This window comes from Dyella japonica A8 (genome assembly GCF_000725385.1).
In the GTDB taxonomy this organism is placed as follows: Bacteria; Pseudomonadota; Gammaproteobacteria; order Xanthomonadales; family Rhodanobacteraceae; genus Dyella; species Dyella japonica_C.
In genome coordinates this window covers 2,245,335-2,359,574 of record NZ_CP008884.1, presented here as the reverse complement: position 1 = coordinate 2,359,574, position 114,240 = coordinate 2,245,335, and the positions used below count along the sequence as shown (strand labels likewise).

Below are 114,240 nucleotides of genomic sequence, written 5' to 3'. Positions count from 1 at the left end.
CTTTAAATACCATGGAAAGCCGAAAGTCGCTGGATCCCCGCTTTCGCGGGGATGACGGTGAGGAAATCTGGCGCTTGAAGGATGCCGTGAACAGGCTCCAAGACAGAACGTGGTGCTCCATCCGACAACCCGCGATGTGCACCACGCACCGTGTCGCACCGGCCATCACAGGGCAGCGCCTAGCATTTCTCGCTGGTTAAGCTGCGCTCGCCTTGCGCAGCGGCGTGACGTTGGTGGCATCGGCCTTGCCGGCGAGATCCGGCTCGGCCGCGATGAAGCTGGGCCGGGCCTGCATCACCGCCTGCGCGCGCTGCACGTTGGGATACTTGGCAAGCAGCGCCGGGCCTTCCGGCATGCGAGACAGCGAGTACAACAGCGGCGCGGCAAGGTAGTCCGCCATGCACGGGGCGTTGCCCACAAGATAGTCGCGCTTGCCGTAGGCGGCGTCGAGCGTGGCCAACACGCGATCGATGTCGGGCAAGGCAGCATCGATGATGGTGCGATCCGGTTGCTTGTCCGCCGAGGCGGGGAACAGGTACTGCAGTACAAAGCGCTTGACGATGGCGTCATAGCCATAGTCATCCATCACGCTGTACCACTGTTCGGCGCGCGCACGCGAGGTGACGCCGCTCTGGGGAAGCAGGCTGGGACCGTCGAACGCTTCATCGATGTAGCGCAGAATGGCGCGCGTCTCATAGAACTCCAGCGGGCCGTCGTACATCGCCGGGATCCTGCCGAACGGATGCAAGGCATCGATATCGGGCGTATGCGGCGCCACCGCCTTGAGCGTGTAAGCCACGCCCTTCTCCGCCAGTGCGATGCGAACGGCGCGCACGTACGGGCTGATGGGGCTGCCCACCACGATCACGTTGGCGGCGGTGCCATCGGGGTCGAGGTAATCCACCAGGTGGTTGAACACGGACGTCCAGCCCTGGTTGTGATCGTCGCGCGTGGCGGCGTCGGGGAAGCCAGTATGGCGCATGTGCAGCTGAGTACCATGGTCTTTCTCGGTCAGCGTCACTTCGATGAGCGTGGTGCGCGCGGCTGCGTCGCCCGCGCCATCCCACGCCCAGGTATAGGCGAGGAACGATGGCCGCTCGATCGCCTGGTAGGTACCGCTGGCGCCGTGCGTCGAGCCATCCTTGCCGGCCATGGTGATGTGGTAGCGACCGCCGACGCGCAGGTCGGAGCTGACTTCGCCCATGTGCATGCCGCGCGGGCAATGCCAGACCGCCATGGCGGCCTCGTCGGTGAGGGCTTCGAACACCTTGTCGCGCGGTGCGCGGATGAAGCGGGTCATTTCCAATTCGAAAGTGGCGGCTTGGGTGGTCATGGCTTTTTCCTCGGTACGCGTGGTGCGCCGGTGCCGCGTTTTTCCGCATCGGCGCGATGGGTTCGCTCGACAAATTCGACCAGTCGATCCAGGTTGCCTTCCCAGTGGCGGCGATACGCTTCAAGCCAGTCGTGCGCATCGTGCATCGGCTCGGCCCGCAGGCGGCAGATGCGCCACCGTGCGTCCACTTCCCGGGCGATCAGCCCCGCGCTTTCCAGCACCCGCAGGTGCTTGGAGATGGCCGGCGCGGACATGTCGAAAGGTTCGCCCAACTCGCCCACGGTGGCTTCGCCCCTGGCCAGCCGGGTCAGGATGGCGCGTCGCGTGGGGTCTGCGAGCGCGGCGAAGGTGATGGACAGCGGGTCGTCGGTGTTGGCCATGCACTCAATTAACCATTTGGTTAATTGATAGTCAAGCGCTTTTTTGTCGCCTTTTCGTGAAGAGGCGATGGAGGTACCGGTGCAGGGAAAGACGCGGTGGCGGCGCGACGCCGCCATCGCACAGAGATCAGAACTTGTACGAGATCATCAGGCGGTTGTACGTAAACGACTCGTTGCCGGGGTTCAGGTTGGCGATGCCGCCGGCTGATTTTTCCCAGCGGTCGCGCAGCTGCAGGCCTTTGAGAGCACCATCGAAGTTGTAGATGATGTCGAAGTACATGTCGTGGCTGTCACCACGCTCGAGCGAGGTGTACTTGGCATACGCGGCAACCAGCTGCAGCTTCTTGTCGAAGAAGTTGTAGATCGCGCGGCCCTTCCACGCATGGCCGGGGCCGATTTCCACCAGGCCGCGAATCATCGAGGTGGTGAACAGCGGATCGGTGCCGTAGTTCGCGGTGTACGGGGAAATCAGCGCACCATCACCCACCGCGCCGGATTCGCCGCTGAGCCTGTTGTACGCAACATCGATGCTGCCGTCGTAGATGGTGGTGCCGATGCGCGCGCCCCACGCCTCGGCCTTCACGCGATCACCCGCCACGCCCACCAGCTTGGTATGCGTATCCACCAGGATGTTGTTGCTGCCGCTGTCTTCGTTGAGCCATTGCGCGGCCACGTAGGGGTCGAATGGCGTACCGGTCTTGAACGTGTAGCTGCCGTTGACGTAGCCCATGCGCGCGAAGTGCAGGAAGTTGTAGTACCAGGCTTCGGCCTTGAGGTCGCCCTGTTTATACGTGGTACCGGCGGCCCAGGTACCGTTGGCCTCCGGCGCGGTTTTCGGCAACGAACCATTGTTGCCGTACATGGAGTCGCCCTGGTACGTCGACGGGTAGTACAGGTTGTCGTTGTACATGCCCTGCGACGTGCGGCTCTTCCAGCTGAAGGTACGGATGGCGTAGATGTTCCAGTCCTTGAGCGGGGTGAAACCCACCAGCGCCGCGTTGTACGACGAGGGAATCACGCGCGAGTCGTTGCCGCCCATCCACGGCGTGTCCAGATACTGGTAGCCGCCACGGAACAGGAACCAGTCCCGCTGGTATTGCAGATAGGCCTGGCTCCAGGCGCCCAGCGAACTGTTCGGGCCCATCAGCGAGGTATCCGTCTTGGCAATGGTGTCCGGCTTGGTGCCGAGCATGTTGGCCGTGACGAAGGAACCACCGAAGCTGAGTCCGCCGAGCACCGTACCGGTATGCCCGTTGATCAGTGCCGCCAGCGACAACGCGCTCGCATCCGGCGTATTGGGCGTGTCGTACATGCGATTGAAGTTGTACAGGCGGAGCTCGCCATCGACATGGCCGTTGGTGAACAGGTCGTTGAAACTGCCACTATCGGCGTGCGCACAGGCCGCGCACCCTGCCATGGCCCATGCCACGGCCAGCTTGCATCGCATAGCTCTCTCCCCACCCGGGATTTATTAGTAACGCCAGGCGCGCTCGCGGCGCCACTGCACCGCCTGGCCACCCGATGATTGCCGATCGATTGTCATCAGTTTGTCACAGCCGGCGCCCGGCCAGGCGAACCCTTCCGTGGAAGGGTTCGCCCATGCCAAGGAGGGGACAGCCCGCCACGACTCAGGTGGCGGCTTGATGAAAGCCGTGCATGGGCTCGGAGCCAAAGCGCAACAACCATTCGAAATCGCGGGCAACGGCGGCGTTGCTGAAATGCTCCATCACGAACACGCGCGCGGCAATGCCCATGCGCCGGCACAGCGATGGATCGCACATGGCGAGGATGGCGTTGCACCAGTCCTCGATATTGCCCGGCTCCAGCAGCTGGCCCGTCACGCCATCTTCCATCGTCTCAGGCACGCCGCCGATGCGGCTGCCGAGTACCGGCACGCCGCAGGCCTGCGCCTCGATGGCCACGCGTCCGAAGGTTTCCAGCTCCACCGAGGGAAAGGCAAGGAACGAGAACGCGCCGTAGTAACGCGCGGTGTCATTCACCCAGCCGGTGAAATGGTGGCGCGTGGGCGCACCGCCCTGCTCGGCCATGCCGTGCACCACGTTTTCTTCCGGACCATTGCCTACCCACAGCACGTGCAGGCGGGGCTCGATGGCCATCGCCGCATTCGCCGCCTGCATGAGCTGCGTGACGCCCTTGCCGCCGTGCATGCGCCCGGCGTATCCCATGACGATGGCGTCTTCGGGAATACCGAACTCGCGCCGCACCTGCGCGCGACGCCCAAGATCGGAACGGAACAGATTCGTATCCACCGGGTTGTAGGAAATATGCACAAGCTCCGGCGGCACGCCCCGGTTGAGGTAGGCGTTGCGTGCAAAGTCCGACACGGCGATGAAGCGCTGGGCGAGCCGCGGCACGCCATACTCGGACAGCCGGCTCATGCGCGGATTGCGATGGCGGAACAGCGCCACCGGCGTACCCGTGAGACGGCCGCAGGCGATCAACGGCCAGTACTCCTTGCCGAAGTTGCCCACCAGCCAATCCGGTCGGAAATGGGCGATACGGCGCAGCACCGCACTGTAGCCGCGCAGGTCGAACGCGTTGCGGAACTTGCCGGGAAACACCGGCACATGTGCCGCCGCCATGCCCTCGCCGATCAGTCCCTGTCGAGACACGATGCTTTCCACTTGATGCCCGGCCTGCGCCATCGCGCGGGCAAGCGCCACGAAATGCGTGGCCGCGCCGGTGTTCTCGGGATTGGTGCCAACGAAGAGCAGCTTCATGCGCGCTTGTCCTCGTAGCGGGTGAGCACTTTCGCCATTACCTGCGGCAACAGGTGATGGCGCGCTACCTGGATGCGCGGCAAGCGCCACAGGTCGATGGACGCGCCCGACTCCGCACGACCGCGATCGGTGGTGGTGGCCGCGGCATAGCCGGCCTCGCGCGCGGCCTCGACAGCGCGCTGGTCGTAGTCGCCGTAGGGGTAACAGAACTGCGTGATCGGTATGCCAAGGCGATCTTCCAGCTCAGCCTTGCAGCCCTGGATCTCGTCGCGCTGGTGCCTGTCGCTGCACTGGCTCAGATGCACATGCGTGCGCGAGTGCGCGCCAACCTCCATGCCGCCGTTGTGCCAGGCGAGCAGTTCGTCGGCCGACATCAGCGGCTTGCGGATGCCGAGCTTTTCGTCATCCCACGCGTTGTACTGACCGAGATAGCCGCTCACCGCGTAGCAGGTCGCGGTAAACCCGTACCGGCGCAGTGTTTCCATCGCCCATTCGAGGTTGTCGACATAGCCATCGTCCAGCGTGACGACGGCGATCTTCCCCTGCTTGTCGCCACGCAGGTAAGGCATGGCGTCGGACATCGACACGCCGCGATATCCGAGCATCCGCAACAACGCCATCTGCCGGGCGAATGCACCGGGCGAGACGTACAGGCTGCGATACACGCCGAGGCCGTCCGGCACTTCGGCGATGTTGTGATACATGAGGATGGGTATCTTCACGACGCTCCCGGGGATTCAACAAAACGTAGGCGCAATAACCCTATCCCTCATACACCCTGAGGGCTGCGCCAGCCTTTCATTGGCTTGCGCGAGCTTGTCGTCTTGCCTGGCATGGGCCCAATGGCCGGCCCGGCTGAACACACGCTTTCGCGAACGTGAAGATTTCCTGATGCGACACCTGCTGTCGCATCGGCAAATGGACGGCCTTACGGCCGACTGACGACCTGCTCGCCAGCCGGGCTCATTCCCTTCTGACCACTGCGGCCGATGGATCAAGCGTCGTGTTTACGCGATCTATACGATGCCCGCGGCACGCCGATATCGCTTCTTTACGACGCCCGCACCGACAATGCCGGCATGAAGACCCACACACATCATTCTCGCAGCATCGGATGGCGCACCGCCGGCATCATCCTTTCCGCGCTGTTGTTTGTGCTGGCCCTTGCCGAGCTGATGCTGCGACCAGGCAATGACGCCGCGATATGGCGCGGCCTCGCCCTTTCCTCGCTGTACCTGGTGATGTGCCTGAGCCAGCGACGACTGTTCGCGCCCGCCCGCACGCACGGCAACCGGCGCGCTCGCTGGTAGGAACTCACTCTCCGTCAGGGAGATATCGCCACCCGGCGGATGGCATCCCATGAGATCAGGAAGGCTTGCAGCCGGGTCGCCGCAGGTCGGGTGTGCGGGCAGCTACCGTGCACCTGCGGCGCCGGTTGCAAACCTTCCCGATTTCCGCGGTCATGCGTGATGCTCCTGCGGGAGCGCACCCTGTGCGCGACATGTCCCTACGGCCGGTTCGCGCGCCCCGGTTCTGCGGTCGCGCACAAGTGGGCTCCTACAGGGGGCATGGTGTAACTGTAGGAGCGCACTTGTGCGCGACCACAAAGGCCGACAACAACCGACTATTGGGACGCGGTCGCACGCCCGTCGCGCACAGGGTGCGCTCCCACCACCGGCGCCAGGTTAGCCGAGTGCCCCGTACGGGCCGCCCCGCTCCAGCGCGCGCTTGTAGGCCGGTCGTTGCTGTATACGCTTCACGAACGCGGCGATGTGCGGCAGCTTGGTCGCCATGCCACTGCGCGCCATCGCCGCTTCCATGGGAAAGCTCATCTGGATGTCCGCCGCACTGAACGCGCTGCCAACGAACCAGCCGGTGGGGGTGAGTTCCTTGTCCACGTACCCCAAGTGCAACGCCAGCTGCGGATCCACGAAGGTCGACTGCAACGTGTTGGCGATCTTCCGCGCAATCGGCCTGGCGAAGAACGGCATGGGTGCGCTGGCGATACGCGACGCCACCAGCTTCAGCAGCAGCGGAGGCATCGCGGAACCTTCCGCGTAGTGCAGCCAGTAGGTGAAGCGCAGCCGCTCAGGCATGCCCGGCAGCGGCGCCAGGCGACCGGTGTCGTAGCGGTCGATCAGGTATTCCACGATGGCCCCCGACTCCGCCACGACCTGCCCGTCATCCTCGATCACCGGCGACTTGCCCAGCGGGTGGATGGCCCGCAGTTCCGGCGGCGCCAGCAAGGTGCGGGGATCGCGTTCGTATTTGCGGATTTCGTAGGGGACTTCCAGCTCTTCCAGCAGCCAGAGTACGCGCTGGGAGCGGGAGTTGTTGAGGTGGTGGACGGTGAGCATGGGGGGTGTTCGCTGGGTGACTGGTGGAGGCTAGCACGGGTGGCTTGGGGCGGGGATTCGGGGGTTCCTTCTGGGGGTTCGCGCAAGGACGCGAGGATGTGGAGGCGGTCAGGGCCTGTTTCGCGGGTGCTTCCGTGAGGCGGGGTTGATGGTTTCGCTTGGGGCGGGCTTCACTGTGCTGGCCTGGCCTGGCGTGGACTGGGTCTGAGGATGCGAAGGCGCGCGTATGCAAAGCGCGTCCTTCGGACATTGGCTTTGCTTTGTGGGGCGCCTGCGAATGGCTTTGCCAATCCAGGCTCACCGCCTCAAAAGAACCGTCATCCCAGCGAAGGCTGGGATCCAGTGACTTTGCTCTTGGCCTTCGGAGTCGGCGTCCCCGCGATCTGGCCGCTTACGCAGCGGGCGTTTCGACCTTCTGCCGAAGGCCGAGTCACTTTTCTTTTGCTGGCCCAAAAGAAAAGTAACCCAAAGAAAATGGCCTTGAGAGCCAGAGCTGGCAGCATGTCGTGGGGATACGCCCGAACGCGTGGGGCGCGTTGTGGCGCGGCCACCTTCGCCTCTACACAGCGGATACTTCCAAGCGCTTCGCAACGCGCCATGGCGATGAGGACTTAAAGCGGACACTCGCTTCGCTTTGGCGCCGATAGGACACCCACGGCCGCCCCGCTTTTCTCTTTTCTGTGGGAGCGCACCCTGTGCGCGACAAGCCAACGGAGCGGTGAGCACGAGACGCCTCTGTCGCGCACAGGGTGCGCTCCCACGAGGGTTCCGCCTGTTTGAGTTGCTCCGCCAGCGGCTCGGGCCCTTGCTCTGGCTTTTGGCTTTTGGCTTTTGGCTTTTGGCTTTTGATCTCCCGGGCCCCCGTATGACGCGGCGGGCGGGTGGAGATCAGGCCCCGCAGGGGTGCCAGGGAGGGATTCCAGGCACTTTTCGACGGGGCAGGATGCCCCGCCGAAAAGCCCGGAACCCGCCCGCGAACCTTCCGGGCTGCAAGCCCGGAAGGCGCGTCATCCGGGGGCCTTTCTTTGGGTTACTTTCGACGCGAAATTAGTCCCCGTGGGATCTTTTGGGCAAGCAAAGAAAAGTGACCCGGCCTCCGGCAGGAGGGCGGAAGCCCGCCGTAGGCTAGCCAGGTCGCCGGAGCGCCTGAGGCGACAACCAACCACTACCGCTACTGGATGACCAGCCATACGGCTGTTGAAAAGCGCCTCCGACCTACGCCGGGATGACGATGCAAAGCGGTGAGGCTAGGTTACGCCCTCACCCCGCCCTTCTCCTCGCGCCTCAAGGCCCCAGCCTTCCACACCCGCTCCCCGCATACCCAGCGTGGAAGAGAGCAAAAGCTCAAAGAGCACAAGGCAACCTTACGCGGCCGCGCGCAGCGGCCACCGCCCGATCACATCGTGCTTGTGCTTCCCCACATGGCTGCGAATAAGCACGAACTCATTCACGTGCCAATCAATGGGCTCACCCGAACTGGCCGGCGGCTCGACATCGTTGGCGTAGTACAAGGTCACATGGGGCGACAGGGTGCTCTTGTCCCAGCCGAACCCGTGCTTGAACAATGCCTGGCCAATAGCGTCCTTCAACGTCTGCACACGCGCGCCCGTTTCCTCGTCGCTACAAAGGACGAGGCAGGATGTGTCGAAGCCCCCATTGAACTTGTCGAACCCGTCAAGGCGAAGATCAAACGGCGAAGCGACTACGTCCGTGCCTGCTCGCTTGAGCGATTCCTCGAACGGGGCGCGGAGCCGCTTCAGCGTTTTCGGGGTGCAAAGCGTCAGGTGCAGCCGGTGATCCTCGACGGGCGAGGGACGCGCCGACTGCACCGCGTGAACGGCGTGGGCGCGCCGCTCACCGATCTGCTGCAGGGCCTGGCCTTCCGGCATCAGGGCAAAGAAATAGGCGCAATCGGGCTCCAGTCCTTCGTCGCCCGACCATCCGAACAGATCACCGCCAGCCATCACCCACCCCGCTTACATGTTGCGCCGGTACTCGCCACCCACGTCGTACAAGGCGTGGCTGATCTGGCCCAGCGAGTTGTACTTCACCGCTTCCATCAACTGCTCGAACACGTTGCGGCGATCGCGTGCAGTGTTCTGCAGGGTCTTCAGGCTCTCCGGCGCCAAGCCATTGCGCGCCTGGCCGAAGGCCAGCACGTTGTCGATCTGTTGGCCCTTCTCGCCTTCGGTGGAACGGATGAGTTCGATCTCGGTGGCGATCTCGCCGCCATGGTCCTTGGGCAGGAAGGTGTTCACGCCGATCAGCGGGAGGCTGCCGTCGTGCTTCTTCTGCTCGTAGTACATCGACTCTTCCTGGATCTTGCCGCGCTGGTACATGGTGTCCATCGCGCCAAGCACGCCGCCGCGCTCGCTGATCGCCTCGAACTCCTTGTAGACGGCCTCTTCGACGATGTCGGTCAGCGCATCGACGATGTGGCTGCCCTGCCAGGGGTTCTCGTTGAAGTTGAGGCCCAGTTCCTTGTTGATGATCATCTGGATCGCCACCGCACGACGCACGCTTTCCTCGGTCGGCGTGGTGATGGCCTCGTCGTACGCGTTGGTATGCAGGCTGTTGCAGTTGTCGAACAGCGCGTACAGCGCCTGCAACGTGGTGCGGATGTCGTTGAACTGGATTTCCTGCGCGTGCAGCGAGCGGCCGGAGGTCTGGATGTGGTACTTCATCATCTGGCTGCGTGCGCTGGCGCCATAGCGCTCGCGCATGGCGCGCGCCCAGATGCGGCGGGCCACGCGGCCGATCACGGTGTATTCCGGGTCCATGCCGTTGGAGAAGAAGAACGACAGGTTCGGCGCGAAGTCGTCGATCTGCATGCCGCGCGCGAGGTAGTACTCGACGATGGTGAAGCCGTTGCTCAGCGTGAAGGCCAGCTGGCTGATCGGGTTCGCGCCGGCTTCGGCGATGTGATAGCCGGAGATGGACACGGAGTAGAAGTTGCGCACCTTGTGGTCGACGAAGTACTGCTGGATGTCGCCCATCATGCGCAGCGCGAATTCCGTCGAGAAGATGCAGGTGTTCTGCGCCTGGTCTTCCTTGAGGATGTCCGCCTGCACCGTGCCGCGCACGGTCTGCAGGGTTTCTTCCTTGATGCGCGCGTAGGTTTCCGCATCCACCAGCTGGTCGCCGGTGACGCCGAGCAGGCCAAGGCCGAGGCCTTCGTTGCCCTTGGGAAGGTCGCCCGAGTACTGCGGACGGCCATGGGGGAACATCGCGGCCAGCTTCTTCTCGGCAGCGGCCCAGCGCGCCGGGTCTTCCTTCAGGTACTTTTCAATGTTCTGGTCGATCGCGGTGTTCATGAACATCGCGAGGATGATCGGCGCGGGACCGTTGATGGTCATCGACACCGAGCTGCTCGGCGCGCTGAGGTCGAAGCCGGAGTACAGCTTCTTCATGTCGTCCAGCGTGGCGATGTTGACGCCGGAGTTGCCGATCTTGCCGTAGATGTCCGGGCGCGGCGCCGGGTCTTCACCGTACAGCGTCACCGAGTCGAACGCGGTGGACAGGCGCGTGGCCGCGCCGCCCTGGCTCAGGTAATGGAAGCGGCGGTTGGTGCGCTCCGGTGTGCCCTCGCCCGCGAACATGCGGGTGGGATCCTCGCCGGTGCGGCGGTACGGATACACGCCGCCGGTGTACGGGTAGTGGCCGGGCAGGTTCTCGCGCTTCAGGAAGCGCAGCAGGTCGCCCCAGTCCTTGGTCTTGGGCGGCGCGACCTTCGGGATCTTCTGGTGACTGAGCGATTCGCGGTAGTTCTCCACGCGGATCACCTTGTCGCGCACCTTGTACTCGTTGACCTCCTCGGTCACCGACTTGTAGCGCTTGGGCCAGTCGTGCAGCAGGTGGATCGCTTCGTGGCTGAGTTCCTTGATGGCCGCGTTGTAGCGCTGGCGCAGGGTCAGCAGGCTGCGGTCGGCGCCCTCTTCGTGCAGCGCGTCGGATTCATAGCGGGCCAGTTCGCGCGGCAGGTGCGCGTCGCCCAGTTCCTTCAGCGACTCGTAGTAGTGCTGCGCCTTGCTGGCGAACTCGGCTTCGCGCTCGATTTCCTTGTTGATACCGCGGCCCTGCTCGGCGATCTCCGCCAGGTAGCGCACGCGCGCACCTGGGATGAGCACGGTGGCACGCGGTTCCTTCAGCGTGGTGTCGAGGTTGGGCGACCACTTGTCGGCCGGCAGGCCGAGCTTGTCGCGCAGCAGACGGCACAGGTTGGTGAACATCCAGGTCACGCCCGGATCGTTGAACTGGCTGGCGATGGTGGGGAACACCGGCACCTGCTCGTCGGTGAGCGTGAAGGCGGTGCGGTTGCGCTTCCACTGCTTGCGCACGTCGCGCAGCGCGTCTTCCGCGCCGCGCTTGTCGAACTTGTTGAGCACCACCAGTTCGGCGAAGTCGAGCATGTCGATCTTCTCGAGCTGGCTGGCCGCGCCGTAGTCGCTGGTCATGACGTAGGTGGGGAAATCCACCAGGTCGACGATCTCCGAATCGCTCTGGCCGATGCCAGCGGTTTCGACGATGACAAGGTCGTACGGCTGCGCCTTGAGGAAATCGATGCAGTCGCGCAGCACCGCGCTGGTGGCGGCGTGCTGGCGACGCGTGGCCATGGAGCGCATGTAGACGCGATGGCTGCGCAGCGAGTTCATGCGGATGCGGTCGCCCAGCAACGCACCGCCGCTGCGGCGGCGGGTCGGGTCCACAGCCAGCACGGCGATGCGCATCTCCGGGAAGGCATGCAGGAAGCGCAGCAGCAGCTCGTCCACCACCGAGGACTTGCCCGCGCCGCCGGTACCGGTGACGCCGAGCACCGGCGTCTGCTTGCCGGCCATCTTCCACTGCTTGCGCAGGTGGTCGAGTTCGGCCTCGGCGATCTCGCCTTCTTCGATGGCCGAGAGCACGTGGCCCACGGCAATTTCGTTGCCGATATCGACCAACGGCGTCACGGCGGACGACTGCTCTTCCTTCGCCCGTTTCACCGCAGCGGCGCGCGTGCGGTGCATGACGTCCTCGATCATCTCGGTGAGGCCGAGCTTCATGCCGTCGTTCGGGTGATAGATGCGCTCGACGCCGTAGGCCTGCAGCTCGCGGATTTCTTCCGGCGTGATGGTGCCGCCGCCACCGCCGAACACGCGGATGTGCGAGGCGTTTTGTTCCTTGAGCATGTCGACCATGTACTTGAAGTACTCGACATGGCCGCCCTGGTAGGACGACAACGCGATGGCGTCGGCGTCTTCCTGCAGCGCGGCGCGCACCACGTCCTCCACCGAGCGGTTGTGGCCGAGGTGGATCACCTCCGCGCCCTGCGACTGGATGATGCGACGCATGATGTTGATGGCCGCGTCGTGGCCGTCGAACAGGCTGGCGGCGGTGACGAAGCGCAACGGGCGGCTCTCCGCCGTGGCGGCGCTGGCGGAAACGTGCTGGGCGGGGGAACTCATGGGGACTCCGGGGACTGCGGTGCGTCGGACTCCCGATTTTAGAGGATGGTTACGTTCGGAACATGTTGCGGCGCGGTGGTGGCGTGATTTTTTTGCTGAAACCGTGCGCAACGGTATGTCTGGCGCCATCACTGGCGAAACGCACCGCCTTTCCTGTAGGAGCGCACTGGTGCGCGACCGTGGCGCCATGGCGTCATCGCTCTGTAAGGTCGTCGCGCACAGGGTGCGCTCCTACAAGGAGGCGGCTCAGGCGAGGCGCCTTGTGGTGGGAGCCCACCCTGTGGGCGACCGCAGCGCCGCAGGGTCACCGCGCCGTCAGGCTGTCGCGCACCAGTGCGCTCCTACAGGGCGGGCGGACGGTTCGCTGTCGCTCAGCTGTCACCAAACGGCAGATTCGGCGAGGAGACGACACGTTCGCCGACGTTCTCGCCGCGCAGGAAGGCCAGCGACACGTCGATCACCTCGGGTGCGTCCAACACCTTGTGGTGACCCAGCCCTTGCGTGGTGTACAGACGCGCGCCGTGCCAGTGGCGTGCATAGCGCTCGCCTTCGGCCCAGGGCACCTCAAGGTCATCCATGTCATGCACGATCAGCGCCGGCTGCCCCAGCGACGGCAGGTATCGGTGCACCTGCAGGTCGTGGATGTTGATGCCGGTCATCGCTTCCAGGCTGTCGTGCATGCGACCACGCAAGTGGTCACCCAGCCGCACCAGGCGGCTGAAGCGCTGCGTGGCCGCCACCGGGTCGGCAGCCGGGGCGATGAGGATCAGTTTCTGCGAATGCCAGGCATCGCCCTGCGCCAGCGTCGCGGCGGCGCCACCCAGTGAATGGGCGATGGTCAGCGCGGCCTCGCCGAAGTGGCGCCCCACTTCGCGCACGGTCTCGATGAAATCGGGCAGCGTGCAGTGGCGCCCGTCGCTGAGGCCATGGCCCGGCTGGTCGAAAGCCACCAGCGCATAGCCCATGTCACGCAGGGGTTTCACCCACGGCTGATAGCGCAGGCCGAAGCTGGACCAGCCGTGCACGAGCAGCACGTAAGGCTGTCGCGCCGGGTCGCCCCAGGTGTAGGTGGCAATACGCTGCCCATGGACTGACAGCTCGCCGCGCTGCATTTCCGCGTCTTGCGGCGCGGTCTGCGCGCGGGCACGGCTGCTGGCGAACGGCGTGGTGAAGATGCGCACGGCGCGCTTCACCGCGCGTGCCGGCGCGATGCGGCTGCCCAGCGCGAAGCCGGCGCGCACCGCGCCTAGCGTCATGGCGCCGGGACCGCGGCGGTGGGGCTTGGCGACGGGTGTGGCTTGACGGGTCATGGCGCAGTCCTCCGATCCGGCTGCGGGGCGTAGCTGGTGATCAGGCGTTCGAAGCCCGCCAGCGTGTGCCGGCGCGCTTCATCGAAACCGAACAGGGCTGCATCGTGGTGCAGGCCCAGCATCAGGGCGTAGATCTCGAAGGCGAGCTGCGAAGGGTCGGTATCGGCAGCCAACTCCCCGTTGCCAATGGCGTGGCCAATGGCGCGGCACATTTCCCGCCGCCAGCCGGCCTGTTGCCGTGTGACATGGTCATGCAGCGGCCCTTCGCGGCCGTCGTACTCGCTGGCCGCGGCGAGCAGCACGCAGCCGCTCTGGTATTCGTGCGCCCACTCCACCCAGTTGGCCACGATGGCGCGCACCCGCGGCAGGCCGCGCGGCAGCTTCAGGGCGGGCCACTTCACGTGTTGCAGGAAGCGCAGCTGGCCTGCTTCAAGTACTGCCAGTTGCAAGTCCTCGCGCGAGCCGAAGTGCGCAAACACACCACTCTTGGACATGCCCACGTCCTGCGCCAGCGAGCCGATGGACAGTCCTTCCAGGCCATCGCGGCGCGCCAGCGCGTAGGCGTGTTCAAGGATGAGTTCGCGCGTGGCGGCGCGCTTGCCGGTGGGTGCGATGTTCATGGCCGATAAAATAGCACGACCGTTCGTTCTTTTATCGTCAAGAAAACTGAATGAACGGACGTCACTTACCTCTACGAACCTGAACAAGCGCGGCCCAGGCCGTCAACACATCAGAGAAATCTGCCGTTCTCCGCCCTGAAGCCGCACGGTGCGGCCGATCCGAAGGAGGCGGCTCATGCTGATCATCACCCGCAAACTTGCCCTGCTCGTGGCAATCGGCCTGACCGGCGCGGGCGCCGCGACCCATGCCCCGGATGCTGTCGCCGGCGTCGCGGTCTCGGTGGCCGTGGGCGTCGCCCCTCCACCGCCGCGCTACGAAGTCGTACCGCCGCCGCGCGTCGGCTACGTATGGGCACCCGGTTACTGGCGCTGGGATGGTCACCGGCATGTCTGGATCAGTGGCTATTGGGTGCGCGCCCGCCCGGGCTACATCTATCGCCCAGGGCACTGGGAACATGCCCGCGACGGCTGGCGCTGGCATGACAGCTACTGGGGCGGACGCTGACCCCGCAGCTCCTTGCGGCAAGGCGGAAGCATGACGCCGCCGCCCGCGCACGGTAGTCCCGCCGCATCAGTGACATAGACCGAGGGAGACCGGACAGGGGCCACCCAAGGCCCTCCCCGTCATCGCAAATACTTGCCACAGAAGGAAAAACCAGACTTTCCAAGAAAGGTAACCCACAGCCACGCACGGCATCGTCTGATCACCGCACTCACCTATTCTTCACAAAGGCAAACTCATCCATGTCGATTCGTCTCGTCGCACTGACCGCCCTGACCCTGCTGGCCAGCGGCTGTGTCGTGGAGCAGCCCGCACCCCGCCCCCACCCGCGCCCCGTCGTTGTCGAGCAGCCGGTGGTGGAGCGTGAAGTGGTGCAGCGTGAATACGTGGAAGTGGTGGCCCCGCAGCCGCCGCCGACCGTGATCGTCGAGGAAGAGCCCGTGCACCGTCCGGGTTACGTCTGGGCCCACGGCTACTGGCACTGGAACGGCCATGAGTACATCGCCGTGCACGGCCACTGGGAAGCGGAACGCCCGGGTTACCACTACGTGCATCCGCACTACGTGCAGCACAACGATGGCTGGCACCTCAACGTCGGCGTGTGGGTACAGGGCTAAGCCCTCCGATCCCGCGCTGCTCCCCAAGAAAGCCCCGCTTGATGCGGGGCTTTTTTGTCAGGACACCAGTTCGGGTTCGGGAGCGCGGTGATTCCCCGACGATGTCACCACACTGCGGTAATCACGCGGCGTCATGCCCACCGTGGCTTTGAACTGGCGCGAAAACGCACTCTGGTCGGCGAAGCCGCAAGCCAGGCCGATCGCCGCGATGCTGTCGTCGCCATGCAGCCGGCGCATCGCTTCCTCGATGCGCAACTTGGTCTGCAACTGTTGCGGAGTCAGCTGGAACACCTTGCGGAAATGGCGCTCCAGCTGCGCCACCGACAGATCCGCCAGTTCGGCGAGATGCGCCACGCGCACGCCTTCGGCGTAGTGCTCCTGCAGAAAAGCCAGCACACGGCGCAGGCGCGCATACGTGGGGTGACGCCCATCCGGCCGCCCGAGATCGCGCGAAATGCCCACGATGCCGCGCACCTCGCCGCGCTGACGCAAGGGCCGCTTGCAGGTAAGGCACCAGCCTGTGTTGCGGTTGGGGAACATGTGCACTTCAAGCTGGTTTTCCATCACTTCGCCGTCGAGCACGCGCTGGTCCTGTGAGGCGTAGGAACCACCCAGCGCCTTGGGAAACAACTCGGTCACACTGCGGCCAATGACGTCGCTGCGATGCTTGAGCCCCAACCGCCTCACCAGGGTGAGGTTGGCATGCGTGTAACGGCCCTCGCTGTCCTTCACGAAGAACACGACATCGGGCACCGCGTCGAACAACGCTTCCAGTTCGTCGGCAGAAATCTTCATCTGGATGAAAGCCCTCAACTCCGCACAGATCGTTGCTGCACTTGCAGCATAAGCCGATTGGGCGATTTTGCATTGTGCCGATTTCCGCATCGCGGGGCGGTAAGCGTTTCTAGACCGACCAGGCGACGCGGCGCGAGCATAAGCACCATGCATACCATAGACGTGATCGACTCACATACCGGTGGCGAACCGACCCGCGTCGTGATCGCCGGCTTCCCCGACCTGGGTGGCGGTTCGCTGATGGAACAACGCGAACGCTTCCGCCGCGACTTCGACCGGTGGCGCAGCGCCATCGCCTGCGAGCCGCGTGGATCGAGCACCGTGGTGGGTGCGCTGCTGTTGCCCCCGCAGACGGAAGGCGCGTGTGCCAGCGTGATCTATTTCAACAACGTGTCCTATCTCGGCATGTGCGGTCACGGCACCATCGGCCTGGTGCGCACGCTGCAGCACATGGGGCGCATCGGTCCCGGCAGGCATCGCATCGATACGCCAGTAGGGACCGTCGGCGCGGAATTGCACGAGGATGGCCGCGTCACCATCGACAACGTGGAAAGCTATCGCCACGCGGCCAATGTCAGCGTCAACGTGCCCGGCTATGGCCGCGTCACCGGCGATATCGCATGGGGTGGCAACTGGTTCTTCATCACCCATGACACGCCGCTGCCGGTCGAAATCCAGCACCAGCGTGCGCTCACCACCTACACCGAAGCCGTGCGCCACGCGCTGGAAGCCCAAGGCATCACCGGCGCGGAAGGCGGCGAGATCGATCACATCGAGGTGAACACAAGCTCGCCGGTTGCCGGACTGGATGGCCGCAACTTCGTGTTGTGCCCCGGACTCGCCTACGACCGCTCGCCCTGCGGCACCGGCACCAGCGCCAAGCTGGCCTGCCTTGCCGCCGCCGGCACGCTGGCACCGGGTGACACGTGGATGCAGGAAAGCATCCTCGGCAGCGTGTTCGAAGGCCGTTACACGCCCGGCACGCGTGGCGTGCACCCGCAGATCACCGGCACCGCCTTCGTGGTGGCGCGCAGCACGTTGTTGTTCGACGAGGCGGACGCCTTCACCTGGGGCAGCGGCGCGGAATGAACGGCAAGGCCGCCACGTTTGACCTGATCGTCATCGGCGCCGGCATCATCGGCGCCAGCTGCGCCGACGTGGCCAGCGCCGAAGGCATGCGCGTCGCCATCGTGGAGCCAGGCCCGGTCGGCGGTGGCGCCACGGCGGCGGCGATGGGCCATCTGGTAGCGATGGACGACGACCCGGCCGAACTCGCGTTGGCGCACTATTCGCTCCGCCTGTGGGAAGACTTCGCCGAACTGAAGGAAGCGGAGTTCAGCCGCTGCGGCACGCTGTGGGTGGCACGCAACGACCAGGAACTCGGCGCCGCACGCGAACGCATCGCGCGCCTGAAGGCCGTGGGCATCGATGCCTCGCTGCTTGACGCCGCGACGCTCTACGAACTCGAACCCGCGCTGGTGCCCGGGCTGGCCGGTGGCATGCTGGTACCCCGCGAAGCCGTGGTGTATCCGCCACGCATGGCGAACGTCCTGGTGAACCGGGCGCTGTCGCGCGGTGCGCGGCTGTATGCCGGCCGTCGCGCGCAATCGCTGCCACGTGGCGGCGTGCAGCTCGACGATGGCACACACCTGTCCGGCCCGGTGCTGGTGGCCACCGGTTGCGCCCTGCCCACGCTGCTGCCGGCGCTGGCCATGCGCGCGCGCAAGGGGCATCTCGTCATCACCGATCGCTATCCCGGATTCATCCGCCACCAGTTGCTTGAGCTGGGCTATGCCGACAGCGCCCACGGCGATGCGGACAGCAGCGTGGCGTTCAACGTGCAACCGCGGCCCACGGGCCAGATCCTGATCGGCTCTTCGCGCGAGTTCAGCGCGAACGATGCCGATGTATCACCGGCCATGGTGCAGCGGATGCTGGCACGCAGCTTTGCTTTCGTGCCGGCATTGCGCCAGTTGCAGGCGCTGCGCATCTGGACCGGTTTTCGCCCCACCACCCCGGATGGGCGTCCCTACCTCGGCGCCGTACCCGATGCCGTCGACCAGTGGGTGGCTGCGGGCCACGAAGGGCTGGGCGTCACCACGGCGCTGGGCAGCGCAACGCTGATGATCGACTTGATCCAGGGGCGCCGCCCCGCGATCGATCCCACGCCGTACTCGCCCTCGAGGATGGCCGCATGAGCGCACTCGTGCGACTCACCGTCAACGGCAACGCGGTGGAGGTACCTGCCGGCGCCAGCGTGGCCGCGGCCGTTGCGCACGTCACGCTGCACTTCCGCCGCTCTGTGCGCCAGGCTCCCCGTACGCCGCTGTGTGGCATGGGCGTGTGCTTCGAATGCCGCGTGCAAGTTGATGGCGTCGCCCATGTGCGGGCATGCATGACGCCCGTCAGCGAGGGCATGCAGGTGGTGACCGATGGCTGAGCACTACGACGTTCTGGTGGTGGGCGCTGGCCCAGCCGGTCTTGCCGCGGCGCGAGCGGTGGCATCGCATGGCGCGCGTGTCGGCCTGATCGATGCGCAGCCGCGCGCGGGCGGGCAAGTGTGGCGGTACGACGTGCGCCAACCCGCGCCGCGCGCCGCACGCCAGGCCATCGCCAACCTGCGGGGCGTGGAACTGCTGGCGCAACACAGCGTGGTTGCCGCCGAGGCGTCGGCGCTGCGCGTGGAGACTCCGCAAGGCAGCAAGCTGCTTTCCTTCGGTTCGCTAGTGCTTGCCACTGGCGCGCGCGAACTGTTGCTGCCCTTCCCCGGCTGGACCTTGCCGGGCGTCACCGGCGCCGGCGGCCTGCAAGCCCTCGCCAAACAAGGCTGGCCAGTGGAAGGCAGGCGCGTGGTGGTGGCCGGCAGTGGCCCGCTGCTGCTGGCCGCCGCCGATACGCTGCGCAAGCACGGCGCCCATGTGCTGGGCATGTACGAACAGGCATCCCCCGCCAGCGTGGCTTCCTTCGCCCGGCAACTGCTGGCCTGGCCTGCGCGCGCGTGGCAGGCCGCCGGCCTGCGTGCGCGGCTCGCTGGCGTGCCATACCTGCCGGGATCGTTCGTGCGCAACGCGCATGGCGTGGACACCGTGCAGCGTGTCGACATCGATACGCCACGTGGCGTGCGAACCGTCGAATGCGATTTGCTCGCGGTGGGCTATGGCCTTGTGCCCAACACCGAACTGGCCCAGCTGCTCGGCTGTGCCCTTGATGACGCGGGCAAGCATCCACGTGTGCAGGCCGACGCCTTGCTGCGCACCAGCGTGCCGCAGGTGTTTGCCGCGGGCGAGGCCTGCGGTATCGGCGGCCAAGCGGTTGCGCGCATCGAAGGCGCGATGGCCGGTCACATGGCCACCGGCCACAGCCAGGCGGCCCAGGCGCTGCTGCCGCGACGTGACCGCGAACGGCGCTTCGGCGCCCTGCTCGCCCGGCATTTCGCGCTTGATCCGCGCCTGCACAAGCTCGCCGACGATCTCTCCACCATCTGCCGCTGCGAAGACGTGCGCATGGGCGACCTGGCCGGTTTCACCGACGCCCGCGCCGCCAAGCTCGCCACGCGCTGCGGCATGGGCGCCTGCCAGGGCCGCATCTGCGGCACCGCCCTGGCCGAGCTGGGCCATTTTCCACGCAGCGGTGCACGACCACCCATCTTTCCCGCCCGGCTGGCCACGCTGGCCGGGCTCGCCACCCTTTCTTCTGACGACGCATAACGAGGTAGTTGATCATGAGCAACGCATCCATCTGGCACGGCGTAATTCCCGCCATCACCACGCCGTTTACCGCCAACGGCCAGGTCGATCACGACTTCCTCGCCAAACACGCGCGCACGCTGATCGATAGCGGCTGCAAGGGCATCGTGCCGCTGGGCTCGCTGGGCGAGGCAGCCACGCTGTCGTTCGACGAGAAGCTCGACATCATCCGCACACTGGTGAAGGCGCTCGACGGCCGTGCGCCGGTCATCCCGGGCATCGCCGCGCTGTCCACCGACGAGGCGGTGCGCTTGGCGCGCGAGGCCAAGGCACTCGGCGCCTCGGGCCTGATGGTGCTGCCGCCCTACGTGTATTCCACCGACTGGCGCGAAATGGGTGCGCACCTGCGCGCCGTGATCGCGGCCACCGACCTGCCCTGCATGCTCTACAACAACCCCATTGCCTACAAGACGGATTTCTCGCCGGAACAGATCGCCGAACTCGCGCATGAATTCCCCAACGTGCAGGCGGTGAAGGAATCCTCCGGCGACGTGCGCCGCTTCGCCGCGCTGCGCTCGCTGCTGGGCAACCGACTGGAACTGCTGGTGGGCATGGACGATGCCATCGTGGAAGGCGTAGCCATGGGCGCACGCGGCTGGATCGCCGGCCTGGTGAACGCCTACCCGAAGGAGTCGGTGAAGTTGTTCGAGCTGGCGCGCGACGGTGGTGCCGATGCCGCCGCCGAACTGTACGCCTGGTTCCTGCCGCTGCTTCGCCTGGACACCGTGCCCAAGTTCGTGCAGCTGATCAAGCTGGTGCAGGAGAAGGTCGGCATGGGCAGCGAACACGTGCGCGCACCGCGACTGGTGATGCACGGTGCCGAGCGCGACACTGCGATGCGCGTGATCGACCACGCCATCGCGCACGCTCCGGTGCTTTGACATGAGCGTGCAACGGCTGCTCATCGACGGCGATTGGCGCCTGCCCCTGCAGCTGATCGGCGCCTTCCGCGCGGAAGACCCGACGACGGGCGAGCCGATCGGGCCGGCATTCCCGCTCTGCGGTGCGGCTGACGTGGAGGCGGCGCTCAGCGCCGCCGCTGCGGTGGCCGACGAACTGGCCGCCACGCCGCCGGAGCGCATTGCCGCGTTTCTTGAAGCGTACGCCGCGGGGATCGAGGCGAACGCTGACGCGCTGGCCGATCTCGCCCATGCGGAAACGGCCTTGCCGAAGAGCCCGCGGCTCGCCGCAGTGGAGTTGCCGCGCACCACCAACCAGCTGCGCCTGGCCGCCCAGGCCGTGCGCGACTACGCGTGGACCCAGCCGGTGATCGACACCGCCGCCGGCCTGCGTGCGCATCGCGCACCGTTGTCCAAGCCCGTGCTGGTGTTCGGGCCCAACAACTTCCCGTTTGCCTTCAACGCCATCGCGGGGAGCGATTTCGCTTCAGCCATCGCCGCGCGCAATCCGGTCATCGCCAAGGCGCATCCCTCGCACCCCGCCACCAGCGAACGCCTCGCGCAGATCGCCTTCGCCGCGCTCCAGCAGGCGGGCCTGCCGCTGGCTTCGGTGCAGTTGCTCTATCACTTCGATTACACCGTGGGCGCGCGCCTTGCCGGTGATGCACGGCTGGGCGCCATCGGCTTCACCGGCAGCCGCGCGGGCGGTCTGGCGCTGAAGGCAGCTGCGGACAAGGCCGGCATTCCAGCCTATGTCGAACTCTCCAGCGTCAATCCGGTGTTCCTGCTGCCGGGCGCACTGGCCGAACGCGGCACGGCGCTGGCGCAGGAGTTCTTCGCCTCCTGCACGATGGGCAGCGGCCAGTTCTGCACCAACCCGGGCGTGGTGATCGTGCCGCGCAGCGACGCAGGCGATGCCTTTGTCGCGGCGGCTACCGCGCACTTCGCCGCCGCCGCGCCGGGCGTGCTGTTCTCGCGTGGCGTGCTGGAGCACCTCCAGCAGGGTGTCGCCGCGCTGCGCGAGGCAGGCGCGGAGCTGCTGGCGGGAGGCACGGCCGGCGCCACCGGCTACCGTTACGCACCAACGCTGTTGAGCGTCGATGCGGATCGTTTCCTGCAGGAGCCCAAGGCACTCCAGACCGAAGCCTTCGGGCCCGTGAGCCTGCTCGTGCGGGTACGCGACGCACAGCAGATGGCGCAGGTGGCCCAGGCGTTCGAGGGCAACCTCACCGGCACGATCTACAGCACCGACGACGGCAGCGACGACGCTGCCTGGGCAACCGTCGCATCGGCGTTGCGCCCGCGCGTCGGGCGCCTGATCGGCAACCGCATGCCCACGGGCGTGGCGGTAAGCCCAGCGATGAACCACGGCGGCCCTTATCCCAGTACCGGCCACCCTGGCTTCACCGCCGTGGGCATGCCAGCCGCCATCACGCGCTTTACCGCCCTGCATTGCTACGACCATGCTCCCGAACACCTGCTGCCCACCGAACTGCGCGACCGCAATCCCGGCGGACTGGCGCGACTGGTGGACGGCGCATGGCGTACCGATGATCTCCCCCACGGAACCCCCTGATGACGACACGCGCACAGATCGGCGGACTCGACCCCACGCAGGCCCGCGCTTCGCTGGCTCCATGGCAGCACGTCGCCGCACCCATCCGCGCCCATGAGTATGAGCAACGACTGGAACGCGCCCGGGCCCTGCTGCGTGAGCAAGGGGTCGATGCGCTGCTGATCACGGCCGGCACGTCGCTGCGCTATTTCAGTGGCGTGCCCTGGGGTGCGAGCGAACGCCTGGTGGGCCTGCTGCTCACGGCCCGTGGGGCGCCCGTGGTGATCTGTCCTGCCTTTGAGGCAGGTTCGCTGGAACGCGTGCTGCTGGTACCCACCGACATCCGCCTGTGGGAGGAGCACGAGAATCCACAGCAACTCGTTGCCGACGTGCTGCGTGAGCGAGGTGCTGGCAGTCTTGCGCTCGATCCGGCCGCCCCCTACGTCATGGCGGAGCGCCTGCGCGCCGTGCTGGGTGGCAAGCCGCTGGTCGATGCCAGCGCCATCGTGGACGGCTGCCGCATGTGCAAGTCACCGGCCGAGCTGGCGCTGATGAAGCAGGCCACGGCGATGACGCTGCAAGTGCACCGCCTTGCCGCGGGACTGATGCGCGAAGGCATCAGTCGCACCGAACTCGTCCGCTTCATCGACGAAGCCCATCGCGCCATGGGCGCCGACAACGGCTCGACCTTCTGCATCGTGCAGTTCGGCCAGGCCACGGCGTATCCGCACGGCGTGCCGGGCGAGCAATACCTGCAACCAGACGAACTGGTGCTGATCGACACCGGCTGCACCGTGCAGGGTTATCACTCCGATATCACCCGCACCTACATCTTTGGCCGCCCCAGCGCGGAACAGGCCCGCATCTGGGAACTGGAGCAGGCGGCGCAGCGCGCGGCCTTCGAGGCCATACGCCCGGGCGTGAGTTGCGAGTCCGCCGATGACGCCGCCCGCCGCGTGGTGGAGAAGGCCGGCCTGGGGCCCGACTATCGCCTGCCCGGCATTCCGCATCGCACCGGGCATGGCTGCGGCATGAGCATCCATGAATCGCCCTACCTCGTGCGTGGCGACCGCACGCCACTGCAGCCGGGCATGTGCGCAAGCAACGAGCCGATGATCGTGGTGCCCGACCGCTTCGGCGTGCGGCTGGAAGATCACTTCTACGTGACCGAGGACGGCGCAGAGTGGTTCACGCTGCCTTCGCCGGCGATCGACCAACCCTTCGCATGACTTCGCCCATCTCCTGTGGGAGCGCACCCTGTGCGCGACAAGCCAACGGAGCGGTGACGCCGCAGGCCAGTCGCGCACAGGCTGAGCCCCCACAAGGGCAACCCTCTGGCGCTGCGACATGAAACCCTTCTTCCTCGCCCTCGCCTGCACGCTCTGCCTCGCCCCTGCCCTGCAGGCGCAGGCCACCGATAACGCCACTGCCCGCTTCCGTGCGATCTACACCAAGGAGTGGGGCTGGCGCCAAGCACAGTTCGATGGCACGGACGACGAAGACAACCACGACGCCGCACTGGCCGATCATCTCCCCAGGGTCGATGCCGATACCCAGGCCATGCGCGAGCGCTACTGGGCCGATGTACTCCAGCAGTTGGACGCGATATCGCCACGCCAGTTGCAAGGGGAGGACCCGGTCAACTATGCCGTGTACCGCAACCAGATCCAGACGCTGCTCACTGACCAGCATTTCCGCACCTGGGAGATGCCCTTCAACAGCGACACCGCGTTCTGGACCAATCTGGGCTTCACCGCGCGCCGCACGCTACGCACAGCGGACGACTACCGGCACTACATCGACCAGCTGAAGGACATCCCGCGTTACTTCGACGAAGAGACGGCGAACATGCGCGCAGGGCTGGCACGCGGCTTCAGCGTGCCCAGGGTGACGCTGGCAGGACGCGACCAGTCCATCGCCGACGTGGCCCATGCCAGGGGCGACGACAACCTGTTCTACACGCCGTTCCGCAAGATGCCCGCCACGATACCCGCCGATGCGCAGGCCCGCTTGCGGCAGCAGGGCCGCGACGCGATCCGTACGTCGGTGATCCCCGCCTACGCGAAGCTGCTGGACTTCATGCGCAACACCTACATGAAGCAGACGCGCACCACGCTTGCGGCGGAAGCCATGCCAGACGGCAAGGCGTTCTACCAGTCGCAGATCCGCGAATTCACCACGCTGGACATGACGCCCGACGCCATCCACGAGCTGGGCCTGAAGGAAGTGGCGCGCATCCGCAAGGAGATGGACGCAACCATCCGTGAGAGCGGCTTCAAGGGCAATTTCCCCGAGTTCCTGCATGACCTGCGCACCGACCCGAAGTTCTATCCGAAGACGCCGGACGAACTGCTCAAGGACGCCGCGTGGATCGCCAAGCGCGTGGACGGCAAGATCGGCAACATCATCGGACGGCTGCCACGGCAACGTTTTGCCATCGAACCGGTGCCGGCCGATCTCGCGCCGTTCTACACAGGCGGACGCGGCGGCCCGGGCATCTATCTGGTGAACACCTATGACCTGCCCTCGCGCCCGTTGTATTCGCTCACCGCGCTGACCCTGCACGAATCGGCGCCCGGCCATGCGCTGCAGATGCCCTTGGCGATGGAGCACGAAGGCCTGCCGGACTTCCGGCGGTATACCTATATCTCCGCCTATGGCGAGGGCTGGGCGCTCTACTCCGAACGACTGGGCGTGGAAATGGACATGTACGACACGCCTTACGATCGCTTTGGCTACCTGAGCTACCAGATGTGGCGCGCATGCCGCCTGGTGGTCGATACCGGCATCCACCACAAGGGCTGGACGCGCGAGCAGGCGCAGGCGTTCATGCGTGACAACACCGCGCTCAGCGAACACGAAATCGACACCGAGGTGGACCGCTACATTGCCTGGCCGGCCCAGGCACTGTCGTACTACCTGGGCGAGCTGGCTATCGTGGATGCACGCGCGAAAGCGGAGAAGGCGCTGGGCGAACGCTTCGATCTGCGCGCCTTCCACGACACGGTGTTGTCGCTGGGCTCGGTTCCGCTGCCGGTACTGCAGCAGGAAGTGGGCAAGTTCATCGCCAACGGGGGCAGATCGCCGTACGCCACGAAGTAACTGCTCAATAACCAGAACATGCTTTCTTTGCCGGGGGAGACACCGATGAGCCTGATCGACGACATGCTGCGGCGAAAGCCGGTGGAGACCTTGCAAGGTGACGCCGCCAAGGGCGGTAGCGGTCTGCGCCGCGTGCTCGGCCTGTGGCAACTGACGGCCATTGGCCTGGGCGGCATCATCGGCGTGGGCATTTTCGTGCTCACCGGCACGGTGGCGGCCACACAGGCCGGCCCGGCGGTGCTGGTGTCCTTCATCCTCGCGGGCATCGCCAGCGCGGCGGCGGCGTTGTGCTATGCGGAGTTCGCCGGACTCATCCCGGTGTCCGGCAGCGCCTATACGTATGGCTATGCCGTGCTGGGCGAATTCGCGGGCTGGATTATCGGCTGGGACCTCTTGCTGGAATACGCGCTGATCGCCGCCGTCGTGGCCGTGGGCTGGTCCGGCTACATGCAGGCACTGCTCGATGCCGCAGGTATTCCCCTCCCGGCATGGGCCAGCGGTGCCTGGGGCAGTACGCCGGGGGGCGTGGTGAATCTTCCCGCCGTGCTCATCTCGGTACTTATCACCGCGTTGCTCGCCGTGCGCATGGAATGGGGTGCGCGTTTCAATACGTTGATCGTCGCGATCAAGATCGCCGGAGCGGCGCTCATCGTCATTGCAGGCGCCGCCTACGTGAAACCGGACCGCTGGCACCCCTTCATGCCCTTCGGCATGCACGGCGTGGTGACGGGCGCCGCCGTGGTGTTCTTCGCGGTGTTCGGCTACGACATGCTGACCACGGCGGCGGAGGAGTCGCGCAACCCGCAACGCGACCTGCCCCGCGCGGTACTGCTGTCGCTGGGCATTGCCATGATCCTGTACATCGCGATCTGCCTGGTGCTCACAGGCATCGTGCCGTACCAGACGCTGGACAACCCGGCGCCGGTGGCAAACGCGTTCATCCGCATCGGCCTGCCGTGGGCGATGGTGGTGATTTCGCTGGCCTCGGTGTGCGGCATCACCAGCGTGATCTTCGCCAACCTGCTGGCCGGCGCGCGCATTGGCTTCAGCCTGGGTCGCGACGGCTTGCTGCCCGGCTGGTTTGCAGCGGTGCACCCGCGCTGGCGCACACCCCATCGCTCCACGCTGCTGCTGGGCAGCGTCACCGCCGTCGCCGCGGGGCTGTTTCCGCTGGATGAACTGGCCAAGCTGGTGAACATCGGCGTCCTCGGCGCGTTCATCGTCATCTGCTCGGCAGTGGCCGTGCTGCGCTGGCGCCAGCCCGACCTGCACCGCCCCTTCCGCACGCCGCTGGTACCACTGGTACCGCTGATCGGCGTGATCTTCTCCTGCTGGCTGATCTGGGGCCTGCCGTGGATCACCTATGTCCGTTTCGGCGTCTGGCTGGTGCTGGGGTGCGTGCTGTACCTGGCCTACGGGCGTCGCAACAGCCGGCTTGCCATCGTCAGTTGACCGGCGCCCTGCTTCGCCCCCCCCGCCCCTGCCGGCGCGACAACCTGCGACACGAGCGGCCTTCCCGCCCGGCGCGGGGGTTGAGGCGAAGGGAATTTCCCCATACGCCAACCACTTGCGGCATCGCAACAACCCTTGTCACGGGGACGTACTAAACTATCGAACTAAATTCACCGCCCCGACCACTGGTCGGGGTTTTGACTTTAAGGCTTTAGTTGTTAGTCCTGGCGGGGCCGCACTGGATCGAACCCCGCCTCCATTCCTGCGGATGCCCGTCCCCACAGCACCGCCAAACGTGGAGTCTCCGTTCCAATGATTTTCGAAACCATCGCCAAAACGGGTCACGAAGAAGTCGTCTTCTGCCACAACCAGGACGCCGGCCTGAAGGCCATCATCGCGATCCACAACACGGTGCTGGGCCCCTCGCTCGGCGGCCTGCGCATGTGGCCGTACAAGAGCGAGCAGGACGCGGTGAACGACGTGCTGCGCCTGTCCCGCGGCATGACCTACAAGAACGCCGTGGCCGGCCTGAACCTGGGCGGTGGCAAGGCCGTCATCATCGGCGACCCGAGCAAGGACAAGTCCGAGGCGCTGTTCCGCGCGTTCGGCCGCTTCGTCAACTCGCTCAACGGCCGCTACATCACGGCCGAAGACGTCGGCATCGACGTCAACGACATGGAATACGTGTTCCGTGAAACCGAATACGTGACCGGCGTGCACCAGGTGCACGGCGGCTCCGGCGACCCGTCGCCGTTCACCGCGTTCGGCACCCTGCAGGGCCTGATGGCCGCGCTGCAGGTCAAGCACGGCAACGAAGACGTGGGCAAGTACAGCTACGCCGTGCAGGGCTGCGGCCACGTGGGCAGCGAGTTCATCAAGCTGCTGCGCGAACAGGGCGCCAAGGTGTTCGTCACCGACATCAACAAGGATGCCGTGCAGCGCTGCGTCGACGAACTGGGCTGCGAAGCCGTGGGCCTGGACGAGATCTACGACGTCGACGCCGACGTGTACTCGCCGTGCGCGCTGGGCGGCACGCTCAACGAGCAGACCATTGACCGCATCAAGGCCAAGATCATCTGCGGCGCGGCCAACAACCAGCTCGCCACCGACGCCATCGGCGACGAACTGCAGCGTCGCGGCGTGCTGTACGCCCCGGACTATGCCGTGAACGCGGGCGGCGTGATGAACGTCTCGCTGGAAATCGACGGTTACAACCGCGAACGCGCCATGCGCATGATGCGCACGATCTACTACAACCTGGGCCGCATCTTCGAAATCTCGAAGACGCAGGGCGTGCCGACCTACAAGGCCGCCGACCGCCTGGCCGAAGAGCGCATCGATGCCATCGGCAAGATCAAGCTGCCGACCATGGGTGACCACGGTCCGCGCTTTGCTGGCCGCATGCGCGGTCAGTAAGTTTCAGGGTGTTGGTTTGATGAAAACGCCGGCCTCGTGCCGGCGTTTTTTTGGGTGTTTTTAGCGGGGTTTGGTGTTTGGTGTCGGCGGTATGGGGGCTTTTGCCCGCGCGTTCCGTTGGGGTACTTGGGAGCAGCCGTGGATGCGGGCGGCGTTGGGGAGTGAGGAGAGGGTTGGGGTGATGGGGCAACCTGGCCTCACCGTTTCGTTCTTCAGCCTTCATCCCGGCGCACCCCGAAAAGGGGCAAGGGTCGGAGGCGCTTCACAACAGCCGGAGGCTGGTCATCCAGTAGTGATAGTGGTCGGTTGTCGCCTCAGGCGCTCCCGCGACTTGGCTCGCCTGCCGCGAGCTTCCGAACTGCTGCCGGAGGCCGGGTCACTTTTCTTTGCTTGCCCAAAGATCCCACGGGGACTAGCTTCGCGTCGAAAGTAACCAAAAGAAAAGGCCACCCGGATGACGCGCCTTCTGGGCCTTTGGCCATCCAGGTTCGCGGACGGGTTCCGGGCTTTTCGACGGGGCTCCTGCCCCGACGAAAAGTGCCAGGGATCCATCCCTGGCTCCCCTGCGGGGCCTGATCTCCACCCGCCCGCCGCGTCATACGGGGACCCGGTAAGTCAAAAGCCAAAAGCCGAAGCAAGAGCCCGAGCCGTCAGCGGAGCATCCCAAGGTCGCGGGACTCTTGTGGGAGCGCACCCTGTGCGCGACTGCGGTGTCTCGTACTCACCGCTCCGTTGGCTTGTCGCGCACAGGGTGCGCTCCCACAGAAAAGCGGGCGGCCGTGCGGGTCCCGTCAGGGCCAAAGTGAAGCGAGGCGCCGCTTTAAGTCCTCATCGCCATGGCGCGTTGCGAAGCGCTTGGAAGTACCTGCTGTGTAGAGGAGGAGGTTGCCATGCAGCAACGTTCCTCGACAGTTCGGGTTTATCCCATCGGAATGCTGCCAGCTCTGGCTCTTCAGGCCATTTTCTTTGGGTTACTTTCGACGCGAAGCTAGTCCCCGTGGGATCTTTGGGCCAGCAAAAGAAAAGTGACTCGGCCTTCGGCAGAAGGTCGAAACGCCCGCTGCGTAAGCGGCCAGATCGCGGTCACGCACGAGGCGAAGACCAAACGCAAAGTCACTGGATCCCGGCCTGCGCCGGGATGACGGTGCTTAGGAAGTCGTGAGGCTAGATTGCCCCTCACCCCGAAAGGACGATGGAGCTGAACTGCCCGCATGCGCTCCGCGCATGTCATTCCCCCAGCAGCCCCTTCCCGCAGAACAAGAAAACCTCCCAACAACCATTCACCCAGGCCCCATCCCGCGACCGCACACAAAGTGAGCACCTAAAAAAGAGCAACGACATCGTATGCTCCCCCCATGCCCACCTCCCTCACCCACCGCTGGCGCCGCCTCCGCGGCTCCGACCGCTACGCCGAATGCGTGCGCGTACTCCTCGCGCTGGGTGGCGCGGCAGCCTGGAGCTACGGCAGCGGCCGCATCAACGACGTCGTCTCCATCCTGCTCGGCGTCATCGCCTGCGCCCTCGCCGAAACCGAAGACCACTGGCGCAATCGCCTCACCACCTTGCTGCTGACGCTGGCCTGCTTCGCCATCTCCGCGTTCTCCGTGCAATGGCTGTTCCACTATCCCGTGCTGTTTGCTATCGGATTGCCGCTCTCCACCTTCGCCCTGGTGATGCTGGGCGCGGCCAGCGAGCGCTATGCGACCGTTGCGGGAGCCACGCTGCTGCTCGCCGTCTACACCATGATAGGCACGGACCAGGCCCACGCCGGCCCGTGGTGGTACCAGCCGCTGCTCCTGCTGGCAGGCGCTGCCTGGTACGGCGTGCTCTCCCTGCTGTGGAGCATCCTGGCCCCGCAGCAGGCATTGCGCCTGTCGCTGGCTCGGCTGTTCGATGCGCTCGCGGATTACCTGGAAGGCAAAGCCGCACTTTTCACCCCTGTCCACGGCGTCGATCGCGAAGCGATGCAATGGTCGCTGGCGATGCAGAACGAACGCGTGGTCGATGCGCTCAACGACACGCGGCTGATGCTGGTGGACCGCATCGGTGCCCGACGCCCACGAGGCGCGACGGCGACGCGCCTGCAGATGTACTTCCTTGCGCAGGACATCCACGAACGCATCAGCTCCGCCCACTACCCCTACGACGCGCTTGTCGACGCGTTGTTCCACAGCGATGTGCTGTTTCGCTGCGAGCACCTGCTGCGACTGGAGGCAGGCACCTGCCGACAGCGCGCGAGCGCCCTGCGCCTGCAGACCCGCCCCGCCGCCAACATCCTGAGCGAAGCGACGGTGCAGGACCTGCATGGCGCGTTGGCGGCCTTGCGCGAGCAGCCGCATCCTCCCGCCGCCCATCTGCTGCGGGCGCTCGACGCGCTGATCCGCAATGTCGCTGCCATCCAGCAGCAGCTGGCAAACGACACCCCAGGGGAGCTGCCAGGCAACAGGCAGGAACGCGTGCTGCAAAACCCCGAGCCCCAGACATGGCGCGACGCGTGGGAACGCATCCGTATGCAGCTGACGCCGCGTTCATTCCGCTTCCGGCACGCGCTGCGGCTGGGGCTGGCCCTGCTGGTCGGTTACGCCGTGCTGCACGCGGTGCATCCCACCCATGGCTACTGGATCTTGCTGACCACCCTGCTGGTCTGTCAGCCCAGTTATGGCGCGACGCGCAGGCGGCTCGCGCAGCGCGTGGCGGGCACCATCGCCGGCCTCGTGCTTGGCTGGGCGACACTCCGGCTCGCGCCTTTTGGTCCGTGGCAAATGCTGCTGATGGTGCTCTCCGGTGTGGTGTTCTTCGCCACGCGCCTGCGCCGCTACACCACGGCCACCGCCGCCATCACCCTGTTCGTGGTGCTCTGCTTCAACCAGGTCGGCAGCGGCTATGACGTGATGTGGCCGCGCCTGCTCGACACACTGATCGGCACCGCCATCGCCGCGCTCGCCATGAGATTCGTGCTGCCCGACTGGCAGGGCCGCCGCTTCGACGACGTGCTGGCGGACATGGTGCGCAGCGATGCACGTTACCTGGAGCAGATCATGCGCCAGTACGGCAGCGGCCGACGCGACGACCTGGACTACCGCATTGCACGGCGCGACGCGCACAACGCGAATGCCATGTTGAGCACCGTGCTCGCCAACATGCTGCGCGAGCCCGGACGGCACCGGCGCGGCACGGAAACACTGCTGCGTTTTCTGTCCGCGGCACACACCTTGCTGGGCCAGCTTTCCGCGCTTGGCGCGAACCGGGAGGCCATCGCCTCCCCGGCTGCACGCGATGCGGTGGCCAGGGCCGGCAAGGTCGCGGTCGACGCGCTGGCGCAATTCGGCGATGCACTGGCGAACGGACTCACCGCGCAGACCGCGACGGACGACGCCGCATGGCTGGAACCGCTGGCGGCGCAGGCCACCGACGATACGACCCGGCTCGTGCTGGGGCAGTTGATGCAGGTGCTGGTCCAGCGCGACCTGCTGGCAGAGCTGGCCGACGCGCTGGAGCCCGCCTGAATATGGATATACAAACGGTTAACAGCACGCGCAGCGCCTGAAACCAGGCTGACGGTTGTGCGTCGCGCAACGGCTTGTCACGAACGGCGCGGTACCATTGCCTTCTTCTGCAATGGTGGAGTTGTTGGTATGCGTCCGTTCCCGCTGGGTGAAGAGATCGATCTGCTGCGCGAAAGCGTGCACGCGTTTTCCGAGAAGGAGATCGCCCCCCGTGCCGACCATATCGATCGCGAAAACCTGTTCCCTGCCGACTTGTGGCGCAAGTTCGGCGACATGGGCCTGCTCGGCATCACCATTCCGGAGGAGTACGGCGGCAGCGGCATGGGCTTCCTCGCCCACATGGTGGCGATGGAGGAAATCTCCCGCGCCTCCGGCTCGGTCGGCCTTTCCTATGGCGCGCATTCCAACCTGTGCGTGCAGAACATTTTCCACAACGGCAACGAAGCGCAGCGTCGCAAGTACATCCCGAAACTGTGCTCCGGCGAGTACGTCGGCGCACTGGCAATGAGTGAACCGGGCGCCGGCTCCGACGTGGTCGGCTCGATGAGCTGCAAGGCGGAAAAGAAGGGCGACGTGTGGGTCGCCAACGGCTCCAAGATGTGGATCACCAACGGCCCCGATGCCGACGTGCTGCTGGTCTACATGCGCACCGCACCGCGTCCCGCCGGCAGCCGCTGCATGACGGCCTTCATCATCGAAAAGGGCATGAAGGGTTTCAGCACCGCGCAGAAACTCGACAAGCTCGGCATGCGCGGCTCCAACACCTGCGAACTGGTATTCGAGGATTGCGAAATCCCCGAAGAGAACATCGTGGGTGAAGTGAACGAAGGCGTGCGCGTGCTGATGAGCGGCCTGGACACCGAACGCCTCGTGCTGTCAGGCGGCCCCATCGGCCTGATGCAGGCGGCGCTGGATATTTCCCTGCCCTACGTGCGCGAACGCAAGCAGTTCAACGCACCCATCGGCACCTTCGGCGTGATGCAGGCGAAGATCGCCGACATGTACACCGCGCTGCAGAGCTCGCGTGGTTTCGCCTACATGGTGGCCCAGCAGTTCGACAACAACGTGAAATCCCGCATCGACCCCGCCGCCTGCCTGCTCAACGCCTCGCAGAACGCGGTGAAGGTGGCGCTCGAAGCCATCCAGACGCTGGGCGGCAACGGCTATATCAACGAGTTCCCGGCAGGTCGTTTGCTGCGCGATGCGAAGCTATATGAGATCGGCGCGGGTACGAACGAGATCCGCCGGATGTTGATCGGGCGCGAGTTGTTTCACGGCAAGGCGTGAGGGGTGTGGTTTCTTCCTGCTGAGGGGAGAGATCGGCGCTGAAGCGCTTTGAAGCATGGTTCGTCGGTCCCTGCGGGGTGCGGGGCGGTCATGCTTGGTTGTGGCTTGGGGTAGCGGGAAAAGGGTTGGAGTGAAGGGGCAACCTAGCCTCACCGTTTCACAGAAACCGTCATCCCCGCGAAAGCGGGGATCCAGTGACTTTGCTCTGGGCCTTCGGTTGCTGTGCTTCCGCGACCTGGCCGCTTACGCAGCGGGCGTTCCGACCTCCTGCCGGAGGCCGGGTCACTTTCTCTTGCTTGCCCAAGAGAAAGTAACCAAAGAGAAGGGCCCCCCGGATGAGGCGCCTTCCGGGCTTCGCCCTCCAGGTACGCGGCCGGGTTCCGGGCTTTTCGACGGGGCATCCTGCCCCGACGAAAAGTGCCAGGGATCCCTCCCTGGCACCCCTGCGGGGCCTGATCTCCACCCGCCCGCCGCCTCATACGGGGCCCGGGGAGAGCAAGAGCGACAAGCTGACGGCTCGTGCCGCTGCGCGGCACATCGCGGCGTCGCGCATGACGGTTCGTTCGACCTGGCGGGCCCCCTCCTTGTAGGAGCGCACCCAGTGCGCGACCGCAGGGTTCCGTCATCACCGCTTCGTAGGCTTGTCGCGCACAGGGTGCGCTCCTACAGAGGAGGGGTGCCTCGGTGCTCACCCCAGTCCTCTCTCGGGAGAGAGAGGACGAGCGACAGGGGATGTTCAACGTGACCGACCTAGGGCCAAGGAAGAAGGTTCCGCATCGCGGCACCACGCTCCGCGTTAAGTCCTCGCCGCATCGGCGCGTTGCGAAGCGCTAGGCAGTACCCGCGGTGTAGCGGCGGAGGTTGCCAAGCAGCAACGTTCCTCAGCCGCTCTGGCTTATCCCACCGGAATGCTGCCAGCTCTGGCTCTCAAGGCCATTTTCTTTGGGTTACTTTTCTTTTGGGCCAGCAAAAGAAAAGTGACTCGGCCTTCCCACGGGACTAGCTTCGCGTCGTCGGCAGAAGGTCGAAACGCCCGCTGCGTAAGCGGCCCGATCGCGGGATCGCTCGAGGCGACGACCGACCACTACAGAAACTGGATCCCGGCCTGCGCCGGGATGACGGCACTGATGGAACGATGAGGCCAGATTGTGCCCCTCACCCCCCGGCAAACCGGCGGATCGCTTCCCGCATCCGCGTGCGCCTCCTTCGGTCGTCCTCGCACAAGCTTCCGCCGACATGTCTTGCACCTCGCCACAAGCCAGCCGTCCGCCTCCTGAAGCACGGACGGCTGCATCATCCTGCCCTGGCGATCGGCGGATGGATCAGAACGACAAGCGGTACGCGAGGGTATCCATCTTGCCGTGCTCATGCTGGGCAACGTACTGGTCCATGCCCAGTGACAGGCGGGAATGCTGCGAGATGCTCCAGTCCAGGCTCAGGCCTGCATCACCGCCATACCGTGACAGGCCGATGCCGCCCACGGGCGCCCATTGGTTGAGCACTGCGAAGCTCGCGTCGAGCACGTCGCCCCGCATGCTGAAAGCGCCCTGCCACAGCATGTGCGCCTGCAGGCTGAGATGGCCTCCACCCGATAGCGACCAGTCGCGCCCCGCGCGCAGGCCGGCACCACCCTGCCAGCGTTCGATGGACTGGCTGGCAGCCTTCAGGCCGAAGCCGTCGCCACCCAGTTCGCCAAAGCCGTCCGTGCGGATGTTGGCGTACTGCAGGTTCACGTAGGGCGTGACGCTTACCTCACCCCAGCGCATGCGATACCCGCTTTCCCCATAGGCGACGTCGTAGGTTCCGTTGACGTTGCTGGCGACGCTTTCCACATCGCTGCCCAGTTCAAGATGACGGCGCATGTCTTCGCGATACGTACCCACGCCCAGGCGCCCCAGGGCATACCACTGGCTCTGCACGATGCCGCCGTAGAGCATGCCTTCGACCGCGCGGCTGCGCCCCTGGTCGGCGAATTCGTCCAGCCGTCCAAGATCCTGGCTCTGGCTCACAGCGAAACCAAGCACGCCGTTGCTGCCTACGCGATGGTCCTGGCCCACCATCCAGCCACTGAGGTCGTAGCCCACGTTGTCGTACCCGCTGCGGCCCATGCTGCCGTAGCTGCCCAGGCTCTGCGTCCAGCCGCCCGTGGCGTACACGTCGCCCAACTGGTCGAAGCGTTGCGACAGGGCGCGCGTGCCGGCGTCCATCGCATCGAAGGTCATCGCGGCGCTGGCCGCATGCAGCTGGCCGGACAGCGAACTCAACGACTGCTGCAAGGCGCTGACGCTCGCGGTCTGTTGCAGGCTGGCCGCACCGTTGATGAAAGACGTCGGCAACGGGTTGCCGGTCACCGTGGTGCCGGAACCCACCTGCGCGTTGATCTGGTTGAACGCAAGGTCGACGCGCTGCGCGGCGCCGAACGAGGCCGGCGTATAGGTCATGCCGGTAACGGAAGATGCCTGCACCTGGCTCACGTTCAACCACGCGTCCGTCGGGTTGTAGTTGAGCGTGGCGCTGAGCATCACACCGGTGGCGACGTTCAATGCCGAGAACGTGCCGGAGATGCCGCCATTGGCCGTCAGGACGTCCGTATGCGAGTTCGCCACGTAACCCTGGTTGATGCCGGTGACGTACAGGTCACCGCCGCTGAGCGACGCCGTGCCCGTCACGCGCAAGGCTGACCCCAGCGACACGGCGAGCCGACCTGCACCTTGCTGCGCGTAGTTGCCGCCCACCGTGACGTCGTTGCCGGCAACGGCCAGCACGCCCTGGTTGGTCACCGATCCGCCGATCGACGGCGTGCCGGCCACCACGCCCTGCGCGCCGATGCTCACGCTTGATGCCAGTGACTTGGCCACCAGCATGCCGCCCTGCACCTGAGTCAGCCCGGTATAGCTGGCGGGTTGCGTCAGCGTGAGCGTGCCGGTGCCCTGCTTGACCAGGCCACCCGCGCCGGAAATGGGGTTGTTCCAGTTGGAGCTGCCACTGAAGTTCACCGTGACATCGCCCCAGTTGAACTGCTCCGGCCCGTTCACCGCCTTGCCGACATCGAGCTCGCCATAGCCAAAGGTGGCATTGGGTTGCGAACCGCCCAGCGGGTCGGCCGTGCCCAGCAGGGTCTGCCGCACGAGGTCATTGGTGAAGTATGGATAAGCCTGCCACACGAGCGCCGCCGCACCCGATACCTGCGGCGCGGCCAACGAGGTGCCTTCGACGATCCAATAGGTTTCGTTGGCGGTGCTGGTGTCGCTCTTGCCGCTCACGATCACGTCGCCCGGGGCCCCCAGGCAGTAGTTCATCGCGATGCCGCACTTGTTGGAATAGCTGTCCAGTTGCGTCGGGCTGTTGCTGTTGATCGCCACGACGGTGAGCCAGCCCTTCTCCAGATCGGGCGCCAGGCTGGGCAGCGCGGCGATGGTGCTCGGGTTCGCCTGCGAGTCGTTGCCCGCCGCAAACACCACCAGGCCGCCCCAGCTGTTGATAAAGGGGCTGTACGCGTCGTGGAAACCTTGCGTGGTGGCCGTGTCGGTCGAACTCCAGCTGATTCCGCCCCAGGAGTTGTTCATCACCTTCACGCCATTGGCGATCAGGTCCGCATTGACCTGGCCCAGCGGCACGGCATCGGACGAAGTCACCGGCGCCGGTGGCGTCGAACCGTTATCGTCGGGCGCGTTGTCGGCGATGATGCGCGCCGACACGATGTCCGCGCCCGTCGCGATGCCTCCGGCGAACTGTCCGAACGGCTTGCCCGCCGCGATTTCCGCCACGAACGTGCCGTGGCCGTTGACGTCGTCCACCTTGAGGTTGTTCGTGGTCGGGTCAACGTAGGTCAGTTCTTTGATCACACGCCCGGCCAGCGCGGGGTGCGTGGACGTCACACCGGTATCCACGACGCCAATGATGACGCCCGCGCCGGTATAGCCGGCGTTGTGGGCGGCATACGTGTTGGTAAGGCTGAGCTGCGCATCGATGGGCGGCGGTGGCACCGAGGACGACGATGCCGGGGGTGCCGCTGGCGGCGGCGCCGCCGGAGGCTGCGCCGGTCGCGTGTTGCTGTTTCCACCGCCCCCGCCGCCACAGGCGCCCAAGCCAAGTGCCAGCCACACCAGCACCGCCCCGCGGCGGTAGCGCAAACCCTGCATCACCGTGTTCATAAGGCCCCCGCCCTGTCTGACGCCTGTTGAAGCTCTCCCGCCCGATATGCCGCGCCCTCTTTGGGGCTGCCGCGAGCGCCTCCATATTTGCACAACGAAATCGCAACTAAATACCGCCAGAATCCCTTTGCCATCGCAACTATGGCCGGTTTGCCCCCGCTCGGGGCCGGCTGCGATAATCGACGGACTCAACCGGGGCCCTGCCCCAATCAAGTAATTGCGGAGATCCCCATGTCGGACGTCAGCGTTGTCATCGCCGGTGCCAAGCGCACCGCCATTGGCTCCTTCCTCGGCCAGTTCACTGGCGTACCCACCCCCACCCTGGGTGCCACCGCCATCCGTGCCGCGCTGGAGCAGTCCGGTCTGGCTCCCACCGATGTCAGCGAAGTGATCATGGGCTGCGTGCTGCCGGCCAACCTCGGCCAGGCGCCCGCGCGCCAGGCCGCGCTGGGCGCCGGCCTGCCCCCGGCTGCCGGCTGCACCACCGTCAACAAGGTGTGCGGTTCGGGCATGAAGGCCATCATGCTGGGTCATGACCTGATCAAGGCCGGTTCGGCCGCTATCGTGGTCGCCGGCGGCATGGAATCGATGACCAACGCGCCGCACATGGTCAACGCGCGCACGGGCATCCGCTACGGCGACGGCACGCTGGTCGACCACATGGCGTGGGACGGCCTGACCAACCCGTACGACGGCAAGGCCATGGGCGTGTTCGGCGAACTGTGCGCCGACAAGTACCACTTCAGCCGTGAAGAGCAGGACACGTTCTCCACCGAGTCGGTCGAGCGCGCCAAGGCCGCGCAGGCCTCGGGCGCCTTCGCCGACGAGATCGTCCCGGTCACCGTGTCCAGCCGCAAGGGTGACGTCAAGGTGGATACCGACGAACAGCCCGGCCGCTCGGACGTCAGCAAGATCCCGACCCTGAAGCCGGCCTTCCGCAAGGAAAACGGCACCATCACCGCCGCCAGCTCGTCCAGCATCTCCGACGGCGCCGCCGCGGTCGTGCTGCTATCGGCGGATGACGCAAAGGCCCGTGGTCTCAAACCCCTCGCCCGCATCGTTGCGCACGCCACCCATTCGCAGGAACCCGAATGGTTCACCACCGCACCGGTCGGCGCCCTGCACAAGGTGCTGGAGAAGGCGGGCTGGAAGGTCAGCGACGTCGACCTGTTCGAAGTCAACGAAGCCTTTGCCGTGGTCGCCATGGCGGCGATGCGCGAGCTGGACATCCCGCGCGACAAGATCAACGTCAATGGCGGCGCCTGCGCGCTGGGCCATCCGATCGGCGCCAGCGGCGCGCGACTGGTGGTCACACTGCTGAATGCTCTGAAAACTCGCGGCCTCAAGCGTGGCGTCGCCTCGCTGTGCATTGGCGGCGGCGAAGCCACGGCCGTTGCTGTAGAGCTGCTCTAAGCCCCCTGCCCCGGCGGCCGGGCCTCCGGCCGCCGATGAAAGGGGGGTTAACCCCTTTTGGCCGTGTCACACAAAGATGTGGCGCATTTTCCGCGAAAGCGCTATTAATACGCCCGCCAAACGGCATTCCACGGCAAAGGAGATTCAACATGAAGTTCACGCGTACCCTTCTCGCCTCTGCGCTCGTCGCGCTGCTGGCGGCTTGCAGCAACGGCGCGCAGGATTCCGCGCAGGACGCTCAGAAGTCGGCTGACCAGGCTCAGCAGGCTGCTGACCAGGCCCAGAAGGCTGCTGCTGCTCCGGCAGAGCAGGCTCCGGCCGCTGCTTCGACCGCTGCTGCTCCGGCAGCTGCCCCGGCCGAACAGCCGGCTCCGACCCCGGCTTCGACCGCTGCTGCTCCGGCTGCCGCTTCGACCGCAGGTCACTAAGTACACTCGTGTACTTCGAGAAACCGGCCGCCTCTGGCGGCCGGTTTTTTTTGTGCCCAAGAAAAGCGAGGGCCGCCCCTGACAGCCGTTTTTTTTGTGCCCAAGAAAAGCGAGGGCCGCCCCTGACAGCCGTTTTTTTTGTGCCCAGGAAAAGCGAGGGCCGCCCCTGACGGCCGTTTTTTTGTGCCCAAGAAAAGCGGGGCCGGCCCCGGGACCCTCTATTTTCCCACGACCGGACAATGCCCTGCCCGGTTTCATGCTGCGACGCCGATTTAGCCCCCGGGCACGGACCGCTATCATCCGGGGCTCCCCACGAACGGCAGCTTCAGCTCATGAGTGTCATCGCGTCGCAGATCGATACCCGCTCCCCGGACTTCCAGGCCAGCAGCGCGCAGCTGAAAGGACTGGTCGACGACCTGCATGGCGAACTGGCGCGCAGCGCGGAAGGTGGCGGCGAGAAGGCCCGCGAAAAGCACACCGCGCGCGGCAAGCTGCTGCCGCGTGAACGCATACGCGCCCTGCTCGATCCGGGCTCGCCGTTCCTGGAGCTGTCGCCACTGGCCGCGCACGGCATGTATGACGATGCGGCGCCGGCCGCCGGCATCATCACCGGCATCGGCCGCGTCAACGGCATCGAAGTGGTGGTGGTCGCCAATGACGCGACGGTCAAGGGCGGCACCTATTTCCCGATGACGGTGAAGAAGCACCTCCGCGCGCAAGAGGTTGCGCTGGAGAACCGCCTGCCCTGCATCTACCTCGTCGATTCGGGCGGTGCCTTCCTGCCGCTGCAGGACGAGGTGTTCCCCGACAAGGAGCACTTCGGCCGCATCTTCTACAACCAGGCGCGCATGTCCGGCCTGGGCATCCCGCAGATCGCCGTGGTGATGGGCTCGTGCACCGCCGGTGGCGCCTACGTGCCGGCGATGAGTGACGAAACCATCATCGTGCGCGAACAGGGCACCATCTTCCTCGGCGGCCCGCCGCTGGTGAAGGCGGCCACCGGCGAGGTGGTGGACGCCGAAGCCCTGGGCGGTGCGGATGTCCATACGTCCGTCTCCGGCGTGGCGGACCACTACGCCGAGAACGACACCCACGCGCTCTCCATCGCGCGCGACATCGTCGCCAGCCTCAACCGCAAGAAAACCATGCCGCTGGCCCTGCGCGCGCCGTCGGAGCCGTTGTACGCGGCCGAGGAGCTGTACGGCATCATTCCGCAGGACAGCCGCCGCCCGTTCGACATCCGCGAGGTCATCGCCCGCATCGTCGACGGCTCCGAGTTCCACGAGTTCAAGGCGCGCTACGGCAAGACCCTGGTGTGCGGCTTCGCGCACATCCACGGCTACCCGGTCGGCATCATCGCCAACAACGGCATCCTGTTCTCCGAGTCGGCCCTCAAGGGCGCGCACTTCATCGAACTGTGCAACCAGCGCAACGTGCCGCTGGTGTTCCTGCAGAACATCACCGGCTTCATGGTCGGTAAAAAGTACGAGAACGCCGGCATCGCCAAAGACGGCGCCAAGATGGTCACCGCCGTGGCCTGCTCCCACGTGCCCAAGTTCACCGTGGTGATCGGTGGCAGCTTCGGCGCCGGCAACTACGCCATGTGCGGACGAGCCTACGGCGCGCGCTTCCTGTGGATGTGGCCCAACTCGCGCATCAGCGTGATGGGTGGCGAACAGGCCGCTTCGGTGCTGGCGACGGTGCGCCGCGACGGCATCGAGGCAAGTGGCAAATCGTGGAGCGCGGAAGACGAAGAAACCTTCAAGGCACCGATCCGCGACCAGTACGAACGCCAGGGCCACCCCTACTACGCCAGTGCCCGCCTGTGGGATGACGGCATCATTGATCCGGCGGATACGCGTCGTGTGCTGGGGCTGGCAATCTCCGCGTCGCTCAATGCGCCGATTGAGCCGCAGAGGTATGGCGTGTTTCGGATGTAAAGGTGGTTCGCACGCCACCAACCACATTCGCAACCTGCTTTAAGCCCTCTTGGCCACGGCGCGTTGCGGGGTAGCCGCTGTGTGTAGGCGTTGCGCCTGTCGCAATCCGGGCTCCGGAACCGACAAGCTTGTATTCCACACAATGCAGAGCACCTCTGCGCATCGGCGCGTTGCGGTGTAGCCGTACCGCAGGTCGGATGGATCGCCCGGTGCCGATTACCTCGGCCTTGAAGGCTTGTATTCAACACGGTGCTACCGGAGCTTTAGAGGCCATTTCTTTGGGTTACTTTTCTTTGGGCCAGCAAAGAAAAGTGACTCGGCCTCCGGCAGGAGGTCGAAACGCCCGCTGCGTAAGCGGCCAGACTACGGGAGCGCCCCCCGAAGGCCGAGAGCAAAGTCACTGGACCCCTGCCTTCTCAGGGGTGACGGCTCGTTTGAAGCGGTGAGGCCAGATTACCCCCTCACCCTTCTCCTCTCTCATCAAGGCCGCAGCCATCCATGGCTGTTCCCGCTTACCCCAGAGCTGCAACAACGGGAAAAGAAAAGGCCTCGTCTCTCGACGAGGCCAGGTCCCTCGATACATCAGGACCAAGGGGCTGGCGGGGGGATGCCAGCCGAAGGGAACCCTCAGTGGGAAGCGTCGGGCGTCAACTCCAGCGTCAACACCTGGAACGGCGCCAGCGTGATCGTGCCCGGCTGATCCACGTCGAAACTCATCGCCGGCTTGCCCGCATCCTCCTTCCACGGACTGCGCGCACTGAACCGATGCGCCGCCCCCGGCGGAAGCTCCAGCTGACGCGCCAGATCGATCACGGCCAGCTGCGGCTTGTCGCTGGGATTGCGCAACGTGACGATAGCCTTGGCAGGCGTCCACGCCGCCCAGCCATAGACGTCCAGTCGTCCCGGGTCGCCACCGACCCAATGCACATCCTTCAACACGCCCGCGTTGGCGCGAGACCAGCGCGCCGATTCGGCCAGCACATCCCAGTCCTGCTGGGTGAGCAAGTCCGGCGTGATGTACATCTCCTGCAACTGCGTACCGGTGGCGAAATACGAACGCACTTCGTTGGCGAAATCGTGGCCCGGGTCGGCATTGAGCCGGCGATTCTCCTTCGCGTAGATGATGCCGTGGAGCATCAGCGAGTTGAGCGGGTACAGCGGCCCCTTCACCACAATGTTGTGGTACGTCTCACGGTCACGGTAGGTGATCCAGCGCTCGCGCTTGGTGCCCACGCCTGCCAGGTCGTCGTCCTCGCCATCGCGCCAGATCGAATCCGCGTAGCGCAGCCAGAACGGGGACGCCATGGTGCCGGTGGTGAGGTTGATATAGAGGTCCGGCTTGGCCACGCGCAGATCGTCGATGAGCTGGATCGCCGCATCGAAATCGCTGCTGAAGCGGCTGCCCGGGAAAACCTTGTCCGCGTTGCCGGTGCCGTCGAACTTGAACTGGTTGATGCCGTCGTTCTTCACCAGCTCCATCACGGCGTCGTGGAAGCGCTGGTAGTACTTCGGACCAGACAGCGCCAGGCCACCGTCGATGATCTCGTAGCCTGCCGCCTGCCCGTTCTTCACCCGCTCTTCCTTGGGCTTGCCGTAGCCCCCCCAGGGCGACAGCCACATGCCTGGTGCGGCGCCGTATGTCGCGGCGGCATCGCGCAGCGGCAGGAAGCCGTGCGGGAAGTCCTTGCTGAAGTGCCAGCTGCCGCTGCGGTCGTCCCAGCCGTCATCGAACAGGTAGGAGTCGAGGGTCACCCCACGCTTGACCTTCAGCTCCTCGCCGAACGCATGGATGCGATCCAGTGCCTGCGCCTCGGTGTACGGCGTGAAGTAGCCAATGTCGTACCACGAGTTGTAATGCAGGAAGGTGCGGTACGGATGTGCACGCTCACGCTCCACATAGGTGAGGAAGTCCCGGCGCAACTGGTTGTCGTGCGTCACGCCGACCACGGCGGAATACGTGATCGACTGCCCCTTGGGCAACGGCAGGCCACGCTCGATCCACAGCTTCACCTGCTTGCCGTGCACTTCGCTGGACGACAGCGGATGCTCGAAACCGAAGTAATCGTGCCCCGCGACGATCGGCGAGCCCGGCACGACGCCGACCACTTCAGCGTCGGCCGCCTGCGCCTGCAGCAGCGCCACCTTGCCGATGTTCTCGTCCTGCTTGAGGGCGGTGATGGTGACGATAGCTCGAAGATAATCCGAGCCCTCGCGCTGCACCCACTGCCAATCGATGCGGAAGCACCCGTCCGCGTCACCGAACGTCGCTTCCACGACGTTGCCGGGTGAACGCTCCGCGAGTCGCGATGCCTTCGCATTGGCCTTCAGCTTGCTCGCCTTGGGCGCCGAAAGCACCTTCAGCTGGGCGGCGCCGAGCTTGCTGCCATCAGCCATGGTCAACTCGACCGGTGCCGTCACCGGCAGCTCCTGATGGTTGGGCTGATCCGCCAGCACCATGTCGGCGAGTTTGCCGTCGGTGATCTTCCAACGGGCAACGATGCTGTGGTTGCCGAACTGGTACGCATCACCCTGTTGCGAAAAGGCCGCTGCCTTTCCTTTTTCCGCGCACGCCGCGCCGGTCATGCCGGCCAACAGCATGCACGCCAGCAGCGTACGCCCGAACGGGCTGCGCGACGTGCCGGTAAGCCGCTTGCCGCGACTCTCTCCAATCCCTGCCATGTTCACACCTCTGATTTCATGCCGGAGCCCGCGCTGCGATATCGCCCACGAACGGGCTCCGGGTCAAGAAGCCGCGGCAACCGCCGCGGCGCGCACTTGGATCAGGCCTGATCAGAACTTCTGCTGGTAACGCAGGTAGACGTAACGGCCGATGTCATACGAGGCGTTGTAGTTGTACGGCGTGTCGCTGCCGGCATAGCCACCGTAGATGTACGGCCCCTTGCGGTTGAACACGTTGTTGGCGCCCAGCGAAATGGTGGCCTTCCACGGTGCCTTCCAGTAGACCTGCACGTCGTCAAAGGTGACCGAGGCGATCTGCGTCATCGGCTGCGTTCCCTGGCCCGGCGCATAGTAGTTTGGCAAGGTGCACGGGAACGCCGTGCGCGCATCCGGCGGCGGGAAGGCGCACGGCGCCTTCAGCGGCGAGAAGTAGCGCATGGTCCAGGTGGCGCCGAAGTCGTGCCAGGCCCAGTCCACCGTGAAGTTGCCGCGCAGGCGCCATACCGACATGGCCGTCTGGGCTGAGGCGATGCCCGTGCCGTAGACCACCGCCGAGCCCACCGTCGGCAGCATGTTGTAGCTGGTGACGTAGGTGCCGGTGAGGCCGAGCTTGAAGCGGCCGATGGCGTACTCCGGCAGTGCGTAGGCGAAGGAGAAATCGTAGCCACTGGTCTTCTGCCAGCCGGCGTTGGTCTCCAGGTTCATCAGGTTGATGATCTGCCCGGTGCCCGCCTGGCGCTGGAACTGCGTACACGACGAGGTGATGCCGTATTGGTAACAGTTGGCCAGCACCTGGTCGTTGGTGATGCCGGTGATCAGGTTGCGGATGTTGTAGCGCCAGTAGTCGACCGACGCGTTGAAGCCCTGCAACCACGACGGGCTGTACACGAAGCCAACCTGCCCGTTGTACGAGGTCTCCGGCTTCAGATGCGGGTTGCCGCCATTGAAGCTCTCGGTAATGCCCGTGGTTTCAGGCTGCGTCACCGGCTGCCCGGTATTGTCGATCTGGCGGAAGTTCGCCGGCACGCCGGCAACGCCGCCAAAACCCGTCTGGCAACGCTGCGCGACCACGGGGCTGTAGCCGTAGGTGGAAGGACCAAAGACCGCGTCACACGGATCGGTGAAGCCGCCCGCGTTGTAGAGGCCCTGGTAGAGGTCGTTGACGGTAGGCGCGCGGAAACCCGTGCCATAGCTGGCGCGAACGAGCAGGTCGTCGAAGGGCTGCCAGGTCAGCTTGAACGATGCGTTGGTGGTGCTGCCGAAGTTGTTGTAGTCGGAATAGCGGATCGCGGCATCCAGTGAAAGGCTCTTGGCGCCCGGAAGGTCCTTGAGGAAGGGTGCGTTGAACTCGGCGTAGGCCTCGTTCAACGAGTAGCCGCCGTGATTGGGGCCTACCGCGCCATCGGTCGAATTGCCCGCGGCGGCAAACGCGTCGGGCTCGTCGTAACCCGACACCGAGCGATGTTGCACACCCGTCGCGAACGTGAACTGGCCACCCGGCAAGGAGAACAGGTCACCGCCGAAATCCGCCGATGCCGCCTTCTCTTCGCTGCCGTAGCGCTCGACGCTGTTGATCATCAGGTAGTCGAGCATCGACTGGGTGATGTTGCCCAGCGGGTTCAGCGGCACGCAGCCGGCGATCACGTTGCCCGGGGTGCCGCAATGCACAGCGCCATCCGAGCCCAGGAACGACGGGCCCAGCGCGTTCGCCGCATTGGGCAGGTTGAAGTAACCCGTGCGCGTGTTCACGCCGGTGATCTTGCTGTCGTAGTAGTTCACGTCCCAGTTGAACGTGTGCTCGCCCAGGCTGAACACGCCGTCGAGGCCCGCGCTGTAGCGGGTGTTCTTGGGCTTGTTGTAGCTGTTGTAGGTGTCGCCGGCGATGCGGCGATAGAAGTTCACGTCCTGCGGCGTCTGGCCCGGCTGGTTATAGGGGTTGTAGTAGCTGTCGGCGGAGAGCACCGACGGAAAATTGTCATGACCACCCATGCCACTGTACAAGGTGGCCGTGCCGGCGGTGGCCTTCTCGTTGTCCAGGTTGTAGCCCGCGTTGAACCGCGCCGTGATGTTGTCGGTGACCTTGTAGTGCGTATCCAGGTACAGGTTCTTGGTCAGGTCCGCCGTATGCAGCATGTACTGGTGGCCACTGTCCCGGTTGTAGGTGTAGTCGCCGGGGCTGACCACGTCGCCGTCTGGCCCATAGGTCTGTCTGACCACCCGGTGGTAGTCATTGAGGTTGGACGGGTCGCCGCCCTGGTTCAGCACCACCGCGTGCTGGCTGCCATCGGGAAAGGTGGCGTTGCTGATGATGGGCTGGAAGCCCACGTAGGAGCGCCCGTAAAGCGGATGGCGATCTGTCCAGGGATAGCTGGAGAAGTCGCGGGAGCTGGTCCACACCGGCTCCTGGTTCTGGTACGAGGCGCTGAACACCACGCCCCAGCGATCGGTGCTCTTGCCAAACGTCACGTCGTACTGGCTCTGCTCGCCATCGCCGTGCGGGGCGTACATACCGTTGTAGGTATTGAGCTCGACGCCGTTGAAGTCCTTGCGCGTGATGATGTTGATCACGCCGGCAATCGCGTCGGAGCCGTACACGGCGGAGGCGCCATTGGCCAGCACGTCGATGTGGTCGATGATCGAGACCGGGATGACGTTGACGTTGGTGTAGCCGCCATGCGCCGCGCCGATACGCTGCCCATCCACTAGCACCAGTGTGCGCGGCGCACCCAGGCCGCGCAGGTTGATGAACTGACCGCCCTGGTTCGGGCCCAGGTCGCCGGGCGCCGACATGCTGAGGTCGGGCGTCGCCGCCGAGGAAACGTTTTGCAGCAGCTGGCCGACCGTGGCGAAACCCTGCCGCTCGATATCAACGCGGCTGATGGTGATGACCGGCTGCGCATCCGCCACGTCGACGCTGCGGATGTTGGAGCCGGTCACGGTGACTTGCTGCAGCTGCTTGGCGTTCTTTTCGGACGCCTTCCCATCATCCTGCTTGCCCTGCGTTTTCGACGATGCGTTCGTCGTGGCATCCGTCGTTGGCGTGGTGGATTGTGCGAATGCTGCCGCACCCCATGCCATGCCGCCCACGACCCATGCAAGGCGCATGGCCATCACCAGCGCGTTGACGGCAGGTACGACCCTGCGCTCACTGCTTCCTGAACAACCACCCTTCCCCGTATTCATGAATACCTTCTCCCCGTGGTCTGTGTCGGCTCGCCGCGCGAACTCCCCGTTCGCAACGACGTCCAGATGACGTCCCATGGAGTGGCCCCCATGGATTGGTTGGTGTGAACAACTCTTTGTTTCGCCCGCGTGGCGCCGAAGCACCACCCGGGAGGTCAGGCTCTCCTTGCCGGTGCGACGATGCGTTGCACGCGCACCTTGGGAAGCAGCGACTGCACAAGGCTGCGTTCCACAAAACCGGTTTCTTCGCCCATCGCATTCGCGGCGCCGCAGGCAACGGCCAAGCGCAGCGATTCATCGAACGCAAGGCCGCGCTGGTAGGCGACGGCCATGCCGGCGAGGAAACAATCCCCGGAACCCACGGCGTTCATGCTGCGCTCCAACGCGAGCGAGGCATGCCACACGCTTTCGCCATCGAAGCCGAATGCGCCCTGCTCTCCCAGCGTCACCAGCGGCCGTACGACGCCCCTCGCATAGAGTTCACGCAGCAACGTTTCCGCCTGCGCCGGTGTATCCACCGGATAACCGACCAGTTGACCGGCTTCGTCGCGATTGGGTTTGATGACGCAAGGGCGCGCATCGACGACCTGACGCAGCGTTTCACCACTGGCGTCCACCAGGCAGGCCATGCCTAGACTGGCCGCGTGCCGTACGATCTTCGCGTAGGTGTCGCTCTCGAACCCGCGCGGCAGGCTTCCGCTAAGCACCAGGGCTTCGCTGCTGTCGAGCGCGCGCTCCAGGGTGCGAAGCAATTGGTCGCGAGTGGCGGTTGTGAGCATCGGGCCCGGATCGAGCACTTCGGTCATCCGGCCGTCGCGCTCGCGCAGCGCCAGGCATTGGCGCAGGCCTTCGCCCATTTCAACGCCGTGGAACAACACGCCGCGCTCGCTCATGCGACGGGTCACGACATTGCGATGCGGTGCATCGACCAGACCCACCAGCTGCACGGGCTCCCCCAGCGCGGCGATGGTCTGTGCTACGTGCACACCCTTGCCACCGGGATAACTCTGTACCGTGCTGGCGCGCTGCACGGCACCGGGCTGCAACACGTCGAGCGTCACCAGCCGATCGATCGCCGTGTTGAAGCCGCCTACCGTGATCACGCGGCGGCCTCCAGCAGCGCGCGCACATCGTCTTCGCTGCCCTGGCAAGCCGTGCCGCCGATGCCCCGGGTAGACAGCGAACCGCAGGCGCTGCCCCAGCGCATACACGCCGTCAACGGCATGCCTTGCCGCCATGCATGCAGGAAACCGGCATCGAATGAATCGCCGGCACCGGTGCTGTCCAGCACCTGGACCGCATGAGCGGGCACGGCGAGCGGGGAGCCGTCGTCCTGGAGCGTCATGCAGCCATCGCTGCCCAGCTTGACCACGGTGAGCGTGTGCCCGTTGCGCAAGGCATGCAGCGCAGCCAGCGCAGTCGACGCGCCGCTGATCGCACAGGCCTCGCGTTCGTTCGGCAGGAATACGTCGACCAGTGGCAACAGTTCCACCAGCTCGCTGCCCCAGCGCTGGTGCGGATCAAAGCCAGGGTCGAGCGACACGGTGAGCCCCGCGCGGCGCGCACGCGCAAACAAATCGCGCAAGCCCGGACGCAGCGCGTCCTGCAGGTAATACGAGGAAACGTGCAGATGGCCGCAACGGGCCAGCAGTGCATCGTCGATCATGTCCTGCCGCAAGGCGCCAATGGCGCCGGCGTAGGTGACCAGCGCACGATCCTGCAACGATGACAATGCCACGGTGATGCCGGTCTGCAAGGACGCATCGCGCCGCACGGCGGAGACATCGATGCCCGCGTCACGCATGGCGTCGATGCAGTATTCGCCCCAGCCATCGGCACCGGTGACGCCCGCGAAGGCAACGGAATGGGCCAAGCGAGCCAGCCCTATCGCGCAGATCATCGATGAACTGCCCGGCCCCTGGCGGAAGCCGGAGGCAAGCACCTCGCCGCCGAACTCGGGCAGGCGCTCGCACCCGGTAAGCACCAGGTCGACATTGATCTCACCGGCCACCAGCAGCGGCTTCACGCGCCAGTCTCCGCGCTGTGGATAGCGAAGGGCTCGACCACGCGCGTCAGCACACCCTGCGAGGGCGCATCCGGTTGCTGGCCCAGTGCCAGACAGCGGAACAAGGCGAGCAACTGGCCCGCCACCACGTGCACCATCGCCTGCTGCGCCTCGTCCAGCTGAGACAGGCCGGGCAACTCCACCGCCACATCGTTCGGGCCGATCACGTCGGCGGGGATGGCCTCACCCACCACGATGCGCACGCCGCCGAGTTTTTTGCGCGCGATTTCACGCAGCAGGTCCAGCTCGTAGGCACGCACAGCAGACGCACTGGAGAGAAACGCGACAACGGGGCACGGCCGGTCCAGCCACGACATCGGCCCATGGCGCAGGCCCAGATAGGTTTCGCACATGGCGGAGACGGCGCCGCCGGACATCTCCAGCATCTTCAGTGCTGCTTCGCGCGCGGCGCCAAAGGCAGCGCCGCTGCCGAGATAAAGCGCGGCGTCGAAATCGGCGGCGCCTTCACGGGCCAGCGCATCGCCATGACGCTCGAACAGGAGCGTGGCGATGTTCGCGGCGAGATCCGCCAGCCCGGCATCGGCCTTGCCCGCGCGGTCGCGCAGCAGCCCACTGCCGCCCAGCACGAGGTTGGTGAAGCTGCTGGTCATCACCAGGCTGCGGTCGTTGGTGCGCGGCGACAACTGCAATACATGCACGCGCGGCTCGCTGCGATAGCGCGTTGCCAGCTGGCCCTGCGCGTTGCAGGTCACCACGAGGTGTTGATAGTCCGGCTCCGCCTCCAGCACCTGGTCCACCACGCTGGCGCTTTCCGGGCTGTTGCCCGAGCGGGCGATCGACACGAGCAGGCCGCGCCCGTGCGGCAGCGTGCCGCGACGGTGCGTCAGCAAGGTGCCTGCGGCGATGGCCTGCGAAGGCAGGCCAAGCCCGTCCTGCAGCACTGGCGCCAGACATTCGCCCACGTAGACCGAGCTGCCCGAACCGGTCAGCACGATGTGGTGCGGTGGCGTGGCGAGCAGCTCACCCAGCATGCCCTGCGTGGCGGGATCGGCTAGCCGCGTCGCGGTGTCACGCCAGGTTTCAGGCTGCTGGAGGATCTCGCGCAGGGTGTCGGTGCAGCCCAGTCGCGCCTGCTCGGCAGGCGATGCGGCTTTCAGCGATTCCAGCGTCGGAACAGTCACGGCGGGTTTGACAGGCATGGTCATCTGATGAAATATGATGTAAAACGAAAGAACACGAAACCTCAATCCCAAGGTATTCGAAATGAAACACAAGTTGCAAGGGCCTTCGATGACATCCAGCCGACTCGCTTCGCTCCCCCTTTCCCATGGCAAGCGCACCCGCCTGTGGCGCCTGCTGTATGGCAGCGGCCCGCGCAACGGCAGCCTGCTGGTGCTGCCGCTGGACCAGGGCCTGGAACATGGCCCGACCGATTTCTTCCCCCACCCGCCGGCCGTCGATCCGGGCTATCAGTTCGAGCTCGCCGAGGCCGGCGGCTTTTCCGCCATCGCGCTGGGCATTGGCCTGGCCGAAAAGTACATGACCGAGTACTGCGGCCGCGTACCGCTGATCCTCAAGCTCAACGGCAAGACCAATATCCCCAGCGATGCGGAGGCGACCTCGCCGCTGTTCGCTTCGGTGGAAGATGCCGTGCGCCTGGGCGCCGACGCTGTCGGTTACACCATGTACGTGGGCTCGCCGCGTCAGCACGATGAATTCCGCCAGTTCGAAAAGGTGCGCCAGGATTGCGAGCGCTACGGCATGCCCTTGGTGCTGTGGTCGTACCCGCGCGGCAGCGCGATCAACGCAAAGGGCGGCACCAACACGCTGTACGCGCAGGATTACGCCGCGCGCGTGGCGCTTGAACTCGGCGCTGACATCGTGAAGCTGCACGAACCCAACGACAGCGTGGCCAACGTGCCGTCGCCCTATGACAAGCTGCAGGAAGACGCCGCGGCGCGCTGCGCACGCGTGGTGCGCTCGGCCGGTCGCACGATGGTGCTGTTCTCCGGCGGCGAGAAGAACGACGACGACGCAGCCGTGCTGCGCAAGGTCGAGTTCTACATGCAGAGCGGCGCCAGCGGCGTGATGTTCGGCCGCAACATGTGGCTGCGTCCGTTCGACCAGGCGGTGGCGCTCACCCGCCAGGTGCACGACATCATGGCGCGCTATCCGGGTTGATCGGGACAGACACGATGCGTGACGCGAACCCTCGCGCCCGGCGGCGATCCGACCCGGACCGCCGCCACCTGCTCACCGCCACCCGCGCGGGTTGCGGTTGCTGCGCGCCGCCGATGCTGGGCAGCGGCAGTGGCAAGAATCCCTTGCAGACGGCAACGAAACCGGAGGGCGAGAATCTCCGCCTCACCGACTTCAAGCCGCGCAGCATGTTGCACGTGCCGGTGACCCGGGTGGAGAAACCCGCGTTTCCCGTCATCGACGTGCATACCCATTTGAGCTGGATGAGCGAAACGCGCAACGGCGTATCGCTGGGCGAGGCGATGACCTACTTCGCCGACCCCGCTGAGCTGGTGGCGCTGATGGACCGCAAGGGCATCCGCACCATGGTCAACCTGACCGGCGGCACCGGCAATGGACTGGAAGAAACCATTGCGCGTTTCGACGCCGTGGCACCCGGCCGCTTCCGCACCATGACCGAACCCTCGTTCGCGCTTTTCGCGGAAGGCGACTACCCGCGCCTGCAAGCCGAAGCCATCGAGCACGCGCACCGCTTGGGCGCCGCCGGCCTGAAACTGCTCAAGACGCTGGGTCTTTATTTGCGCGAAGGCATCGACCAGGGCGAACTCGTCGGCGTGGACGATGCACGCTTCGATCCCATGTGGGAGACCTGCGCAGCGCTGAAGATGCCGGTGTTCATCCATACCTCCGATCCGGAGGCGTTCTTTCTTCCGGGCGACAGCGCCAACGAACGCTACGAGGAATTGGCCAAGCATCCGGACTGGTCGTTCTACGGTCCCGAATATCCCAGCCATCGCGACCTGCTGACCGCCCGCGACCGCGTCATCGCACGGCATCCGGACACGACCTTCGTGCTGATGCACGTGGGCAACCAGGCCGAAGACCTTGCCACCATCGCCGAGTGCATGGACCGCCACGCCAACGTGCACGTGGACATCAGCGCACGCATCAGCGAACTGGGCCGCCAGCCGCGCATGGCGCGGCGCTTCTTCGAGCGCTACCAGGACCGCATCCTGTTCGGCACCGATGCCGTGCCGCCCCCGTACGGCAACGACGTACCGCAGCAGTTGCTGGGCGATGAACTCTACGAGATCTACTACCGTTTTCTGGAGACAGAGGACGAGTACTTCGACTACGCCCCCGCCGCCGTGCCGCCCCAGGGACGCTGGTCCATCTATGGCGTGGGCCTGCCGCCGGACATCCTGCGCAAGCTCTACCATGACAATGCGGCGCGACTGCTGGGGATGGACTGATTTGCCCCCGAGCTGGGCGCGACATCGCAAGCCTGTTCAAAGTCTTCCCATGGCTTGATCATTGTCCCATCGTCATCCCCGCGAAGGCGGGGATCCAGTGCCTTTGGCCCGGCAGAGTATCGCGGAGTGCGAAAGTCACTGGATCCCCGCCTTCGCGGGGATGACGGTCAAGAGCAAGGTCTGCGATATTTTCCACCGTCGGCCAAACAGACAGCATCAGGAACGGATCCATGACGACTCGACGCAAGGCCGCACCCGCCCCGCCGAAATTGCTGGTGGAAGAACGCCGGCGCCGCATCGTCGAACTGGTCCATCAGAAAGGCCGCGTGACGGTGGACGAACTGGTGGCGCTGTTCGGCATTTCCGCCGTCACCATCCGCGCGGACCTGGAAGCACTCGACCGCGCCGATGTCATCAGCCGCTCCCACGGTGGCGCCCTGCCCGCCGCCGCCCAGCTCGATACGCCGCTCAATATCAAGGAAACCCGGCACCACGCGCAGAAGCTGCGCATTGGCGAGGCCGCGGCGGAACTGATTGAGGACGGCGAAACCATCATCCTCGACTCCGGTTCCACCACGGCGGAAATCGCGCGTCGCATCCGCCAGCGCAAATGGACCTCGCTGACGGTGATCACCAATGCGCTGAACATCGCGATGGAGCTGTCCGCCTTGCCGGCGGTGCGCGTGATGATGCTCGGCGGCCTGCTGCGCCAGACGTCCTACTCGCTGGCCGGCCCCGACGCCGAGCAGGCGTTGTCGCGGCTCTCGGCGGATCGCCTGTTCCTGGGCGTGGATGGCCTCGATCCGGAAGTGGGCGTGACCACGCCCGATCCGCTGGAGGCTTCGCTGAATGCGCTGATGATCCGCGTGTCGCGCCAGACGGTGGCGGTGCTGGACGCCAGCAAGTTCGGCCAGCGCAGCCTATCGGTGATCGCGCCGGTCAGCGAGCTCGACCTGGTGATCAGCGACACCGCCGCGTCCGCCGATTACGTGCAGGCGCTGGAAGGCAAAGGCGTGAAAACCCTGCTGGTTTGACCGCAGGGGACTGCCGTCCCGGGTGGCTTACTTCGGAGTTCGCAGGCTGGAGTCGCGCAGCGCGGCGTCGTGGTCGACTTCGTCGTGGCCGGCAATATCCACGTTGTCCAGTTCGCCATGCGCCGGGTGATGCATGCCCGTGGGCAGAATGGCGAGGTCAGCGGCGTCACCGTCGGGCACGACGCTGTTCATGGTGAGATGGCGTTGCATCGCGAACTCCTGAAAGTCGACCGGACCTAAATAAGCCATCGCCGGCAAAATTCAACCCCGAGGTTGACATCCGCCGGCCACAGGAAGATATTCAACCATATGGTTGAATATCTTCCACCCACGCTCGACATGGTCTTTCAGGCTCTCACCGACGCCACCCGCCGCGCCATGCTGCGCAGCCTGGCGGGGGGCGATCGCAACATCGGCGAGCTGGCCGCCCCCTTCGACATGTCGCTGGCCGCGGCCTCCAAGCATGTGAAAGTGCTGGAACGGGCCGGCCTGGTGCGCCGGCTCGTGCAAGGGCGTACCCACATCTGCCGGCTGGAACCGGCCCCGCTGGCTGCCGCCGACGAATGGCTGCGCTTCTACGAACAATTCTGGAACCGCCGGCTCGATGCACTCGACGCCCTGCTCAAGGCCGAGGACGCGGCCATGGGCGAGCCCCCACCCGAAGGGAAACCGCGATGACGACCGCCACCCTGCGCACGCTGCGCATCACCCGCCATTTCGACGCCAGCCCGGAGCGCGTCTTCGACGCCTGGCTCGACCCCGCCACCGCCGGCCGCTGGCTGTTTTCCGCGCCCAACGGCGAAATGGTGAAAGTGGATATCGACGCACGGGTGGGCGGCCACTTCTGCTTCCGTGACCGCCGCGACGGCGAGGATATCGACCACATCGGCGAGTATCTGGACATCGACCGTCCGCGCCGCCTGGTCTTTACCTTCGGCGTGCCCAGGTACTCCGAGGCCATGACCCGGGTGAGCATCGACATCGTCCCCGCCGGCCACGGCTGCGAGCTGACGCTACTGCACGAAGACGTGCTGCCGGAATGGGCCGACGCGACCCGGGAAGGCTGGACCGGCATCCTCGCGCACCTCGGACAGAACCTGGACCGCCAGCCTCCGCGCCAGATCCTCGCCACCGACACCATCCGCTTCGAACGCCTGCTGCCCGGCCCGATCGAACGCGTGTGGTCCTACCTCACTGATTCGGACAAGCGCGGCCAGTGGCTCGCCAGCGGCACCATGGAGCAGCGCGTGGGCAGCGAATTTCACATGCGCTTCCACCACGCGGAGCTATCGCAGACGCCGATGCCGCCGCCCGAGCGCTTCAAGGCCTACGAAGAAGGCGTCACGTCCACGCACCGTGTCCTGGCCTGCGAGCCGCCGCGCCTGCTCACCATCACCTGGGCCAAACAGGAGGAGTCCTCGGAAGTCACCTTCGAGCTCACGCCGCAGGGCGAACAGGTGCGTCTGATCGTGACGCACCGCAAGCTCAAGCCCGCCGAGCTCGCCGGCACCAGCAGTGGCTGGCATACCCATCTGGATGTACTGGCAGATCGCCTGGACGGCCATTTGCCCCAACCGTTCTGGCCGGTGTTCAGCCACCAGCTCGCGCACTACGAAGGGCTTGCCCGGGACTGACCGCCCTGTGCGCGGCATTTGCAGGGCGGCTGGCGCGGGAGTACGTTCCGCACACCGCGCTCTCACGCAAACCAGGGAAGGATCGCCATGGCCGTGCAGACACTCTCCCGCCTTGCCTGCCTCGTCGCGCTGGCGCTGTCATCGACCGCCGCACTGGCGGTCGATGACTTGGCGCAGAAGAAAATCCCCGTCGATGACCAGCCCGTCGCAAGCGCCCCCAGGCCCGCCGACGACGGGACAGAGGACAACAGCCGCGCGTTCAACTCGCCGACCGACGATGGCCGCCCCGGCGAGTACTACTTCGCGCTGGGCGTGCAGTCGGTGAAGAAAGGCGATTTCGAGCACGCCATCGCGATGTACAAAGTGGCGGCGTCGTGGGCCTACAAGCCCGCCGAGTACAACCTTGGCGTCATGTATCTCAATGGCCAGGGCTCACCCGTGGACATGCCGCGCGCCCTCGCCTGGATGGCGCTGGCCGCGGAACGCAACGAACCGCAATACCTGCGGGCCCGCCAGCTGGTGTACGCGCATCTCACGCCCGAGCAGTACGAACAGGCCAACGTGATCTGGCGCGAACTGCTGCCCAAGTACGGCGATGAAGCGGCGCTGCCTCGCGCCAAGTCGCGCTGGCGCGAAGCCCGTGAGAATTCCACCGGCTCGCGCGTCGGTTCGTCGGCGGCGCATGTCATGGTGGGCGGTGCGGACGGCACGCCGAACCACATGAATTCGCCCAATTACGACGTCCATAGCAACTTCCACATCAGCACCAATCCGGCGGAACTCGCGGGCGTGCATCAAGGCGACGGCTCGGTCGCCTATCAAGCACTCCGCTCGACCGACAATCCCTACGATCCCAAGGTGACGGCGGTGACCGGACAGGCCACGGTGGGGCCGCTGTCCCAGGCGGATAAGAAGACCGGCGACGCCACCAAGAACCAAAGCACCAGTAACGATGGCGACAACGGCAACCACCCGTAGCCGGCGCCCGCCTTTTGCAAACGGACGTCCAAATTCCCTCGGGCCAGCGATGCCGGCCGAGGGGACAAGGATTAACCAGGGCGCATAGGCAGCGCCACTCAAAGCGCAATTTCCCGCGAAGGTGCCGGCCATTGCCCGCCAGGGGCCATGGGAGTAGCTTCGCCCTGCTGCCATCCGCAGGCAGATATGAGGTGTCGCCATGATCGCGCGAGATCACCTGGATCACCTGATACACGGGCCGCTTCGGGCCCTTGCCCTGGCCGTTTTGCTGGTGTGCCCCACCCTTCGGGCAACGGACGCCACGCTGCCGACCATCCCCATCGACACGCAGTCGCCACTACCGAAGGTGGTGAGCTACCAGGCGACGCCGGACGTCCCCACCAGCCGCACCGATCCGTTCAATCGTCCCGAGGACGATGGACGTCCGGGTGAGTATTTCTTCTACCTGGGCGCGCTGGCCAACCAGAAGCACGACTACGAGCACGCCATCGCCATGTTCAAGGTGTCGGCGTCATGGGCCTACAAGCCGGCCGAGTACAACCTGGGCGTGCTCTATCTCAACGGCCATGGTTCGCCGGTCGACCTGCCGAGCGCCATGGCATGGTTCGCGCTGGCGGCCGAGCGCAACGAAACGCAGTACGTGTACGCCAAGCAGCTGCTCTACGCGCACCTGACGCCGGAGCAGTTCGACCAGGCCAATGCGATCTGGCGCGAGCTGCTGCCCACCTACGGCGACGCGGCTGCCCTGCCCCGCGCCAAGGCGCGCTGGCGCGAAGTGCTGATCGGCGCCACGGGTTCCCGCGTGGGGTCGGCGGCGCCGCACCTGATGGTCGGCGGCACCGTGGGCTCAGACAGCCATCAGTCGACGATCAACTACGACGTGGGCAATGGCGGGATCATGGCCGTCACGCCGGGCGAGATCACCGGCGTGCACCAGACCGATGGCGTCATCGCTTACCAGCAGCTGCGCGCCAGCAGCGATCCGTATGATCCGAAGTTCACCTCTTACCTGCGGTCGGGCACCGTCACTGTGGGCATCCTTACGCCGGTGAAACCGGACGACCCGGCCATGCGCGGGATCCATCCGCCGATGGACCCGCCACCGTCGAGCCATCAGTGAGGCTCAAAGAGCCTGTTAACGAATCCGGCAAAACCGGTTTCCCTCACCGTCATTCCCGCGAAAGCGGGGATGACGAGCAAAAAGATGTCGCTTTTCGGAGACGCCCAGAAGATCTTGAACAGGCTCTAAGAGCCCGTTCACGATTCCCCGCAAAACCGGTTTCCCTCACCGTCATTCCCGCGAAAGCGGGGATGACGAGCAAAAAGATGTCGCTTTTCGGAGACGCCCAGAAGATCGTGAACAGGCTCTAAGAGCCCGTTCACGATTCCCGCAAAACCGGTTTCCCTCACCGTCATTCCCGCGAAAGCGGGAATCCAGCGCCTTTATGCACGATGAGAAGGCACTGGATTCCCGCTTTCGCGGGAATGACGGTGAGGAAATAGGCGAATATCCGAAGATCGTGAACACGCTCCAAGGCCGCGTCACTTGCCGCGCGGGCGAAACTCCAGCGGGTAGACGTCTCGCGCGGCGGCCGGTGCCTTCGGGCCACAGGAACCGCAGGTATCGCAGCCGTCGCTGCAGTTGCCGGTGGATTGCTTCGGCTGCAGGCGCCGCGCGAGCGTGCGCTTCCAGGCCGTGCTGCCGGGGCGGTCCAGGCGCAGCGCCAGCGTCGCCAGCCAGCGGCTGGTCAGTTGCGGCGCCAGCTTGCGCAAGGTGATCCACGCGCCGATCAGCACGACCACGCCGACGATCACGTACTGCACGAGCAGGCCGGTGCTCATGTCAGCCAGCTCGCGATCTGGTAGGTGAGGAACGACGCGACATACGCCACCGCGAACATGTAGCCGAACGAGATGCCCACGTTGCGCCACGAGTTGGTCTCGCGGCGGATCACCGCCAGCGTGGACATGCACTGGGGCGCAAAGGCGAACCACACCATCAGCGACAGCGCGCTGGCCAGCGAGAAGTTGGCCGCCAGCGCCTGGGCAAGGCCCGCGCCATCCGCGCCTTCGCCACCCACCGCATACACGGTGGCGAGTGCCGCGACCGCGGTTTCGCGCGCGGCGAAGGCCGGAATCAGCGACACGCTCATCTGCCAGTTGAAGCCCAGCGGCGCGAAGATGACCTGCAGGCCGCGGCCGATGTAGCCGGCAAAGCTGTAATCGATGGCCGGGCCCGTCGCCCCCGCCGGTGCCGACGGGAAGGTGGACAGGAACCACATCAAAATCGTCAGGCCCAGGATCACGCCGGTAAGGCGCTTCATGAAGATCATGCCGCGCTCCCACAGGCCGATGGCCACGTCGCGCACATTGGGCAGGCGATAGGACGGCAGTTCCATCAGCAAAGCGTGCTCGCTGCGATCGCGACGCAGCTTCTTCATCACCCAGCCCACCAGCATCGCGCCGAGGATGCCGATGGCGTAGAGCGCGAACAGCACCAGGCCCTGCATGTTGAAGATGCCGAGCACGCGGCGGGTGGGAATGAACGCGCCGATCAGCAGCGCATACACCGGCAGGCGCGCCGAGCACGTCATCAGCGGCGCGACCAGGATGGTCGACAGACGGTCGCGCGGATCGGTGATGCTGCGCGTGCCCATGATGCCGGGAATCGCACACGCAAAGCTGGAAAGCAGCGGGATGAACGAACGCCCCGTCAGGCCCACCGACACCATCAGGCGATCGAGCAGGAAGGCCGCGCGCGGCAGGTAACCGGACTCCTCCAGCACCAGGATGAAGAAGAACAGCACCAGGATCACGGGCAGGAAACCCACCACCGTGCCCAGGCCGCCGAACACGCCGTCCACGACCAGGCTCTGCAGCGGCCCCGCCGGCATCCACGCAGTGGCGTGTGCGCCCAGCCAGCCGAAACCATCGCCGATAAGGTCGGACATCGGCTTGCCGGCGGCGTACACCGCCTGGAACACCAGGAACATCACGACCGTGAGGATGGCCAGGCCGAACACCGGATGCAGCGCCCAGTGATCGAGCGCATCGTCGATCTTCGCGGTGGCGCGCGGCATGGTGACGGTGGCCGCCATCAACTCGCGCACCTGCGCGTGCAGGTCGGCGCGGCTGGCCGCGTCATCGGGCTGCGCGGGCGGCGCCTCCGGGATCGCGCCGTCGACGCGGGCGATCAGCGCCTTCACGCCATCGCGCTTCACCGCCACGGTTTCCACCACGGGCACGCCAAGACGGCGCGACAACTCCGCCACGTCGATGGCAATGCCGCGTCGACGCGCGGCGTCCATCATGTTGAGCGCCAGCACGACGGGAAGACCCAAGCGCTTCACTTCCAGCACGAAACGCAGGTGCAGGCGCAGGTTGGTGGCATCGGCCACGCAGACCACCAGGTCTGGCACGGCCTCGCCCGGATACTTGCCTTCCAATACGTCGCGGGTGATCTGTTCGTCGGGGCTGGTGGCATCGAAGCTGTAGGTGCCTGGCAGGTCGAGCAGGTGCAGCACGCGGCCGGAGGGCGCGGTGAAGCGACCTTCCTTGCGTTCCACCGTCACGCCGGCGTAGTTCGCCACCTTCTGGCGGCCGCCGGTGAGCTGGTTGAACAGCGCCGTCTTGCCGCAATTGGGGTTGCCGACCAGGGCGATGCGCAAGGTGCTGGCACTCATGCCACGTGCTCCGCATGGACCAGCACGCGCTCGGCCTCCTTGCGACGCAGGGCGAAACGCGTGGAGCCGATCTGGATCAGCAGGGGATCCGCCCCCATCGGGCCTTGCGCCACCACGCGGACGGGTTCACCCGACACGAAACCCAGGTCGCGCAGGCGCTGCGCGATCACATCGGAAGCATGAGCATCGTCCACTCGGTCCACTACGGCAGTAGCTCCTTTCGGAAGATCGGACAGGCGCACTGGTCACCAACTCAAATAAGAATGGTTCGCATTGTACCTGAGTCCCCCGGAGACTGCAGCGCGGCCCAATGCCGCCGGCACCACGGCCACCGCAAGAACCTGAAGGCTGAATCGCCGCCGGTGTTGCCGACTTGGAAGTCGCCCCGGCCGCCCCGATAGCAACCAGGCAGGTCGTCGCGTGGGTCGCGATGCCCGGTGCGGCGGCGCTCCCCCCCCCGCCTCGTCACCCCCAACGATGCTGAGGTCCCCATGGCTTTGTTTGCCCGACATGCGACCGGTTTACGCCTGGAACGCATGCAAGCGTCCCCGCAGTTCGCCGGCGAAGGCTTCGTCAACACGTATTCGTCCAGCGCGCCGCGCGTCGTGGACGACAAACCCTCGCTCACCGATTTCATCTTCCGCGGCGAAGGCCGCACGCCGTCGAAGCCGCTGCCTTCGCAGGACCCGCGCGCCCAGTGGACGCGCCCGGTCGAAACCGGCCTGCGCACCACCTGGCTGGGCCACTCCACCGTGCTGCTGGAAATCGACGGCGTGCGCGTGCTCACCGACCCGGTGTGGGGTGAGCGCGCGTCGCCGTTCTCCTTCATGGGCCCCAAGCGCTTCCAGCCGGTGCCGGTGGACATCGCCGCCCTACCGCCGCTGGATGCCGTGCTGATTTCGCACGACCACTACGACCACCTGGACTATCCAAGCATCCGCGAACTGGCGAAGTTGCGGGTGCCCTTCATCACGTCGCTGGGCGTGGGCGTCCATCTGGAAGCATGGGGCGTGCCGGCGGAGCGCATCATCGAGCTGGACTGGTGGGAGAGCACCACGCTGCCGCGCGGACTCACGCTTACCGCCGCACCTTCACATCACTTCTCTGGCCGCAGCCTGCACGACCGCAACGCCACGCTGTGGTCGTCCTTCGTGCTCCGTGGCGAGCGGCACGCCGTGTTCTTCAGCGGCGACACCGGCTTGTCGCCGCATTTCGCCGAGATTGGCCAGCGGCTGGGCCCGTTCGATCTGGTGATGATCGAAGTGGGGGCTTTCCATCCGTCCTGGGGCAGCGTGCACCTGGGCCCGGACAACGCCATCACGGCGTGGCGCCAGCTTGGCAGCGGACGCTTCCTGCCGGTGCATTGGGGCACCTTCAACCTGGCCATGCATCCCTGGGCGGAACCCGCCGAGGTACTGCTGGCGAAAGTGACCGAAGGGCTGGTCATGCCACGCCTGGGCGAAGCCATCGAGCCGGCACGGTTCGACACCGTGCAGCCGTGGTGGCGCGACGTGGCCTCTGGCCACTGGCAGGGGTCGGCGCTGGAAGCCGCCGAATTCCTGGTGCTGCCGGCGAAGGATTGATGGCCTGTTCGAGACCCCCGCTTGCCCTCACCGTCATTCCGGCGCAGGCCGGAGGCGCCTTTCAACAGCCGAATGGCTGGTCATCCAGTGGCCTCGTGGCTCGGTTTTCGCGAAAGAACCAAACGCCTTGACGTCGCGCGACAACCGACCACATTCGTCACTGGATGACCAGCCATTCGGCTGTTGAAAGGCGCCTCCGGCCTGCGCCGGAATGACGGTGAGGGGAACGAGTGCTCGGGCGGGATGTTGAGCGGGCTCTGAGGCACGTCTCGCCAACAATGAGTCTCGCCGACGAGGGTTCGGTTTACGATGTCGCTCCCCAGCAGGAGCTTCCCATGACCAGCAGCATCCAGATCGCCGACCACGCCGGCGTCCGCCGCATCACGCTCAACCGCCCGCAGGTGCACAACGCGTTTGACGACGGCCTGATCGCCGAGCTCACCGCGGCGCTGGTGCAGGTGGGCAAGGACGACGCGGTGCGGGCGGTGGTGCTCACCGGCGAAGGCGCCAGCTTTTCGGCCGGCGCGGACCTGAACTGGATGCGCGGCATGGCGGCCGCCAGCGAAGCGGAGAACCGCGAGGATTCCCTGCGCCTGGCCACCCTGATGCGCACCCTGCAATACCTGTCCAAGCCCACCATTGCCCGGGTGAACGGCGCGGCCTACGGCGGCGGCGTGGGGCTGGTGGCGTGCTGCGACATCGCCATTGGCGTGGACACCGCGCGCTTTGGCCTGACGGAAGTGAAGCTGGGCCTGGTGCCGGCGGTGATCTCGCCCTACGTGATCCATGCCATCGGCCTGCGCCACGCGCGCCGTCTCTTTGTCACTGGCGAACTGTTCGACGCTGCCACGGCGGAGCAGATTGGCCTGCTGCACCAATGCGTGCCCGCCGACCAGTTGGACGACGCCGTCAACGCAACGCTTGCCCTGCTCGCCAAGGCCGGCCCGGTGGCGCAGGCGGAGGCCAAGCAGTTGGCACTGCGCATGTCGGGTGCCGACGAAGCGCGGGCCGCGCAGCTCGACCACGAGAACGCCGCACTCATCGCGCGCCTGCGCGTCTCCGCGGAAGGCCAGGAAGGGCTGGGCGCGTTCCTGTCCAAACGCGCCGCCGCATGGTGCGCACAAGGCTGACCACCCTATCGCATACTCGTCGCCCTATCGCACAAGGAAACGGCGCCATGATCGACCACGTTGGATTGCAGGTTTCAGGCTACGAGAGAAGCCGGGAGTTCTACCGCAAGGCGCTGGCGCCGCTGGGTGCCGAACTGGTCATGGAAGTCACCGAGGAGCAGACCGGCGATGGCGCCCATGCCGGCTTCGGCGTTGATGGACGCCCGACCTTCTGGATCGGCACGTCGCAGCAGGCCCATGCCAACGGCATCGTGCACGTGGCGTTCACCGCAGCCAGCCGCGCCGCGGTCATGGCATTCCACCGCGCTGCGCTGGAAGCCGGTGGCAAGGACAACGGCGCACCGGGGCTGCGTCCGCATTACCACGCGCATTATTACGGCGCTTTCGTGCTCGACCCGGACGGACACAACATCGAAGCCGTCTGCCACGCACCGGCCTGACGCCAGCGCCTGTTTACGATCTCAGCCAGGGACATCACGCCATGACCCACCCCGTCATCAACATTGCCGACGTCGAACTACAGCCCTTCCCGCCCGGCATGGGTCCCACCGGCGACACCGCCGAGCGTTTCGAGGCGCGCATGGGCCGCTTCTCCGCGCAGATCGGCGCGAAGAAGCTGGGCTACAACCTCACCGTCGTGCCACCGGGCAAGCGCGCGTTCCCCCTGCATTGCCATCGCATCAACGAGGAAATGTTCTTCATCCTCGAAGGCAGCGGCGAAGTGCGTTTTGGCGACCAACGCCATCCGATCCGCGCGGGCGATGTGATCGCCTGCCCACCGGGCGGCCCCGAGAAAGCGCACCAGATCATCAATACCGGTGCCACCGACATGCGCTACCTCGCGGTGAGCACGAAGGAGTCCCCGGAGATCTGTGAGTACCCGGACACCGGCAAGGTCGGCATCCTCGCCGAATACCCGCCCGCCGCCGACGGCAAGCCGCAAGGTTTCAGGATGGTGACGCGCGCGGACATGCAGGTGGGGTATTGGGAGGGGGAGTAGGCGTTCCTCCACGCGCGTTATTACGCTCGAGGAAAGGCGCTGGATTCCCGCTCTCGCCCCCTTTTCGGGGTTCGGGGAATGACGATCAAAAAACGGAGGCTTGACCGGGAATTTCCCGGACACTTCAGCCGTCATTCCCGCGAAAGCGGGAATCCAGCGCCTTCGTTCCAACGCATCGAAACCATCCCAACCGCGCGGATGGCCCGCCAGGTCTCGCCTTGAAATGCTGCGCCGCGCATCGGCGGCGGCGCGCTGATCTGCTAATTTTGGCAGCTTCGCATCATCCCGGAAGCCGCATGTTCGAGCGCGTACTCATTGCCAACCGTGGCGAGATCGCCTGCCGCGTCATTCGCACCTGCCGGCGGCTGGGCATCCACACCATCGCCGTGTATTCGGAAGCCGACGCCAATGCGCAGCATGTGCGCCTGGCGGATGAAGCCTGGCCCATCGGCGGCCCCCGCCCGACGGAATCCTATCTGCGCGGCGAGGTGATCCTTGATGTCGCTCGCAAGAGCGGTGCGCAGGCGATCCATCCCGGTTACGGCTTCCTGTCCGAGAACACCGCGTTCGCACGCGCCTGCACCGACGCCGGTATCGCCTTCATCGGCCCACGCCCGGAAAGCATTGACGCCATGGGTTCCAAGGCCGCCGCCAAAGCGCTGATGGAAAAGCATCAGGTGCCGCTGGTGCCCGGTTACCACGGCGAAGACCAGTCCGACGCCGTGCTCGCCGAACAGGCCCGCCGCACCGGTTTCCCGCTGATGATCAAGGCCGCAGCCGGTGGTGGCGGCAAGGGCATGCGCATCGTGCGCGCCGAAGCGGAGTTCGCCGCGGCGCTGGCCTCGGCGCAACGCGAAGCGGCCAGTTCGTTCGGCGACACGCGCGTCATCCTCGAGCGCTACGTCGAACATCCGCGCCACATCGAATTCCAGGTGTTCGGCGACACGCAGGGCAACATCATCCACCTCAACGAGCGCGAATGCTCCGCGCAGCGCCGTTACCAGAAGGTGCTGGAGGAAACCCCCTCGCCCTTCCTCGACGACGCGCGACGTGCAGCGATGGGCGCCGCCGCCGTAGCCGCAGCCAGCGCGGTGAACTATGTCGGTGCCGGCACGGTGGAATTCATCGTCGGCCAGGACGGTGAGTTCTTCTTCATGGAGATGAACACGCGCCTGCAGGTCGAGCATCCCGTCACCGAGGAAACGCTGGGACTGGACCTGGTGGAGTGGCAGCTGCGCGTCGCCGCCGGCGAACCGCTGCCGCTCGCGCAGGAACAGGTCAAAGCCCATGGTCACGCCATCGAAGTGCGCCTGTATGCGGAAGATCCGGACCAGAACTTCCTGCCCGGCTCGGGCAAGCTGGTCAAGCTGCGCCTGCCCGCGCCTTCGCGCCATGTGCGCCTGGACGGCGGCGTGATCGAAGGCGACACCGTCACCATCTTCTACGACCCGATGATCGCCAAGCTCATCGTGTGGGACGTGGATCGCCCACAGGCCCTGCAGCGCCTGCGCGATGCGCTGATGGCCAGCGAGATCGTGGGGCCGAAATCCAACATCGCCTTCCTCGAGCGACTGTCACGCCACCCCGTGGTGGTCGAAGGCCGCATCGATACCGGTTACCTCGACCGCCATCTGGACCAGTTCCTGGCCGGCGATGCCGCGCCGCACGCACGCATGCTGTTCGCCGCCGCCGTGGCGGCCCTGATGCACGATGAGCGCAGCGTGCCATCGAACGCCAGCGACCCCCATTCGCCGTGGTCGCGCGCCGATGCCTGGCGCGTGGGTCATGCCGGCAAGCGCATCGTCGCCCTGTCGCTGCACGGCCTACGCCACGAGATCGAGGCATACGGCCATGACGGTGACTATCGCCTGCACCACGGCGACGCCACGTCGGACGTCCACGGCGCACGCCTCGGCGACGATGCGCTGAGCGCGCGCTTCGACGGCGAAGCCGTGCGCGTGCCCGTGCGCATCGATGCCGCGCGCGTGACCGTGCACGACACGCACGGCAATCGCCATGCGTTCGAGCGCGCCGCGGCGTTCGCCTGGGAATCGAAGGAGGCCGCAGGCGGCAACCAGATCGTCGCCCCCATGCCCGGCCGCATCGTGCTGGTGAAAGCCAATGCGGGCGACACGGTGGAGGAAGGCCAGGAGCTGCTGGTGATGGAAGCGATGAAGATGGAGCTGGCGCTGAAGGCGCCGCGTGCCGGCAACATCGCAAGCATCCACGCCGCGCAGGGTGATTTTGTCGAGGCGGACACGGTCCTGCTGCGATTCGCCGACTGAGGCTTTCCATCTCGTGGCGAGAAGCGGGCCAACCGGCCCGCCGACGCTTCACGCCCCGCCTGAAGTGGATGCGCCTGGGCCTGCTGCAGCAAAAGGCAACCCGGCAGCCTCTCCTACCTGTCATTCCGGCGCAGGCCGGAATCCAGTAGCGCCAGTGCCGGGTTTTCGCGTGCACGTGTGGAGCAAGTCGCGAAAACCGGATGTACTCGCCACTGGATTCCGGCCCTCGCCCCCTTTTGTGGGGTGCGCCGGAATGACGGGCGATGAGGACCGACGCTGCCCGGGTATCACTTTCACCCCCACACCACGAACGCGCTATGCTCCCCGGCATGAGCACAAACCATGTCCGCATCGTCGAAGTCGGCGCGCGCGACGGCCTGCAGAATGAGAAGACCCTGCTGCCCGCCGACGTGAAGATCGCGTTGATCGATCGCCTCTCCAGCACCGGCCTGAAAACCATCGAAGCGACCAGCTTCGTCAGCCCCAAGTGGGTGCCGCAACTGGCCGACGCCGCCGAGGTGTTCCAGCACATCCGCAAGCTGCCCGGCGTGAGCTATCCCGTGCTGGTGCCCAACGAACAGGGTTATGAACGCGCGCGCGCCGTGGGTGTCACGGAGATCGCCGTGTTCACGGCGGCGTCCGAGGCCTTCAACCGCAAGAACATCAACGCGTCGATCGACGAATCCATCGAACGCTTCATCCCGGTGATGAAGCGCGCGAAGGAAGACGGCGTGAAGGTGCGCGGCTACGTTTCCACCGTGCTGGGCTGCCCCTACCAGGGCGAGGTGCCGGTGAGCGACGTGGTGCGCGTGGCCCGTCGCCTGCACGAAGTCGGCTGCTACGAAATCTCGCTCGGCGACACCATCGGCGTCGGCACGCCCGCCAAGGCGCGCGCCATGCTCAAGGCGGTCGCGCAGGAGGTGCCCATGCCGGCGCTGGCCGTGCACTTCCACGACACCTACGGACAGGCACTGGCCAATATCCTCGCCTGCCTGGAAGAAGGCGTGCGCGTGGTCGACAGCGCGGTCTCCGGCACGGGCGGCTGCCCCTACGCCAAGGGCGCCACCGGCAACGTCGCCAGCGAGGACGTGGTCTACATGCTGCACGGGCTGGGCATGGAAACCGGCATCGACCTGGACATCCTGGTGGCCACCGGCGCCTGGCTGGCCGGCCAGCTGCACAAGGAAACCGCCAGCCGCGTGACGCGGGCGCTCACCGCCGCCTGATCCCCCCGGCGCCGGCCTGCGGCGCCCGGATTCGCTCCCGCCCGGGGCCGCTTCGTCGCCCCGCAGGCGGTTTCGTCGAAAAGCGCGCGCCGACCGCGGGCGGGCTGGTTATTCTCCGGGGCATCCGATCCAAGCCAGGGATGCCGCCGTGATGAAGAGCTTTTTCTTCGTGTTCCGCCTTGTCGTGTTCTGGTTCTTCGTACTGCTGTTCGTGGCGCTGATGCTTGCCAACACGGCGCCGTTCCGCCACCACGACGCGGCACCGACATTCATCCTGCTGATCTTCATCGCCCTGATGCTGGTGGTGACCGGCGCCGTCTCGCACCTGCGTCGCGTCCGCCTGATCGCCGGCCACCTCGACGACAGCACCATGGGCAATCGCCAGCGCCGGCAGATCGAGATCCCGTTCGAGGCCGGCGAAGCGTTCGACCTGCTCGATGCCGCCATCCGCGAGCTGCCACGCTCGGAAGACGTGGAGAGCGCGCGCGACAGCCTGCAGGTACGCGCCAAGGTGCAGCGACCCAAGCCCTACGGGCATCACCCGCTGGGAAGGCTGGACCCATCCCGCTGGTTCGGCCACCTGCGCAACCAGATCTTCGCCACGGTGACGCCCGGCGACGGCACCGGCAGCGTCACGCTGATCTGCGAGCCCGAAGCCGGCGCATGGAGCGACTGGTTTCGCGTGGACGACGGCACCAACCTGGAGAACGCCGAAGCCATCACCCGGGCCATCACGCGCCGCATCGCGGAGAAGCGCCGCAACGAACAAATGCGCGCCCGCCAGACGGAAACCGAGAAGGAACGCACCGTGGCCCGCCTCAATCTGCTGCATGCACAGGTGGAACCGCACTTTCTCTACAACACGCTGGCCAGTGCGCAGTACCTCACGCGCACCGATCCGCAACAGGCGGACCACATGCTGGGGCACCTGATCCACTACCTGCGCCACTCCCTCCCGCAGCGCGACGACGCCCTCTCCACGCTGGGCGACGAACTGGAGCGCACGAGCGCCTATCTGGAGATCATGCGCCTGCGCATGGGGCCGCGCCTGGCCCTGCAGATCGACGTGCCGGACACGCTGCGTGCCTTCGCCATCCCGCCGATGATGCTGCAGACGCTGGTGGAGAACGCGATCAAGCATGGCCTGGAACCCAAGCCCGGCGGCGGCACGGTGTGGATCCTCGCCCGCCAGGACGATGGCGCCATCGCCATCACCGTGGCCGACGACGGCCGGGGCTTCAACGAGGCAGGCGGCGGCACCGGCATCGGCCTGAAGAACGTGCGCGAACGGCTGCGCCTGATCTACGGCGCCGAGGCATCGCTCTCGGTGGTCAGCAACGCGCCTGAAGGCGTGGCCGCCACCATCACCCTGCCCCCGCGCAGCACCACCACGGAAACCGTATCGTGACCACCGCGATCCTCGCCGAAGACGAAGCCCTGCTGCGCACCGCCCTGCGCGACCTGCTCGCACGCGTCTGGCCGGAACTGCACGTGGTGGCCGAGTGCGAAGACGGCGCCAGTGCGCTGGAAGCCATCAGTGACCATCGCCCGGATGTCGCTTTCCTCGACATCCGCATGCCCGGCCTCAGCGGACTGGAAGTCGCCGCCGCCACGGCGGAAGCGAGCCCGGATACGCAGGTCGTGTTCACCACAGCCTACGACCAGTACGCCATCGATGCGTTTGAGCGGGGCGCGGTGGACTACCTGCTCAAGCCCATTACCGAAGCCAGGCTCACGGCGACCATGCAGCGCCTGCAGTCACGCGCCACGCCCCGCGCCACCGATGCCGCTGCGCTGTCCCAGTTGCTGCGCGACGTGATGCTGCACCCCGGCACGCGTGCCGAGCCGCTCACCTGGATCACCGCCAGCAGCGGCCGCGAGACGCGCCTGATCATGGTGGACGACGTGGCCTACTTCCGCGCCGACAGCAAATACACCGTGGCCATGACCGCCGAAGGCGAGGCCCTGCTGCGCAAGCCCATCCGCGAACTCGCGGCCATGCTCGATCCCACCGTGTTCAAGCAGATCCACCGTTCCACCATTGTCAACCTGCGCGCGGTCGCATCCATCGTCCGCGACGACACCGGCAAGGGCACGCTGCGCCTGAAGCAACGGCCCGAAACCCTGGTCGTAAGCCAGCCCTTCATGACGCTGTTCCGGAACATGTAAACGAACGCGTCCACTGCAAAGAATCGCGAGAGGCCCCCATGGAAAAGCTGATTCTTCTGTTCTACCTGCTGTTGTCGCTGACCGGCTGCGAGCCGAGCCGCTCCGTCGTCACGCACGAGATCGTCAACGGTGTCGACGTGATCTACAGCAAGATCCAGATCACTGGCGAACTCGCCACGTTCCGCTGCCTGCGCAGCCAAAGCGGCCTGTGCCACTTCACCGTGCTGCCCGGTTCATGCGGTACCCGTCGCGTGAACTGCGAGCCGCCGATCACCGTGTTCACCATGCGCCAGGGCGATAGCCTGCTGTTGACGCGCCTGCCCGAGGATTTCGCCAGCTGCGCCACCCCGGCACCGGCCGCCAGCGGCGCCTGCGCGCAGCAACTGGCCGGCGCCGCTCGCCCCACTCCCTGAAGCCGCCCTACAATCGGGCACATCCATGGCGGGGAGTGCACGATGGGGCCGAGACGACGACAAGCCTGGCTGGTGCTGCTGGCGATCTTCGCGGTCACCAGTGCCACGGCAACCACTGCCGCGCCGCCCAAGGGCGACATCCTGCTGGTGCCCGACCGCGTATGGACGGCCGACGGCGATGCCGCGCACACCGGCTGGGCCGTGCTGGTGCACGACGGTGCCATCGCCGCGGTGGGGCCCGTCGATACTGTGAAGGCGCCCGCCGAGGCGAAGCGCATCGCCCTGCCCGGCGCCACCCTCATGCCGGGCCTGGTTGACCTGCACTCGCACGTGTTCCTGCATCCGTACAACGAAACGCTGTGGAACGACCAGGTGCTGAAGGAGCCGCAGGACTATCGCACGCTGGAAGCCGCCGCCCATGCGCGCGCCACCCTGCTCGCCGGGTTCACCACGCTGCGCGATCTGGGCACGGAAGGCGCGGGTTTCGCCGATGTGTCGATCAAGCGCGCCATCGACGAAGGCATGATTCCCGGCCCGCGCATGTTCATTGCGACCCGCGCTATCGTGGCGACGGCCAGCTATGGGCCGGGCCCGCGCGGCTTCCGCCCGGACATCGACCTTCCCGGTGGCGCGCAGGAGGTTAGCGGCGTGGACGAGGCTATCCGTGCCACGCGCGAACAGGCCGGTCACGGCGCGGACTGGATCAAGCTCTACGCCGACTATCGCGTCGGCGCAGACGGCAGCACGCAGCCCACGCTGTCGCTGGCCGAGATGAAGGCCATCGTGGACACCGCACACCTGTCCGGCCGCCCGGTGGCAGCGCATGCCGCCAGCGACGAAGGTGTGCGCCTCGCGGTGGAAGCCGGCGTGGACAGCATCGAACATGGCTACGGCGCGAGCGAGGCGACGTTCCGCCTGCTCAGGCAGCACGGCACGGCTTATGAGCCGACGCTCACCGCCGTGGAATCCACCGCGCAGTACTTCGAGCACTATGTGCCGGGACAGAGCGAACCCACCGCGCGCATGAAGGAAGCCGAACGCGCGTTCCGCACTGCGCTCAAGCTCGGCGTCACCATTGGCAACGGCAGCGACGTGGGTGTATTCACCCATGGCGACAACTGGCGCGAGCCAGCCAACATGGTGCGCGACGGCATGACGCCACCGCAGGCACTGCATGCCGCCACCAACGTTGCTGCGCGCATCCTGCGGCAACAGGAAACCTTCGGCCGCATCGCGCCGGGCCTGCGCGCCGACCTGGCCGCGTTCAACGGCGATCCCAGCACGCAGATCGACGATCTCCAGCACCCCGTCTTCGTGATGAAGGACGGCACCGTCTACCGCACCCCGCCAGCCACGCCATGACCGACATCCAGATCCGCCCGATCGAGGCGCGCGACAACGCCGCCGTCGCAGACATCATCCGAACGGTCATGCCGGAATTTGGCGCCGATGGCCCGGGCTTCGCCATCCACGACGCGGAAGTCGATGCCATGTCCGAGGCCTATGCGCGTCCACGCAGCGCCTATTTCGTGGTGGAGCGCGACGGCAAGGTGATCGGTGGCGGTGGCGTGGCGCCGCTGGAGGGCGGCGACGCGGGCGTGTGCGAGCTGCGCAAGATGTACTTCCTGCCCGAGGCGCGCGGCATCGGCGCCGGCAGCGCGATGATGCTGCGCTGCCTCGAGGCCGCGCGCAGCCATGGCTTCCAACGCTGTTACCTGGAAACACTCACCGGCATGGATGCGGCGCAGGCGCTCTATCGGCGCCATGGTTTCCAGGCCATCTGCGGGCCATTGGGAGGCACCGGCCACTTCAGCTGCGACCAGTTCTATATCCGCGATCTTTAGGAATGCCCTGATCCCTGCGGCCGGGGGTGGAATGATCCCGCGCAAGCTCGTAGGGTGTGAGGTCTGGCGCCGTACACGAGGGTTCTTCGGGCAGGCCGCACATCGCGGCCCCGGGGCCACGGACGATCAACGAAGGGCCGTTTTCGCTCGCATCCTGCTCCGCGCGATGCCGTCGCCAGTGCAACAAGCACCGGCGCGTCAATGGAAAGGGCGCCCCGGTGTTGAACAGACCGGTACCTCAAGGAAACGAACATGGCCCGTGACCATCGCATTGGCACTTACATCAACGATGCGCCGCCATATGCCCAGCCCATCCTCGAACACCTGCGGGACCTCGTGCACGAGGTCTGTCCGGAGGTGGAGGAGGACATCAAGTGGAGCATGCCCTTCTTCTGCTACAAGGGCACGCCCATCTGCTCGATGGCGGCGTTCAAGCAACACTGCTCGTTCGGTTTCTGGCGCTACAAGGACATCGTCGGCGGCAAGCTGGAGAATGGCATGGGGCAGTTCGGCAAGCTGACGTCGCTCAGGGACTTGCCGCCGGGCGAAACCCTCGCGGCATACATCCGCAAGGCGATGGCGCTGAACGAATCGGCGGTAAGGGCGAAGCGCGCCAGGGCCGCCGCGAAGCCCGCACCCGTGCTGCCCGACGATGTCGCGACCCTGCTCGCCATGAAGCAGCACGTCGCCGCGCGCAAGACCTACGAGTCCTTGCCGCCCGGCGCGCAACGCGAATACGTGGACTGGATCAGCGAGGCCAAGACGGCGGCGACCCGGCAGAAACGCATCACCGACGCGCTGGAATGGCTGGCGGAAGGTAAGCGGCGCAACTGGAAGTACGAATCATGCTGAAGGCACCGGCCCTTCACTTCGACATCGACGATCCGGCCGCGCCCGACGTCGCGCCGCTGATCCACGAACTGGACGGCTATCTCGCCGAGCTCTACCCCACCGGCAATATCCGCCCGGTGCCCGCCGAGGAACTGAAGCAATCCAACGTGACCTTCCTGACCGCGCGCGTGGATGGCACGCCCGTGGCGTGTGGCGCCTTCGTGCGGCAGGAGGACTACGTGGAAGTGAAGCGCATGTACGTGCTGCCCGCCTGTCGCGGCCTCGGCCTGGGCAAGCAGCTGCTGGATGCCCTCGAGGCGGGCATCGCCCGCACCGGTGGCAGGCTCGTCCGTCTCGAAACCGGCACGGCGCAGGCCGAGGCGCTGGAACTCTACGAGCGCGCGGGCTACCGCCGCTGCCCGCCTTTCGGCGAACATCGGGCTAACCCCAACAGCATCTGCATGGAGAAAGCCCTCGCATGATCCGCATCGCCCGCGCCGACGACGCTGCCGCCGTCCACGACATCTACACGCCCTCGGTGCTGCACGGCGTGGAGACCTTCGAGACGGAACTGCCTGGCGTCGAGGCGATGCGCGAACGCATCACCGCGCGGCTGCGCCAGTATCCGTGGATCGTGTGGGAGGAAGCCGGGCGGGTGCTGGCCTACGCCTACGCCAGCCGGTTCCGCGAACGCGCGGCCTACGACTGGATCGCCGAAACATCCATCTATGTGCACGCCGACGCGCGCCGCCGCGGCATTGCCCGCCGCCTCTATGGCGCACTGCTCGATGCCATGCGGCTGCAGGGCATCAACCAGGCCGTTGGCGTGATCACCCTGCCCGGCAAGAGCAGCGTCACCATGCACGAGGCCATGGGGTTCTCTCCCGCCGGTGTGTGGCGCAGCTCGGGCTACAAGCTCGACGCCTGGTGGGACGTGGGCGTATGGCAGCTGGAACTGCAGCCGCCGGAAAACCCGCCCCGGCCGGTGGTGTCGTTCGCGCAGTTGCGTGAGACGCAGGGCTGGAACGCCTTGCTGCAGCGCGCCAACGCCTGACAGACCGGTATCCGTGGGAGCGCACCCTGTGCGCGACGGCCGTGCCTCGAGGTACCGCCCATCGCCGCGGTCGCGCACAGGGTGCGCTCCCACATGACTGTGCTCCCCTCGCCCGCGCGGCCACGGCCCCTCCTCGGCTACCATTGGCTTTTTGGCATTCCCGAGGACGTTCCATGCAGCTCAATCAGGTCAAGGCGATCATCACCGGCGGCGCCTCCGGTCTCGGCCACGCGGTGGCGCAGTACCTGGTCGCCAGCGGCGGCAAGGTGGCCCTGTTCGACGTGAACGAGGCGAAGGGCCAGGAAGCCGCCAAGGCGCTGAACGGGCATTTCTTCCGCACCGACGTCACCTCCGAGGAAAGCGTCTCGGCCAATGTCGCCGCCGCCAGCGCGGCCATGGGCGGCCTGAACGTGGTGGTGAACTGCGCCGGCATCCTGGGCGCGGGCCGCATGCTCGGCAAGGAAGGCCCGATGCCGCTGAACACTTTCGCCACCACCGTGATGGTGAACCTGGTGGGCAGCTTCAACGTCGCCAAGGCCGGCGCCTCGCTGATGCAGAACAACGAAGCCGGTGAAGACGGCGAGCGCGGCGTGATCATCAACACCGCCTCCGTGGCCGCCTTCGAAGGTCAGATCGGCCAGGCCGCCTACTCCGCCTCCAAGGGTGGCGTGGTCGGCATGACGCTGCCGATGGCGCGTGAGCTGTCGCGCTTCGGCATCCGCGTGGCCACCATCGCCCCGGGCATCTTCTGGACTCCGATGGTGGACGGCATGCCACCGCAGGTGCAGGAGTCCTTGTCGGCCTCCATTCCGTTCCCCTCGCGCCTGGGCAAGCCGGACGAGTACGCCAACACGGTGGGCTTCATCCTCGGCAACCGCTACATCAACGGCGAAACTATCCGCCTCGATGGCGCGGTGCGCCTGCAGCCGAAGTAAACCTTCCACCGTCATTCCGGCGCAGGCCGGAATCCAGCCACGGCATCGTCGGATTGTCGCGAGTGGCGCCATGAGCGGGCTCGGGCGACAACCGTGTATCACGCCACTGGATTCCGGCCTGCGCTGGAATGACGATCAAGAACATCAACCATCCGGTCAAAATCCATGAAAGCTTCCGACGTCAAGAAAGGCAACGTGGTCGAACACGAAGGCACCGTCTACCAGGTGCGCGATATCGAGCGCAGTTCGCCGACCGCGCGTGGCGGCAACGTCACCTTCCGCTTCACCATGTATTCGATTCCCGGTGGCCGCAAGTTCGACCTGAGCCTGCGCGCCGACGACGACCTCAAGGAAATGGACCTGGTCCGCCGCGAGGCAAACTTCTCCTACATGGACGGCGAAGTCTTCGTGTTCATGGACAAGGAGGACTACACCCAGTACCTGCTCTCGCCGGAACTGGTGGGCGACAACGCGGGCTACATCGTCGAGGAGGTCGAGGGCTACTACGTGCAGCTCATCGACGATGCGCCGGTGGGCCTGCAGGTGCCGACCAGCGTGACGCTGACCGTGGTGGACACCGCCCCGGAACTGAAGGGCGCCAGCGCCACCAAGCGCACCAAGCCGGCCAAGCTCAACACCGGCATCGAAATCCAGGTGCCCGAATACATCACCAACGAAGAAAAGGTGTGGGTGAACACGCTGACGGGCGAGTTCGCCGGCCGCGCCTGATCGCCGCCGTTGATGCCGCACCTGGGAGCCTGTTCAATGTCTCCCTCAAGCCCCGGCCTTTCCTCACCGTCATTCCCGCGAACCCCGCAAAGAGGGCAAGAGCGGGAATGACGGTGAGGGGAAATCCGCGCTGCGGCAAGATTTTGAACAAGCGCTGAGAGCGCCGGGGCAACCCGGCGCTTTTTTTGTTGGCTTGACGCCACCCGGCAGCTGGAGCACGTTCACTTTTCTGCCAAGGACAAGGAAAGGACGGTCATGTCGCGTCCCCACGCCCTGCATGCACGCCGGTGGCGCATTCATCGCCTGCTGATGCCGCTATGCCTGGCGACTGCTCTTTGCGCCTGTGCGCCCGCGCCGGTGCGCAACCCCATCGCGCAGTGGGTACCCTCGCCTAACTACGACGCGCGCCGCCCGGTGCTGATTGTCATCCACTTCACCAACGAGCATTCCGCCGCGCAGGCGCTGCACACGCTGCGCACCGCGAACAGCGGCGGCCCGGTGAGCTCGCATTATCTTGTCGGCGACGACGGCCGCATCTACCAGCTCGTACCTGACAGCGAGCGCGCATGGCACGCCGGCGCAGGCCGCTGGGGCAGCATCACCGACGTGAACTCGGCGTCCATCGGCATCGAGCTGGACAACGACGGCGACTCGCCCTTCACCCAGGTGCAGATCGACAACCTGCTGCGGCTGCTGGCCGACCTCACCGACCGCCTGCGCATCCCGCATACGCAGATCATCGGCCACGAGGATCTCGCACCCGGGCGCAAGGACGATCCCGGCCCGCGCTTTCCGTGGGCGCAACTGGCGCAGGCCGGGTTCGGCCTGTGGCCACAAGGGCCGCTGGTCGATCCGCCGGCAGCTTTCGACCCGTGGTCGGCACTGGGCCTGATCGGCTATCCGCTGGACAACCGCGCCGCCACGGTGCGTTCGTTCCATCACCACTTCCGTGGCATGGACGGCGATACGCTGGACGACCAGGACCTGCGCATCCTCTATGCGTTGTCGCGCCAGCTGGGCGCGGGCGGCGGCGCGTCACCCGCACCGGCCGGCTGACGGGCGTCGATTCGTCGCGTTTGCTTCAGGCGGAATCAGGCAAAATCACCCCATAGCCAAGGAGCTTCGCCGCGTCATGTCTTCGACGGGTTATTCGCTGCGCGCCACGGTCGTCGACAGCCTGCTCACCGCCAAACGGCCGGACGTGCCGGTGCGCGTGGTCGTGCGCAATACCGCCGCCGTGATCTTGCCGCTGGCGATCGGCATCCTCGCCGGTCACCCGGGCATTGGCCTGGGGATCGGCGCCGGCGCACTGGACACCATGTTCTCGGACCAGCCCGGTCCGTACCGGCAGCGCATGACGCGCCTGCTGCTCGCCTCGCTCGCCGCCGGCCTGGCCGCGTTGATCGGTTTCCTGACCGGCGACCAGTTGATTCCCATCCTGATCGCCACCGCCGCATTCGGATTCTTCGGCGGCCTGCTGGTGGTATTCGGCACCGACATGACGCGTGTGGGCATGACCAGCATGATCCTGCTGGTGGTCACCGCGGCCACGCCACGACCGCTCAACGAAGCCCTGGGCGCCTCCGCGCTGATCTTCGCCGGCGGCCTGCTGCTCACCCTGTTCTCCGTGGCGGCGTGGCCCCTGCAGCGCTACCGCCCCGAACGGCATGCGCTGGCCGATGTGTATCGCGGCCTCTCCATGCTGGCGCGCCAGCAGGAGCACGACGATGCCGATGTTCCCGCGCTTACCGACGCCATGACCACGCTGCAGCACACCTTGCTCGGCCGCCACCACGCGCGCGGCCGCGCGATGGAGGCGTTTGGTGTGTTGCTGGAACTGGCCGAACGCATCCGCCTCGAACTCGTCGCGATGGCAGAGCTGCGCGCCAACCCCACCATCCACGCCATGTTCCGTGGCGACGCGGCGCGCGTACTGGGGGCCATTGCGGATGCGTTGGAAGTGGGCGACTCGCCACAACAGGCGGAGCGCGCCCTGCAGACCCTGCAGGCCAGCGAGAACGCCCTGCTCGGCGATGGCGGCAATGCCGACGGCCTGGCCACGCATATCCATGCGCTGTCGGGCCAGCTCGCGGCGGCGGTGCGTAACGCTAACTGGGCCGGCAGCCGTGGCGAGCTGCGTGCCGCCGCCGCGGAAACCCCGCTGCCCGCGGCACTGCGCAGCAGCTCGGCACGCGCCACGCTGCGCGCCAACCTGACACCGCACTCGGTGGCGTTCCGCCATGCCGTGCGCAGCGCCATCACACTGTCGGCCACGCTGTTCGTCTCCCGCGAACTCGGCCTGCCGCATGGCTACTGGCTGCCGATGACCGCCGCCATCGTGCTGCGCCCGGATTTCGCCGCCACCTTCAACTTCGGCCTGCTGCGCGTGGTCGGCACGGTGCTCGGCCTGGTGCTCACCACCGCGCTGCTGCACATCACGCCGCACGACGCATGGGCGCATCTCGCGCTGATGGCGGTGCTGTGCATGGGCTTCCGCTATCTGGCCACTGCGCATTACGGCGTGGCGGTGGCGGCGCTGACCGGCACCGTGGTCATCCTGCTGTCGTTCGAGGGCGTGAATTCCAGCGACGCGGTGATGGACCGCGTGATCAACACCGCGCTGGGCAGCGGCATGGCACTGCTGGCCTACGTGCTATGGCCGACCTGGGAACGCGGGCGCGCGCGTGCCGCTCTGTCGGACATGCTCGATGCCTACGCCGACTACCTCGGCGCACTCGCCCACCCGGACCGCCGGGACGGTCGCCGCGAAGCGCGCACGGCGGCACGCACGGCGCGCAGCAACGCACAGGCCTCGCTGGATCGCATGCGTGCCGAGCCAGGCACCCCCGCGCAGCTGCTGGAACTGGCCAATGCCCTGTTCGCCAACGGCAACCGCCTGGCGCGTACCGCGATGACGCTGGAAGCGCTGATCGAAGATCACCATGACCTGCCGGAGACAGTGGAGATGTGCGCCTTCGTCGACCACGCCGCCACCGCGCTGCACGATATCGCCACCGCCTTGCGCGCACAGCGCGCCCCCGATCGCCTGCCCGACCTGCGTGGCCTGCAGCGCACGTTGGCAACGCTGCTCAACATGGCCGAAGACCGCCAGGCCGCCGAGTTGCTCATGCGCATCAGCGACCGGCTGGTGGACAACGTGAACACGCTCGCGCATATCACCGGGCGCAGTCATAGCAAGTCCGCGGCGACGGTGTAACAGCACCCGGCCCTTGTGGGAGCGCACCCTGTGCGCGACGGGGCTTTCGCAAGCGCCGAGTCGCGCACAGGGTGCGCTCCCACAAAAATCATGGAACGTCGCCTCAGGCCCCGACGCGCCGCCGTACCGCATCAATGTCCCGCATGGGCCACACGTCGATGCGCCCGGTGCGCGCCCAGGGAAATTCCGCCGCGATGCGCAGGGCTTCGGCCATGTCCGCCGCTTCGATCACGTTGAAGCCGCCCAGGTATTCCTTGGCCTCGGCGAACGGGCCGTCCATTACGCTCATCTTGTCCCCGCGCATACGCAGTGACTTGATCTGCGCGGGGGACTCCAGCTGCACGGAATCGAGCAGGTAGCCCTGGTCGCGCAGCTCGTCGGCATGTGTGAAACAGCCACGCAGCATGGTGTCGACCTCGCCAGCCGGCAGCGCGTCGAGCAGGGTGTCGTCGTTATAGATCATGACCAGGAACTTCATGTTGCCTCCCATGGCAAGCGAGCGCGGTTGCACCCGACATGATGACGACAAATCCTTGCGGTTTGCATCCCACGATGGGCGGCAGTTCACCCGCCAGCCATGCGCCCGGCCTTTCCGTCAGTGCTGTCGGAATCTCGCCAACCCCTGAGCGGGCGCCCGTGGCCGCCACTTACGCTGCACCGCGCCGAGACGGCACCCCGGCCGTGGCATACACTCGGGTGCATGCTCAAAATCGACACTCACGCCCACATCCTGCCCCGTGACTGGCCGAACCTTGCCGCCAAGTTCGGCGACGACCGGTTCCCGGTGATGAACCACAACGACGGGCGCCATCGCATCTACAAAGATGGCAAGTTCTTCCGCGAGGTCTGGGAATCCGCCTTCGATCCGCAGCAGCGCATCGATGACTACGCCCGCTTCGGCGTCGGCGTGCAGGTGGTGTCTACCGTGCCGGTACTGTTCTCCTACTGGGCGCCGGGCTATCAGGCCCTGGAGCTGCATCGCCACCTGAACGACCAGATGGCGCAGATCTGCAACGACTACCCCCGCCACTACGCCGGCATTGGCACCGTGCCGCTGCAATCGCCCGATCTGGCGATACGCGAGCTGGAGCGCTGCATCGACGAGCTGGGCCTGCAGGGCGTGCAGGTCGGCTCGCACTGCAACGACTGGAACCTGGACGCACCGGAGCTGTTCCCGTTCTTCGAGGCCGCCGCGGACCTGGGCGCCGCCATCATGGTGCACCCCTGGGACATGATGGGCACCGCCAGCATGCCCAAGTACTGGCTGCCCTGGCTGGTGGGCATGCCGGCCGAGCAATCGCGTGCGGCCTGCTGCCTGGTGTTCGGCGGCGTGCTGGAGCGCCTGCCGAAGCTGCGCGTGATGCTGGCCCACGGCGGCGGCAGTTTTCCGTGGACCATCGGCCGCATCGAGCATGGCTACCGCATGCGGCCCGACCTGGTGGCCACGGACAACCCGCGCAACCCGCGCGAGTACCTGCAGCGCCTTTATTTCGACTCCTGCGTGCACGACCCCCACGCCCTGCGCTATCTCCTGGATGTGACAGGGGTCGACCGCGTCATGCTGGGGACCGATTATCCTTTCCCGCTGGGGGAACAGCATCCGGGCAGCGGCATCGAGTCACTCGGACTCGACCACGACGCCCGCGCGCGACTCTTCCACGGCACCGCCCTGGAATGGCTGGGGCTGCCGCTGCATCGTTTCGAACCTCACACCCTCTCACAGGAAAAGGCATGAGCTTCTTCCGCAACTTAGCTTTAGCCGGCGCGCTGGTTTTCGCCGGCGCCACGCATGCTGGCGACATCAGCATGGCTGGTGGCAGTGTGACCTTCAGCACGCCCGACCAGTGGAACGTCATCATGGAAACCGAGGGCGACCCGGAAGCGCGGGTATTCCAGGTCACCGACCCCACGTCCAACAACACCCTCGCCCGCGTGTCGGTGACGGTGAAGCAGGTGGGCAACGCCGAGGAGTTCCAGCAATACGTCGCTGGCGCGATGGGCAAGGCCAAGGCCCTCACCGGCTACCAGGCCGCCAGCGGCGGCGCGCCCGACAACTTCGTCTACACCGCGCAGGAAAATGGTGCGCAGTACAGCTACAGCGAGCGTTACTGGTTCAAGGGTGGCCACGCCATCCAGCTGCGCTGCCTGCGCCCCGCGCAGAGTTCCGCTGGAGCATCGTGGCGCACCGCCTTTGACAAGGGCTGCGATGCGATCGCCGCACGCCTGAAGTAAGCCGCCTCACACGCGCCGTGCCACCGTCGGCACGGCGCTTCTGCAAGAGACTCCCCGATGTCTGCTCCGTACGAAGCCACCCTCGCCTGGGCGCAGGCCCAGGATGCCGCCGACCCGCTGCGCGGTTTCCGCGACGAGTTCCTGATCCCTCCGCACGAGGGGCGCGACAGCCACTACTTCTGTGGCAATTCGCTGGGCCTGCAGCCACGCGCCGTGCGCGCGGCACTGCAGGCGGAACTGGACGATTGGGCCGCACTGGCGGTGGAGGGCCACTTCAAGGGCCGCCTGCCGTGGATGGATTACCACGAGTTCGTGCGCGACGACCTGGCCACCGTGGTCGGCGCACAGCCGTCCGAAGTGGTGGCGATGAATACCCTGGGCGTGAACCTGCACCTGATGATGGTGAGCTTCTACCGCCCCACGCCGGAGCGCCACGCCATCCTGATCGAGGCGGGCTCGTTCCCCACGGATCGCTATGCGGTGGAATCGCAGGTGCGCTTCCACGGTTACGATCCGGCCACATCGTTGATCGAACTGCAGGGTGACGAGGCGAACGGCACCATTTCGATGGAAGCCATCGAACGTGTGCTGGCCGAACACGGCTCGCGCATCGCGCTGGTGATGCTGCCGGGCATCCAATACCGCACGGGCCAGGCCTTCGATCTCGCCGCGATCACCCGCCTCGCGCAGCGCCATGGTTGCATGGTGGGTTTCGATCTCGCGCACGCCGTGGGCAACCTGCCCTTGCGGTTGCACGACATCGGCGCCGACTTCGCCATCTGGTGCAGCTACAAGTACCTCAACAGCGGCCCCGGTGCCGTCGGCGGCGCCTTCGTGCATGAGCGCCACGCGCGCACCACCTTGCCGCGCTTCGCCGGCTGGTGGGGACACGACAAGACCACGCGTTTCCAGATGGGACCGGAGTTCGTGCCCACCTATGGCGCGGATGGCTGGCAGCTGAGCAATCCACCGATCCTCGCGTTGGCGCCGCTACGTGTATCGCTGGAGATCTTCGTGCGCGCGGGCATGTCGAACCTACGCGAAAAGTCGCTGCGCCTCACCGGCTATCTGGAATGGCTGGTGCAGACGCAGCTCAACGACGTGCTGGAAGTCGTAACCCCCAGCGACCCCGCACGCCGCGGATCGCAGCTGTCCCTTCGCGTACAGGGCGGCCGTGCGCGTGGCCGCGCGCTGTTCGAGTACCTGATGGGACACGGCATCGTCGGCGACTGGCGCGAACCGGACGTGATCCGCATTTCGCCCACGCCGTTGTACAACCGCTTTGCCGATTGCGTGGCATTCGTCGAGGCGGTCAGGGCATGGCATCGCGGCGGCTGAGCGCCAGGGCGCCAGTCCGCCGCGCGCTCAGACGCGATCGGCGAGTGGATAAAGCTCCTGGTTCTCGCGCTGCACCCGATGGTGCAGCGCCTTGAACACCACATTGGCCTCATCGCGAAATCCCTGCGGGTCGTCGGCAATGGCAGAGGCGATGTTCCAGCGCGAGACGAACGCCATATAGGTCGCCGCCAGACCGCCCATTTCCTCCTGAAACACACGGCCGGTCTGCGCGATGAGCGGATCGGAGGAAGCGACCAGCGCCGGATACAGCACGCGATCCTCGGCAGCCAGATGCAAGCGAATGGCGCCGCTCATCGAAACCAGCTGCTGGACAATGCTGTCCGCATGTTCCCGCACGCCGGCCTGCACCAGCTCGCGCAACGCCCCCACCGCCACCATCAGATCCACGTGCTCGCGCTTGAACCTATCGATGTTCATGATGCCCTCCCGCATCGTCAGCGATGCTGGTGATATCGACTGAAGGCGCTTGGACTTGAGGCAGCGCGGGATCGGAAGATCGACGCAGCTCGGAACGCTCCAAACCGCGGACGCGGCGTCCTCGGCACGACACCCAGGGGCCGGAATCGGAAAAGCGCTAAAAAACGCGACTCTCCGGATGCCGAACCTGCCCTTCCCCCCGCACCACGAATCGCTCGATGGTCAACGACTCCGCCCCCATCGGCCCGTAGGCATGCAGGCGCGTGGTCGATATACCGATCTCCGCGCCCAGGCCCAGCTGTCCGCCGTCGGAAAACCGCGATGACGCGTTGACCATCACCACCGCCGAACGCAGCGCCTGCACGAACTTCTGTGCCGCTGATTCATCCGTCGTGACGATGACCTCGGTATGGTCCGAACCGTGGCGGCGGATATGGGCAATGGCGTCGTCGAAACTGTCCACCACGCGCACGGCGATGATGAGGTCGAGGAACTCCGCGGCGTAATCCTCCTCCGTGGCTGCGCTTGCCTGCGACACGAGCGCACGCGTGGCCTCGTCGCCCCGAAGCGACACGCCACGCGTGAGCAGCGCGGCAGCGGCGCGGGGCAGGAACTCCTGGGCAATGTCGCGATGGACCAGCAGGGTTTCCAGTGCATTGCATACGCCAGGCCTGGACGTCTTTCCATCGATCAGCAGGTTGAGCGCCAGCGGCAGGTCGGCGGCGCGGTCCACGTACAGGTGGCACACGCCCTTGTAGTGCTTGATCACGGGTACGCGCGCATGCTCGGTGACAAAACGGATCAACCCTTCGCCGCCACGGGGAATGGCGAGATCGACGATGTCGCTCAGCTGCAGCAGCTCGACCATGGTCTCGCGTCGGAGATCCTCCACCAGCGTCACGGCGGCGGCCGGTAGGCCGTGCGCCTGCAGGGCCTCATGCAATGCCGCGGCAATCGCGCGATTGGAATGCAGGGCCTCGGAACCGCCGCGCAGGATCACCGCATTGCCGGCCATCAGGCATAGCGCCGCCGCGTCGGCCGTCACGTTGGGGCGCGCCTCGTAGATCATCGCCACCACACCAAGGGGAATACGCACGCGTTCCACCTGCACGCCATTGGCGAGGGTGTCGCGGCGCGTGACCACGCCCACCGGATCGGGCAAGGCGGCAACATCGCGCAAGGCCTGGGCGATGGCCGCGACACGTGCCTCATCCAGGCGCAGGCGATCGAGCATCGCGCCCTGCACGCCCTTATCCGCCGCCTGCTGCATGTCCTTCGCGTTCGCGGCAAGGACGTCGGCCGTGCGGTGCCTCAGCGCATCGGCCATACCGATCAGCAACGCCTGCTTGGCCGGCGTGTCCAGCACGGCGAGCAGCGGCGCCGCATCGCGGCAGGCCAGCGCCAGGGAACGGATCTCGCTCATGCGTGGTTGTCTCCGATAGTCTCGATCTCGGCCAGCGAGGCGAGGTCGTCGCGATGCACGACCTCCGTGCCATAGCTGTAGCCAAGCAATGATTCGATATCGCGGCTGTGGCGGCCAGCGAGCCGCTTCACTTCGCCCGCGCCGTACTGGCTGAGCCCACGCGCCACCGGCCGCCCGTCGGCGTCGACGATCTCCACGAGGTCGCCGCGATCGAAATTCCCCGGCCACCTCAAGCACGCCGCCCGGCAACAGCGACGCCCGGCCACCCGCCAGCGCCCGTACGGCGCCGGCATCGACGTGGATGCGCCCTGGCGCCGCGGGCGCATGGTGCAGCCAGTACTTGCGGGCCTGCATGCGGCTGCGGCCTGCCGCAAAGAAAGTGCCGTGCAGCTCGCCGTGGGCAAGCGCAGTGACCGCCGCCGCGTTCCTGCCACTGAACAGCGCCGTGGGAACGCCTGCCGCGCCGGCTTTCGAAGCCGCCTCCAGCTTGGTGCGCATGCCGCCGGTGCCTACCGCGCTGCCGCTGCCGCCGGCCATGGCCAGTACCTCGGGCGTCAACGCATCCACCCGCCCCAGGGGCACCGCCGAGGGATCGCGTCGCGGGTCGGCGGTATACAACGCGTCGATGTCCGAAGCGATCAGCAACAGGTCGGCATCTACCAGTGCCGCCACGATGGCAGCAAGATTGTCGTTGTCGCCCAGCTTCAGCTCGTCGACGGCAACGGTATCGTTCTCGTTCACCACCGGCAGTACGTCGCATGCCAGCAACTCGCGCAGGGTGGCGCGCGCGTTGAGGTAGCGCCTGCGATTGCGCAGGTCATCATGCGTCAGCAGTACCTGCGCTACCGGGCGGGGACTGAGCGACTGCCACAGGGCGATCATCGGCGCCTGCCCCAGCGCGGCCAGCGCCTGCCTAGCCGCGAGGCCAGCACCGCTGGGCGCATGCTCGCGCAATTGTGCGCGACCCGCCGCTACCGCGCCGGATGACACCAGCACCACCTCCCTGCCTGCGGCACGACTGGCCTGGATGAAATCGGCCAGCGCGGAAGCGTACTGCGTCGTCAGGCCGCCACCATCAGCCGCAAGCAGGTTGCTGCCGACCTTCAGGACGGCGCGGCGCCATGAGGGCAATGCCTGCGAGGGGATGCCGGACCCGTGCTGCATATCGTTCATGAGCGGCCCTCCAGGGGCGCAGCCATGCGGTCCCCATGGCTGCGGGGCGATGAGACGACCAGCATGCGCACGTCGGCCCTGCCTTCGTTGCGCGCCTGGTGGGCCACGCCGGGAGGCACATGCAGGCCGTGCCCTGCGGGAAGCCGGTGAACCGTCCCGTCCAGCTCCAGCGTCAGCTCGCCCTCCAGCACATAGAAGAACTGGCGGGATCGCTCATGCCGGTGGCGCACTTCCTGCGCGCCCGCCGGCATGCGCTCCTCGATGACGCTCAGGTCGTCACCGGCCAGCAGATGCCAGCCGTCACAACCCTGCCCCCATGTGTAGTGCTCGGCATTCCCCGTACTGACGGTCCCCATGCCGATCTCCGTTTAGCCGTCCAGACGGCTGAGTCTATCGCGCAATGCATCCAGGCGCAGGTCATGGCCGGAACCGGGCGACACGCGGGCCGCGAGGCTCGCCTCGGGGGTGCGCCCCTCGCCCGCCGAGGCCGCGGCGTCGGCCGCCGCGCGGTAGGCGTCGCGGAACGGCACGCCCGCCGCCGCCTGCTCGATGGCCACGTCGGTGGCGTACATGGCCGGCTCGATCGCCGCGCGCATGGCCGGCTCGTTCCACTCCATGCGGGCCAGCAGGTCCGGCACCAACTCCAGCGCGGCCAGGCCATGGCGGACGCCATGGAACAGCGAGCCCTTGGAGAACTGCAGGTCGCGCTGGTAGCCGGAGGGCAGCGACAGCAGCTGCTCGATCTCGGTGCGGGCCGCCGCCACGCTGGCATAACTGGCGCGCAGCAGTTCCACCACGTCCGGGTTGCGCTTGTTCGGCATGATCGAGCTGCCAGTGGTGTACTCGCTCGGCAGCTTCACGAAGTTGAATTCCGCCGTGGTGAACAGCGACAGATCCCAGGCCAGGCGACGCACATCCAGCAGCGCCCCCGCGATGGCCTCGAGCACGGCCATCTCGAACTTGCCGCGCGACAGCTGCGCATAGATCGGCGACACCTGCATGCGGGCGAAACCCAGTGCCTGTGTGGTGTGCTCGCGATCCAGCTTGAGGTTCACCCCGTAGCCCGCCGCGGTGCCCAGCGGATTGGCATCGATCAACAGGGCCGTCTGCTGCGCGCGCAGCGCATTATCGATGAAGCCTTCGGCGAAGCCCGCAAACCACATGCCCGTGGAGGACACCACCGCACGCTGCAGGTGCGTATAGCCCGGCAACGGAATGGCCGGCTGCGCGGCACGATCGAGACAGACCGCGGCAACGGCACGGCAATGGTGCTCCAGAGCGGCAAGCTTCTCCTTCAGCCACAAACGCGTGGCGACCAGGATCTGGTCATTGCGGCTGCGGCCCGTGTGGACGCGGCGCCCGGCATCGCCCAAACGCTCCGTCAGGCGCGCCTCGATGGCCGAGTGGCCGTCCTCGTAGCGTTCGTCCAGCACGAAATGCCCGGCCCGGAAATCGTCCGCCAGCACGTCCAGCTCGCGCTTGAGCGCCGCCGCTTCATCCGTGCTCACCACGCCGATGTTGGCCAGCCCTTCCACGTGGGCCTTGCTGGCGGTGATGTCATGCAGGAAGAACTCGCGATCCAGCACCACGTCATCGCCCGCGAGGAACGTCATGATGCGGGCGTCGATCTTGATGTTGGATTTTTGCCAGAGGGGTTGGGTCATATGGGTATCCTGCTAGGAATCTAAGGCACCAATCTTTTGCCCGTCATCCCTGCGAAGGCAGGGATTCAGCGACTTTCGCTTTGCGAGTTAGCTGGCTCTGGAGCAAAGGCACTGGATCCCTGCTTTCGCAGGGATGACGATCAAACCATCGGTATAGCCGTGTACTCGTCCACGCCGATGGCGCGGTTGATGTTCTGCATGGCCTGGGTCGCCGCGCCCTTCAACAGGTTGTCCAGGGTCGCCACCACCACCACGCGCTTGCCGTCGTTGGACACGGCGAAGCCGCCGATATCCACGTGGTGCTTGTGCGCGATCTGGCTGACCCACGGCGCCTCGTCCACCACGTGCACCAGCTTCTCGCCTTCGTAGGCGGCGTTGAAGCGGCTAACGATGTCCTCGCGCTTCACCTGGCGAGCCAGGTACAGGTTGGTGGTAACGGTGAGGCCACGAAAATGGGGGGCCACATGCGGCATGAACTCCACCGGCACGTTGAGGTGGCGGCTCGCCTCCTTCTCGTGCATATGACCGGTGAGCGAGTACGGCATCAGGTTGTCGCGCAGCTTTTCCGGGTCGTTCTTGTCCGATGGCGTGGTGCCGGCGCCCGAGTAGCCCGACACACCGAAGCTCACCGGCGGTGCCGCCAGCAGGTCCTTCAGCGGCGCGATCGACAGCTGGATCGCCGTCGCATAGCAACCAGGATTGCTGATGCGCTTCTCGCCGCGCCAACGCCCGCGGGTCAATTCCGGCAGGCCGTAGTACCACTTCTCGTTGAAGCGGTAATCGGCCGACAGGTCAACGATCAGCGTATCGGGCTTCACCTTGTCGATGGCCTCGACATACGGGGCTGCCTTGCCGTTGGGCAAGGCCAGCACCACCACGTCCGCGCCCTGCGCCGCCACGGCCTCGGCATCGAGGCTGGCGTAGCGCAGGTCGCCGGTGAAGCCGTCCACGTGGTCGGCCACGCGCTGACCGTCCAGCTCGCGCGAGGATACGAAAGCCAGCTCCAGCGCGGGATGCGCGGCGACGAGGCGGATCAGCTCGGCGCCAGTATGGCCACGGGCACCCACGATGCCGATGCGATGTTTGGTCGTGCTCATGTCTCAGTCCACCAGGGTCGGCTGCCGCTGCGCGCAATGCGCGACGCAACGGGCGATCGTGTCGAAAGCTTCGATGCCATACCAGAACACCTTCCAGCGCGGCTGCTTGAGGCAGCCATCCGATTCGGCGTAGTAGAAATGGTTGACGGCGTTGCCGTGGCGCGAGCGCCAGAACAGCTGCGGGTTCTCTTCGCGCATCACCTGCCACACGGCACGCCCCAGACCCTCGCCTTGCGCATCGTCGAGCACGGCGAACTTGTCGAGGTACGGCAGGCCGTCTTCCAGGGTGAGGATCATCGCGGTGCGATAGTTTTCGCTCACATAGACGCGGAACGGCGTGGTGCGTTCGAAATAATCCGGCACCAGCGCGCGGCCGAAGCTGGACTCGATCAGCTCACGCATGCGCGCCAGGTCGATGCCCTCCCATGACTCGAAGCGCTTCACCTTTTCGCCGCGCCGCACCAGGGTGCCGGAACCCTTGTGGGTGAACAGCTCCTTGGCCAGCTCGGACGGCTTGGTGATGGACACCGACGAGGTCAGCGGCAGGTCGTTCAGCAGGTCGGCGATCTGCTCGATCTTCAGGCGCATGCCGCCGTTGATCCACGGCTGCGACATCAGGTGTTCGAACTCGGTGCTGAGGTTGATCGAGTCGATGATGTTGCCCTTGTCGTCCAGCAGCCCGCCCGTGCCGGTAAGGAACACGATCTTGTACGGCTGCAGCACCCGCACCAGTTCATTGGCGGCGAAGTCGGCGTTGACGTTGAGGATCTGGCCCTCCTCCGTCTCGCCCAGGCTGGCGATCACCGGGATGGAACCGGCGCGCAAGCTGGCCTCGATCGGCGCCAGGTTGATGCTGCTGACCTTGCCCACGAGACCGTAGGTGTCGCGATCCAGATAGCTTGCCGTAAACACGCCCGACAGCACCGAGGTGGCGCGGGTGTCCATGGTCTGCAACGCCTCGACCAGGCGCAGGTTCTGGTCCTGGAACACCTTGCGCACGATGGCCAGCGCCTTGGGCGTGGTCACGCGCAGGCCGTTCACCGTGTGTTTCTCGATACCGGCGGCCGACAGCTCTTCGTCGAGCTGCGGGCCCGCGCCATGCAGCACGATGGGCGTCAGGCCCACCTGCTGCAGGAAGGTCAGCGAGGACGTCAGCGCCGGCAGATCGTCGCGCAGCACCGCGCCACCGACCTTCACCACGGCGAAGCGCTTGGCGTCGAGCTGCGAGAAGCGCTTGAGGTATTGCTGGATCTCCTTCGCGCTGCCCATGCTCGAAAGCAGGCGGACGATGGTTTTCCGGGTGTGCTTGTGGGCTTCCATAATCATCCTTTGCGCTCATCCATGAGCGCGAGAATCAAAAACTGGCCGTCCCTGACCAGACTTATCACTGATGATGCGGTAGATGGTGTCGGCGTAGTGCCCAAGCTGATCCAGCGAGACCCATTCGTCGGCGGTATGCGCCTGGGCGATGTCGCCGGGGCCGTAGACGAAGCTGATGTAACCGGCCGCGGAGAACAGCGCCGCCTCCGTCCAGAAGTCCACGGCGTTGCCGATGGGAATGTTCAGCTCGTCCGCAAGGTCGCGCGCAGCCAGGCGGCGCGCTTCCGCCGTGGCGGTGTCGCCCGCCGGCAACGAATCACCGTGGAACAGCTCCTCGAACGACACCGGATGGGGTTCGACCAGCGTGCGGAAGGTGTGCAGCAGCTCGGCCGGAGCCATGGTCGGCAGCGGACGGAAGCCAAAGCGCACGTCGGCCGAGGGCGCGATCATGTTCGCCTTGATGCCGCCATCCACGCGACCGATGTTGAAGCGCAAGCCGGTCAAGCCGCCAAAGCGTTCGTGCGCCTGCTTCTCCACGTAGTCGAGCGCCGCCGCGCCCCAGCGCACCGCCTGATGCACGGCGCTGTCGCTGGGCTTCTGCTCGCCCGAGGCATGGCCGGCACTGCCCTTGAAGCGCATCTGCACGGAATGGATGCCACGATGCGCCAGCACCGCCTCGCCCTTGGTCGGCTCGGCGACGATGATGGCGTCATAGGCCGGCTTGTCCTTGAGGAAGCCGGCGATGCAACGCGGATCGTTCGCTTCCTCGTCGGTGGACAGCAGCAGCGCCATGTCACCCTTGGTGACATTCGCCACGGCCACCAGTGCAGCGGCCGCGCCCTTGATGTCGCAGGCGCCCAGGCCGATGGCGCGGTCTTCCGTGACGCGCAGCTCATGCGGGCTGGCCGTCCAATGCGGGGAATCGGGCACGGTGTCCAGGTGCACATTGAAGAGCACTTTCGGCTTGCCACGCACGGCGTAAAGCGTCACGGCGCCGGCGCCGTAATCGGTCACGGTGACGTCGAAACCCGGCAGGTTGTCCCGCAGGTAATCGAAGATGCCGCCGGTACCGATCTCGCGCGGCGGATTGCGCGTGTCGTAACTGACCAGCGCGCGAAGATGTCGAAGGGTGTCGTCCAGTAATGCGCTCATGCGATCCGAATGGTGAAGGGTTGCCTCAGGACTTCCTGAGCCGTCATCCCCGCGAAGGCGGGGATCCAGTGACTTACGCCGTTACGCCAGAAAGGCGCTGGATTCCTGCTTTCGCAGGAATGACGAGCAAGGAAATCAGCGATTGATCTCGGCCCACAGCGTGCTGCTCATGCCGAACAATTTGATGAAGCCTTCGGCCTCCGCCACGCCCCAGTCGGCCGACTGGGCGTAGGTCGCGCCCTTGGCATTGAGGATGTGCGGCGAGCGCACTTCCACCGCCGTCACCTGCGCACCGGAGGTTTCCAGCACCACCTCGCCGGTGACCTGGCTCTGGCTGGAGGCCAGGTACGCCTCCAGATCCGTCTTGATCGGGTCGTGGAAGAAGCCTTCGTACACCACCTCCACCCACTTGCGCGCCACTTCCGGCTTGAAGCGGTTCTGCTGCTTGGTCAGCACGGCCTCTTCCAGCGCGCGGTGCGCGGCCAGCAGGGAGATCAGCCCCGGCGCCTCATACACGATGCGGCCCTTGAGGCCGATGGTGGTGTCGCCGGTATACATGCCGCGGCCGACGCCGTAGGGGGCAAACAGCTCGTTGAGCTTGGCCAGCAACTTGGCGCCCGGCAGCTTCTCGCCGTTGAGCGACACGGCCTCGCCCTTCTCGAAGCCGAGGGTGACCGACAGCTTGTCGGACGGCCATTCGGAGCGCGGCTTGCACCAGCCACGGGCACCCTCGCCCGGGGTCTTCCAATGATCGATCTCGCCGCCAGACAGGGTCACGCCCAGCAGGTTCTCGTTGATGGTGTAGCTCTTCTGCTTGGCACGCACGTCGAAGCCGCGCTCTTCCAGATAGGCCTGCTCATAAGCGCGCGTCTGGGTGTGCTCCTTCTGGATCTCGCGGATGGGCGCCACGATCTCGTAGTCGCCCAGCGCCTTCACGGCCAGGTCGAAACGCACCTGGTCGTTGCCCATGCCGGTGCAGCCGTGCGCGATGGCCTTGGTGCTCAGCTCTTTGGCGCGGGCAATGGCCGCATCCACGATCAAGTAGCGATCGGACACCAGCAGCGGGTACTGGCCCTGATAGGCCTCACCGGCCTGCACGAACGGCTTCACGAAGCCGTTCCAGATCGCCGGGCCGCCGTCGACGGTGACATGGCTGGCCACGCCCAGCTCCTTGGCGCGCTGCTCGATATAGGCGCGCTCCTCGGCGTCCACGCCGCCCGTGTCGGCGAAAACGGTATGGACGGCCCAGCCGCGCTCCTTGAGGTAGGGAACGCAGAAGCTGGTGTCGAGGCCACCGGAGAAGGCGAGAACGATGTCTTTGCTCATGACTTGCGGATCCTGAAATAGATGGCTAAACGGATAAATAGTTAAACAGATTCAACCACGATGCGGGGCTCGACGCGCACCGGGAAGTTCACGGAACTGGCAATGAAGCATCCGTGGTGGGCACCGTCATGTGCGTCCACGGCCTTGACCGGGTCACTGTCGGCCGTGATGGTGACCACGGGGTGCAGCACCACTTCGGTGAAGTGGCCGCCATGGACGTCCGTTTCCATCGTGCCTTCGGCGCTGTCCGTATAGGCCGTAACCACCACGCCCGCCAGCACCGCCTGGTGCAGGTACGACAGCATGTGGCAGGTGGACAGGGCCGTCACCAGCATGTCCTCGGGGTTGTGCCTGCTGGCGTCGCCGCGGAACATCGGGTCGGCCGAGCCTTCCAGCGCGGGCTTGCCGGCGATGCGGATCTCATGGTCCCGGCCATAGCTCTGGTACGTCCGGGTACCGGCACCCTGGTTGCCCGTCCAGGTCACGTCGACCTTGTACTGGTGCTGATGCGTATGGCTCACCGGCGCACCTCTTCCTGTTGAGACATGAGAGCCGCCAACTCCGCATCGCCACGGCCGGCCCGCTCGCCCAGCCCTGCGAGCACACCCGCCCGATTGGCGGCGGGATGGTTCTGGCTGAGCTTGAACTTGCCTTCGATGCGGTCGATGGAAATCTCCAGCCCGACGATGGCGCGCAGCATCTTTTCAATGTGGTCTTCCGGTGCATCGGAGACACGCCACGGCTCCGGCTGGCCCGCTTCATGGCGATCCGTCAGGCGCTCCAGCAGTTGGCGCAACCACGCAGCGTCGCTGACCGTACGCAGGCGGCCATGCACGTGCACGACGGCGTAGTTCCACGTCGGCACTTCGCGATGGGTTTCCCGCTTGCTCGGGTACCAGTTCGGACTCACGTAACCGTCCGGACCGCGGAAGATCACCAACACCTCGACGCCATCTATGCCCGACAGTTCGTTGCCGCGTGCCACGTGGCCGTGGAGCTTGCCGTCGACCAGCTCAAGCGGAAGGTGGTTGGCAGCCAGGCCGCCTTCCCCGTTCGTCACCACGGTGGCGAACGGGTACGCGCGCATCAGCGCGTGCAGCTGATCGCTGTCGGCCACCTTGAAATGCGCGGGCTGGTACATGATCAGCGCTGGCCGATCAGCGAGGCCATCACCGCCTTCTGCACGTGCAGGCGGTTCTCTGCTTCATCGACGGCGATGCAGGCAGGCGAATCCATCACCGCGTCCGTGGCCTTGACGTTGCGGCGCAGCGGCAGGCAGTGGCTGAAGAGGCCGTTGTTGGTCAGCGCCATCTTTGCCTCGTCCACGATGAAGTGCTTGTTGGCGTCGCGGATGGGCTTTTCCTTGTCCCACTGGCCGAAGAACGGCAATGCGCCCCAGCTCTTGGCGTAGACGACGTCGGCGCCGCGATAGGCGTCCTCGATGTCGTGGCTCACCTTGAGCGAACCGCCGTTTTCCTTCGCGTTCTGATAGCCGAAGGCCATGTAGCGCTCGTCGAGCACGTAGTCCGGCGTGGGGCACAGCAGGGTCACGTCCATGCCCATCTTGGTGGCGATCAGCAGCGCGGAGTTGGCGACGGCCGTGTTGAGCGGCTTGGGGTGGTACGTCCAGGTGAGCACGTACTTCTTGTTCTGCAGGTTGCCCAGGTGCTCCTTCAGCGCCAGTGCGTGCGCCAGCTCCTGACAGGGGTGGGTGATGGTTTCCATGTTGATCACCGGCACCGTGGCGTACTTGGCGAACGCCTTGATGACGTTGTCCTCGCGATCCACCTTCCAGTCCTGGAATTTGGGGAAGGCGCGCACGGCGATCAGGTCCACGTAGCGCGACAGCACGCGGGCGACTTCCGCGATGTGCTCCTCGGTATCGCCGTCCATCACGGTGCCGACCTCGAACTCGATCGGCCATGCATCCTTGCCCGGCGCCAGCACGATGGCGTGGCCGCCCAGATGGAACGCACCCAGCTCGAAGCTGGTGCGGGTGCGCATCGACGGGTTGAAGAACATCAGCGCTACCGACTTGCCGGCCAGCTGCTGGCCGCGGGGGGAGCGCTTGAAGGCCGCGGCTTCATCGAGCAACGCGTCGATCTCGGCGCGGCTGTAATCCTGGGTGGTCAGAAAGTGGCGGAGCGTCATGGTGGAAGTTGCCCTTGTCGAATGTCGAATCCCGGAAACAAAAAAACCCGGCTGTAAGCCGGGTTTTGTCGTCGATGCACGTTAAACGCGTGCGACAGCCTACCCGGCCAATTGGCGGAGCAGCGGTCGGCGAGCACGCGACGTCATCCCAGCGGCCATGCGGGCGCTAGTGAGGACAGTGGCGGTATAGACGGCTGCGGACATGAAAGTTCCGGGTGGTTGAACTTCAATCATGACGGGAATTTCGCTGCCATGCAACAAGGAGCGACGCAAAAGGCAAGCCCGGACGGCAGATCGCCGCCGGAAGGCGGCGATGGCCGGAATCTCAGTCGGCGGGAGAAACGCTCACCCTCACGCGCAGGCGCTCGCCGGGGTCGTAGTTGAGGCGGGACAGGTATACCTCGCCCCGGTAACGGTATTCCACGTCGTAACCCATGATGCGGCGCTGCTCGCTCACCGCGCTCACCTGGCGGCAATGGGTCTCGGTGGTCTCGTATTCGCCGCCACCCGACTGGGTGACGCCGTTGCCCACCGCACCGCCGACGACCGCGCCGCCCACGGTGGCCGCGGTACGGCCATTGCCTTTGCCCACCGTGCTGCCCAGCACGCCGCCCACCACCGCACCAAGAATGGTGCCCGCGGCCGAACCCTGGCTGGGCGTCTGGCGCACCACCTGCTGGTCATAACATTCCTGCCGCGGCACTTCGGTACGTGCCACGCCATACACCGGGTCGACGCGCAACACATCCGCCCATCCATAGTGGGTGTTGTCGTCGTTTTGATTCTGGTACCGCGCGTCCTGCGCAAATACGCCGGTGGTCACCAGGGACAGCACCAGCGCGGGGAACAACCACTTGGTCATTACGACCTCCGCAAGGAGCAACTGAGGACGCATCTCTGCGCCTCTAGCATCCATTCCAGCAAATTCACACTGAATCAACGCTTAGAGATATTCCTGAGGCGGGCAGACAACGGCCTTCCCCTCCCCCTTTTGGCACTGTTCTGGCCGGCATGCGGGCCGCTTCGGAGAGTCCGGGCCGCCTGCGGCTGCCCCCGCGGCTTGTTAAGATGCGCGACTGGCTTGCGCCGCCCGGCGCAGGCCCCACCGTCCGGACCACCTGACCGATGCCGATTTCGCTGCACAACAACCTGACGCGCCGCGTGGAAACGTTCGCCCCGCTCGACCCCAACCGGGTCACCATGTACCTGTGCGGGCCGACCGTCTACAACTACGTGCACATCGGCAACGCGCGCGGCCCGGTGGTGTTCGACGTGCTGGCCAAACTGCTGCGGCGCCACTATCCCAACGTGGTTTACGCCCGCAACATCACCGACGTCGATGACAAGATCAATGCCGCCGCCCAACAGCTGGGCGTGGGCATCGAGAGCATTACCACCCGCTACGCCCAGGCGTACCGCGAGGACATGGCGAAGCTGGGCATTGCCCCACCGGACGTGGAACCGTACGCCACGGCGCATATCCCGCAGATCATCACCATGATCGAGCGCCTGATCGCCAGCGGCCACGCCTACGCCGCCGAAGGCCACGTGCTGTTCGAGGTGGAGTCGTTCCCGGCCTATGGCGCGCTTTCGGGCCGAGACCCCGAGGAACTGCTGGCTGGCGCCCGCGTCGAGGTGGCCCCGTACAAGAAGAGCCCCGGCGATTTCGTGCTGTGGAAGCCCTCCACGCCCGACCTGCCCGGCTGGGACAGCCCCTGGGGTCGCGGCCGACCCGGCTGGCACATCGAGTGCTCCGCCATGAGCGAAGCCCACCTGGGCGATACCATCGACATCCACGCCGGCGGCGTCGACCTGCAGTTCCCGCACCACGAAAACGAGATCGCCCAGTCCACCTGCGCCCACGGCGGCAAGGTCTTTGCGCGCTTCTGGCTGCACAACGGCATGCTGACCTTCAGCGGCCGCAAGATGTCCAAGTCACTGGGCAACGTGATGCTCGTGCACGAGCTGCTCAAGGAGCATCCGCCCGAAGCCCTGCGCCTGCTGCTGCTGCGCGGCCACTACCGCCAGCCGCTGGACTGGTCCGAAGGCGCCATCACGCAGTCGATCAGCACGCTCGATGGCTGGTACCGCGTGCTCCGCGACCTGGCCGATGTCGACGTCGACACGACCCACCTGCCCATTCCCGCCACCGTTGAGGCCGCATTGTGCGACGACCTCAATACGCCGCAGGCGCTTGCAGAGCTGTCCCAACTGGCCGATGAAGCGCGCCAGTCCGGCAGCCCGGCAGCCAAGGCCGCCCTGCTTGGCGCAGGCGCAGTGCTCGGGCTGCTGCAGCAGGATCCCGAGAGCTGGTTCAAGCAGGCCGGTGGCGCGAACGAAGTGGACGAGGCACGCATCGAGGCTTTGCTGGAAGAGCGCCGCGCTGCGCGTGCGGCGAAGGACTTCAAGCGTGCCGACGCCATTCGCGAGGAACTGACGGCGATGGGTATCGCCATTGAGGATGGCGCCCAGGGCACGCGATGGAGTGTGGTCAAGGGTTGAGCTATACAAAGCTCAGTCTGCTTATCAAGCCACCCCCTTCACCCTCCTTCGCCCCGCCCCTCCCCAAAAGGGGCGCGGCGGAAGCGATGGCCTCTGTGGCCTGCCCAAGCGCCTCCCTGCCTTAAGCCCTCTTGGCGACGGCGCGTTGCGGGGTAGCCGCTGTGCGTAGGCGTTGCGCCTGTCGCCATCCGGGCTTCGGAACCTTCAGGGCTTGTATCCCGCGCCATGCAGAGCCCCTCTGCGTATCGGTGCGTTGCGGTGTAGCCGTACCGTGTGTCGGATGGATCGTGAGGTGCCAAATACCGAGGCCCTCAGGGCTTGTATTCAACACGGTGCTACCGGAGCTCTAGAGGCCATTTTCTTTGGGTTACTTTCGACGCGAAGCTAGTCCCCGTGGGATCTTTTGGGCCAGCAAAAGAAAAGTGACTCGGCCTTCGGCAGAAGGTCGAAACGCCCGCTGCGTAAGCGGCCCGGTCGCGGAAACGCCGACTCCGAAGGCCAAGAGCAAAGTCACTGGGTGACCAGCCCTTCGGCTGTTGAAAAGCGCCTCCTGCCTTCGCAGGGATGACGGCGCTTATGATGCGATAAGGCTAGATTGCCCCCCCAATCCTGCCCTCGCCCCTGAAAGCCGCAGCCATCCATGACGCCCCCTCTCCCCCCCCAGCGGAGGCTAGGCAAAAGCGTCACACAGCCAAACGCGCGATAATGCCCCCATGAATGCCATCGCCACTCCCAACGCCGACCAGGCGCAGCAAGACATCGTCGACGAATTTGCCTTCTTTGGTGACTGGACCGAGCGCTACCAGTACCTGATCGACCTGGGCAAACAACTGCCTGAATTCCCCGAAGACCTGAAGATCGAGGACTACCGCGTCCACGGCTGCCAGTCGATGGTGTGGCTGGTGCCCAGCGGCAACGCCGACAAGCTCCACTTCCAGGCCACCAGCGACTCCGCCATCGTGTCGGGCCTGATCGCCCTGGTGCTGCGCGTGTACTCCGACCGCTCAGCCCGCGACATCATCGCCACCGAGCCGCGCTTCATCGAAGCGATCGGCCTGGCGAAGCATCTTTCGCCCACCCGCTCCAACGGCCTGGCCGCCATGCTGGCGAAGATCAAGGCGTACGCGGCGGCGGCGCTGCGGGCCTGATCCCGGGCGGCGGTTAGCCGGCATCCGGCGCCAACAAACAAAGCCCCGCTCATGGCGGGGCTTTGTTTCATGCGGCAAGCGGCAAGGAGACGACCGTTCAGTCGCCCATCTGCTTCTGCAGATGCTCGCGACGCTCCTGCGCATCCAGCGACAGGGTGGCGATCGGACGGGCGTCGAGACGCTCCAGGCCGATTTCCTCGTCGGTTTCCTCGCAGTAGCCGTAGCGACCTTCCTCGATGCGGCGCAGTGCCTTGTCGATCTTGGAGATCAGCTTGCGGTAACGATCGCGCGTGCGCAGTTCCAGCGAGTTTTCGGTCTCGCGGGTGGCGCGCTCGGCTTCGTCGCCCACGTCACGCACCTCGTCACGCAGGTTCTCCATGGTCTGGCGCGACTCTTCCACCAGCTGTTCACGCCATTCGCGCAACTTGTTGCGGAAGTAGGCGAGATGCTTGGGGTTCATGTACTCCTCGTCGTTCGAGGGGCGATAACCCTTGGGCAGATCGATCAGCGTGGTAGAAGGCAGCGCGTAACGGCCGTCTTCGCGGGTGATGCCATTGTCGAGAGTTGCAGATTTGTTCATCGAGGACTGCTGGGCTTTCTGAGTTTTAATGGGGGTATGTCGCGCGGTCGCACTGGCCACCTTGCCCATGAGGGGCGAAGCGGCCGGCTTGGCCGGCGCCGCGGGGGAAACCGGGGCTGCCTTGACCGGGGCCGGTGCCGCCTGCCGCGCAGCTGCGGGCTGCTTGGCGGGAGCGGCGCTGGCTGCCTTGGCGGGGGCGGCCTTGGTCTCCGCCTTTACCGGTGCGGGAGCCGGCTTCACCGGCTTGGTCACCGACTTGGGCGGTTGTTTCTTGGCGGGCGCCGCAACCTTCTTGGCGACCGGCTTTTCGATCTTCTTGGCGACGACCGGCTTTTTCGCCGGCACCGCCTTCTTGGCCACGGGCTTGGGAGCCGCCTTCTTGGCGACGCTCTTGGCCGGGGCCTTGGCGACGACCTTCTTGGCGGCAGGCTTCTTGGCGGCGGCAACCTTCTTCACCGGCGCCTTCTTGGCAGCCGGTTTCTTTGCAGCAGCGGCCTTGGCCGGGGCCGCACTACGCCCGGCAGCGGCCTTCTTGGCTGCCTTGACGTCTTTCACCTTGCCGGCAGGCTTTCCCTTCTGCGGCTTGGTGGCTGTCGCACTACGCGTCGTTTTCGCCATATCCCTTCACCATTTTGGCCTTGGCGGCCGGGTGTTATAGCCCAAGCGGCTTACACCGGCAACCTCGCTTCTGGAATACTTGCGACACTACATGCCGCAAACTGTTTCGGCAGCGTCAAACCGTCGTGACCCGACTGATACTTCTACTGCTCGGCTTCTACAAGCGCTGGCTAAGCCCCCTGCTGGGTCAGCGCTGCCGCTTCCATCCCAGCTGCTCCGATTATGCACGGATTGCCATTGTGCGCTTCGGACCGGTCAAGGGTGGCGCACTCGCCGGCTGGCGCCTGCTGCGCTGCCAGCCGCTGTGCGAGGGTGGCCACGACCCCGTCCCCGAACACTTCACTTTCCGCCGCTGCACCCCAGGAGAACCCCATGTCCACTGACTGGCTGATCAAGAACGCCGAACTGGTCAACGAAGGCCGCCGCTTCCACGCCGACCTGCGCGTGAAGAACGGGCGCATCGATGCCATCGCCGGCGACCTGAACGCCCGCCCCGGCGAGCAGGTGGTGGATGCCAGCGGCCTGTGGCTGTTCCCCGGCATGATCGACGACCAGGTGCATTTCCGTGAACCCGGCCTGACGCAGAAGGCCGATATCGCCCACGAATCGCGCGCCTGCGCCGCCGGCGGCATCACCAGCTACATGGAGATGCCCAACACCAAGCCGCCCGCGCTGGACCGCGAGACGCTGGAGGCCAAGTACGCCCGCGCGGCGGAGGTCTCCGCCGTCAACTACGCGTTCTATATGGGCGCCAGCAACGACAACCTGGAGGCCATTCGCCGCCTCGATCCGCTCGCCGCCCCCGGCATCAAGGTGTTCATGGGCGCGTCCACCGGCAACATGCTGGTGGACAACCCGGACGTGCTGAACGGCATTTTCCGCGACGCCCCCACGCCCATCATCACGCACTGCGAAGACACGCCGATGATCGACGTGAATCTCGCCAAGGCGCACGAGAAATACGGCGACGCCATCCCGCCCCGCGAACATCCGCTGATCCGCTCGCGCGAGGCCTGCATCAAGTCCACCCGCCTGGCCATCGAACTGGCCAAGCGCCACAACAGCCGCCTTCACGTGCTGCACATCTCCACCGCGGACGAGCTGGCGCTGTTCGAGCCGGGCCCGGTCAAGGGCAAGCGCATCACCGCGGAAACCTGCGTGCATTTCCTGCACTTCGACGACCGCGACTACGAACGCCTGGGCTTCCTGATCAAGTGCAACCCGGCGATCAAGACGGCCGCCGACCGCGAGGCCATCATCAAGGCGCTGGCCGAAGGCCGCCTGGACGTGCTCGCCACCGACCACGCGCCGCATCTCCTCGAAGAGAAGGGCCAGCTGTACGACAAGGCGCCCGGTGGTCTGCCGCTGGTGCAGTTCGCCCTGCAGGCCGCCCTGCAGCGCGTGTTCGAAGGCCAACTGACGCTGGAGCGCGTGGTGGAAGCCGTGACGCATGCGCCGGCCACGCTGTTCGACGTGAAGGAACGCGGCTTCCTGCGTGAAGGCTACGCCGCCGATCTGGTACTGGTGGACCCCAACAAGCCGCACACCGTGCGTCGCGAGGAAGTGCTGTCCAAGTGCGCCTGGTCGCCGTTCGAGGGATACACCTTCAACAGCTCCATCGCGGCCACCTTCGTCAACGGCCAGCGCGTGTGGGACGGCCAGAACGTGGATCAGGGCGTGCGCGGCCAGCGCCTGGCCTTCGCCCGATGACGTTCACGCGGAGGGCGGGCCTTTGGCTCGCCCTCGGCATGGCCGCCCTGCCCGCCATGGCGGCCGACCTGCCACCAAGCATGTCCCAAGGTGGGCTGGTAACGGCGACGGTGCCGGCAGGCGCCACCGCCACGGTGAACGGCAAACCGGTCCGCGTTGGTTCGGACGGCATGCTGGTGTTCGGCGCCAGCCGCGATGAGCAGGGGCCGATCACGGTCGTACTCACCCTGCCTGACGGACGCCGCGAAACCACGCGCGTCGCCGTGACACCGCGCGCATGGCCGATGGAACGCGTCAACGGCGTGCCGCCCAAGACGGTGAACCCGCCACCCGATATCGCCACGCGCATCCAGCGCGAACAGGCCGAGGTCGCCGCCGCGCGCAAGCGCGACGACGATCGCGAGGGTTTCGCGCAGGGCTTTATCTGGCCCGTGGTGGGGCGCATCAGCGGACGCTTCGGCAGCCAGCGCGTCTTCAACGGCACGCCCAAATCACCGCACCCGGGCATGGATATCGCCGTGCCCCAAGGCACGCCGGTGAAGGCGCCCGCCGACGGCGTGATCACGTTTGCCAAGCCCGACCTCTACCTCACCGGCGGCACCGTGCTCATCGACCACGGCTTCGGGCTGAGTTCGAACTTCCTGCACCTGTCACGGATCGACGTGACGGTTGGGCAGGCCGTGCATCAAGGCGAGGTGATCGGCGCGGCGGGCATGACCGGTCGCGCCACCGGGCCGCATGTGCACTGGGGCTTCAACTGGTTCGAGGTGCGACTGGATCCGATGCTGCTGCCCGGCATCGTAGGCACCAGCCCGCATTGAGCAGGCTGGTGAGCGCCGTTACGGCACGGCCTTGAGGGTGATGCTCACCGGGCCGTTCTCGCCGGAACGGCCCAGCACGCTGGTGCGCGTGTCGTTGATGGCAAGCAGCTTGTCGCCCTGCTGCAAACGCACGCCAATGGCGAAATCCACGCCGTCGCGCAGTTCGGCCGGGTCGTAGCTCAGCATGAAATCCACCGGCGAGGCGCCCACCGGCTGGATGCGTTCTTCCGCGATGGTGCGCGCGGCCACATCCTGGCGGCTCACGTCCGCCAGCGTCACGATCAGCACGGCATCGGCCGGCACCGCCTGCGGCAGGTCATAGCGCACGTCGCCCACCAACGTCTTCATCAGGGCCTGGTGCACGGGTGCGGCGGCTGCGACCGGCGGCTGGGGAGCTTCTTCCTTGTGGTGGTGGAACATCGAGCACGCGGACAACGCGAACACGGTGGCGACGGCCAGCAAGGGAAGACGGAACGACATGCGGATCTCCAGACGATGAAAGCCCGGTCACGGGCTTTCATCATGCTAGCAGGCGGCGATAGGGGACGGGCTCAGGCGCAGCCCTTGCCTGCGTAGCCGCCCTCGACGCCCTTGCTGGCGTACGCGACGGCATCGTGCGGGTGCAGGCTTTCCTGGTGCTCCACGCGGATGTGGAAATCGCTCAGTGCCTTATCGGCGTCCAGGGCCTTCTGGATGCGGCGGGCCGCATCCTCGCAGAACATCAGGTTGCCGCCATTGGCGAGCGCGAATGCCTGTTCGTCCTCGCGCTTCACCGCAGTCTGCACCGGCGTACCCAGCGCCTGCTCGGTGACGTCGATTAGGTCGATGAGGTTGAACGCCGCGCCTTCCGCCGGACGCACGCGCAGACGAGCGACACTGCGCTGTGCATGCGGCGTGGCCACAATGCCCTTCTCGCTGCCCAGCCAGGCCAGCACGGCAGCGTGCTCGACCGCTTTGCCAGCATCGAAGTCCTTCGCGAACTGGTCCTGGATCAGCTGGCGCGACAGCGCGGCGGAGGCGGGACAGGTGGAGGAATAGACGATCTCCGTGCCGAACTCCAACAGCAGCTCCTCGCCGATCATGCTCGCTTCGATGGTCACCGGGTACGAGCGCCAGCCGCTGTTGGCGCTGCGCAGCGCGGGACGGCGCACCAGGTGCTCAAAGCGGATGCTGAGGCAGGCGCGATCGGAGAGATCCTTGTGCGAGTCCAGGAAACCGCGCAGCAGGTCGCGCAAGGTTGCCGTGCTCAAGGTCTGCGTACTCAGCGCCTGCTCCACCTGCAGGTACAGGCGCGACATGTGGATGCCGCGCTTGTCGGGACGGCGCAGGTTGACGAAGGCGCCGACGCGCGCACTGGCACGCTGCACGTCGCCATCGCCGGCGTCGAAACGGACGGGCACTTCGATGCCGTCCATGCCGACCCAATCCAGTTCGCCAACCAGGTGCGGCTGGGCATGGACTGCCACGTCAGGAAGCAGGCGGGCGGTGTTTTCCTCGGTGTACATGGGTGAATCCTGTGAATCCGGCTGGCGCCATGGGCGCGCGGGAGACCTCAATCTTGGGGCAGCCGGGGTGCCTCGCAATAGTGGCGTGGGGGAAACGCTGCGTCCCGGCCTCGTTCAATCAAGCTTGCTGCGCCAAGCGCGGGCAGCCTGCCAGGCCTGCCAGGCCACGCCAGGCCCCTGCCGCCCCTGCCCCTTGCGCAGCACGTCGAGCGGGTCCGCAGCCTTGCGCGCCTTGGCCACCAAGGCCTTGCCCAACCGGGATTCCAGCCCACGGAAGGCGCTCAACGGCCCCGGCAGTTTGTCGGCCTCGCGCCAGGCCTGATGCAGGTCGTCCAGCTGGGCGCGGATGGCGTCGTTACGTGCGGCGCTCGCCTCGCGTAATGCATTGCGGCTCACCCCGAACTTGGCCAGGCGCGACATCGGCAGCGCCAGCCGGTCGCGGTCGGCGTCTTCTTCCAGTCGCAGCAGCGAATACAACAGGTGAGACAAGGTCGCCACGCGCGTCGCGCGCTCGCTGGATGCCTTGTCGCCAAACCACCAGGTGGTTTCCAGGTCGGCGATGGCGCCATGCAGCAGCGAACCGGCGGCGAGTTGAGCCGGGAAGTCGGCCGCCGTGCCCTCTTCCAGCTGCCCCATGGCGGCCAGCACCGGGGCGACCCAGTGCTCGGCCGGGATCGCATGGGCGCGATCGTCGTCAAACAGGACCTGCGTCAGCGGGTGGCGACCGCCACTGGCCGCCGCGCCGGACAACTCTTCCGCCCACCAGTTGAGCTTGGTGGCCGCCACGTGCGGCTCGCGGATGCCGTAGGCCGCGCCGAGCAGTTCCTGCTCAAGCGCTGCCAGCGCGATATGGCCGGGATAGGCGTTCTGGTCAACGAACGCCAGGGCGATGCGCTGCTGCGGCTGCACGGCCAGCCACTTGTCGATATAGCTCTGCAGCGCCGTGCCGCTCATGCCGCCACCTTCAGGCGGCTGGTGAGATCGGCCGGGTGATCCACCACCAGGTCCGCGCCCCACTGGTGCGGATCGCCGCCATCGAGGTAACCCCAACGCACGGCGACGGTGTACATGCCGGCGGCCGCACCGGCCATCACGTCACGACGGTCGTCACCCACGAACAGGCAACGCGACGGATCGAGGCCGGCGCGCTCGCACGCCAGCAACACCGGCGCCGGATCGGGCTTCTTCACCGGCAGGGTATCGCCCGACACGACGGCGACGGCACGTGACATCCAGCCGATGCGCACCAGCAGTTCGTCGGTGAGAAAGCCGGGCTTGTTGGTGACCACGCCCCAGGCGATGCCCTGCGCTTCGAGCGACGAAAGCAGCTCGTCAATGCCATCGAAGGGGCGCGTGTGCTCGGCCATGACGGCCTGGTAAAGCTCCAGATAGCGCGGCACGTATTCCATCAGCGCCTCGTCATCGAGATCGGGAAAAGCGCAACGCAGGATGGCCCGTGAACCGCGCGACACCACCTCGCGCACCATCGCATACGACGGCACCGCTACCTGCATTTCCTCGCACTGCGTTTTCAACGCGGCGTAGAGATCGGGGGCACTGTCGAGCAAGGTGCCGTCAAGATCGAACAGCACGCCCTGGACGTTCTGTGGAAAGGACTTCATGCGGGCTTTCGTGCGCTGATCAGATAGTTCACGGCGGTGACGCGGCTCAGCCACGCCTTGCGGTTGAGCGGGTTGTAGCCAAGACCGGAGACGTCGTCGACTTCCAGCCCGGCGTGGCGCATCAGGCGCCCCAGCTCCGACGGCTTGAGGAACTGCGCGTAGTGATGCGTGCCACGCGGCAGCATGCGCATGATGTATTCGGCGCCAAGAATGGCGGCACCGAACGCTGCCGGCGTGCGGTTGAGCGTGGACATCACCACCAGGCCGCCCGGCTTCACCATGCGGACGAGATCGCCCACCAGGGCGGCCGGATCGGGCACGTGCTCGATCAGCTCCATGCAGCACACGGCGTCGAAGCTTTCCGGTTCGGCGGCAGCCAGCTCGGCGGACGACTGCACGCGGTAGTCGATATCGAGGCTCGGGTTTTCCAGTCGCGACTCGTGCATGTGCAGGCGTGCGATTTCGATCACCTTCTCGCCCAGGTCGATGCCGGTCACGTGTGCGCCCGCCTTGGCCAGCGCCTCGCTGAGCAGGCCGCCGCCGCAGCCGACGTCGGCCACGCGCGCGTCGCGCAGGTTCACGCGATCGGCCACATACGAAGCGCGGACCGGATTGAGATCATGCAGCGGGCGGGACTCGCCATCCGGATCCCACCAGCGCGCGGCAAGCTTGCCGAAGCGTGCGATTTCCTCGGGACTGACATTGGTTGCGGCTTGCATCGAAAGCATCCTTCGGAACGTGGGCGCAGCTTAGCGCGCGTTCCATTCGTAGACCGTGATATCCCAGCCGCCACTAATGTGGGCCGGGTCCTGGTGTGCGATGGACAGCGCCTCGCTCATGTCGGCAGCCAGCATGAGGTAGGCACCGCCGGACTGGTCACTGAAGCCCCCGGACATTTCCAGCCGGCCTCCCGCTCGTAGGCCTTGCAGGAAATCCTTGTGCGGCTGCACGACGGCCGGATCGAAGCCCGGGCGGCGCATGGCCATGACGAGATAACGGTTCATGTCGGTGTCCTCAGCCCGCGTCGATCGCCGCGATGCGCTCGCGCCAAGCGTGTGTCTTGGCCAGCACGGCATCGGTGTCGATATCGGTCAGCACGCGACCGGTCAGCTTGCGCACGCCGTTGATCCACACATCGGTGACCTGATGGCGACCCGTGGCATACGCCAGCTGCGACGCGATGTGGAACAGCGGCTGCGTTTCCAGATCGGACAGGCGCACGGCGGCAAGGTCGGCCTGCTTGCCCGCCTCGATGGAGCCGATGCGGTCTTCCAGACCCATGGCACGCGCACCGTTGAGCGTGGCCGCGCGCAGCGCGTAAGCCGCGTCGAACGCAGCGGCATCGCCGGCCACCGCCTTCGCCAGCAGCGCCGCGGTGCGCATTTCGCCGAACATGTCCAGGTCGTTGTTGGATGCGCAACCGTCGGTACCGATGGCGACGTTCACGCCGGCCTTGCGCAGCTTTTCGGCCGGGCAGAAGCCCGAGGCCAGCTTGAGGTTGGACTCGGGGCAATGCACCACCGAAACGCCGGCTTCCGCGCAGGCCTCGATTTCCGCATCGGTGAGCTGGGTCATGTGCACGGCGATCAGGCGGTCGTTGACCAGGCCCAGCTTCTGCAGGCGCTGGAACGGACGCAGGCCGGATTTGGCCTTCTCTTCTTCCACTTCATGCGCGGTTTCGTGTGTGTGCAGGTGCACCTGGATGTCGAGCTGGTCGGCCAGCACGCGGATGCGCTCGAAGCTCTGGTCCGACACGGTGTACGGCGCATGCGGCGCGAACGAGGTGCTCACCAGTGCATCGCCGAGAAAGCTGTCGTGCACTTCGATGGCACGGTCGAAATATTCGTCCTGCGTCTTCGCCCAGGCGGTAGGGAACTCGATCACCGGCAGGCCAACCACGGCGCGGAACCCCATGCGGCGATAGGTGGCGCCAATGACATCGGGGAAGAAGTAGTTCTCGTTGGCGCAGGTGGTGCCGCCGCGGATCATCTCGGCCACCGCCAGCTCCACGCCATCGCGCACGAACTCCGGCCCGATCACCTGACCCTCCACCGGCCAGATGTGCTTCTGCAGCCACACCATCAGCGGCAGATCGTCGGCAAGGCCGCGCAGCAGGGTCATCGGGTTGTGCGTGTGCGTGTTGACGAGGCCGGGGATCAGCACATGCTCGCCCAACGCCACGCGCTCACGCGGCGCGTAGGCGGCACGCGCGTCGGCCTGGGGCAGCAGCGCCACGATGGCGCCCTTGTCGACGGCCACAGCATGGTGCTCAAGCACGATACCGTGCGGCTCCACCGGCACGATCCAGCGCGCTTCGATCAGGAGGTCGATGGTTTGCGGGGCGTTCTGGCTCATCCGTTGGCTCGCTTTTTTCTTGTGTTGGATACGACATGGGGCGGATCACCTTGCGGTGGCCGCCCCATGGTTGCCTGCTGGCGTGACGATTTTTAGATCGTCATTCCGGCGGAGGCGGGAATCCAGTGACTTTGCATCGGGTTGTGCGAAGAAGAATTCGCGTGCTTCGCACAACATATTTCACTGGATCCCGGCCTTCGCCGGGATGACGCATTGGCAAGCCGCGCGCAAGCGCGCGGGCCAATGCGTCACTTGCCGACGCGGCTGACGTATTCGCCCGTGCGGGTGTCGACCTTGATCACTTCGTCGGTGCTGACGAACAGCGGCACGCGCACCACCGCGCCCGTTTCCAGCGTGGCCGGCTTGCCGCCGCCGCCCGAGGTGTCGCCACGCAGGCCCGGATCGGTTTCGGTGATCTTCAGTTCGACGAAGTTCGGCGCCTGCACCGTGATGATCTCGCCGTTGAACAGCGTGACCACGCACTCTTCCTCGCCCTTCAGCCACTTCACGGCATCACCCATGCCGGCCTTGCTGGCCTGGTGCTGTTCGAAGCTTTCCTGGTGCATGAAGTGCCAGAACTCGCCGTCGGAGTACAGGTACTGCATATCGGTATCGACGACGTCGGCGACCTCGAAGGAGTCGCTGGACTTCATGGTCTGCTCGGTGGTGCGGCCGTTCTTCAGGTTGCGGATGAAGATGCGGGTGAACGCCTGACCCTTGCCGGGCTTGATGAAGTCGGCGTCGGTAATGACCCACGGGTCATTGTTGTGAAGGATCTTCATACCCTTCTTGACGTCGTTGAGACCGGCGGTGGCCATGTGCTGCACTCCAGGTGTGATGCCGCGGGGAGGCGGCTAGAATAGGGTTTTCACCGGGCCCCAGGGCCCGATTCAAGACCCACTATGATAACCGCAAGCCACGCCGCCCGCCTATCTCCGCCAGGTCCCGACTGGCGCGCGCTCTGGCGCGAGGCCGTGACGGACCCGTGCGAGCTGCTGGCCCTGGTGGGGCTGGAGCACCTGGCCGACCGCCTTCCCCCGGGGGATGCCGGTTTCGCCGTGCGCGTGCCGCGGGGCTTCGTGGCGCGCATGCGCCAGGGTGACCCGCAGGATCCCCTGCTCCTGCAGGCCCTGCCCCAGCTGGCTGAAGAGGATGTGGTGCCGGGCTTCGGCCTGGACGCGGTGGGCGACCTGGCGGCCCGCCCCGCCCAAGGCGTGCTGCACAAGTACGAGGGCCGGGCCCTGCTGATCGCCAGCGGCAGCTGCGCGATCAATTGCCGTTACTGCTTCCGCCGCCATTTTCCCTATGGCGAGGAAATGGCCGCCGCGGGCCAGTGGCGCAAGGCGCTGGAGCACGTGCGCCAGGACAGCTCCATCCGCGAGCTGATCCTGTCCGGTGGCGACCCGCTCTCGCTGACCACCGCCAAGCTGGAGGAGCTCACCCAGGGCCTGGGCGACATTCCCCACGTCACCCGCCTGCGCATCCATACGCGCCTGCCGGTGGTGCTGCCCGAGCGCATCGACGACGCCTTCGTCCGCTGGCTCGACGCCCTGCCGCTGCAGAAGGTGGTGGTGCTGCACGCCAACCACGCCAACGAGTTCGATGCCAGCGTGGATGCCGCCTGCGCCCGCCTGCGCGATGCCGGCGCCACCCTGCTCAACCAGTCGGTGCTCCTGCGCGGCATCAATGACGATGCCGGCGTGTTGGCCGCCCTGTCCGAGCGCCTGTTCGCCGCTGGCGTGCTGCCCTACTACCTGCACCAGCTGGATCGCGTGCAAGGCGCGGCGCATTTCGAGGTCGACGACGCCCGCGCCCAGGCGTTGGTGGAAGCCGTCCGGCACCGCCTGCCCGGCTACCTCGTACCCAGACTGGTCCGCGAAGTCGGCGGCGAACCCTCGAAGCGACCGGTGTAACAGAGCCACGGTACAGTTGTGGGCTCCGTCACTCCCGGAACATTTCTGCTGGCAGCCGCCGGCGGAATCCGCTAAAAACCACGGATGGCCCGCCTCCTGTCATCTCAGGTTCAGCAGCGGCGCACCACGGATAGTCCAGCGAGCCCATGAAAACTGACCAGGTCATCAAGATCCTTTTCATCGAGAAGTCAGTCGAAGACGCGGAACAGATCATCAGCCTGCTGCGCAACAGCGGCATAGCCGTCCGGCCGGCACGCGCCACCAGCGCCGAACAGATCACCGCCGCCCTCGACGAACTGGGCCCCGACATCGTCCTGTTCGACCCCTCCGTCGGCACGCTCGAACTGCGCGAAGTGTCGCGCATGCTTGACGCGCATGGCCGCGACCTGGCGCTCATCGCGCTGGTCAGCCAGGCGGACAATGCGACCATCACCGAGCTGTTCGTCAACGGCGCGCGCAGCGTGGCGCTGCGTCCGCAACCCAAGCAGCTGATGGCGGTGATCCAGCGGGAATTCGATTCGCTCAACATGCGCCGCCAGGTGCGCCGGCTGGAAGCGGCGCTGCGCGAGTCGGAGCGTCGCTGCGATGCGCTGCTGGACTCGTCCACCGACGCCATCGCCTATGTGCACGAAGGCATGCACGTGCGCGCCAACCAGGCCTATCTCGACACCTTCGGCTATGCCGATTTCGACGACCTGCTTGGCCTGCCCGTGCTTGACATGATCGGCCCCAACGACGCCGACGAATTCAAGAACACGCTCAAGGGACTATCCAAGGGCGAGAAGCCCACGGGCGTGATCGAGCTGCAGGCGCGCCGGGCCGACGCCACCACGTTCAAGGCGGGCGTTGAGTTCGCCCACGCCATGTTCGAAGGCGAACCCTGCCTGCAGGTGGTGTTCCGCCGGCAGAAGGTGGACACCGGCGTCATCGAGCAGCTGCAGCGCGACGCCGTCACCGGCCTGTTCAACCGCGCACGCATGCTGGAATGCATCGACGAAGCCGTCGCCGCGGCCTCGCAGGGCACCAAGGGCCAGGCCTTGCTGCTGATCGAGCCGGACAACTGGCAAAGCATCGTGGCCGGCGTCGGCCTGTCCAAGGCTGACGAGCTGCTGGCCGCCTTCGCCAATCGCGTGGAGGGGCAACTCACCGCCCACGACACCGCCGGCCTGCTGGCGGAGCACACCGTGGGCGTGCTGCTGCACACCCGCAACGACGACGGCATCAAGCAGTGGATCGCCGGCCTGCAGCAGGCTATCGCCGGGGGCATCTTCGACCTCGGCTCGCGCTCCATCACCATCACCACCAGCATCGGCGGCAGCCTGCTCGGCGAGCGCAACGCCAACACCGAGCTGCTGCTCAACCAGGCCAGCCAGGCGCTGCGCAACGCGCAAAGCCAGGGCGGCAACCGCAACGACCTGCACGACCCCGCTGCGCGCGAGAAGGCCGACGAGGAACGCGAGCGTTACTGGCTGAGCGTGATCAAACAGGCGCTCACCCAGAACGACTTCGTCCTCTATCACCAGCAGACCATCAGCCTGCAGGATGCCGACGGCGAGTTCTCCGAGATCCTGCTGCGCCTCAATGGCCCGCAGGGCGAGGTGCTGCCGGGCTTCTTCATGCCCATCGCAGAAAAGCACAACCTGACGCCAGCCATCGACCGCTGGGTGCTGAACCAGACCATCGAACATCTGCGCGCGCGCGACCGCATGGGCTCGCCGACCACGTTCTTCGTCAAGCTGACCGCCGGCTCGCTGGAGGACAAGGAACTGCTGCCCTGGCTGGGCGAGCGCCTTCGCCAGGCTGCGCTCAAGCACGGCCAGCTGGTGCTGGAAATGACCGAGAGCAAGGTGGTTACCTCACTGCGCCCCGCACAGGAATTCGTGCAGGCGTGGCAGAAACTCGGCGGCCAGTTCGCGCTGGAGCAGTTCGGCTCAGGCCTGAACTCCTTCCAGTTGCTCAACCACATCAGCGCGGACTATCTGAAGATCGATCGCAGCTACATGGCCGACCTGCCCCAGCAGCAGGAGAGCCAGAGGAGGGTGGCGGAGATCTGCCGCCAGTCGCGCGAACTGAAGAAACAGACGATTGCCGAGTGGGTGGAGGATGCGGCGAGCACGTCGCTGCTGTTCGCTTGTGGCGTGGATTTCGTGCAGGGCAATTTCCTGCAGGAGCCGCAGCGGTTGACGTGATAGGGCGCGCTGCCCTACGGGGGAGCAACGTCGCCTTTTGGCTTCATGCGGCTTGGCATTTTTGTGCGCCTCGAAAAGGGGCGGATCGGGTAAGCGCGAAGCGCGTTTCGCATCGCTAGGCTTGCGTCGCTGAACGCCCCGCAGAGCGGCTTTTCCAATATGGCCCCACCGCCTCATAGGCACCGTCATCCCGGCGCACCCCGAAAAGGGGGCAAGGGCCGGAGGCGCTTTTCAACAGCCGCATGGCTGGTCATCCAGTAGCGGCCACGTTTGGTTGTCGCCTCGGACGTTGCCGCGACCGGGCCGCTTACGCAGCGGGCGTTTCGACCTTCTGCCGAAGGCCGAGTCACTTTTCGTTTGCTGGCCCAAAAGAAAAGTAACCCAAAGAAAATGGCCTCTAGAGCCAAGGCTGGCAGCATTCTGTGGGGATAAGCCCGAGCACCTGAGGCAAGTTGTTGCTTGGTCACCTCCGCCTCTACACAGCGGGTACTTCCAAGCGCTTCGCAACGCGCCATGGCGATGAGGACTTAAAGCGGAGCCTCGCTTCGCTTTGGCGTAGACGGGACCCGCACGACCGCGCGCTTTTCTGTGGGAGCGCACCCTGTGCGCGACAACCTAACGGAGCGGTAACCACGAGACGCCGCTGTCGCGCACAGGGTGCGCTCCCGCAAGGAGGCGTCCGCCACGTCGAACGGACCGCCATGCGCCACGCCGCGACGTGCCGCGCAGCGGCACGAGCCGTCAGCCTTGGCTCTTGATCTTCCCGGGCCCCGTATGAGGCGGCGGGAGGGTGGAGATCAGGCCCCGCAGGGGTGCCTGGCAAGGATGCCAGGCACTTTTCGTCGGGGCAGGATGCCCCGTCGAAAAGCCCGGAACCCGACCGCGTACCTATCGGGCGTAGCCCGATAGGCGCCTCATCCGGGGGGCCCTTTCTTTGGGTTACTTTTCTTTGGGCAAGCAAAGAAAAGTGACCCGGCCTCCGGCAGGAGGCCGGAACGCCCGCCGCGTAGGCGAGCCAGGTCGCCGTATCACAGCAACCGAAGGCCGAGAGCAAAGTCACTGGATCCCCGCTTTCGCGGGGATGACGGTGTGTGTGAACCGGTGAGGATAGGTTATCCCCTCCCTCTCTTGCCGCTCTAAAACCGCATCCATCCATGGCTACTCCCCGCACGCCCCACGGGCCAAGAGAGAGCCAAAGCCAACACCAAGCCACAAAAGAAAACCCCGCGGATCGCTCCGCGGGGTTTTCATCAAACCGATAAAAGGCGCCCGAATTACTCGGCGGCAGCCTTCTTGGCAGCCTTGGCAGCGGAGACGGCAGCGACGTCTTCCTTGATGCGGGCAGCCTTGCCTTCCAGGTTGCGCAGGTAGTACAGCTTGGCGCCACGCACCTTGCCCTTGCGCTTCACTTCCAGCGAGTCGATGGCCGGGCTGTGAGCCTGGAACACGCGCTCCACGCCGGTGCCGTGCGAAATCTTGCGCACGGTGAAGGCCGAATGCAGGCCGCGGCTACGCTTGGCGATGACGACACCCTCGAACGCCTGGACGCGCTCGCGGTTACCTTCCTTCACCTTCACGTTGACCACCACGGTGTCACCAGGGCCGAATTCCGGCAGCTGGCGGGTGATCTGCTCGGCTTCGAACTGTTCGATGATCTTGTTCATGGCAACACCTGTCTGTTCACTGTGCCCTTAATGGGCCATATCGTCGTGCCGCGTCTGCTGAGCATGCTCGCGGCGGAATTCATCCAACAGCGCACGGGATTCTGCATCCAGCGCGCGCTGCGCCAAAAGGTCGGGACGCCGCAACCAGGTCCGTCCCAGTGATTGCTTCAGGCGCCAACGGCGAATGGCCGCATGGTCACCGGAGAGCAATACGTCCGGCACGTCGCCCAGTGCGTCATGCACCGGTTTCGCATAGTGCGGGCAATCGAGCAGTCCGTCCGAAAACGAATCCTGCTGCGCCGACGCCGCGTCATTCAACGCACCGTCCTGCAAGCGGCCCACGGCATCGATGATCACTGCCGCACCCAGCTCACCGCCGGACAGCACATAATCGCCGATGGAGAGCTCCTCGTCGACCTCGTGCGCCAGCAGACGCTCGTCCACACCTTCGTAACGCCCACAGAGCAAGGCGATGCGCGGCAGCTTCGCCAGCGCTTCCACCCTGCCCTGCGTCAGCCTCGCTCCTTGCGGGCTGAGGTAAATCACATGCACCGGTTCCGGTGCCGCCTCGCGCACTGCCTTGAGGGCATCACGCAAAGGCTGAATCAGCATCACCATCCCGGGCCCGCCGCCGCAGGTGCGGCCGTCCACAGTACGGTAATTGTCGGTGGCGAAATCACGCGGGTTCCAGGTTTCCACCTGAAGCAGTTCCCGCTGCTGCGCCCGCCCGACCACGCCGACCGAAGCACACTGGCGCATGAAGTCGGGAAACAGCGTGACGACATCAATGCGCATAGATCCTCAAACCTGTTTGGCAGCGCTGGTCGCGCTCAGAATTCAGGATCCCAGTCCACCACCATGCGCCCACCGGACAAGTCCACCGAACGCACGAAAGATCCCTGGATGAAAGGAATCAGCCGCTCGCGCGTACCGTCCTTTACCACCACGACGTCGTTGGCTCCGGTCGCGAACAGGTGACTGACCCGACCCAGTGCCACGCCTTCCGTGGTGACGACCTCGAGACCTTCGAGATCGACCCAGTAGTACTCATCCTTGCCGGGGGGCGGCAGCAGGTCGCGGGAGACGTAAATGTCTTGTCCCACCAACGCCATGGCTGCATCCCGGTCATCCACGCCAGGCAGCTGGGCGACCAGCCCTTTGCCCTGCGGACGACCCTTTATTCCCGTGACCTCCGTCTCCACACCCGGCGCCGAAGTCAGCAGCCAGGGTTGGTAGGTGAAGATCCGCGTGCGGGGCTCGGTCCAGGATTCAAGCTTGACCCAGCCCTGCACGCCGTACAGCCCGACGATGCGTCCCACCAGGACGCGCCGGCCGGCTGCCGTCATGCTCAGGCAGCCTGCTGCTTGCCGGCTTCCTTGACGAGGGCGGCGACCTTGTCGCTCATCTGCGCACCCTTGCCGATCCACTCCTGCACGCGGACGACGTTCAGCTCAAGGCGCTTGTCCTTGCCCGAAGCGACCGGGTTGTAGAAGCCCACGTTCTCGATGTTGCGGCCATCGCGCTTGTTGCGCTGGTCGGTGACGACGATGTGGTAGAACGGACGGCCCTTGGCGCCGCCGCGCGAAAGACGAATCTTGACCATAAGTAAAAGCTCCAGAGTTGCCGGAATGCCGGCAGCACGCACACTGCGGTGCGCGGTGAACGCGACATTTTAATGAATTTTGGGGAAAAAGGAAGAGCTGACAAACAGATCCGGCCAAAATCGGCGGCCGGCCCGTTCAGTCTCAGCGCATCGGCGGGAAACCACCGCCCATGCCGCCCATGCCCTTCATGGCACCGCGCATCTGGCGCAGCAGGCCCTTGCTGCCGCCCTTGGACAGCTTGGACATCATTTTCTCCATCTGCATGTACTGCTTCAGGAGGCGGTTGACGTCAGCCGGCTGCACGCCCGAACCGCGTGCCACACGGGCGCGGCGCGAGCCATTGAGCAGATCCGGGTGACGGCGTTCCTTTTTGGTCATCGACTGGATGATCGCGACCATGCGCTTGATCTCACCGTCGTTGACCTTGGATTTCACGTTATCCGGCAGTGCCGACACGCCGGGCAGCTTGTCCATCAGGCCGGCCAGGCCGCCCATGTTGGTCATCTGCTCGAGCTGGTCGCGCATGTCGTTGAGATCGAAGCGCTTGCCCTTGATGACCTTCTCGGCCAGCTTCTGCGCCTTCTCGTGGTCGACCTTGCGCTCCACCTCCTCC

General features: G+C 65.9%; 101 protein-coding genes and 1 pseudogene (1 of these 102 cut by a window edge). 53 read left to right on the top strand and 49 right to left on the bottom strand.

Annotated features, from left to right (window positions below; all coding sequences use genetic code 11):
* Positions 1–196: 196 nt before the first annotated feature.
* The 5 genes from HY57_RS09760 to HY57_RS09740 form a co-directional block, all read right to left on the bottom strand.
* Positions 197–1,333 (bottom strand): SRPBCC domain-containing protein, encoded by a 1,137-nt coding sequence (locus HY57_RS09760; RefSeq protein ID WP_019464127.1) that lies wholly within the window; start codon positions 1,331–1,333, stop codon positions 197–199.
* Complete coding sequence (locus HY57_RS09755; RefSeq protein ID WP_235186640.1) at positions 1,330–1,830, bottom strand: ArsR/SmtB family transcription factor; 501 nt, start codon at positions 1,828–1,830, stop codon at positions 1,330–1,332. Before HY57_RS09755 ends, HY57_RS09760 begins: the two co-directional genes overlap by 4 nt.
* A 10-nt stretch (positions 1,831–1,840) precedes the next feature.
* Entirely contained in the window at positions 1,841–3,160 is a 1,320-nt protein-coding gene (locus HY57_RS09750; protein WP_019464129.1) for a hypothetical protein, read from the bottom strand.
* A gap of 181 nt (positions 3,161–3,341) precedes the next feature.
* On the bottom strand, positions 3,342–4,454 hold the full coding sequence (locus tag HY57_RS09745; protein ID WP_019464130.1) for a glycosyltransferase family 4 protein: 1,113 nt from the start codon (positions 4,452–4,454) through the stop codon (positions 3,342–3,344).
* Positions 4,451–5,158, bottom strand: coding sequence for a polysaccharide deacetylase family protein (locus HY57_RS09740; protein ID WP_019464131.1), 708 nt, complete (start codon positions 5,156–5,158; stop codon positions 4,451–4,453). The genes HY57_RS09745 and HY57_RS09740 overlap by 4 nt, the downstream gene beginning before the upstream one ends.
* Before the next feature lie 285 nt (positions 5,159–5,443).
* Between HY57_RS09740 and HY57_RS09735 the strand changes: the two genes are divergently transcribed.
* A complete protein-coding gene (locus tag HY57_RS09735; RefSeq protein ID WP_019464132.1) occupies positions 5,444–5,764 on the top strand; it encodes a hypothetical protein in 321 nt (106 codons plus the stop codon).
* Between the two features lie 375 nt (positions 5,765–6,139).
* On the opposite strand, the gene HY57_RS09730 is transcribed toward HY57_RS09735, so the two are convergent.
* From HY57_RS09730 to HY57_RS09710, 5 genes are all read right to left on the bottom strand, one after another.
* The gene (locus HY57_RS09730; protein ID WP_019464133.1) at positions 6,140–6,811 is read right to left on the bottom strand and encodes a glutathione S-transferase family protein; all 672 of its coding nucleotides are present in this window, start codon (positions 6,809–6,811) and stop codon (positions 6,140–6,142) included.
* 1,364 nt (positions 6,812–8,175) lie between these two features.
* On the bottom strand, positions 8,176–8,775 hold the full coding sequence (locus tag HY57_RS20850) for a 2'-5' RNA ligase family protein (protein WP_019464208.1): 600 nt from the start codon (positions 8,773–8,775) through the stop codon (positions 8,176–8,178).
* A 12-nt stretch (positions 8,776–8,787) separates the two neighbouring features.
* Entirely contained in the window at positions 8,788–12,255 is a 3,468-nt protein-coding gene (locus HY57_RS09720; protein ID WP_019464209.1) for a methylmalonyl-CoA mutase family protein, read from the bottom strand.
* Positions 12,256–12,626: 371 nt separating this feature from the next.
* Complete coding sequence (locus HY57_RS09715) at positions 12,627–13,565, bottom strand: alpha/beta fold hydrolase (protein ID WP_019464210.1); 939 nt, start codon at positions 13,563–13,565, stop codon at positions 12,627–12,629.
* Complete coding sequence (locus tag HY57_RS09710) at positions 13,562–14,185, bottom strand: TetR/AcrR family transcriptional regulator (RefSeq protein WP_019464211.1); 624 nt, start codon at positions 14,183–14,185, stop codon at positions 13,562–13,564. The genes HY57_RS09715 and HY57_RS09710 overlap by 4 nt, the downstream gene beginning before the upstream one ends.
* A 175-nt stretch (positions 14,186–14,360) precedes the next feature.
* Here HY57_RS09710 and HY57_RS09705 point away from each other — a divergent pair, with 175 nt between their 5' ends.
* Both HY57_RS09705 and HY57_RS09700 read left to right on the top strand, forming a co-directional pair.
* On the top strand, positions 14,361–14,690 hold the full coding sequence (locus tag HY57_RS09705; protein ID WP_019464212.1) for a YXWGXW repeat-containing protein: 330 nt from the start codon (positions 14,361–14,363) through the stop codon (positions 14,688–14,690).
* A gap of 239 nt (positions 14,691–14,929) precedes the next feature.
* Positions 14,930–15,304, top strand: a complete 375-nt coding sequence (locus HY57_RS09700) for a YXWGXW repeat-containing protein (RefSeq protein WP_019464213.1) — start codon at positions 14,930–14,932, stop codon at positions 15,302–15,304.
* Between the two features lie 57 nt (positions 15,305–15,361).
* On the opposite strand, the gene HY57_RS09695 is transcribed toward HY57_RS09700, so the two are convergent.
* Positions 15,362–16,099, bottom strand: a complete 738-nt coding sequence (locus HY57_RS09695; protein WP_019464214.1) for an AraC family transcriptional regulator — start codon at positions 16,097–16,099, stop codon at positions 15,362–15,364.
* Between the two features lie 147 nt (positions 16,100–16,246).
* Here HY57_RS09695 and HY57_RS09690 point away from each other — a divergent pair, with 147 nt between their 5' ends.
* The 12 genes from HY57_RS09690 (at position 16,247) to HY57_RS09635 (ending at position 33,062) form a co-directional block, all read left to right on the top strand.
* Complete coding sequence (locus tag HY57_RS09690) at positions 16,247–17,188, top strand: proline racemase family protein (protein WP_019464215.1); 942 nt, start codon at positions 16,247–16,249, stop codon at positions 17,186–17,188.
* The gene (locus HY57_RS09685; protein WP_019464216.1) at positions 17,185–18,297 is read left to right on the top strand and encodes an NAD(P)/FAD-dependent oxidoreductase; all 1,113 of its coding nucleotides are present in this window, start codon (positions 17,185–17,187) and stop codon (positions 18,295–18,297) included. Before HY57_RS09690 ends, HY57_RS09685 begins: the two co-directional genes overlap by 4 nt.
* The gene (locus tag HY57_RS09680) at positions 18,294–18,539 is read left to right on the top strand and encodes a 2Fe-2S iron-sulfur cluster-binding protein (RefSeq protein ID WP_019464217.1); all 246 of its coding nucleotides are present in this window, start codon (positions 18,294–18,296) and stop codon (positions 18,537–18,539) included. Before HY57_RS09685 ends, HY57_RS09680 begins: the two co-directional genes overlap by 4 nt.
* Positions 18,532–19,806, top strand: coding sequence for an NAD(P)/FAD-dependent oxidoreductase (locus tag HY57_RS09675; protein WP_019464218.1), 1,275 nt, complete (start codon positions 18,532–18,534; stop codon positions 19,804–19,806). The genes HY57_RS09680 and HY57_RS09675 overlap by 8 nt, the downstream gene beginning before the upstream one ends.
* Positions 19,807–19,820: 14 nt before the next feature.
* Positions 19,821–20,726 (top strand): dihydrodipicolinate synthase family protein, encoded by a 906-nt coding sequence (locus HY57_RS09670; RefSeq protein WP_019464219.1) that lies wholly within the window; start codon positions 19,821–19,823, stop codon positions 20,724–20,726.
* Between the two features lies 1 nt (position 20,727).
* Complete coding sequence (locus tag HY57_RS09665) at positions 20,728–22,320, top strand: aldehyde dehydrogenase family protein (protein ID WP_019464220.1); 1,593 nt, start codon at positions 20,728–20,730, stop codon at positions 22,318–22,320.
* A complete protein-coding gene (locus tag HY57_RS09660; protein WP_019464221.1) occupies positions 22,320–23,528 on the top strand; it encodes a M24 family metallopeptidase in 1,209 nt (402 codons plus the stop codon). Before HY57_RS09665 ends, HY57_RS09660 begins: the two co-directional genes overlap by 1 nt.
* A gap of 118 nt (positions 23,529–23,646) precedes the next feature.
* Entirely contained in the window at positions 23,647–25,401 is a 1,755-nt protein-coding gene (locus tag HY57_RS09655) for a DUF885 domain-containing protein (protein WP_019464222.1), read from the top strand.
* 45 nt (positions 25,402–25,446) lie between these two features.
* Complete coding sequence (locus HY57_RS09650; RefSeq protein ID WP_019464223.1) at positions 25,447–26,853, top strand: amino acid permease; 1,407 nt, start codon at positions 25,447–25,449, stop codon at positions 26,851–26,853.
* 312 nt (positions 26,854–27,165) lie between these two features.
* The gene (locus HY57_RS09645; RefSeq protein WP_019464224.1) at positions 27,166–28,269 is read left to right on the top strand and encodes a Glu/Leu/Phe/Val dehydrogenase dimerization domain-containing protein; all 1,104 of its coding nucleotides are present in this window, start codon (positions 27,166–27,168) and stop codon (positions 28,267–28,269) included.
* Positions 28,270–29,624: 1,355 nt separating this feature from the next.
* Entirely contained in the window at positions 29,625–31,775 is a 2,151-nt protein-coding gene (yccS, locus tag HY57_RS09640; RefSeq protein WP_038579597.1) for a YccS family putative transporter, read from the top strand.
* A gap of 129 nt (positions 31,776–31,904) precedes the next feature.
* The gene (locus HY57_RS09635; RefSeq protein ID WP_038579594.1) at positions 31,905–33,062 is read left to right on the top strand and encodes an isovaleryl-CoA dehydrogenase; all 1,158 of its coding nucleotides are present in this window, start codon (positions 31,905–31,907) and stop codon (positions 33,060–33,062) included.
* Positions 33,063–34,384: 1,322 nt separating this feature from the next.
* Here the strand turns inward: HY57_RS09635 and HY57_RS09630 are convergent.
* The gene (locus tag HY57_RS09630; protein WP_019463619.1) at positions 34,385–37,216 is read right to left on the bottom strand and encodes an autotransporter serine protease; all 2,832 of its coding nucleotides are present in this window, start codon (positions 37,214–37,216) and stop codon (positions 34,385–34,387) included.
* Between the two features lie 231 nt (positions 37,217–37,447).
* On the opposite strand from HY57_RS09630, the gene HY57_RS09625 reads away from it, so the two are divergent.
* From HY57_RS09625 to HY57_RS09615, 3 genes are all read left to right on the top strand, one after another.
* Complete coding sequence (locus tag HY57_RS09625; protein WP_019463618.1) at positions 37,448–38,629, top strand: acetyl-CoA C-acyltransferase; 1,182 nt, start codon at positions 37,448–37,450, stop codon at positions 38,627–38,629.
* A gap of 149 nt (positions 38,630–38,778) precedes the next feature.
* Positions 38,779–39,057 carry a hypothetical protein gene (locus HY57_RS09620; protein ID WP_019463617.1) on the top strand — a complete coding sequence of 93 codons (279 nt, stop codon included), beginning with the start codon at positions 38,779–38,781 and terminating at the stop codon, positions 39,055–39,057.
* A gap of 332 nt (positions 39,058–39,389) precedes the next feature.
* Positions 39,390–40,997 (top strand): carboxyl transferase domain-containing protein, encoded by a 1,608-nt coding sequence (locus HY57_RS09615; RefSeq protein WP_019463616.1) that lies wholly within the window; start codon positions 39,390–39,392, stop codon positions 40,995–40,997.
* A gap of 627 nt (positions 40,998–41,624) precedes the next feature.
* Here the strand turns inward: HY57_RS09615 and HY57_RS09610 are convergent.
* From HY57_RS09610 to HY57_RS09590, 5 genes are all read right to left on the bottom strand, one after another.
* Positions 41,625–43,676: an enterotoxin gene (locus tag HY57_RS09610; RefSeq protein ID WP_038580828.1), complete on the bottom strand. Its 2,052-nt coding sequence runs from the start codon at positions 43,674–43,676 to the stop codon at positions 41,625–41,627.
* A gap of 111 nt (positions 43,677–43,787) precedes the next feature.
* Positions 43,788–46,859 (bottom strand): TonB-dependent receptor plug domain-containing protein, encoded by a 3,072-nt coding sequence (locus HY57_RS09605; RefSeq protein ID WP_158407926.1) that lies wholly within the window; start codon positions 46,857–46,859, stop codon positions 43,788–43,790.
* Positions 46,860–47,014: 155 nt separating this feature from the next.
* A complete protein-coding gene (locus tag HY57_RS09600) occupies positions 47,015–47,962 on the bottom strand; it encodes a 1-phosphofructokinase family hexose kinase (protein WP_019465167.1) in 948 nt (315 codons plus the stop codon).
* Entirely contained in the window at positions 47,959–48,885 is a 927-nt protein-coding gene (locus HY57_RS09595; RefSeq protein WP_019465168.1) for a carbohydrate kinase family protein, read from the bottom strand. Before HY57_RS09595 ends, HY57_RS09600 begins: the two co-directional genes overlap by 4 nt.
* Entirely contained in the window at positions 48,882–50,084 is a 1,203-nt protein-coding gene (locus HY57_RS09590) for an SIS domain-containing protein (RefSeq protein ID WP_235186639.1), read from the bottom strand. Before HY57_RS09590 ends, HY57_RS09595 begins: the two co-directional genes overlap by 4 nt.
* Before the next feature lie 64 nt (positions 50,085–50,148).
* Here HY57_RS09590 and HY57_RS09585 point away from each other — a divergent pair, with 64 nt between their 5' ends.
* The 3 genes from HY57_RS09585 to agaR all read left to right on the top strand — a co-directional run bounded on the left by HY57_RS09585 (position 50,149) and on the right by agaR (position 53,371).
* Positions 50,149–51,066, top strand: a complete 918-nt coding sequence (locus HY57_RS09585) for a class I fructose-bisphosphate aldolase (protein WP_100218195.1) — start codon at positions 50,149–50,151, stop codon at positions 51,064–51,066.
* A gap of 14 nt (positions 51,067–51,080) precedes the next feature.
* Positions 51,081–52,337 (top strand): amidohydrolase family protein, encoded by a 1,257-nt coding sequence (locus tag HY57_RS09580; RefSeq protein WP_100218196.1) that lies wholly within the window; start codon positions 51,081–51,083, stop codon positions 52,335–52,337.
* Positions 52,338–52,567: 230 nt separating this feature from the next.
* Positions 52,568–53,371, top strand: coding sequence for a transcriptional repressor AgaR (gene agaR, locus HY57_RS09575; protein ID WP_019465173.1), 804 nt, complete (start codon positions 52,568–52,570; stop codon positions 53,369–53,371).
* 27 nt (positions 53,372–53,398) lie between these two features.
* Here the strand turns inward: agaR and HY57_RS09570 are convergent, their stop codons facing one another.
* Positions 53,399–53,581: a hypothetical protein gene (locus tag HY57_RS09570; RefSeq protein ID WP_019465174.1), complete on the bottom strand. Its 183-nt coding sequence runs from the start codon at positions 53,579–53,581 to the stop codon at positions 53,399–53,401.
* 99 nt (positions 53,582–53,680) lie between these two features.
* Between HY57_RS09570 and HY57_RS09565 the strand changes: the two genes are divergently transcribed.
* From HY57_RS09565 to HY57_RS09545, 4 genes are all read left to right on the top strand, one after another.
* Complete coding sequence (locus HY57_RS09565) at positions 53,681–54,049, top strand: ArsR/SmtB family transcription factor (protein WP_019465175.1); 369 nt, start codon at positions 53,681–53,683, stop codon at positions 54,047–54,049.
* A complete protein-coding gene (locus HY57_RS21920; protein ID WP_019465176.1) occupies positions 54,046–55,005 on the top strand; it encodes an SRPBCC domain-containing protein in 960 nt (319 codons plus the stop codon). The genes HY57_RS09565 and HY57_RS21920 overlap by 4 nt, the downstream gene beginning before the upstream one ends.
* Positions 55,006–55,092: 87 nt before the next feature.
* Positions 55,093–55,983 (top strand): tetratricopeptide repeat protein, encoded by an 891-nt coding sequence (locus HY57_RS09550; protein WP_019465177.1) that lies wholly within the window; start codon positions 55,093–55,095, stop codon positions 55,981–55,983.
* A gap of 199 nt (positions 55,984–56,182) precedes the next feature.
* Complete coding sequence (locus tag HY57_RS09545) at positions 56,183–57,103, top strand: tetratricopeptide repeat protein (protein ID WP_019465178.1); 921 nt, start codon at positions 56,183–56,185, stop codon at positions 57,101–57,103.
* A gap of 422 nt (positions 57,104–57,525) precedes the next feature.
* Here the strand turns inward: HY57_RS09545 and HY57_RS09540 are convergent, their stop codons facing one another.
* From HY57_RS09540 to HY57_RS09530, 3 genes are read right to left on the bottom strand one after another with little or no spacing between them, the layout of a single operon-like run.
* Positions 57,526–57,825: a DUF6587 family protein gene (locus HY57_RS09540; protein WP_019465179.1), complete on the bottom strand. Its 300-nt coding sequence runs from the start codon at positions 57,823–57,825 to the stop codon at positions 57,526–57,528.
* Entirely contained in the window at positions 57,822–59,666 is a 1,845-nt protein-coding gene (gene feoB, locus HY57_RS09535; RefSeq protein ID WP_019465180.1) for a ferrous iron transporter B, read from the bottom strand. The genes HY57_RS09540 and feoB overlap by 4 nt, the downstream gene beginning before the upstream one ends.
* Positions 59,663–59,908 (bottom strand): FeoA family protein, encoded by a 246-nt coding sequence (locus tag HY57_RS09530; protein WP_026033908.1) that lies wholly within the window; start codon positions 59,906–59,908, stop codon positions 59,663–59,665. The genes feoB and HY57_RS09530 overlap by 4 nt, the downstream gene beginning before the upstream one ends.
* 294 nt (positions 59,909–60,202) lie before the next feature.
* On the opposite strand from HY57_RS09530, the gene HY57_RS09525 reads away from it, so the two are divergent.
* The 18 genes from HY57_RS09525 to HY57_RS09440 all read left to right on the top strand — a co-directional run bounded on the left by HY57_RS09525 (position 60,203) and on the right by HY57_RS09440 (position 78,082).
* Entirely contained in the window at positions 60,203–61,249 is a 1,047-nt protein-coding gene (locus tag HY57_RS09525) for an MBL fold metallo-hydrolase (RefSeq protein WP_019465182.1), read from the top strand.
* Positions 61,250–61,584: 335 nt separating this feature from the next.
* Positions 61,585–62,379: an enoyl-CoA hydratase-related protein gene (locus tag HY57_RS09520; RefSeq protein ID WP_019465183.1), complete on the top strand. Its 795-nt coding sequence runs from the start codon at positions 61,585–61,587 to the stop codon at positions 62,377–62,379.
* Positions 62,380–62,426: 47 nt separating this feature from the next.
* A complete protein-coding gene (locus tag HY57_RS09515; protein WP_019465184.1) occupies positions 62,427–62,819 on the top strand; it encodes a VOC family protein in 393 nt (130 codons plus the stop codon).
* A 41-nt stretch (positions 62,820–62,860) separates the two neighbouring features.
* Positions 62,861–63,379 (top strand): cupin domain-containing protein, encoded by a 519-nt coding sequence (locus HY57_RS09510; RefSeq protein WP_019465185.1) that lies wholly within the window; start codon positions 62,861–62,863, stop codon positions 63,377–63,379.
* Between the two features lie 296 nt (positions 63,380–63,675).
* Positions 63,676–65,664 carry an acetyl/propionyl/methylcrotonyl-CoA carboxylase subunit alpha gene (locus tag HY57_RS09505; RefSeq protein WP_019465186.1) on the top strand — a complete coding sequence of 663 codons (1,989 nt, stop codon included), beginning with the start codon at positions 63,676–63,678 and terminating at the stop codon, positions 65,662–65,664.
* A 329-nt stretch (positions 65,665–65,993) separates the two neighbouring features.
* Positions 65,994–66,890 (top strand): hydroxymethylglutaryl-CoA lyase, encoded by an 897-nt coding sequence (locus HY57_RS09500; RefSeq protein ID WP_038580815.1) that lies wholly within the window; start codon positions 65,994–65,996, stop codon positions 66,888–66,890.
* Between the two features lie 151 nt (positions 66,891–67,041).
* Complete coding sequence (locus HY57_RS09495) at positions 67,042–68,298, top strand: sensor histidine kinase (protein WP_019465188.1); 1,257 nt, start codon at positions 67,042–67,044, stop codon at positions 68,296–68,298.
* Positions 68,292–69,059, top strand: coding sequence for a LytR/AlgR family response regulator transcription factor (locus tag HY57_RS09490; protein WP_430536786.1), 768 nt, complete (start codon positions 68,292–68,294; stop codon positions 69,057–69,059). The genes HY57_RS09495 and HY57_RS09490 overlap by 7 nt, the downstream gene beginning before the upstream one ends.
* A gap of 38 nt (positions 69,060–69,097) precedes the next feature.
* Positions 69,098–69,472 (top strand): hypothetical protein, encoded by a 375-nt coding sequence (locus tag HY57_RS20845; protein ID WP_019465190.1) that lies wholly within the window; start codon positions 69,098–69,100, stop codon positions 69,470–69,472.
* A gap of 42 nt (positions 69,473–69,514) precedes the next feature.
* Complete coding sequence (locus tag HY57_RS09480; RefSeq protein ID WP_038579586.1) at positions 69,515–70,834, top strand: metal-dependent hydrolase family protein; 1,320 nt, start codon at positions 69,515–69,517, stop codon at positions 70,832–70,834.
* Positions 70,831–71,316, top strand: a complete 486-nt coding sequence (locus tag HY57_RS09475) for a GNAT family N-acetyltransferase (protein WP_019465192.1) — start codon at positions 70,831–70,833, stop codon at positions 71,314–71,316. The genes HY57_RS09480 and HY57_RS09475 overlap by 4 nt, the downstream gene beginning before the upstream one ends.
* Before the next feature lie 252 nt (positions 71,317–71,568).
* Positions 71,569–72,168, top strand: coding sequence for a DUF1801 domain-containing protein (locus HY57_RS09470; RefSeq protein WP_019465193.1), 600 nt, complete (start codon positions 71,569–71,571; stop codon positions 72,166–72,168).
* Positions 72,162–72,629, top strand: a complete 468-nt coding sequence (locus HY57_RS09465) for a GNAT family N-acetyltransferase (RefSeq protein WP_019465194.1) — start codon at positions 72,162–72,164, stop codon at positions 72,627–72,629. The genes HY57_RS09470 and HY57_RS09465 overlap by 7 nt, the downstream gene beginning before the upstream one ends.
* The gene (locus HY57_RS09460; protein WP_019465195.1) at positions 72,626–73,201 is read left to right on the top strand and encodes a GNAT family N-acetyltransferase; all 576 of its coding nucleotides are present in this window, start codon (positions 72,626–72,628) and stop codon (positions 73,199–73,201) included. Before HY57_RS09465 ends, HY57_RS09460 begins: the two co-directional genes overlap by 4 nt.
* Before the next feature lie 173 nt (positions 73,202–73,374).
* Positions 73,375–74,136, top strand: coding sequence for an SDR family NAD(P)-dependent oxidoreductase (locus HY57_RS09455; RefSeq protein ID WP_019465196.1), 762 nt, complete (start codon positions 73,375–73,377; stop codon positions 74,134–74,136).
* 165 nt (positions 74,137–74,301) lie between these two features.
* The gene (gene efpL, locus HY57_RS09450; protein WP_019465197.1) at positions 74,302–74,865 is read left to right on the top strand and encodes an elongation factor P-like protein EfpL; all 564 of its coding nucleotides are present in this window, start codon (positions 74,302–74,304) and stop codon (positions 74,863–74,865) included.
* A 255-nt stretch (positions 74,866–75,120) separates the two neighbouring features.
* Entirely contained in the window at positions 75,121–75,921 is an 801-nt protein-coding gene (locus HY57_RS09445; protein ID WP_019465198.1) for an N-acetylmuramoyl-L-alanine amidase, read from the top strand.
* A gap of 76 nt (positions 75,922–75,997) precedes the next feature.
* The gene (locus HY57_RS09440) at positions 75,998–78,082 is read left to right on the top strand and encodes an FUSC family protein (RefSeq protein WP_019465199.1); all 2,085 of its coding nucleotides are present in this window, start codon (positions 75,998–76,000) and stop codon (positions 78,080–78,082) included.
* 103 nt (positions 78,083–78,185) lie between these two features.
* Here the strand turns inward: HY57_RS09440 and HY57_RS09435 are convergent, their stop codons facing one another.
* Positions 78,186–78,560: a YciI family protein gene (locus tag HY57_RS09435; protein WP_026033910.1), complete on the bottom strand. Its 375-nt coding sequence runs from the start codon at positions 78,558–78,560 to the stop codon at positions 78,186–78,188.
* 222 nt (positions 78,561–78,782) lie between these two features.
* On the opposite strand from HY57_RS09435, the gene HY57_RS09430 reads away from it, so the two are divergent.
* The 3 genes from HY57_RS09430 to kynU are packed head-to-tail and all read left to right on the top strand — an operon-like array spanning position 78,783 to position 81,652.
* A complete protein-coding gene (locus HY57_RS09430) occupies positions 78,783–79,817 on the top strand; it encodes an amidohydrolase family protein (RefSeq protein ID WP_019465201.1) in 1,035 nt (344 codons plus the stop codon).
* Entirely contained in the window at positions 79,814–80,314 is a 501-nt protein-coding gene (locus HY57_RS09425; RefSeq protein WP_019465202.1) for a hypothetical protein, read from the top strand. Before HY57_RS09430 ends, HY57_RS09425 begins: the two co-directional genes overlap by 4 nt.
* A gap of 57 nt (positions 80,315–80,371) precedes the next feature.
* Positions 80,372–81,652, top strand: coding sequence for a kynureninase (gene kynU / locus HY57_RS09420; protein WP_019465203.1), 1,281 nt, complete (start codon positions 80,372–80,374; stop codon positions 81,650–81,652).
* A 27-nt stretch (positions 81,653–81,679) separates the two neighbouring features.
* Here kynU and HY57_RS09415 read toward each other — a convergent pair whose 3' ends face one another.
* The 13 genes and pseudogenes from HY57_RS09415 to HY57_RS09360 all read right to left on the bottom strand — a co-directional run bounded on the left by HY57_RS09415 (position 81,680) and on the right by HY57_RS09360 (position 94,258).
* The gene (locus HY57_RS09415) at positions 81,680–82,090 is read right to left on the bottom strand and encodes a hemerythrin domain-containing protein (protein ID WP_019465204.1); all 411 of its coding nucleotides are present in this window, start codon (positions 82,088–82,090) and stop codon (positions 81,680–81,682) included.
* 157 nt (positions 82,091–82,247) lie between these two features.
* Positions 82,248–83,513: a glutamate-5-semialdehyde dehydrogenase gene (locus HY57_RS09410; RefSeq protein ID WP_019465205.1), complete on the bottom strand. Its 1,266-nt coding sequence runs from the start codon at positions 83,511–83,513 to the stop codon at positions 82,248–82,250.
* Positions 83,510–84,686, bottom strand: a pseudogene (gene proB / locus HY57_RS21175) (glutamate 5-kinase). Before proB ends, HY57_RS09410 begins: the two are co-directional and overlap by 4 nt.
* Positions 84,683–85,042, bottom strand: a complete 360-nt coding sequence (locus tag HY57_RS09405; RefSeq protein WP_019465207.1) for a cupin domain-containing protein — start codon at positions 85,040–85,042, stop codon at positions 84,683–84,685. Before HY57_RS09405 ends, proB begins: the two are co-directional and overlap by 4 nt.
* A 12-nt stretch (positions 85,043–85,054) precedes the next feature.
* Complete coding sequence (gene argH / locus HY57_RS09400) at positions 85,055–86,350, bottom strand: argininosuccinate lyase (protein ID WP_038579581.1); 1,296 nt, start codon at positions 86,348–86,350, stop codon at positions 85,055–85,057.
* A gap of 140 nt (positions 86,351–86,490) precedes the next feature.
* A complete protein-coding gene (argC, locus tag HY57_RS09395) occupies positions 86,491–87,447 on the bottom strand; it encodes an N-acetyl-gamma-glutamyl-phosphate reductase (protein ID WP_019463754.1) in 957 nt (318 codons plus the stop codon).
* A gap of 3 nt (positions 87,448–87,450) precedes the next feature.
* Positions 87,451–88,767: an acetylglutamate kinase gene (locus tag HY57_RS09390; RefSeq protein ID WP_026033676.1), complete on the bottom strand. Its 1,317-nt coding sequence runs from the start codon at positions 88,765–88,767 to the stop codon at positions 87,451–87,453.
* 15 nt (positions 88,768–88,782) lie between these two features.
* Complete coding sequence (locus HY57_RS09385) at positions 88,783–89,919, bottom strand: acetylornithine deacetylase (protein ID WP_019463756.1); 1,137 nt, start codon at positions 89,917–89,919, stop codon at positions 88,783–88,785.
* A 135-nt stretch (positions 89,920–90,054) separates the two neighbouring features.
* Complete coding sequence (locus tag HY57_RS09380) at positions 90,055–91,245, bottom strand: argininosuccinate synthase (RefSeq protein ID WP_019463757.1); 1,191 nt, start codon at positions 91,243–91,245, stop codon at positions 90,055–90,057.
* Positions 91,246–91,286: 41 nt separating this feature from the next.
* Positions 91,287–91,766 (bottom strand): OsmC family protein, encoded by a 480-nt coding sequence (locus HY57_RS09375; RefSeq protein WP_019463758.1) that lies wholly within the window; start codon positions 91,764–91,766, stop codon positions 91,287–91,289.
* Complete coding sequence (locus HY57_RS09370) at positions 91,763–92,386, bottom strand: FMN-binding negative transcriptional regulator (RefSeq protein ID WP_019463759.1); 624 nt, start codon at positions 92,384–92,386, stop codon at positions 91,763–91,765. The genes HY57_RS09375 and HY57_RS09370 overlap by 4 nt, the downstream gene beginning before the upstream one ends.
* 2 nt (positions 92,387–92,388) lie before the next feature.
* Positions 92,389–93,396, bottom strand: a complete 1,008-nt coding sequence (locus HY57_RS09365) for an N-acetylornithine carbamoyltransferase (protein WP_019463760.1) — start codon at positions 93,394–93,396, stop codon at positions 92,389–92,391.
* Positions 93,397–93,721: 325 nt separating this feature from the next.
* Positions 93,722–94,258, bottom strand: coding sequence for a glycine zipper 2TM domain-containing protein (locus HY57_RS09360; protein WP_019463761.1), 537 nt, complete (start codon positions 94,256–94,258; stop codon positions 93,722–93,724).
* A 263-nt stretch (positions 94,259–94,521) separates the two neighbouring features.
* Here HY57_RS09360 and cysS point away from each other — a divergent pair, with 263 nt between their 5' ends.
* Together cysS and HY57_RS09350 are read left to right on the top strand one after the other, a co-directional pair.
* A complete protein-coding gene (gene cysS / locus HY57_RS09355; RefSeq protein WP_019463762.1) occupies positions 94,522–95,898 on the top strand; it encodes a cysteine--tRNA ligase in 1,377 nt (458 codons plus the stop codon).
* A gap of 713 nt (positions 95,899–96,611) precedes the next feature.
* Positions 96,612–97,046 (top strand): SufE family protein, encoded by a 435-nt coding sequence (locus HY57_RS09350; RefSeq protein ID WP_019463952.1) that lies wholly within the window; start codon positions 96,612–96,614, stop codon positions 97,044–97,046.
* Positions 97,047–97,143: 97 nt separating this feature from the next.
* Here the strand turns inward: HY57_RS09350 and dksA are convergent, their stop codons facing one another.
* Positions 97,144–98,244 carry an RNA polymerase-binding protein DksA gene (gene dksA / locus HY57_RS22120; RefSeq protein WP_019463951.1) on the bottom strand — a complete coding sequence of 367 codons (1,101 nt, stop codon included), beginning with the start codon at positions 98,242–98,244 and terminating at the stop codon, positions 97,144–97,146.
* A 125-nt stretch (positions 98,245–98,369) separates the two neighbouring features.
* Here dksA and yidD point away from each other — a divergent pair, with 125 nt between their 5' ends.
* The 3 genes from yidD to HY57_RS09330 are packed head-to-tail and all read left to right on the top strand — an operon-like array spanning position 98,370 to position 100,775.
* The gene (gene yidD / locus HY57_RS21170) at positions 98,370–98,627 is read left to right on the top strand and encodes a membrane protein insertion efficiency factor YidD (protein ID WP_081500572.1); all 258 of its coding nucleotides are present in this window, start codon (positions 98,370–98,372) and stop codon (positions 98,625–98,627) included.
* Complete coding sequence (locus tag HY57_RS09335) at positions 98,617–99,954, top strand: dihydroorotase (RefSeq protein WP_019463949.1); 1,338 nt, start codon at positions 98,617–98,619, stop codon at positions 99,952–99,954. The genes yidD and HY57_RS09335 overlap by 11 nt, the downstream gene beginning before the upstream one ends.
* Complete coding sequence (locus HY57_RS09330) at positions 99,951–100,775, top strand: M23 family metallopeptidase (RefSeq protein WP_019463948.1); 825 nt, start codon at positions 99,951–99,953, stop codon at positions 100,773–100,775. The genes HY57_RS09335 and HY57_RS09330 overlap by 4 nt, the downstream gene beginning before the upstream one ends.
* A gap of 18 nt (positions 100,776–100,793) precedes the next feature.
* Here the strand turns inward: HY57_RS09330 and HY57_RS20835 are convergent, their stop codons facing one another.
* The 8 genes from HY57_RS20835 to efp all read right to left on the bottom strand — a co-directional run bounded on the left by HY57_RS20835 (position 100,794) and on the right by efp (position 107,075).
* Positions 100,794–101,255 carry a YbaY family lipoprotein gene (locus tag HY57_RS20835; protein ID WP_019463947.1) on the bottom strand — a complete coding sequence of 154 codons (462 nt, stop codon included), beginning with the start codon at positions 101,253–101,255 and terminating at the stop codon, positions 100,794–100,796.
* Between the two features lie 71 nt (positions 101,256–101,326).
* Complete coding sequence (folE2, locus tag HY57_RS09320) at positions 101,327–102,280, bottom strand: GTP cyclohydrolase FolE2 (RefSeq protein WP_019463946.1); 954 nt, start codon at positions 102,278–102,280, stop codon at positions 101,327–101,329.
* 114 nt (positions 102,281–102,394) lie between these two features.
* A complete protein-coding gene (locus tag HY57_RS09315; RefSeq protein WP_019463945.1) occupies positions 102,395–103,234 on the bottom strand; it encodes a squalene/phytoene synthase family protein in 840 nt (279 codons plus the stop codon).
* Entirely contained in the window at positions 103,231–103,902 is a 672-nt protein-coding gene (gph, locus tag HY57_RS09310; RefSeq protein ID WP_019463944.1) for a phosphoglycolate phosphatase, read from the bottom strand. The genes HY57_RS09315 and gph overlap by 4 nt, the downstream gene beginning before the upstream one ends.
* Positions 103,899–104,621 (bottom strand): bifunctional 2-polyprenyl-6-hydroxyphenol methylase/3-demethylubiquinol 3-O-methyltransferase UbiG, encoded by a 723-nt coding sequence (gene ubiG / locus HY57_RS09305; RefSeq protein WP_019463943.1) that lies wholly within the window; start codon positions 104,619–104,621, stop codon positions 103,899–103,901. Before ubiG ends, gph begins: the two co-directional genes overlap by 4 nt.
* A 30-nt stretch (positions 104,622–104,651) precedes the next feature.
* Positions 104,652–104,906, bottom strand: coding sequence for a YciI family protein (locus HY57_RS09300; RefSeq protein ID WP_019463942.1), 255 nt, complete (start codon positions 104,904–104,906; stop codon positions 104,652–104,654).
* A 10-nt stretch (positions 104,907–104,916) separates the two neighbouring features.
* Positions 104,917–106,257 (bottom strand): TRZ/ATZ family hydrolase, encoded by a 1,341-nt coding sequence (locus tag HY57_RS09295; protein WP_019463941.1) that lies wholly within the window; start codon positions 106,255–106,257, stop codon positions 104,917–104,919.
* Positions 106,258–106,505: 248 nt separating this feature from the next.
* Positions 106,506–107,075, bottom strand: coding sequence for an elongation factor P (efp, locus tag HY57_RS09290; RefSeq protein ID WP_019463940.1), 570 nt, complete (start codon positions 107,073–107,075; stop codon positions 106,506–106,508).
* Positions 107,076–107,159: 84 nt separating this feature from the next.
* Here efp and epmB point away from each other — a divergent pair, with 84 nt between their 5' ends.
* Together epmB and HY57_RS09280 are read left to right on the top strand one after the other, a co-directional pair.
* Complete coding sequence (epmB, locus tag HY57_RS09285) at positions 107,160–108,170, top strand: EF-P beta-lysylation protein EpmB (protein ID WP_026033701.1); 1,011 nt, start codon at positions 107,160–107,162, stop codon at positions 108,168–108,170.
* Between the two features lie 146 nt (positions 108,171–108,316).
* Entirely contained in the window at positions 108,317–110,359 is a 2,043-nt protein-coding gene (locus tag HY57_RS09280) for an EAL domain-containing response regulator (RefSeq protein ID WP_019463938.1), read from the top strand.
* A 1,274-nt stretch (positions 110,360–111,633) separates the two neighbouring features.
* Here the strand turns inward: HY57_RS09280 and rplS are convergent.
* From rplS to ffh, 5 genes are all read right to left on the bottom strand, one after another.
* Complete coding sequence (gene rplS / locus HY57_RS09275; RefSeq protein ID WP_019463592.1) at positions 111,634–112,023, bottom strand: 50S ribosomal protein L19; 390 nt, start codon at positions 112,021–112,023, stop codon at positions 111,634–111,636.
* Positions 112,024–112,050: 27 nt separating this feature from the next.
* Entirely contained in the window at positions 112,051–112,818 is a 768-nt protein-coding gene (gene trmD / locus HY57_RS09270) for a tRNA (guanosine(37)-N1)-methyltransferase TrmD (RefSeq protein ID WP_019463591.1), read from the bottom strand.
* 35 nt (positions 112,819–112,853) lie between these two features.
* The gene (gene rimM / locus HY57_RS09265) at positions 112,854–113,369 is read right to left on the bottom strand and encodes a ribosome maturation factor RimM (RefSeq protein WP_019463590.1); all 516 of its coding nucleotides are present in this window, start codon (positions 113,367–113,369) and stop codon (positions 112,854–112,856) included.
* A 2-nt stretch (positions 113,370–113,371) separates the two neighbouring features.
* Positions 113,372–113,626, bottom strand: coding sequence for a 30S ribosomal protein S16 (gene rpsP, locus HY57_RS09260; protein WP_019463589.1), 255 nt, complete (start codon positions 113,624–113,626; stop codon positions 113,372–113,374).
* 142 nt (positions 113,627–113,768) lie between these two features.
* Positions 113,769–114,240, bottom strand: the 3' portion of a protein-coding gene (ffh, locus tag HY57_RS09255; protein WP_019463588.1) for a signal recognition particle protein. The gene runs 911 nt beyond the window's last position; only the last 472 of its 1,383 coding nucleotides appear in the window; its start codon lies beyond the right edge, outside the window; it ends in the stop codon at positions 113,769–113,771.

Excerpts from the sequence above, each read along its gene's own strand:
- HY57_RS09760 (WP_019464127.1), bottom strand. The coding sequence starts at position 1,333 with ATGACCACCCAAGCCGCCACTTTCGAATTGGAAATGACCCGCTTCATC.
- HY57_RS09755 (WP_235186640.1), bottom strand. The coding sequence starts at position 1,830 with ATGGCGGCGTCGCGCCGCCACCGCGTCTTTCCCTGCACCGGTACCTCC.
- HY57_RS09750 (WP_019464129.1), bottom strand. The coding sequence starts at position 3,160 with ATGCGATGCAAGCTGGCCGTGGCATGGGCCATGGCAGGGTGCGCGGCC.
- HY57_RS09745 (WP_019464130.1), bottom strand. The coding sequence starts at position 4,454 with ATGAAGCTGCTCTTCGTTGGCACCAATCCCGAGAACACCGGCGCGGCC.
- HY57_RS09740 (WP_019464131.1), bottom strand. The coding sequence starts at position 5,158 with ATGTATCACAACATCGCCGAAGTGCCGGACGGCCTCGGCGTGTATCGC.
- HY57_RS09735 (WP_019464132.1), top strand. The coding sequence starts at position 5,444 with ATGGATCAAGCGTCGTGTTTACGCGATCTATACGATGCCCGCGGCACG.
- HY57_RS09730 (WP_019464133.1), bottom strand. The coding sequence starts at position 6,811 with ATGCTCACCGTCCACCACCTCAACAACTCCCGCTCCCAGCGCGTACTC.
- HY57_RS20850 (WP_019464208.1), bottom strand. The coding sequence starts at position 8,775 with ATGGCTGGCGGTGATCTGTTCGGATGGTCGGGCGACGAAGGACTGGAG.
- HY57_RS09720 (WP_019464209.1), bottom strand. The coding sequence starts at position 12,255 with ATGAGTTCCCCCGCCCAGCACGTTTCCGCCAGCGCCGCCACGGCGGAG.
- HY57_RS09715 (WP_019464210.1), bottom strand. The coding sequence starts at position 13,565 with ATGACCCGTCAAGCCACACCCGTCGCCAAGCCCCACCGCCGCGGTCCC.
- HY57_RS09710 (WP_019464211.1), bottom strand. The coding sequence starts at position 14,185 with ATGAACATCGCACCCACCGGCAAGCGCGCCGCCACGCGCGAACTCATC.
- HY57_RS09705 (WP_019464212.1), top strand. The coding sequence starts at position 14,361 with ATGCTGATCATCACCCGCAAACTTGCCCTGCTCGTGGCAATCGGCCTG.
- HY57_RS09700 (WP_019464213.1), top strand. The coding sequence starts at position 14,930 with ATGTCGATTCGTCTCGTCGCACTGACCGCCCTGACCCTGCTGGCCAGC.
- HY57_RS09695 (WP_019464214.1), bottom strand. The coding sequence starts at position 16,099 with ATGAAGATTTCTGCCGACGAACTGGAAGCGTTGTTCGACGCGGTGCCC.
- HY57_RS09690 (WP_019464215.1), top strand. The coding sequence starts at position 16,247 with ATGCATACCATAGACGTGATCGACTCACATACCGGTGGCGAACCGACC.
- HY57_RS09685 (WP_019464216.1), top strand. The coding sequence starts at position 17,185 with ATGAACGGCAAGGCCGCCACGTTTGACCTGATCGTCATCGGCGCCGGC.
- HY57_RS09680 (WP_019464217.1), top strand. The coding sequence starts at position 18,294 with ATGAGCGCACTCGTGCGACTCACCGTCAACGGCAACGCGGTGGAGGTA.
- HY57_RS09675 (WP_019464218.1), top strand. The coding sequence starts at position 18,532 with ATGGCTGAGCACTACGACGTTCTGGTGGTGGGCGCTGGCCCAGCCGGT.
- HY57_RS09670 (WP_019464219.1), top strand. The coding sequence starts at position 19,821 with ATGAGCAACGCATCCATCTGGCACGGCGTAATTCCCGCCATCACCACG.
- HY57_RS09665 (WP_019464220.1), top strand. The coding sequence starts at position 20,728 with ATGAGCGTGCAACGGCTGCTCATCGACGGCGATTGGCGCCTGCCCCTG.
- HY57_RS09660 (WP_019464221.1), top strand. The coding sequence starts at position 22,320 with ATGACGACACGCGCACAGATCGGCGGACTCGACCCCACGCAGGCCCGC.
- HY57_RS09655 (WP_019464222.1), top strand. The coding sequence starts at position 23,647 with ATGAAACCCTTCTTCCTCGCCCTCGCCTGCACGCTCTGCCTCGCCCCT.
- HY57_RS09650 (WP_019464223.1), top strand. The coding sequence starts at position 25,447 with ATGAGCCTGATCGACGACATGCTGCGGCGAAAGCCGGTGGAGACCTTG.
- HY57_RS09645 (WP_019464224.1), top strand. The coding sequence starts at position 27,166 with ATGATTTTCGAAACCATCGCCAAAACGGGTCACGAAGAAGTCGTCTTC.
- yccS (WP_038579597.1), top strand. The coding sequence starts at position 29,625 with ATGCCCACCTCCCTCACCCACCGCTGGCGCCGCCTCCGCGGCTCCGAC.
- HY57_RS09635 (WP_038579594.1), top strand. The coding sequence starts at position 31,905 with ATGCGTCCGTTCCCGCTGGGTGAAGAGATCGATCTGCTGCGCGAAAGC.
- HY57_RS09630 (WP_019463619.1), bottom strand. The coding sequence starts at position 37,216 with ATGAACACGGTGATGCAGGGTTTGCGCTACCGCCGCGGGGCGGTGCTG.
- HY57_RS09625 (WP_019463618.1), top strand. The coding sequence starts at position 37,448 with ATGTCGGACGTCAGCGTTGTCATCGCCGGTGCCAAGCGCACCGCCATT.
- HY57_RS09620 (WP_019463617.1), top strand. The coding sequence starts at position 38,779 with ATGAAGTTCACGCGTACCCTTCTCGCCTCTGCGCTCGTCGCGCTGCTG.
- HY57_RS09615 (WP_019463616.1), top strand. The coding sequence starts at position 39,390 with ATGAGTGTCATCGCGTCGCAGATCGATACCCGCTCCCCGGACTTCCAG.
- HY57_RS09610 (WP_038580828.1), bottom strand. The coding sequence starts at position 43,676 with ATGGCAGGGATTGGAGAGAGTCGCGGCAAGCGGCTTACCGGCACGTCG.
- HY57_RS09605 (WP_158407926.1), bottom strand. The coding sequence starts at position 46,859 with ATGAATACGGGGAAGGGTGGTTGTTCAGGAAGCAGTGAGCGCAGGGTC.
- HY57_RS09590 (WP_235186639.1), bottom strand. The coding sequence starts at position 50,084 with ATGCCTGTCAAACCCGCCGTGACTGTTCCGACGCTGGAATCGCTGAAA.
- HY57_RS09585 (WP_100218195.1), top strand. The coding sequence starts at position 50,149 with ATGAAACACAAGTTGCAAGGGCCTTCGATGACATCCAGCCGACTCGCT.
- HY57_RS09580 (WP_100218196.1), top strand. The coding sequence starts at position 51,081 with ATGCGTGACGCGAACCCTCGCGCCCGGCGGCGATCCGACCCGGACCGC.
- agaR (WP_019465173.1), top strand. The coding sequence starts at position 52,568 with ATGACGACTCGACGCAAGGCCGCACCCGCCCCGCCGAAATTGCTGGTG.
- HY57_RS09570 (WP_019465174.1), bottom strand. The coding sequence starts at position 53,581 with ATGCAACGCCATCTCACCATGAACAGCGTCGTGCCCGACGGTGACGCC.
- HY57_RS09565 (WP_019465175.1), top strand. The coding sequence starts at position 53,681 with ATGGTTGAATATCTTCCACCCACGCTCGACATGGTCTTTCAGGCTCTC.
- HY57_RS21920 (WP_019465176.1), top strand. The coding sequence starts at position 54,046 with ATGACGACCGCCACCCTGCGCACGCTGCGCATCACCCGCCATTTCGAC.
- HY57_RS09550 (WP_019465177.1), top strand. The coding sequence starts at position 55,093 with ATGGCCGTGCAGACACTCTCCCGCCTTGCCTGCCTCGTCGCGCTGGCG.
- HY57_RS09545 (WP_019465178.1), top strand. The coding sequence starts at position 56,183 with ATGATCGCGCGAGATCACCTGGATCACCTGATACACGGGCCGCTTCGG.
- HY57_RS09540 (WP_019465179.1), bottom strand. The coding sequence starts at position 57,825 with ATGAGCACCGGCCTGCTCGTGCAGTACGTGATCGTCGGCGTGGTCGTG.
- feoB (WP_019465180.1), bottom strand. The coding sequence starts at position 59,666 with ATGAGTGCCAGCACCTTGCGCATCGCCCTGGTCGGCAACCCCAATTGC.
- HY57_RS09525 (WP_019465182.1), top strand. The coding sequence starts at position 60,203 with ATGCAAGCGTCCCCGCAGTTCGCCGGCGAAGGCTTCGTCAACACGTAT.
- HY57_RS09520 (WP_019465183.1), top strand. The coding sequence starts at position 61,585 with ATGACCAGCAGCATCCAGATCGCCGACCACGCCGGCGTCCGCCGCATC.
- HY57_RS09515 (WP_019465184.1), top strand. The coding sequence starts at position 62,427 with ATGATCGACCACGTTGGATTGCAGGTTTCAGGCTACGAGAGAAGCCGG.
- HY57_RS09510 (WP_019465185.1), top strand. The coding sequence starts at position 62,861 with ATGACCCACCCCGTCATCAACATTGCCGACGTCGAACTACAGCCCTTC.
- HY57_RS09505 (WP_019465186.1), top strand. The coding sequence starts at position 63,676 with ATGTTCGAGCGCGTACTCATTGCCAACCGTGGCGAGATCGCCTGCCGC.
- HY57_RS09500 (WP_038580815.1), top strand. The coding sequence starts at position 65,994 with ATGAGCACAAACCATGTCCGCATCGTCGAAGTCGGCGCGCGCGACGGC.
- HY57_RS09495 (WP_019465188.1), top strand. The coding sequence starts at position 67,042 with ATGAAGAGCTTTTTCTTCGTGTTCCGCCTTGTCGTGTTCTGGTTCTTC.
- HY57_RS20845 (WP_019465190.1), top strand. The coding sequence starts at position 69,098 with ATGGAAAAGCTGATTCTTCTGTTCTACCTGCTGTTGTCGCTGACCGGC.
- HY57_RS09480 (WP_038579586.1), top strand. The coding sequence starts at position 69,515 with ATGGGGCCGAGACGACGACAAGCCTGGCTGGTGCTGCTGGCGATCTTC.
- HY57_RS09475 (WP_019465192.1), top strand. The coding sequence starts at position 70,831 with ATGACCGACATCCAGATCCGCCCGATCGAGGCGCGCGACAACGCCGCC.
- HY57_RS09470 (WP_019465193.1), top strand. The coding sequence starts at position 71,569 with ATGGCCCGTGACCATCGCATTGGCACTTACATCAACGATGCGCCGCCA.
- HY57_RS09465 (WP_019465194.1), top strand. The coding sequence starts at position 72,162 with ATGCTGAAGGCACCGGCCCTTCACTTCGACATCGACGATCCGGCCGCG.
- HY57_RS09460 (WP_019465195.1), top strand. The coding sequence starts at position 72,626 with ATGATCCGCATCGCCCGCGCCGACGACGCTGCCGCCGTCCACGACATC.
- HY57_RS09455 (WP_019465196.1), top strand. The coding sequence starts at position 73,375 with ATGCAGCTCAATCAGGTCAAGGCGATCATCACCGGCGGCGCCTCCGGT.
- efpL (WP_019465197.1), top strand. The coding sequence starts at position 74,302 with ATGAAAGCTTCCGACGTCAAGAAAGGCAACGTGGTCGAACACGAAGGC.
- HY57_RS09445 (WP_019465198.1), top strand. The coding sequence starts at position 75,121 with ATGTCGCGTCCCCACGCCCTGCATGCACGCCGGTGGCGCATTCATCGC.
- HY57_RS09440 (WP_019465199.1), top strand. The coding sequence starts at position 75,998 with ATGTCTTCGACGGGTTATTCGCTGCGCGCCACGGTCGTCGACAGCCTG.
- HY57_RS09435 (WP_026033910.1), bottom strand. The coding sequence starts at position 78,560 with ATGAAGTTCCTGGTCATGATCTATAACGACGACACCCTGCTCGACGCG.
- HY57_RS09430 (WP_019465201.1), top strand. The coding sequence starts at position 78,783 with ATGCTCAAAATCGACACTCACGCCCACATCCTGCCCCGTGACTGGCCG.
- HY57_RS09425 (WP_019465202.1), top strand. The coding sequence starts at position 79,814 with ATGAGCTTCTTCCGCAACTTAGCTTTAGCCGGCGCGCTGGTTTTCGCC.
- kynU (WP_019465203.1), top strand. The coding sequence starts at position 80,372 with ATGTCTGCTCCGTACGAAGCCACCCTCGCCTGGGCGCAGGCCCAGGAT.
- HY57_RS09415 (WP_019465204.1), bottom strand. The coding sequence starts at position 82,090 with ATGAACATCGATAGGTTCAAGCGCGAGCACGTGGATCTGATGGTGGCG.
- HY57_RS09410 (WP_019465205.1), bottom strand. The coding sequence starts at position 83,513 with ATGAGCGAGATCCGTTCCCTGGCGCTGGCCTGCCGCGATGCGGCGCCG.
- HY57_RS09405 (WP_019465207.1), bottom strand. The coding sequence starts at position 85,042 with ATGGGGACCGTCAGTACGGGGAATGCCGAGCACTACACATGGGGGCAG.
- argH (WP_038579581.1), bottom strand. The coding sequence starts at position 86,350 with ATGACCCAACCCCTCTGGCAAAAATCCAACATCAAGATCGACGCCCGC.
- argC (WP_019463754.1), bottom strand. The coding sequence starts at position 87,447 with ATGAGCACGACCAAACATCGCATCGGCATCGTGGGTGCCCGTGGCCAT.
- HY57_RS09390 (WP_026033676.1), bottom strand. The coding sequence starts at position 88,767 with ATGGAAGCCCACAAGCACACCCGGAAAACCATCGTCCGCCTGCTTTCG.
- HY57_RS09385 (WP_019463756.1), bottom strand. The coding sequence starts at position 89,919 with ATGAGCGCATTACTGGACGACACCCTTCGACATCTTCGCGCGCTGGTC.
- HY57_RS09380 (WP_019463757.1), bottom strand. The coding sequence starts at position 91,245 with ATGAGCAAAGACATCGTTCTCGCCTTCTCCGGTGGCCTCGACACCAGC.
- HY57_RS09370 (WP_019463759.1), bottom strand. The coding sequence starts at position 92,386 with ATGTACCAGCCCGCGCATTTCAAGGTGGCCGACAGCGATCAGCTGCAC.
- HY57_RS09365 (WP_019463760.1), bottom strand. The coding sequence starts at position 93,396 with ATGACGCTCCGCCACTTTCTGACCACCCAGGATTACAGCCGCGCCGAG.
- HY57_RS09360 (WP_019463761.1), bottom strand. The coding sequence starts at position 94,258 with ATGACCAAGTGGTTGTTCCCCGCGCTGGTGCTGTCCCTGGTGACCACC.
- cysS (WP_019463762.1), top strand. The coding sequence starts at position 94,522 with ATGCCGATTTCGCTGCACAACAACCTGACGCGCCGCGTGGAAACGTTC.
- HY57_RS09350 (WP_019463952.1), top strand. The coding sequence starts at position 96,612 with ATGAATGCCATCGCCACTCCCAACGCCGACCAGGCGCAGCAAGACATC.
- dksA (WP_019463951.1), bottom strand. The coding sequence starts at position 98,244 with ATGGCGAAAACGACGCGTAGTGCGACAGCCACCAAGCCGCAGAAGGGA.
- HY57_RS09335 (WP_019463949.1), top strand. The coding sequence starts at position 98,617 with ATGTCCACTGACTGGCTGATCAAGAACGCCGAACTGGTCAACGAAGGC.
- HY57_RS09330 (WP_019463948.1), top strand. The coding sequence starts at position 99,951 with ATGACGTTCACGCGGAGGGCGGGCCTTTGGCTCGCCCTCGGCATGGCC.
- HY57_RS20835 (WP_019463947.1), bottom strand. The coding sequence starts at position 101,255 with ATGTCGTTCCGTCTTCCCTTGCTGGCCGTCGCCACCGTGTTCGCGTTG.
- folE2 (WP_019463946.1), bottom strand. The coding sequence starts at position 102,280 with ATGTACACCGAGGAAAACACCGCCCGCCTGCTTCCTGACGTGGCAGTC.
- HY57_RS09315 (WP_019463945.1), bottom strand. The coding sequence starts at position 103,234 with ATGAGCGGCACGGCGCTGCAGAGCTATATCGACAAGTGGCTGGCCGTG.
- gph (WP_019463944.1), bottom strand. The coding sequence starts at position 103,902 with ATGAAGTCCTTTCCACAGAACGTCCAGGGCGTGCTGTTCGATCTTGAC.
- ubiG (WP_019463943.1), bottom strand. The coding sequence starts at position 104,621 with ATGCAAGCCGCAACCAATGTCAGTCCCGAGGAAATCGCACGCTTCGGC.
- HY57_RS09300 (WP_019463942.1), bottom strand. The coding sequence starts at position 104,906 with ATGAACCGTTATCTCGTCATGGCCATGCGCCGCCCGGGCTTCGATCCG.
- HY57_RS09295 (WP_019463941.1), bottom strand. The coding sequence starts at position 106,257 with ATGAGCCAGAACGCCCCGCAAACCATCGACCTCCTGATCGAAGCGCGC.
- efp (WP_019463940.1), bottom strand. The coding sequence starts at position 107,075 with ATGGCCACCGCCGGTCTCAACGACGTCAAGAAGGGTATGAAGATCCTT.
- epmB (WP_026033701.1), top strand. The coding sequence starts at position 107,160 with ATGATAACCGCAAGCCACGCCGCCCGCCTATCTCCGCCAGGTCCCGAC.
- HY57_RS09280 (WP_019463938.1), top strand. The coding sequence starts at position 108,317 with ATGAAAACTGACCAGGTCATCAAGATCCTTTTCATCGAGAAGTCAGTC.
- rplS (WP_019463592.1), bottom strand. The coding sequence starts at position 112,023 with ATGAACAAGATCATCGAACAGTTCGAAGCCGAGCAGATCACCCGCCAG.
- trmD (WP_019463591.1), bottom strand. The coding sequence starts at position 112,818 with ATGCGCATTGATGTCGTCACGCTGTTTCCCGACTTCATGCGCCAGTGT.
- rimM (WP_019463590.1), bottom strand. The coding sequence starts at position 113,369 with ATGACGGCAGCCGGCCGGCGCGTCCTGGTGGGACGCATCGTCGGGCTG.
- rpsP (WP_019463589.1), bottom strand. The coding sequence starts at position 113,626 with ATGGTCAAGATTCGTCTTTCGCGCGGCGGCGCCAAGGGCCGTCCGTTC.